This is a genomic window from Streptomyces albireticuli, from assembly GCF_021228125.1.
GTDB classification, from domain to species: Bacteria; Actinomycetota; Actinomycetes; order Streptomycetales; family Streptomycetaceae; genus Streptomyces; species Streptomyces albireticuli.
The window spans coordinates 311,637-393,272 of record NZ_JAJQQS010000007.1 but is presented as its reverse complement, the minus strand read 5'-3'; the positions used below and the strand labels follow the sequence as shown (position 1 = coordinate 393,272).

Here is an 81,636-nt window from a genome sequence, read left to right as displayed (position 1 = left end):
CCCGTGACCTCCTCGGTCACCGGGTGCTCGACCTGCAGACGCGTATTGACCTCCAGGAAGGAGATCGTCCCGTCCTGACCCACCAGGAACTCACACGTACCCGCACCCTCGTACCCGGCCTCCTTCAGAATGGCCTTCGAAGCACGGTAGAGCTCGGCGTTCTGCTCCTCGGACAGGAACGGCGCCGGAGCCTCCTCCACCAGCTTCTGGTGCCGGCGCTGCAGCGAGCAGTCACGCGTGGAGACCACGACCACGTTGCCGTGCTTGTCCGCCAGGCACTGCGTCTCCACATGCCGGGGGCGGTCCAGGTAACGCTCCACGAAGCACTCGCCCCGCCCGAAGGCCGCCACCGCCTCACGCACCGCCGAGTCGTAGAGCTCAGGCACCTCCTCCAGGGTCCGGGCGACCTTCAGACCACGCCCGCCACCACCGAAGGCCGCCTTGATCGCGATCGGCAGGCCGTGCTCCTCGGCGAACGCCACGACCTCCTCCGCACCCGAGACCGGGTCCGGGGTACCGGCGACCAGAGGGGCACCCGCGCGCTGCGCGATATGACGGGCCGCCACCTTGTCACCCAGATCCCGGATCGCCTGCGGCGGCGGACCGATCCACGTCAGCCCCGCGTCCAGGACCGCCTGCGCGAAATCGGCGTTCTCGGACAGGAATCCGTACCCCGGGTGAACGGCGTCCGCACCCGATTCCGCGGCCGCGGCGAGGACCTTGGCCACGTCCAGGTAACTCGTCGCCGGGGTGTCACCGCCCAGCGCGTACGCCTCGTCGGCCGCACGGACGTGCAACGCGTCACGGTCCGGATCGGCGTAGACCGCCACACTTTCGATCCCGGCGTCCCGGCACGCACGAGCGACGCGGACAGCGATTTCGCCTCGGTTGGCGATGAGCACCTTGCGCACGATGGCTCCCTCCTTGAAACAACGTGAGTTTAGGTACCAGCGACACTCTGTGCCGACCCGACTCCCGGGGTGAGGTTGCCCACACGGAGGGTGAACGGCGGGGCGTGCACGGGCATAAGTCCCCAGTTATCCCACGGTACGCCGGGTATGAGGGCCTCGGGTGATCCTTTCGTGTGGGCTAGATCTCGGTGATTTTCCGGGAGCGTCGTCGCGCATTCTTTGTTGAGTCCCTACGAAGGGGTGGCGCAAAGTTTGCGTGCCCCACGGGCTGTCGGAGTGGACCGCGGGCCCGCCGGGTGATCCGGGTCCCGCGCGCTACCCGCCGGTAGTGCCGGTGGGGCGCCGGATCGCCAACCTCCCGGCCTCGGCCGCCACATGGCGGAGGATCTCCGTCACCCGGTCCCCCCGGCGCTCGAAGTCCGCCAGCGGGAGCGCCACCGAGACGGCCGTGCGGGCGCCGTCCGCCGCCGGCACGGGCACCGCCACACAGGCCACGCCCGGCGCGCACTCCTCGATCTCCACGGCGACCCCCTGCCGCCGCACCCGCCGCAGCTCCGCGTCGAGCCGGTCGGGCGAGGTGATGGTGCGCGGGGTGATGGCGCGCATGCCGGTCCCGGACAGATAGCGCAGCCGGGCCGCGCGGGGGAGGGCGGAGAGCAGCACCTTGCCGTGCGCGGTGGCGTGTCCGTCGGCGTCCCGGCCGACGGAGAAGCCGCCCGTGGGAGCGGCGGAATCGGACGCTCCGGCGAGCACCGCTATCTCGCCGTCGCGGTAGGCGCTGAAGTAGGTGTCCGCCCCCACCGTCCGCCGGGCCTTCAGCAGCAGCCCGTGCACCTCCTCGTCCAGCCGCATCTGGCGCTGGAAGGCGCGGTGCAGGGAGGGGACGCGGTAGCCGAGGGTCCAGCCGGCGGCGGTGCGCACGAGGTGCCCGCGCGCGGTGAGGGCGCCCAGCAGCTCGTAGACGGTGGAGAGCCCGCAGCCGGTCAGCCTGGCGAGCGCCTTGGCGCTCACGGGACCGTCGGAGCCGGCGACGGCGTCGAGGACGTCGAGGGCGCGGTCGACGGACTGCGGCATGGCGGAGGCGCTCCTTCGGGTGGCGGCACGCGCGGACGGGCTGACCCACCAGCTTCGCACAGCCGGCGGAGCGCCCCGCCGGAGCCGGGCTCAGCCCTTGACCGGGGCCTGCTCGCGCAGCAGGTCGACGAAGGCCCGCATCCACGCCGGGTGGTCGTTCCACGCGCGCGCGGAGACCAGATTGCCGTCCACCACCGCCTCCGCGTCCACGAAGGTGCCGCCCGCCAGCCGTACGTCGGGGGCGCACGCGGGCCAGGCGGCCGTGCGCCGGCCCTTGAGCACGCCGAGCGGCGCGAGGGCCACGACGGCGTGGCAGATGTGGGCGACGGGCTTGTTCTCGGCGAAGAAGTGTTTGACGATCCGCTGGAAGTGCGGGTCCAGCCGGAGGAACTCGGGTGCCCGCCCGCCGGGGATCAGGACGGCGGCGTAGTCGGCCGGGTTCACATCGGCGAGCGCGACGTCCGCGGGCCAGCAGTGGCCGGGTTTCTCGGTGTACGTGTCGAAGGTCGACACGAAGTCGTGGACGACGAACTGGAGCTGCTTGACGGTCGGCGCGGCTATGTCGACCTCGTAACCCTCCTCCAGCAGCCGCTGGTAGGGGTACATGACCTCCAGGTCCTCCGCGGCGTCGCCGGTCGTGATGAGGATCTTCGGCATGACGGTGCTCCTCGGCGCTTCTCGGGGGTCGGCTCTACCGGAATATGCGCAGGGGGACGCGCCGAGAAACACCCCCGGCCGGCTCGATCGGCCGCCGGGGAAGGGGTGTTGGAGCGGCGGGAGGGGTTCCGGTCACCGCGCGCGCACCTCTGGGGTGGGCCCCCATGTGGCGCAAGGAATGGTGACCGGTACGCCCCGACCTCGTTGGGTCGGGCATGATCAAGCGCATCGCAGCCGCGGCCGCCCTCACCGGCGCCGCCCTCAGCCTGTCCGTCACCGCCGCCTCGGCCGCGCCCATGCCGCAACCGCCCGTGTCGAACGCCGGGGAGGTCGCCGCGCCGCCGAAGATCGACCCGCCGCAGATGCAGGACATGAGCATCTACCCCGGGGCCACCAACCAGCTCGGCCAGCTCAACAAGCTGGGCCAGGTCAGCGAGGTCGGCAAGGCCGCGAGCGCCCTCGATCCGGTGCTCGGACTGCTCGCGCCCGTCACCGGGCTGCTGCCGACCTAGGAGCCGGGGGCCCTCACACCCACAGGTCGGTGATCGAGGTCCCGAGCTCGCCGAGGAGCGTGCGGAGCAGGGGCAGCGACAGGCCGATGACATTGCCGTGGTCGCCGTCGATGCCGTCCAGGAACGGGGCGGAGCGGCCGTCGAGGGTGAAGGCGCCCGCCACGTGGAGCGGTTCGCCGGACGCGACGTACGCCGCGATCTCGGCATCGGTCGGCTCGCCGAACCGGACGGTGGTCGAGGCCGTCGCCGACACCCGGCGCCCGTCGGCGGTGTCGATCACGCAGTGACCGGTCCGGAGGATTCCGGACCGGCCGCGCATCGACTTCCAGCGGGCCGTGGCGTCCTCCGCGTCCGCGGGCTTGCCCAGTGCCAGGCCGTCCAGCTCCAGCACCGAGTCGCAGCCGACGACCAGCGCGCCCGCGGCCTCCGGCCGTACGGCGACGGCCTCGGCCTTGGCCTCGGCCAGGACCCGGGCGAGCTCGGAGGGGTTCGGGGCGGTGATCGCGTCCTCGTCCACCCCGCTGACGATCACCTCGGGCGCGAGCCCCGCGGCGCGGAGCAGCCCGAGGCGGGCGGGGGACTGGGAGGCGAGGACCAGGCGGCGGCGCGCGGGGCTGTCGTTCATACCGGCCAGCCTATGAGGTCGGCACCGGCCCCGCCGCCACGCCCCGTGCCGTACGGGGCGCGCCTATGTCTCAGCCGGCCACGGCCACCACCTCGCCCCGTACGCGCACGGGCTCCGTGCCCTCCTCATTGTGCCGGTCCGCCCAGTTCGTCAGGGCCGTGCGGCAGGCGTGGTCGAGGTGGCGCAGCCCGGACAGGTGCAGCTCGATCGGCCGGTCCTTGGGCAGCGCTTCCAGGGTGTCGAGGATGTGCGGCAGCCGCAGGAACGTGGCGCTCCCCGTCAGCCGGACGTGGATGGGACCCTCGCCCGCGTCCTTGACGTCCAGCTGGACGCGCGAGGTCTCCCACGCCGTCTTGGCCACGGCCAGCAGCAGACCGGCCAGGACGCCCTCGAACATGTTCGTGGCCACGATGGCCACGGCGGTGACCGCCAGCACGACCGCCTCGCCGCGGTGCTCCTTCCACAGCGGGCCCAGCTCGCGCACGGGGACGAGCTTGCCGCCCGCATGGACCAGGACGCCCGCGAGCGCGGCGACCGGGATCACCCCGAGCGCGGCCGGGAACAGCGCCGCGAAGAGCAGCAGCCACAGGCCGTGCAGCCAGCGCGAGACCTTGGTCCGGGCGCCCGCCTGGACGTTGGCGGCGCTGCGGACGATGACGGCGGTCATGGGCAGCGCGCCGAGCAGGCCGCACACGGTGTTGCCCGCGCCCTGGGCCATCAGCTCCTTGTTGTAGTCGGTGCGCGGCCCGTCGTGCAGCCGGTCCACGGCCGCGGCGCTGAAGAGGCTCTCCGCGGAGGCGATGAGCGCGAACGCGAGGACGGTGCCGATCAGGGCGCCGTCCACCAGGCCGCCGAAGTCGCCGAGCCCGGGCGGCTGGATGGATTCGAACAGACCCTTGACCTCGACCTTGGCGACGGGCAGCGAGAACACCGCCGTCACACCCGTGGCGAGGGCCACGGCCGCCAGCGGCGCGGGCACCAGGCCCGAGACACTTGCGGGCAGTTTCTTCCAGAGGATCAGGACGGCGACGGTCCCGGCGCCCAGGGCGAACGCCTTGAGCGCCGCGCTGTCCGAGGCGAGGTCGGAGACGAGGCCGGGCAGTCCGGCGATCTTGTCCAGGCCGCTGCTGGGCGCCTTGAGGTCGCCCATCGCGTAGGCCTGGCCGAAGATCAGCACCAGGCCGATGCCGGCCAGCATGCCCTGCACGACGGCGACGGAGATGGCGCGGAACCAGCGCCCGAACCCGAGGAAGCCCAGGACGAGTTGGAGGACCCCGGAGGCGAGGACGATCGCCCCGAGGGTGCCGAGGCCATGCGTCTGCACGGCCTCGTAGACGAGCACGGTCAGGCCGGCGGCCGGGCCGCTGACCTGGAGGGAACTGCCGGGCAGCGCCCCGACGACGAGTCCGCCGACGATGCCTGTGATCAGGCCGAGTTCGGCGGGCGCGCCGGAGGCGACCGCGACGCCCACGCAGAGCGGCAGGGCGACCAGGAAGACGACGAGCGATGCGGTGAAGTCCCGTCGCAGCACGGCGGGACCGGGATTGGTGAGCATGGGTTCCTCACGTTGAGGTGGGGAAGGCGAGCGGAAGTGACCCGGGGCCCGGGAAGGGGGCCCAAGGGTGGTGCCGAGGGCCCGGGGCGGTCGGCCGCCCCGGGCCGGCGGGTCACAACGGGAGGAAGAGCGCGTCGTCCCCGATGGTCTGATGCGCCAGGACGAGGCCGGTGTGCACCTCGTAGTACCAGGCGTGCAGACCGAGGCGGCCGTCGGCGAGCCGCTCGGCCACGCACGGGTAGGCGCGCAGCCGGTCCAACTGGGCGAGCGCGTGGCGCTGCACCGGGATGGCGACGTCGGGGGAGTCCCCCTCGTCGTCGCGGAGGGCGGGTGAGGCCCCGTGTTCGAGCCAGCCGCGGACGGCGGGCACCTGGGTGAGGTCCTCGTCGCGGACGACGGCGCCCACGGCGCCGCAGTGCGAATGGCCGCAGACGATGATGTCCCGCACGCCGAGGACCTTGACGGCGTACTCGATGGTGGCCATCTCGCCGGCCGGGTGCTCGGTGCTGTACTCGGGGACGATGTTGCCCGCCGTGCGCAGCTCGAAGAGGTCACCCGGGCGGGTGTTGGTGATCAGCGTCGGTACGACGCGTGAGTCGGAGCAGGTGATGAACATGGCTTCGGGGGACTGGCCTGATGCGAGGCCGCTGAGCTCCCCGGTGGACTGTCGCGCGCGGGTCGGGAAGGCGCGGGCGTGGTCGATGAGGGACTGCATGAACGGCTGACCTCCTGGAGGTAGTCGTTGTCGGTCGGACATCGAAGACGTGCGTCGTCGAGACGTCTTGACAGGGAAATGCCGCATCGAATGATGTGCGGCAGCGAACAGAGTGGCGAAGGCGCTGGGAAGATCTGCCAACGGCGCGCGTTACTGATGGTAGTGACGCGGCTGGAGGGCCGCTGGTTGCGCGCGGAGGCGAGCCTTCAGTGGATCAGTGCCTGAAGACCTGGATGAGCGTGCCGACTTGGCGGCCGGAGCCGCGAGCCGTCACGGGGGCGTGTCTGTCGGACTGCCCCGCGCAGGGGTCAACGCCGGTGCCGTCGTGGGAGTTCCCGAGCGGTGCCGTGGTCTGGACCTGCTGCCGGGGCTGAGCTGTGCCGCCCCGGTGGGACGCGTGGGCGCGCCACATGCCCTGTTCGCCCCCGGAACCTTCGCCGGGGTGGGCGCAGTCGTTCTCGGCGGACGCCGGTGCGCCGGCCGAGTAGGTGAGGGAAGGGGCCACCGGGATCTCCCCGGCGTCGGCCGTCCTGAACGTCAACAGCACGGCCAGGGCGAGGGTGAGGAACGCGGCGAGCGCGCCGACAGAGCGTGTACGCATTCTTCCTCGACCCCCCTTCGAGTGACTGTGCTGGTCGATTCTAGCCATACGACGTGTCGGTGCAGGGGCAAAGTGATTGCTGCTCAGTTAAGTCGTGGCCTTCGCGTGCGGTGGTGAACACACGCGTACGGGGGCCGACTTACGGGAGCGATGGGACATCTCCGTCGTAAGCCGACCCCCGTACCGGGGCGAATCCGTCAGTGGTTCACTTGCCGAGCGCGGCCTCCATGACCTTCTTGGCGATCGGGCCGGCGAGCTTGCCGCCCGAGATGTCCTCGCGGTCGATGTCCGAGCCCTCGGGATCGATGAAGACGGCCACCGCGACCGGCGAGCCGTCGCCCTGCTTGGCGTACGAGACGAACCAGGCGTACGGCAGCTTCTCGTTGTTGACACCGTGCTGCGCGGTGCCGGTCTTCGCGCCGACCGTGACGCCGTCGATCAGGGCCGCCTTGCCGGTGCCCTTCTCCGCGGTGTTCTCCATCATGGTCTGGACCTTGCGCGCCGTGTCGGCGGAGACCGCCTGCGACATCAGCTCGGGCTTGTGCTTCTCCAGCGTGCCGAGGTCCGGCCCGCGCAGCTCCTCGACCATGTAGGGCTTCATCACCTTGCCGTCGTTGGCGAGGCCGGCCGTCATCATGGCGATCTGGAGCGGCGTGCTGGCGAGGCTGCCCTGGCCCATGCCGGTCAGCGCGGTCTGCGGGCGGTCGAGCTTCTTGGGGTAGAGGCTCTCGCCGGCCCGCACCGGGATGTCCAGCTTCTTCTCGTTGAACCCGAACTTCTCCGCGGTCTCGCGCATCTTGTCCGTGCCCAGCTTGTCCGCGAGGTCCAGGAAGACGTTGTTGCACGACCACTGGAGGCCGGCCTTCAGCGAACCGTTGACGCACTCCTGCGTCTGCACGTCGTTACGGACCGTGGTGGTGCTCAGCGGCAGCTTGTACGGCACCGGGGCGCTGCCCTTGGCGTCGATGTCCGAGACGATCCCGTGCTCCAGGGCCGCCGCCGCGGTGAGGATCTTGAAGGTGGAGCCCGGGGGGTAGCGCTCCTTGAGCGCCCGGTTCAGGGTCGGCTTGTTCTTGTCGGCCGCGAGGGCGTCCCACGCCTTCTGGTCCTTGTACGTGTTCCCCGCGAAGACCGAGGGGTCGTAGGACGGGGTGGAGGCCAGGGCCAGCACCTTGCCCGTGCGCGGGTCGAGCGCGACGACGGCGCCCTTGTACTTGCCGAGCCCCTCGAAGGCCGCCTTCTGCGCCTTCGGGTTGATCGTCGTGACCACGTCACCGCCGCGCGGCTTCTTGCCCGTGAGCATGTCCGTGGTCCGCTGGAGGAAGAGCCGGTCGTCGGTGCCGCTGAGCAGCTTGTCGTTGACGAACTCCAGCTGGCTGTTGCCGTAGATCTGCGAGGAGTAGCCGGTGACCGGGGCGTACATCTCGGCGTCCTTGAACGTCCGCTTGTACTTGTAGTCGCCGGAGGTCTCCGAGGCGCCTGTGATCGGCTGGCCGCCCACGATGATGTTGCCGCGCGGCTGGGCGAAGGAGGCGATCCGGACCCGCTTGTTCTGCTTGTGCTCGGCGAGCTCGTCGCCGCGCACGAACTGCACCCAGGTCGCCTGGACCAGCAGGGCGAGTACGAGCACCCCGACGAAGACGGATATGTGCCGTACGGGTTTGTTCATGGTGGGACGCGCTCCCCGGATCGCGGGCATTTCCCTTGTGATGATGCGAATGGGGGGATTTTGGTTGCAGTGAGTTACGGGGGTAGTGAGGTGCTCACTCAGTGCAGGCCCAGGATGACGAACAGCACCACCATGCCGACGGCCAGCACGAGGCCGGCCCGGCGGAGCATGGCCTGCGCTTCGCGCAGCTCCTCGGGGGGCTCTTCGGGCGGATCCGACCACAGCATGGGTTCCATGGTCGCGCGGTGGGGTGGGCCGCGCCTGAGTACGCGTACTCAAGGTAGGGCGGGGCGGGATTTTTCCCCTACCCGCCCCTTCCCGCCGCATCCGATGTGCGGCTCCGCCGCGTGCGGGGCTCCGCCCCGGACCCCGGTCCTCAAACGTCGGCCGGGCTGAAAATCAGCCCGGCCGGCGTTTGAGGCCACCGCGCGGCAGCGCGGAAAAGGGGGTCCGGGGGCGAAGCCCCTGGTTACGGGAAGGGGCGGGTAGGGGAAAGGCCCGTCCCTACGACGGCCAGTACGTCGTCCGCCACGCCCGCGGCCCCGCCGCCGGCACCCGGCCAGCCGCCAGCCGCCGCGCCGGCGCCGACCACTCCGGCCGCGCCTCGCCCGCGTCCCGCGCGGCAGCGCCCCGCGCCGCCGCGCGGGCCTGGACCACCGCCAGGGCGGCGGCCAGCTCCTCCGGCGTGGGGTTGCCTCGCACTACCTTGATCATCGGACAGCCCCTTCCTAGAGCGGGATGTTGCCGTGCTTCTTCGGCGGCAGGGACTCGCGCTTGTCCCGCAGCACCCGCAGCCCCCGCACGATGTGGCGCCGCGTCTCATGCGGCATGATCACCGCGTCGACGTAGCCACGCTCGGCCGCGGCGTAGGGATTGAGCAGCGTGTCCTCGTAGTCCGCGATGAGCTTGGCGCGCAGCTCCTCCTGCTCCTCCGGGGTCTCCGCGGCCGCGATCGTACGGCGGTGCAGGATGTTCACCGCGCCCTGCGCACCCATGACCGCGATCTGCGCCGTCGGCCACGCCACGTTGAGGTCCGCGCCGAGGTGCTTGGACCCCATGACGTCGTACGCCCCGCCGAACGCCTTACGGGTGATCACCGTGATCAGCGGCACCGTGGCCTCGGCGTAGGCGTAGATCAGCTTGGCGCCGCGCCGGATGATGCCGTTGTACTCCTGGTCCGTGCCCGGCAGGAAGCCCGGGACGTCCACGAAGGTGAGCACCGGGACGTTGAAGGCGTCGCAGGTGCGGACGAAACGCGCGGCCTTCTCGCTCGCGTCGATGTCCAGGCAGCCGGCGAACTGGAGCGGCTGGTTGGCCACGATGCCGACCGGGTGGCCCTCGACCCGGCCGAAGCCGGTGATGATGTTCGGCGCGAACAGCGCCTGCGTCTCCAGAAACTCCCCGTCGTCCAGCACGTGCTCGATGACGGTGTGCATGTCGTACGGCTGGTTGGCCGAGTCCGGGATGAGGGTGTCCAGCTCCTGGTCGGAGTCCGACACCTCCAGGTCCGCCTCCTCCGGGAAAGCGGGCGGCTCGGAGAGGTTGTTGGAGGGGAGATAGGACAGCAGCGCCTTGACGTACTCGATGGCGTCCTTCTCGTCGCCCGCCATGTGGTGGGCCACGCCCGAGGTGGCGTTGTGCGTACGGGCGCCGCCCAGCTCCTCGAAGCCGACGTCCTCACCGGTGACGGTCTTGATGACGTCGGGGCCGGTGATGAACATGTGCGAGGTCTGGTCGACCATCACCGTGAAGTCGGTGATCGCGGGGGAGTACACCGCGCCGCCCGCGCACGGGCCGACGATCAGCGAGATCTGCGGGATCACGCCCGAGGCGTGCACATTGCGCCGGAAGATCTCCCCGAACAGGCCGAGCGCGACCACGCCCTCCTGGATGCGGGCGCCGCCGCCGTCGTTGATGCCGATGATCGGACAGCCGGTCTTCAGCGCGAAGTCCATGGCCTTGCCGATCTTCTCGCCGTACACCTCGCCGAGCGAGCCGCCGAAGACGGTGAAGTCCTGCGAGTAGACACAGACGGTACGGCCGTCGACGGTGCCGTAACCGGTGACGACGCCGTCACCGTAAGGGCGGTTCCGCTCGATGCCGAAGTTGGTCGAGCGGTGCCGCGCGAACTCGTCCAGTTCGACGAAGGACCCCTCGTCCAGCAGCAGTTCGACGCGCTCCCGGGCGGTCAGTTTGCCCTTCGCGTGCTGCTTCTCCACCGCGCGGGCCGACCCCGCGTGCGTCGCCTCGTCGGTCCTGCGGCGGAGGTCGGCGAGCTTGCCCGCGGTGGTATGGATGTCGTATTCCGGCTCGGACACGGGATGCGGCTCCTGCTCGTCCTGAGGGATGGGCTGACTGGGCTACCGGTTCGTAGCGTATCCGCGTGGATGCGCCGTGGCAGTGCGTCGTCGGCCACACCTTTTTGCCGCCGATTGCCTCCTAAGGTGGCTCTTATGACGCCCGCTGACGCCTCCGGCTCCGCCGCGAACCGCTGGTCCGACCTCGACCGGCCCCCACTCAACGCCCTCGCGCTCCGGCGCGGGCTCCTGCGCCCCGGCGGGCTGTGGAGCTCCGTCGACGTGGTCGCGCGCACCGGATCCACCAATTCGGACCTCGTCGCCTCGGCCGCCGCGGGGAAGGCCGCCGAGGGCGCCGTCCTCGTCGCCGAGGAGCAGTCCGCGGGACGCGGCCGGCTCGACCGGGTCTGGACCGCGCCGCCGCGCTCCGGCCTCTTCTTCTCCGTACTGCTCACCCCGGGACCGGACGTCCCGGTCGAGCGCTGGGGCTGGCTGCCGCTGCTCGCCGGCGTCGCGACGGCCACCGCGCTGTCCCGCGCCGCCGGTGTGGACACCGCCCTGAAGTGGCCGAACGACCTGCTTGTGACGGTCGGCGGCGCCGAGCGCAAGACCGGCGGCATCCTCGCCGAGCGCTCCGGCGACGGCGTCGTCGTGGGCATCGGCCTGAACGTCTCGCTCCGCGCCGAGGAGCTCCCGGTGCCGACGGCCGGGTCGCTGGCCCTGGCCGGCGCCACGACCGTGGACCGCGATCCGCTGCTGCGGGCCGTCCTGCGGTCGCTGGAGGAGTGGTACACGGAGTGGCGACGCGCCGGAGGCGACCCGCGCGCGTCCCGTCTCCAGGAGGCGTACGCCGCCGGGTGCGCGACCCTCGGCCGGACCGTGCGCGCCGAACTGCCCGGCGGCAAAGACCTGGTCGGGGAGGCCGTGGCCGTCGACGGCGACGGCCGGCTGGTGCTGGCCACCGGTGCCGGGGTGCAGCAGCCGGTGGGCGCCGGCGACATCGTTCACCTACGGCCCGCGCTGTCGGAAGAGTGAGCTACGGCACACTTGTCGTATCGTTGTGCCCGGAACCTAAGCGAGCAGCGATCGGCAGGGCAGTGCGCACGGATCGGACAGGGGGCGGGCGGTGACCGGCGACGGTGGGGGCACCTCCCGTGCCGTTGAGGCCACGGGCGGCACCCCGGGCGGCGACGGCGCCGCGCGCGGGAGCGCCGGCGGGACCGGCGGCGACGCCGACCGGCAGGGCTCCGACGGCGCGGGCCGAAGTACGGGCCGGGGCGGCGCCAGAGGCGTCGAGGAGTACGGGGACGAGGGCGGCGACCCCATCGCCCTGCGGCTGGAAGCGCTGATCCTCGGCGCCGAGCGCCGCTACACCCCCTTCCAGGCCGCCCGCGCGGCCGGGGTCTCCATGGACCTCGCCTCCCGGTTCTGGCGCGCGATGGGCTTCGCGGACATCGGCCAGGCCCGCGCGCTGACCGAGGCCGACGTGCTGGCCCTGCGCCGGCTCGCCGGCCTGGTCGAGGCCGGGCTGCTCAGCGAGCCCATGGCCATCCAGGTCGCCCGCTCCACCGGGCAGACCACCGCCCGGCTCGCCGACTGGCAGATCGACTCCTTCCTGGAGGGGCTGACCGAGCCTCAGGAACCGGGCATGACCCGGACGGAGATCACCTATCCGCTGGTCGAGCTGCTCCTCCCCGAGCTGGAGGAGTTCCTCATCTATGTGTGGCGGCGGCAGCTGGCCGCCTCCACCGGCCGCGTCGTCCAGGCCCAGGACGACGCGGAGATGGTCGACCGCCGGCTGGCCGTCGGCTTCGCCGACCTCGTGGGCTTCACCCGCCTGACGCGCCGTCTGGAGGAGGAGGAGCTCGGCGAGCTGGTCGAGGCGTTCGAGACGACCGCCGCCGACCTGGTCGCGGCGCACGGCGGACGCCTCATCAAGACGCTCGGCGACGAGGTGCTGTACTCGGCGGACGACGCGGGCACCGCGGCCGAGATCGGGCTGCGGCTCATCGAGACCATGACCCACGACGAGACGATGCCGGAGCTCCGGGTCGGCCTCGCCTTCGGCACGGTGACGACGCGCATGGGCGACGTCTTCGGTACGACGGTGAACCTGGCCTCCCGGCTGACGTCGATAGCGCCGAAGGACGCGGTCCTGGTCGACGGCGCCTTCGCGGAGGAGCTGGCCCGCAGCGGCGACGCCCCCAAGTCGGAGGTGGAGGCGGCAGCGGCGGCCGACGGCACGGAGAAGTACCGCTTCGCCCTCCAGCCGATGTGGCAGCGGCCGGTGCGCGGGCTGGGTGTCGTGGAACCGTGGCTGCTGACGCGGAGGAACGGCGGCTGAACGGCGGCTGAGGGGTAGTGGTCGTCGGTCGACGGTCGTCGGTGCGGCGGCCGGGCCGGAAATCGGGTCCGTCCGGCGATTGAGGACCTCCGTTACCGGTGCGATGATCAGCGACGGAAGTTTACGGTCGTTAACGTCACCGGGAGGCACCACGTGAGTGAGATCCGCTTCGGGGAATGGGTCGCCGTAAGGCGCCACGGGCACGTCGCCGAACTCGTCCTCGACCGGCCCAAGGCCATGAACGCCGTCTCCACCGAGATGGGCCGCCGCATCGGGGAGGCCACCGCCGCCCTCGCCGCCGACGCCTCCGCGCGGGTCGTGGTCCTCACCTCCACGCACGAGCGCGCGTTCTGCGTCGGCGCGGACCTCAAGGAGCGCAACTCCTTCACCGACGCCGACCTCGGCCGGCAGCGTCCGCACGCCCGCGCCGCGTACACCGGTGTGCTGGAGCTGCCCATGCCGACGATCGCCGCCGTCCACGGCTTCGCGCTCGGCGGCGGCTTCGAACTGGCGCTGTCCTGCGACGTGATCGTGGCGGACGCCACGGCCGTCGTCGGCCTGCCCGAGGTGTCGGTCGGCGTGATCCCCGGCGGTGGCGGCACCCAGTTGCTCCCGCGCCGGGTGGGCGCCGCCCGCGCGGCCGAACTGATCTTCACGGCGCGGCGCGTGCCCGCCGGGGAGGCGCGGGAGCTGGGCCTGGTGGACCAGCTCGTCGCCGAGGGCGAGGACCGTACGGAGGCGCTCGCGCTGGCCGCGCGCATGGCGGCCAACTCGCCCGTCGGCCTGCGCGCCGCGAAGCGCGCCCTGCGGCTCGGGCACGGCCTGGACCTGCGGACGGGGCTGGAGGTCGAGGACGCCGCGTGGCGCACGGTGGCCTTCTCGGGGGATCGTGCCGAGGGCGTCGCGGCCTTCAACGAGAAGCGGACGCCGGACTGGCCGGGGGAGTGAGGGCTGCGGGCGGTCGGGGTTCCTCGGCCGTCCGTGGGTCGGGGGCGGGGCGGGGGTGGGCCCTCCGGGGCTGCATGATTTACGGGCCCAGTTGCCCGCCGTTGCCGTCGTTGCCCTTGTTCGGGCCCGCAAATCACGCTTTACGCCCCTGCCGGGCCCACCCCCGCCCCGCCCCCTCTCGTCCGCCCCGCCTCCTCTGGTCCGCCGCCTCCTCTGGTCCGCCCCGCCCCTCCGGTCCGCTCCGACTACGCTGGTAATTCCCCTGGTACGGCTGTGGCGGAAGCACTGCCAAGCCGGTCATAGGGCGGAATGGGCGCAACATTCATACGCTGGAGTGCAGGTACTGCGCGCGGTGACGGAATGTGAGGCTCGGGTGGCAGACGGCGGGGAGTGCGACGTCCGGCTGGGCGCCGTCGTGGAGCTCGCTCAGGCGATGGCGGCGGCGCAGTCCCCGCTGGAGTCGGTGGCCGCCGCGGCGGAGCGGGCCCGGCGGGCGCTGGGGGGAAGCTTCGCCGCCGTCTCGGCGTGGGAACGGGAGCACGGCCGGCTGCGGGTGCTGGTGAACGCCGGTGAGCTGGCCGAGGGCGAGGAACGGTACCCGGCGGACGAGTCGTACCCGGTGCACGACTTCCCCGAGATCGCCGAGATCCTGCACGAGGAGTGGGTGGGCGGTGGTCCTGAGCCCCGCGCGTGGATCGAGAGCGCGGACGGCGCCGAGGGCGCGGCCGGCACCGGCGCGTACAGCCCGGCGGGCGCGTACCGCCACCAGCGGGTGGCCGCGCTGCGGCGGCGCGGCCGGGGCAGCTGTGTCGTCGCGCCGATCGTGCTGCACGGGCGGGCCTGGGGCGAGCTGTACGTGGCCCGGCCGCCCGGGGTGACCGCCTTCGGCCGCACGGACGCGGACTTCGCGACGGTCCTGGCCGCCGTGGCCGCGGCCGGCATCGCGCAGACCGAGCGGCTGGAGGAGGTGCGCAGGCTCGCCTTCACCGACCCCCTCACTGGCCTGGGCAACCGCCGCGCGGTCGACGCGCGGCTGGACGAGGCGGTGGAGCGGCACCTGGCCGACGGTGTGGTCGTCAGCCTGGTCGTCTGCGACCTCAACGGCCTCAAGAAGGTCAACGACACCCTGGGTCACGCGGTCGGCGACCGGCTGCTGGAACGGTTCGGCTCGGTGCTCTCGCTGTGCGGGGCGATGCTGCCGGGCACCCTGGCCGCCCGGCTGGGCGGCGACGAGTTCTGTCTGCTGACGGTCGGTCCGTCGGCGGACGAAGTGGTGCGGATCGCGGACGAACTGTGCCGCAGGGCCGCCGGGTTGGAGCTCGGCGAGGGCGTCGCCTGCGGGGTCGCCTCCACGGGTGACCCGATCGGGGCCGTGGGCACGGCCCGCCGCCTCTTCCGGCTCGCGGACGCGGCCCAGTACCGGGCCAAGGCCGCGCGGTCGGCGAAGCCGGTGGTCGCCGGGCGCGACGGCGGGCGCAGGGACCCCGTCGTCCGGCTCGCGGACCATCCGCCGGCCGCGCCGGCCGCCGAGCGGCGGCGGTTCCGGGGGCGGAATTCGGGCACGCCGGGCGACTGAGGGTGACCGGGAGCGACGGCCCGTAGAGCGGATCGGAGGGTGCGGTGGCCCCCTGGCGCGGGGTCCCGGGACGAGCTGCCGAAGACTATGTACAGACCGCGATTCAGTCTCTAGGGTGCCTGAATATGGATATGCACACTGTGGTGGTGGGGACGGCCGGGACGACCGCGGAAGATGTGATCGCCGTGGCACGCGACGGTGCGCGGGTCGTGATCTCGGACGAGGCGCTGGCCGCCGTCGCCGCCGCGCGGCAGGTCATCGACGACCTGGCCGCCAAGCCCGATCCGGTCTACGGCGTCTCCACGGGCTTCGGCGCCCTCGCCGTCCGTCACATCAGTCCCGACCTCCGCGCCCAGCTCCAGCGCAACATCGTCCGCTCGCACGCCGCCGGCATGGGGCCCCGTGTGGAGCGCGAGGTCGTCCGCGCGCTGATGTTCCTGCGGCTGAAGACCCTCGCCTCGGGCCACACCGGTGTCCGCCCCCTCGTGGTCGAGACCATGGCCGCGATCCTCAACGCCGGGATCACCCCGGTCGTGCACGAGTACGGCTCGCTCGGCTGCTCCGGCGACCTCGCGCCGCTCTCCCACTGCGCGCTCACCCTGATGGGAGAGGGCGAGGCCGAGGGCCCCGACGGCACCCTGCGCCCGGCCGGCGAGCTGCTCGCCGCGCACGGCATCGCGCCCGTCGAGCTGCGCGAGAAGGAGGGCCTCGCGCTCCTCAACGGCACCGACGGCATGCTCGGCATGCTGGTGATGGCCTGCGCGGACCTCGCCCGTCTGATCACCTCCGCCGACATCACCGCCGCGCTCTCCCTGGAGGCCCTCCTCGGCTCCGAGAAGGTCCTCGCCCCCGAGCTGCACACCATCCGCCCGCACCCGGGCCAGGGCGCCAGCGCCGGCAACATGCTCCGTGTGCTGGCCGGTTCCGGCCTGACCGGGCATCACCAGGACGACGCGCCGCGCGTGCAAGACGCGTACTCCATCCGCTGCGCCCCGCAGGTCGCGGGCGCCGGCCGGGACACGCTCGCCCACGCCCGGCTGGTCGCCGACCGCGAGCTGGCCGCCGCCGTCGACAACCCCGTCGTCCTCGCCGACGGCCGGGTCGAGTCCAACGGCAACTTCCACGGCGCCCCGGTCGCGTACGTCCTGGACTTCCTGGCCATCGCCGCCGCGGACCTCGCCTCCATCGCCGAGCGTCGCACCGACCGGCTGCTGGACAAGAACCGCTCGCACGGGCTGCCGCCGTTCCTGGCCGGGGACCCGGGCGTGGACTCCGGCCTGATGATCGCTCAGTACACGCAGGCCGCCCTGGTCAGCGAGATGAAGCGGCTCGCCGTGCCGGCCTCCGTGGACTCGATCCCGTCCTCGGCGATGCAGGAGGACCACGTCTCCATGGGCTGGTCGGCCGCGCGCAAGCTGCGGACGGCCGTCGGGGCGCTCACGAAGGTCGTCGCCGTGGAGCTCGTCGCCGCGACGCGCGCCATCGAGCTGCGTACGGGCCTGACGGCGGCGCCGGCCACCCAGGAGGTACTGCGCGCGGTGCGCGCGGCGGGCGTCGAGGGTCCGGGCGAGGACCGGTTCCTGGCTCCCGACCTCGCGGCGGCCGAGGAGTTCGTCCGCTCGGGGAAGCTGGTCGCGGCGGTCGAGCCGGTGACGGGCACGCTCGCCTGAGGCCCTCGTCCGGCGCGGCGGTCAGCGAGCCGCCGTGCGCGTCCTGCGCACGGCGGCGGTGACCAGGGCGCCGCCCGCCGCGACGAAAGCGATGCCGCCGAAGACGTACGGGGTGGTGTCGACGGCGCCCGAGTCGGCGAGGACGGGTTCCTTGGGCGGGGGGGGGCGGGTTCCTTGGTCGTGGGTGCGGCGGGGTTTCCCGTGGTGACGGTGGTGCTCCGCACCGTTTCACTCTTTCCGGGCCCCGGTCGCTCGGCCGTCGCGTACGCGGTCGGCACGCACCACACCGCGCACAGCAGCGAACCGGCGGCGACTGCGGTCAGCAGCGGTCGATGCGCGGTCACGGGACGAATTCCCCCTGAGGTGGCGGTTCTTGGGGCCCTCGCACTGTGCGCCCGGCCCCGGCTGACCCGATGTTAGTGATGCGAACGGGTGCGCGGAAGCCGTGCGGGAGGGCGGGAAACCGCCGGGAAGCCGCCGGGAAGCCGCAGGGGAGCGGGCGACAGGGTGTGCGGGAAGCCGCCGGCCCGCTCCGGTGAACGTGGCGGGAAAGTCAAGGGCATCCCGACCCTGGCAGTCACAACAGCCCCGCAGGCACCATGGAAAGCAGGCATCTACCAGCACCCCGGCTACCATGTCGGCCCCGCGAGGGGCTTTACTGGGGTGGTCTTCCCCACATTTCCCTGAGGTGTGGAACGGACTTATCGGTGCAGGCGTTCCTTAAGCAGAAGCCGGGATACGTGCTGCCCCACGATTCGGCTCGGGGATTTCGGGGTCCAGGAGCAATGGAGAAGCGTGTGATGACGGACGGCAAGCGCCGCAAGGGCCTGGTGGCCGCGGCCGCTGTGCTCGGCGGTGTGCTGACCCTCGCCGCCTGCGGCGGTGGCGACGACGACGGCAAGAGCGGCTCCGCCGGTAACGGCAAGTCCCAGAACAAGGTCGACGCCGCTGCCGCCAAGGAAGCCTCCAAGGCGCAGATCAAGATCGCGCAGAAGGACGGCTCGACCAACGCCGGGATCACCACCGACGCCGCCAAGGTCACCGTCAGTGACGGCGAGCTCACGAGCGTCAAGATGACGACCGACAAGGGCGCCCCGGTCGAGGGCACGATATCGCCCGACAAGACCTCGTGGAAGCCCGCCAAGCAGCTCGAGCGGTCCACCAAGTACAAGGTCGTCGTCGAGGCCAAGGACTCCGAGGGCCGCAAGGCCACGGAGAACTCCTCCTTCGCCACCGTCTCGCCGACCAACAGCTTCATCGGCTCCTTCACGCCGGAGGACGGCTCGACCGTCGGCGTCGGCATGCCCGTGTCGATCAACTTCGACAAGCCGATCAAGGACCGCAAGGCCGTCCAGTCCGGCATCACGGTCAACTCCAGCAGCGGTCAGAAGATCGTCGGCCACTGGTTCGGCGACCAGCGGATCGACTTCCGCCCGCAGGAGTACTGGAAGGCCAACTCCGACGTCACCCTGAAGCTGGACCTCGACGGCGTCGAGGGCGCCCCCGGCGTCAAGGGCGTGCAGAAGAAGACCGTCTCGTTCAAGATCGGTCACGCTCAGGTCTCCACGGTCGACGTGAAGTCGCACCAGATGACGGTCGTCCGGGACGGCAAGACCATCAAGACCATCCCGATCTCGGCCGGCAGCCCCGAGAACCCGACGTACAACGGCAAGATGGTGATCTCCGAGAAGTTCAAGGAGACCCGCATGGACGGCTCGACCGTCGGCTTCACCAAGGGCAACGGCAAGGGCGAGTACGACATCAAGGACGTCCCGCACGCCATGCGCCTGTCCACGTCGGGCACGTTCATCCACGGCAACTACTGGGGCAGCGGCATCTTCGGCAGCGCCAACACCAGCCACGGCTGCATCGGCCTGGAGGACAAGCAGGGCGCGGACGACCCGTCGACCTCGGGCTCCTGGTTCTTCAGCAACTCCCAGCTGGGTGACGTCGTCGAGGTCAAGAACTCCAACGACAAGACGATCGCCCCGGAGAACGGCCTCAACGGCTGGAACATGGACTGGAACGCGTGGGTCGCGGGGAGCGCGACGGGGGCTTGAGCCTGATCTTTTTCGGCTGATTCAGCAGCTGATTCGGCAGCTGGTTCCGCTGGGTGGCGGCTCGCACGGTTTGTGCGGGTCGCCGCTTGGCGTTTCGGGGGGTTGTCAACGGGTGGGTGGGGTGGGGCGGGGTCCTTGCGGGTGATGTGGGGCGGGGTGGTGGGGTGCGGGTCCGGGTGGGGGTGCCGCTGCGCGGGGCCTTCCCCAGCCCCGCCCCTTCCCGAAACCGGGGCTCCGCCCCGGGCCCCGGTCCTCAAACGCCGGACGGGCTGATTCGTTGCCCGGAACCGGGCGAATGCAGCCCGGCTGGGGGTACCTCCCAGCGGTAGCTGGGGGAGCTTGAGGCCACCGCGCGGAGCGCGGAAGGGGGCCCGGGGGCTTGCCCCCGGTTTCGGGAAGGGGCGGGGCTGGGGAAGGCCGCCCGCAGGGCCCGCGCCGCCGGTTCGGCCCCCGTGCCGCCGGTAGGGCCCGCGCTGCCGGTAGGGCCCGCGCTGCCGGTAGGGCCTGCGCTGTCGGCCGGTACGGCCCCGGCCGGTACGGCTCTCCGCGCCGCCAGGTGCCGCTTCTCGCACTGCCCGCACCGCCCGCACCGCCCCGCGGCCCCCGCGGCGGCGCCCCCGCGCAAGGCCGCACATGGCCCCCACCCCGCCCCCACACCCCCTCCGGGACAATGGGAACGCCCGCACGGACGACCGACGGGCCCGACCATCCGCCACCCGTCACCCGAGGAGCAGAGACACCCGTGGGCAAGCGCAGCAGCCGGCAGCGACCGGAGGACGCCGGCCCGCTGGCCGCCGTGGAGGCGGCTCTGGCGGGCCTGCGGGGTCGGTCCGCCGACGACCTTGATGACGCCCTTTACGCCGCCGCCTCGACCCTTACGGCGGATCCCGCGGGTCCGGAGGCCGTCGGTCGCGCCCTGCTGCGTGCCGCGGAGAAGGTCGTACGGCACGCCTGGGAGGGCGGCTGGCAGCCCGCGGATGTCGCCAGGCTCGTACGGCGGGAGCTGACCGCCGCCGAGCTGCGCTTCACCGTCGACGCCGTGGCCGCGGAGGCGCGGCGCTACGCACCGGACACGCTCTCCGCCCGCTGGGCGGCCCAGCTGGCCGAGCTGGAGGCGCGGGTGTGGTGGGAGGCGGACGACGCGTTCCTGGAGGGCTTCGCGGGCCGTGAGCGGCTCAGCCGCTTCGAGGCGGCCGCGTGCGGCCTGGGCGCGCTGCGGCTGATCGGTTCGCTGCCGCGGATCGGCGCGGCGGGGCCGCTGCCGGGCGCGGCGCGGCCGGTGGGCGGTGCCGGGACGGGCCGTCCCGCCGTCGCCGTGGAGCCGAGGATGCTCACGCGGATCCGGGCGCTGCTGGCGAAGGCGGAGTCCACGGAGTTCGCGGAGGAGGCCGAGGCGCTGTCCGCGAAGGCACAGGAGCTCATGGCCCGCTACTCGCTGGACGAGGCGCTGCTCGCCGCCCACGCGACCGAACCCGTCGACGGTCCCGGGGCTTGGCGGATCGGCGTCGAGGGCCCGTACGAGGCCGCGAAGGCCCTGCTCCTCGACGCGGTCGCGGAGGCCAACCACTGCCGGTCGGTGTGGTCGAGCGAGTTCGACTTCTCCACGGTCGTCGGCTTCGAGGCGGACCTGGAGCTGGTCGAGCTGATGTACACGTCGCTGCTGGTCCAGGCCACGACGGCGATGCGGCGCGCGGGCGACGACCACCACGCGCGCGGCCGCTCGCGCCGTACGCGCGACTTCCGCCAGTCCTTCCTGATCGCCTACGCGGCCCGCATCCGTGACCGCCTCACGGCGACGGCGGCGGCCGTGGTGGCGGAGGCGGCGGGCGGTGCCGGGGCCGGTGCGGCCGCGGTTCCGGCGGAGGTGCTGCCGGTGCTGGCGGCGCGGGACGTGGCGGTGGGCGAGTCGACGGAGCGGCTGTTCCCCACGACGACGTCGCACCGGCTGAAGGGGCGTGACGCGGAGGGGTGGGCGCGGGGGGAGGCGGCGGCGGACGCGGCGCGGTTGCGGTGACGGTGGGTGGGCGGTGGGGTGGGTCGCCGCTGCGCGGGGCGTTTTCCCCAGCCCCGCCCCTTCCCGCTGCATCCGATGTGAGGCTCCGCCGCGTGAGGGGCTCCGCCCCGGGCCCGGTCCGCGGGTGAATTCAGCCCGGCCGGCGTTTGAGGACACCGCGCGTCAGCGCGGAAGGGGGCCCAGGGGCTTGCCCCCGGTTTCGGGGAGGGGCGGGGCCGGGGAAGGCCGCCCGCAGGGCCAGCGTCGCCGGTTCGGCCCTCCGCGCCGCCAGGTGCCGCCTCTCGCACCGCCCGCGCAGCTGCACCTCACCGCCCCACCCCCTCCCCACCCGCCCGTGCGAAATACGTACCCGGCGCCACCCCCACCCCCCGCCGGAACGCCGCCACGAACGCGCTGGCCGACCCGTACCCCACCCGCCGCGCCACCGACGACACCGTCGCCCCCGCGGCCAGCAGCGGCATCGCAGCCTGGAGGCGCAGCTGGGTGCGCCACTGCCCGTACGTCAGGCCCGTATCGGAGACGAACGCCCGGGCTAGCGTGCGCGCGCTGGCGCCCACGACCGTTCCCCACTCCGTCAGCGTCCGGCCGTCGGAAGGGTCGGCGCGGAGGGCCTCCGCGACGCGGCGGGCCCGGGGGTCCGCGGGGTCCGGGGCGCGGACGGTCGTCACGGACACCGGGCGCAGGAGGTCGAGGACGACGCTCTCGGCGCGGAGCCGGGCGTCGGCCGGGATGCGGTCGGCGCCCTGCGCGAGGTGCCCGATGAGCTCGCGCAACAGTCCTGACACGGCGACGACTCGGGGCTCGTCCCAGGAGACCGGGCAGCGGTCCGGCCAGAAGTAGAGGCTGCGGAGCAGGGCGGCCGAGGTCGCCCCCGTGGCGTGCGGCACCCCGGCGGGGATCCAGAGGGCGACGGTGGAGGGCAGCACCCAGGTGCGGCCGGTGGCCCGCACGGCGAGGACGCCGTGGGGCGCCCAGGCGAGCTGATGGGCACCGTGCTCGTGCCGGGCGAACCACTCGCCGCCGTCGAGGGGGAAGCTGCCGACGGCGATGGCGCTGCCGAGAGGGGCGACGAGGTGGCCGTGGGAGGGCTGGGAGGGCCCGCCCCCGGCCCGGCCGTGCGGGTCCCCTCCGCCCCCGGCTCGCCCTCGCCGACCCCCTCCGCACCCGGCGGCTTGTCCGTTTGGCGACATCAGTTGACCCCCTGGCCCGTATCCGACACCCGCCCATCTTCCTAGCCTCGAAGCATGCCGATGAACTTCATCCACCGCCGCCTGTGCGCCTCCGACAAATGGGCGCGCGCGATCGAGAACGAACTGCTGCCCTGGGCCCTCGAAGGGGTCACCCTCGGCCCCGACACGCTGGAGATCGGGCCGGGTTACGGCGCGACGACGCGCGTCCTGCTGCCCAAGGTCTCCCGGCTGACGCTCGTCGAGGCCGACGCCTCCTACGCGGCCCGGCTGCGCGGGGAGTTCGGCGACCGGGCGGACGTCCGGCACGCCGACGGCAGCGCGCTGCCGCTGCCCGACGGCGGGTTCGACTCCGTCGCCTGCTTCACCATGCTGCACCACGTCCCCTCGCCCCGCGCCCAGGACAGGCTCTTCGCCGAGGCCCGCCGGGTCCTGCGCCCCGGTGGCTTCTTCACCGGGTGCGACGCCCTCAGCAACTGGGGCTTCCGGCTGATACATCTCGGCGACACCTGTGTGCCCGTACCGCCGGAGACGCTGGAGAGGCGGCTGAGGGCGGCGGGGTTCGACGACTGCGAAGTCAGTGTGGGGAAGGGGAGTTTCCGCTTCATCGCCTATCGGCAGTGAGACGACGTAGCGACGGGGTGACGTGGCGACGTGGCGACGAAAAGGGTGCCGTCCGCCCCGCCCTCGCTACGATCGCGTGTCATGGACATAGCCGTGTATCTGGCCCTCCTCGTGCTCATCCCGCTCTTCGCCTGGCTGAGCTCGGCCCAGGAACGCCGGCTCAAGCGACTGGACCACAGGATCGGGGAGCTCGACCGCAAGACGGACCTGATCCTGCGGCACATGGGAATCGCCCAGCAGGATGCCGGGCGGGCACCCGAACTGGAGCGCGTCGGGGCGCTCCTGAAGGACGGTAAGAAGATCCAGGCCATCGCGGCCTACCGGGAGATCACGGGCGCCGACCTGAGGGAGGCGAAGGAAGCGGTCGACCGGATGTAGTGCGAGAGGGGAGGCGGGCAGCGCGCGGGGTCCGCGCCGGCGGTCAGCGGTCGGCGGTCAGCGGCCCGCAGTCATCAGCCCTCGGCTCCCGTCGGACGTACGCATCCGCCCTGCCCCCCCGATTTCGCCGGGGGCAGAACGCCGTCGGCCCTCCTCCGGGCGTGCCGCTCCTACTCTGAAGGGGTGAGCACCCACGCGCCCAACCAAGCCCGCGTCGTCCCCCTGTGCCCGGCCACGGCGCACCCGGCCCCCGCGGCCAAGGAGCCGCTCTGGCGGGACGTCATCGGTGACGTACTGCGCCGCGAACGCCGCGCGCAGGAACGTACGCTCAAGGACGTCGCCGACGCGGGCCGGATCTCGATGCCCTACCTCTCCGAGGTGGAGCGCGGCCGCAAGGAGGCGTCGTCCGAGGTCCTCGCGGCCGCCGCGCAGGCCCTCGGCCTCGGGCTGGCCGATCTCCTCGCCCTCGCGCAGGAGGAGCTCGCCCGCCTCGGCGGGGCGCGCGCGGCCAGGCCGCCCCGTACCGCCGCCGCCCCGGTCGCCCCGGCCCGCTCCCTCCGTACGTCCCGCTCCGCGCCGACGGCCCGCTACGGCGCGGCGCCGTCGGTGTCGCGGCAGGGCGAGGTGCGACTCGCGGCATGACCGTGGGCGGCCGTCGCCTCCCCCGTGGGGCGACGGCCGCCCACGCGCGGCCTCAGGCCGCCGTCACCGCCGGGCGGCCGCGAGCTCCCGCCGGCTGAGCACCGCGTCGGCGAGCCCGTAGGACACCGCCTCGTGCGCGGTGAAGACCTTGTCGCGGTCCATGTCCGCGCGGAGGGTCGCGACGTCGTGGGGGGTGTGCCGGGACAGCACTTCCTCGACCTCCGCGCGGATCCGGAGCATCTCCTTGGCCTGGAGGGTGAGGTCCGAGACGGTTCCCTGCCGCCCGCCGCTCGACGGCTGCCCCAGCAGCACCCGGGAGTGTTCGAGGACGAACCGCCGCCCGGGGGCCCCGCCCGCGAGGAGCACCGCCGCCGTCGAGGCCGCCTGGCCGACGCAGAACGTCGAGATCGGCGAGCTGACGAAGGTCATCGTGTCGTAGATGGCCATGAGCGAGGTGAACGAGCCGCCCGGCGAGTTGATGTAGATCGCGATCTCGCTCTCCGGGCTGGACGACTCCAGGTGGAGCAGCTGCGCGATGACGACGTTCGCGACGCCGTCGTCGATCTCCGTGCCCAGGAAGATGATCCGCTCCGACAGCAGCCGGCTGAAGACGTCGTACGCCCGCTCGCCCTGCTGGGTGCGCTCCACGACGGTGGGGATGGTGTACTGGCTCATCGTCAGAGTCCGATCCGTCGCTTCGTACCGGCCGGACGGACGTCGTCGAGGGACTCGACGACGCGGTCGACCATGCCGTACTCCTTGGCCTGCTGGGCCGTGAACCACCGGTCGCGGTCGCCGTCGCGGGAGATCGTCTCCGGGGTCTGGCCGGTGTGCTCGGCGGTGATGCGCTCGACGGCCCGCTTGGTGAACTCCAGGTTCTCGGCCTGGATCGCGATGTCGGCGGCGGTACCGCCGATGCCGGCCGAGGGCTGGTGCATCATGATCCGCGCGTTCGGCAGGGCGAAGCGCTTGCCCGCCGTGCCGACGGTGAGGAGGAACTGCCCCATGCTGGCGGCGAATCCCATGGCCAGCGTCGAGACGTCGTTCGGGATCAGCCGCATCGTGTCGTAGATCGCGAGGCCCGCCGTGACCGAGCCGCCCGGGCTGTTGATGTAGAGGCTGATGTCGGTGCGCGGGTCCTCCGCGGACAGCAGGAGCAGTTGGGCGCAGACCCGGTTGGCGGAGACCTCGTCGACCTGGGTGCCGAGGACGACGATCCGCTGGGTGAGGAGCTGCGCCGCCAGGTGGTCGTCGAACCGCGTCGACGGCGTGTCCCCTTCGGAGGCGCGGGGACGCGGATACGCGTCCGAGCCGGTGATGAGCGCTGACATGGAGCCTCCTCGTCGTGACGCGGCTGCCGTCCGCCGCGGGTCACTCCACTGTCGGGCCGCCGGGGCGGTGCCGGGAGGAATCTCGGCCCGCAGCAGATTTGCCGAGAGCAGAGCGGCCGGGGCGGGGCGGGCCCGGGGGCGAGGCTCGGGACGGGGGCTCGTACGTATCCTCCGGCGGGCGGCGGGACGCGGCCCTCTGGGCAGGAGGGACCCGCGCTGCTGGAATGGCCGCATGACTTCTCCGGCCGCTCCGGGCTCCACAGGCTCTTCGCGTCGGCGCTTCCTCCGTGGGACGGCCCTGGTGGCCGTCCCGTCGGCGGTGGGAGGCGTCCTGGGTGCGGCCCCGTCCGCGCGGGCCGGTTCTCCCGGGAACCCCCCGGCGAGAACCGAGTGCTGGGAGGGCGACTGGCCACCCCGCCTGCGGGCCGCGGTCGCCGACGCCATGCCTGTTGCCGTGCGCCACGCGCGTACGGCGCGCTGGCCCTTCGGGGCGGCCCTGGTCGACCCGGCCGACGGCTCCGTCGTGATGGGCGCGGGCAACAGCTCGGAAGGCGGCGACCTTACGGCGCACGCGGAGGTCAGCTTGCTGCGCAAGGCCGCGGCGGCGGGCATCCCCCTGCGGTCGTACGTCGTGGTGAGCACGGCCGAGCCCTGCCCGATGTGCGCGGGCGCCCTCCTCTGGTCGGAGGTGCGGGGCGTCGCCTACGGCACCTCCATCGCGCACCTCGTCTCCAGGGGCTTCCCGCAGATCCAGGTCCCCTGCGGCGAGATCGTCGCCCGCTCCACCCTGCCCCGCCGCCCGTCCCTGGCCCACCACATCCGGACGGACCTCACGGATCCGCTGTACCGCACCGTGCCGCGGTGAACGCCGGGGCCGGGGTGCGGAATCGGCCTGTGCGGGATGTGGGGGGGCGGGCGTCCGAGACGTCCTCGCCACGGTCGGCTGCTCGGGCGGCCGGTCGGGAGGCCGTGACCGGCGAGGCCGTCAGCCCGCCCCGGACGCCTCACGGGCCCGGAGCGGCCGGTACGGGGCGCCGTGCGGCCCGTCAGGCGTCCGGCGACGGTGCCCCGGCGATCCCGACCGGGCAGGAGACGCCCGTGCCGCCGATCCCGCAGTAGCCCGCCGGGTTCTTGTCCAGGTACTGCTGGTGGGCCGCCTCCGCCGGGTAGAACGGGCCCGCCGGGAGGATCTCCGTGGTGATCGGGCCGTAGCCGGAGGCGCGGAGGACGGACTGGTAGGCGTCGCGGGACGCCTCGGCCGCCGACTGCTGGGACGGGGAGTGGGTGTAGACCGCCGAGCGGTACTGGGTGCCCCGGTCGTTGCCCTGGCGGAAGCCCTGCGTGGGGTCGTGGGACTCCCAGAAGAGCTTCAAAAGCGCCTCGTACGAGGTCACGGACGGATCGAAGACGACGCGGACGGCCTCGGTGTGGCCGGTGAGACCGCTGCACACCTCCTCGTACGCCGGGTTCGGGGTGTGGCCGCCCTGGTAGCCGACCAGGGTCGTCCAGACGCCCGGGGCCTGCCAGAACTTGCGCTCGGCGCCCCAGAAGCAGCCCAGGCCGAAGTCCGCCACCTCGAGGCCCTCGGGGTAGGGGGCCGCGAGGGGGGTGCCCAGCACTGTGTGGCGCTCCGGGAGGGCGAATTCCGGCTCCGGGCGGCCCTTCAGGGCCTCCTCGGGGCTGGGGAGGCGGGTCTCATGGCGGGAGAAGAGCATTGCGGCTCCAGGGGAGGGCCGGACGGACGGGCTGTTCCGTCAACGAGCGGGAGCGCCCGGCGATTCCCGGACGCCGGGCGCGGCGGGTGTCGGCCGCGTTGTACGCGTACGTCCGTCGTCACCGCGCCGGCCCCGGCTACGCCGGCCGCGCCGGCCCCGGCCGCACCGGCCCCGGTCCCCTGCCGCGGCCTTCCGGCTCAGCGGCGCGGCTCTCCGGCCCTCGGCGGACTCCTGCCCGTGCGGGTGCCCGGCCTCGGGTCTCGGGGCTCGGTGACATACAGCGGGCGATCTCTCGGCCGCCCGTCCCCGGACCGCCCTGGCCGCCGATCCGGGCCGCCCGGCTCCGGGCACCCGGCGGCCGGTACCGTCCCGCCGAAGCGCCTCCCCCGTCACTACCGGCGCGCCTGCCGCGGCCCCCTCAACGCCCCGCGCCCTGCTCCCACCCGGCCACCGCCAGTGCCCGGTACGTCAGGTACGCCGCCACCGGGTCCTGCTCGTACGACCACGGGACCGCCCCGATGTGGCCGTCGACGGCGCGCAGCTGCTCCATCGCCTCCGCGTAGCGCTCCGCGCGCACCAGGAACCACACCAGCAGGTGACGGACGTGCGGCAGCACCGGGTGGTCGGCCGGGGCGCCGGCCACCGCGAAGCGGGCCGCCTCGATCGCCTGGGACACCACCACGCCCTGGTACAGACCGGGGACCAGGTTCACGTCCGGCAGGTGGTCGTGGACGGCGAACAGCGGCAGCGCCGGCAGCAGGCTGCCCGGCGCCGCCCCGGCCGCCGCGCGCTGCGCGAAGGCGTCCGCCCGCTCCTGCGAGCCGTGCCACTTCGCGCTCCAGTAGCGGAGCGCCGCCAGGTGCGCCCCCATGTGCTGCGGGGCGCGCGCGACCACCCGCTCCCACAGGGACTGGAACTCCGCCTCGGACACGCCGAGGCCCCGGGCCACGCCCAGTTCGACGATGGTCGGCACCGGGTCGCCCGGCGCCAGCAGGGACGCCTCGGCGCAGACCGTACGCGCCTCCTCGAGGATCATCCGGAAGTCCTGCGAGGCCGGGTCGCGCAGCGCCTGCTGGACCAGGAACTCGGCCTGCACCGCCGCGCCGCCCGCGTCCTTGGGCGCGACCACGCGCCAGTGGCGCAGCCACATGCCGCCCGTGCCCGGCGTCTCCGCGAGCTCCTGGGCGGCCGCGCCCGCCAGCGTCTGCACCCGCTGCCACCGCAGCTCGGCGGCCGACGTGGCGTCCGTACGGGCCAGCAGCTCGGCGGCCGGCTTCCAGTCCTGGGTGCGGCGGGCCTCCTGCACCGCCGCGAGCAGTGCCTCGTCCGGGCCGGGCAGGCGGACGTCGAGCCGCTCGGCGGGCAGGAAGCCGTACGCCCCGGCGGGGTCGACGGCGGTCCGGGCGCCTTCGGTCACCTCCTGGCCGGCGCGCCTGCGACGCATCGCGGGACCGATCAGGACACCGCAGACGACCACGATGGCGAGCAGGATGAAAAGAAACTCCATGAGGTGTCCCGGGAAGCTGAGCGTAAGGGCCGACATCAGGACAACGAGGCAGCCCGGCGGATCGTTCATCCGCCAGTTACAAGTGAACAGGAGTGTTCGGGTACCCGGGGTACTACCCTCGGAGAAATGAGCGACCAGCACTCTTTCGAAACCCTCGCCATCCACGCCGGGCAGGAGGCGGACCCGCTGACGGGGGCCGTCGTGCCGCCCATCTACCAAGTCTCCACCTACAAGCAGGACGGCGTCGGCGGCCTGCGGGGTGGCTACGAGTACAGCCGGAGCGCCAACCCGACGCGCACCGCGCTGGAGGAGAACCTGGCGGCGCTGGAGGGTGGCCGTCGCGGCTTCGCCTTCGCTTCGGGCCTCGCCGCCGAGGACACCCTGCTGCGTACGCTGCTGTCGCCGGGCGACCACGTCGTCATTCCGAACGACGCCTACGGCGGAACGTTCCGCCTCTTCGCCAAGGTCGTCGAGCGCTGGGGCGTCGAATGGTCCGTGGCGAACACCTCCGACCCGGCCGCCGTCCGCGCCGCCGTCCGCCCGCGCACGAAGGTGATCTGGGTCGAGACGCCCTCCAACCCGCTGCTCGGCATCACGGACATCGCCGCCGTCGCCGAGGTGGCGCGCTCCGCGGGTGCGCGGCTGGTCGTCGACAACACCTTCGCGAGCCCCTACCTCCAGCAGCCGCTGTCCCTGGGCGCCGACGTCGTCGTGCACTCCACCACGAAGTACGTGGGTGGCCACTCGGACGTCGTCGGCGGTGCGCTCGTCACGGCCGACGCGACGCTGGCCGAGGAGATCGGCTACCACCAGAACGCGATGGGCGCCGTCGCCGGCCCCTTCGACTCCTGGCTGACGCTGCGCGGCATCAAGACGCTCGCCGTGCGCATGGACCGCCACAGCGCCAACGCGGCCCGCGTCGCCGAGCTGCTCACCTCGCACCCCAAGGTCACCAAGGTCTACTACCCGGGCCTGCCGGAGCACGAGCTCCACGAGGTCGCGGCCAAGCAGATGAAGGACTTCGGCGGCATGGTGTCCTTCCGTGTCGCGGGCGGCGAGGAGGCGGCGGTCGAGGTCTGCAACCGCACCCGGCTGTTCACCCTCGGTGAGTCCCTCGGCGGCGTGGAGTCGCTGATCGAGCACCCGGGCCGGATGACGCACGCGTCCACGGCGGGTTCGGCGCTGGAGGTCCCGGCGGACCTCGTCCGCCTGTCGGTCGGCATCGAGTCCGTGGATGACCTGCTGGCGGACCTGACGCAGGCGCTGGGCTAGTCGCCGGAGGGTTCCGGGGCGGGCAGGGGCATCAGCCCCCGCCCGCCCCGTCCTCTTTGTGGGCTCGCCTCAGGATCCGCCTCGTCCTTCACGGGCTTCGCTCAGGATCGCGTTGTCCTTACGGGCTTCCCTCAGGATCGCGTTGTCCTTACGGGCTTCACTCAGGGCCGCGTTGTCCTTACGGGCTCGCTCAAAGCCGCCTCGTCCTTACGGGCTCTCCCACCACGGCCGCGCCGACCACGGTTCCGTCAGCGCCGCCCACACGGAGAACGCCACCACCCCCGCCACCAGCAGCACCCACCCCACCGCCCGTAACGCCCGGCGGCGGCGCAGCGCGCGGCGGCCGCGTCCCGCCGCGCGTGCGGCGAGGCCCGGGGGGAGCGGTGGGTGGCGGAGGTCCAGCATCCGGCGGATCTCTTCCTCCTTACGGTCGAGGCCGCTCACGGTCCGGCCCGCCACGGTCCCGTTCGCCAGGGCCGGGCCCGCCACCACCCGGCCCGCCACGCCGGGGCCCCGGCCCGGTCCGCGCCGGGCGCACCGTGGCGCAGCGCGTCGACCGAGCGGGTGCAGAGCGTGCGTACGCGCTCCACCGGCAGCCCCAGGAGTGCCGCCGTCTGCTCCTCCGCGAGGCCCTCGGCCAGGCGCAGGACGACGACCAGGCGCTCCTGAGGGGCGAGCGGGGCCAGCACCCCGCCGGGGGCCGTACCCCCGGCCCGGCGCGCGGTCCGCGCGTAGCGGGTCACGAGCTCCTGGCGGGCGCGGTCGTACGGGTCCTCGCCGCGCAGCGGGTCCCAGGCGGCGTACGTGGCGGCCAGCGCGGCCGTCAGCAGCCGCTCGGCCGCCCCGTGGCCGTGGCCGGGCGCGGGGTCACGGGGGCGGTGCGACCCGCTTCCCGCCGTGGGGCCACCGGGGCGGCCTCCCGCCGTGGGGTCATCGGAGCCGCTTTCCGCCGCGGGGGCACCGGAACGGCCCCGCCCGTCTCCCTTCGTGGGGTCGCCGAGCCCGCCCGGGCCGCCCCCCGCGGGCGTCCGGCCCGGTGCCTCGCCCGTGAGCAGCGCGGCGACGTGCAGCAGCCTGCCGCCCGCACCCGCGACGAACTCCTCGAACTCATGGGCGCGGCGGCGTTCCCCGGCCGCCCGCCGTTCTCGCACCCGCCGCCCCCGTCCCCGGCTCCCCGGACCGCGCCTCGCACGCGCGGACACCGTCCGTACGCGTGTCGTACGCACCGGTCGTACGCACCAGGAGAGGGCAGCCGCGGCCCCGGGTCAAGAGGCCGGCGTGGCCGGGGGCAGGGCGTTGTGCACCTCGGAGAGGGCGGAGTTGAAGCGCGTGAGCAGGGTGGTGAAGACGTCCCGCTCCTCCTCGGTCCAGCCGGAGGTCACCAGGGCCATCAGCTCGCGCCGGGAGCCGCGCACCTCGTCGAGGCGGGCCTTGCCGCGCGGGGACAGCTGGAGCACGACGGCCCGGCCGTCCTCGGGGTGCGACGTCCGCTTGACGAGGCCGGTGTCGACCAGCGGTGCCACCTGACGGGTGACGGTCGAGGAGTCGATGCCCATGCCCGCGGCGAGCGCCTTGACGCCCATCGGACCTTCCTGGTCGAGGCGGTTGAGCAGCAGATAGGCGGCGCGGTCCATGGAGTTGCGGACCTGGCCTACACCGCCGAGCCGGGTCTGTTCGGCGCGACGGGCGAAGACGGCCACCTGGTGCTGGAGGGCGTCGAGGACGCCTGGGGCGAGGTCGGTCGTCATGTCCGGAGGGGTGGGCATGGCCTGGGGCTCACTTCGTACGGCGGGCAGGGAATCGCTGAGGATTGGGGGACAGAGTACGCGGCCCGACGGGCGCTCGTACGGGTGCTGCGCAAACCGCTCGGTATGCGCCGCCGCGCGCCCGCCGCCCGCCCGCCTCCCTTCCGCGCCGGTATGCACGGATGTGCGCGTCCTGTGACGGTAGTCGCGGAGGCGAGCTGCGAGACTGGCCGCATGGCTGCACGAGTTGATGACGAAGGCACGGTCCGAGGCGTAACCGGTCAGCCCACAGGTCAGTCCGTCGGCCGGTCGGCGGGTAGCTCCATGGGCTGGTCCGCGGGCCGGTCCGAGAGCCGGCCCGCCGGGGCGTCCGGCGCCACGGACCCGGGTCCGGCGGCCCGGGATCACCGGTCCGATCCGTCCGGGATGCCCGGGAAACAAGCTCCGATGGCACCCGGTTTATCCAATGATGTCTCCCACGACGGCCCTCACGACGGGTCCAGCGATATGTCCAGTGATGTCTCCCGCGGAATTCCCCTCGCCGTCTCGCTCGAGGATGTCCGCGAGGCCCAGAAGATGCTCTCCGGCGTCGCCCGCGCGACCCTCATGGAGGGCAGCCGCTTCCTCTCCGGGCTGGTCGGCGCCCCGGTCCACCTGAAGTGCGAGAACCTCCAGCGCACGGGCTCCTTCAAGGTGCGCGGCGCGTATGTCCGGATCGCCGGTCTGTCCCCGCGGGAGCGCGCGGCGGGGGTGGTGGCCGCCAGCGCGGGCAACCACGCGCAGGGCGTGGCCCTGGCGGCCTCGCTCCTGGGCGTGCGCTCCACGGTGTTCATGCCGGAGGGCGCGCCCCTGCCCAAGGTGGCCGCCACCCGGGAGTACGGCGCCGAGGTGCGCCTGCACGGTCAGATCGTCGACGAGGCCGTGCGCGCCGCCCGGGAACACGCCCGGGAGACGGGCGCGGTCTTCATCCACCCCTTCGACCACCCGGACGTCATCGCCGGTCAGGGCACGATCGGCCTGGAGATCCTGGAGCAGTGCCCCGAGGCGCGCACCATCGTGGTGGGCGTCGGGGGCGGCGGTCTGGTGGCCGGCATCGCCGTGGCCGTGAAGGCGCTGCGGCCCGATGTGCGGATCGTGGGCGTGCAGGCGGCGGGCGCCGCCGCCTATCCGCCGTCGCTGGCGGCCGGGGAGCCGCTGTCGATACCCGCGCCGGCGACGATGGCCGACGGCATCAAGGTGGGCCGCCCCGGTGACATCCCCTTCCGGATCATCGAGGGGCTGGTCGACGAGGTCCGCACGGTCTCCGAGGACGACCTCTCCAGCGCCCTGCTGCTCTGCCTGGAGCGGGCCAAGATGGTGGTCGAGCCGGCCGGGGCGAGCCCCGTGGCGGCGCTGCTGGCGGATCCCCGCTCGTTCGAGGGGCCCGTCGTCGCGGTGCTGTCCGGCGGCAATGTGGACCCGCTGGTGCTCCAGCGCACCCTGCGGCACGGCATGGCGGCGGCGGGCCGTTATCTGTCGCTGCGGTTGCGGCTCACGGACCGCCCGGGCGCGCTGGCCGCCCTCCTGGAGGTGCTCTCGGAGGCCGACGCCAACGTCCTGGACGTGAGCCATGTGCGCACCGACCCGCGGCTCGGGCTCACGGAGGCGGAGGTCGAGCTGCACCTGGAGACCAAGGGGCCGGAGCACTGCGTGGTGGTGGGGACCGCCCTGCGCGAGGCGGGGTATCTGGTGATGCCCTGACGGCGGGCGAGTTCCGGCGGCCGTGGGTGCCGAGGAGTCCATTCACAGGGCGGGAGGACGGCAGCGAACGTAAAATCCTGTAATACATCACCCAAACGGGGAGAACCTCCATGCCAGGCGCCATTTTTGCCGAAGGCCTGGTCAAGACTTTCGGCGATGTAAGGGCTCTGGACGGCGTCGATCTCGACGTACCGGAAGGAACCGTTCTAGGACTTCTCGGCCCCAACGGCGCCGGCAAGACCACCGCAGTCCGCGTCCTCACCACCCTGCTCAAGCCCGACAGCGGCACCGCCCGGGTGGCGGGCATCGACGTCCTGAAGAAACCCCACGAGGTCCGGCGCTCCATCGGGCTCTCCGGCCAGTTCGCCGCCGTCGACGAATATCTGACGGGCCGTGAGAATCTCCAGATGGTCGGTCAGCTCTACCAGATGTCCGCACGCGACGCGAAGGTGCGCGCGGACCGGCTGCTGGACCGCTTCAACCTCGCCGACGCCGCCGACCGCACCGCCAAGACCTACTCCGGCGGCATGCGGCGCCGCCTCGACCTCGCCGCCGCCCTGGTCGTCAGCCCGCCCGTGATGTTCATGGACGAGCCGACCACCGGCCTCGACCCGCGCAACCGGCAGCAGCTCTGGGAGGTCATCGAGGAGCTCGTCGCGGGGGGTACGACCCTGCTGCTCACCACCCAGTACCTGGAGGAGGCCGACCGCCTCGCGCACGACATCGCGGTGGTCGACCACGGCAAGGTCATCGCTCGCGGCACCTCCGACCAGCTCAAGGCCCGCACGGGCGGGGAGCGCGTCGAGGTCGTCGTCCACCAGGCCCACCAGATCGCCCCCGCCGACGAGGTCCTGCGCGGCTTCGGCAAGGGCGAGTCGAAGGTCGAGGAGCACACCCGCAAGGTCACCGTCCCGGTCTCCGGCGGCGCGAAGCTGCTCGCCGAGGTGATCAGAGAGCTGGACGCCCGGGGGATCGAGATCGACGACATCGGACTGCGCCGCCCGACGCTGGACGACGTCTTCATCTCGCTCACCGGGCACGTGGCCGAGGCGGAGGAGGGCGAGGGGCCGGAGCGGGGGAGCGGCAAGGGCGGCCCCCAGGCGCCGGAAGGCCGTCAGGGGCACAAGCGGCACGACAGGAAGGAGACGGCCCCGTGAGCATCCTCGACGGCGCTCCCACGGCGACGGGTCCCCGTCCGTACGGCGGCGTCGGCCAGTCGGTGCGCGACTCCCTGGTCGTCGCCAAGCGCAATCTGATCCGGATGGCCCGGATCCCCGAGATGGTCATCTTCGGGCTGATCCAGCCGATCATGTTCGTGGTGCTGTTCAGCTACGTCTTCGGCGGCTCCATCGCCGTGGGCGGCAGCACCGACCCCTCGACCTACCGCGAGTTCCTGATGGCCGGCATCTTCGCGCAGACCGTCACCTTCGCGACGGCCGGTGCCGGGGCGGGCATCGCCGACGACATGCACAAGGGGCTCATCGACCGCTTCCGCTCGCTGCCCATGGCGCGCGGGGCGGTGCTCACCGGCCGTACCCTCGCCGACCTCGTGCAGACGGCGCTGACGCTGGTGGTGCTGGCGATCGTCGCGGTGATCGTGGGGTGGCGCACCCACGCGGGCATCCCCAAGGCTGTGGCGGGCTTCGCGCTGCTGCTCCTGCTCGGCTACGCCTTCTCCTGGATCGGCGCCCTGATCGGGCTGTCCGTACGGACCCCGGAGGCGGCCACCTCGGGCGGGCTGATCTGGCTCTTCCCGCTCACGTTCATCTCGAACGCCTTCGTGCCCTCGGACAACATGCCGATGGTGCTCCGCAACATCGCCGAGTGGAACCCCTTCAGCGCCACCGTGCAGGCGGCCCGGCGGCTCTTCGGCAATCTCCCGGACGGCTATCCGGTGCCCGCCGCCTGGCCCATGCAGCACCCGGTGTGGGCCTCGCTGATCTGGTCCGTGGTGATCATCGTGGTCTTCCGGACCCTGTCGGTGCGGAAGTACCGCTCGGCGACGGCCTGACGCCGGGCCCGCCCCGCCGCCCGCGGCCGGGTGCGGAGACGGCGGAGCCCCGGACCCTTTCACCGGGTCCGGGGCTCCGCCGTCGGGTCTTCCGCGAGGGTCAGGAGGTGTAGGGCTTGGCCTCCAGGATGCGGACCATGGCCTTCTTGCCGTTCGGCAGCTCGTACGAGGCGTCCTCGCCGATCTTCTTGCCGTTGACGCCCGAGCCCAGCGGGGACTGGGGGGAGTACGTCTCGATGTCCGTGCTGGCGTACTCGCGGGAGGCGAGCAGGAAGGTCATGGTGTCGTCCGGGTCGCCGTCGAAGGCGATGGTGACGACGGTGCCGGGCGCGACGACGCCGGTCGCGGCCGGGGCCTCGCCGACCTTCGCGTTCTCCAGCAGCTGCGTGAGCTGGCGCACACGGAGCTCCTGCTTGCCCTGCTCCTCCTTGGCCGCGTGGTACCCGCCGTTCTCTCGCAGGTCACCCTCCTCGCGGGCCGCCGCGATCTTCATCGCGATCTCGGTGCGAGCGGGACCAGACAGGTACTCCAGCTCGGCCTTGAGCTGGTCGTACGCCTCCTGAGTCAGCCAGGTGACGTTGTCGCTGGTCTGGGTCACAGGTGCTCCTCGTCGGTACTGGGAAAAACTTGGGGTTACGGCTGGGGTCACAGCCGGGATACAAATGAACGCCCTACTCAGAAGGGTGCGCCTTCAAAGGTGGGCGAAACCACGAGCCTAACAATTACGTCCGTAAAGGGGGAAGAAGTCAGCGGGAGGAAACGCGCAAGAAACGCGTTAGCGCAGGTCAGCCGCGTGACGAGCTGGTGCAGCCCTCAAGTGCCGTGGCCGAGGCGCGCCGGGTGGTGTGGAGGGTGACCAGCTGGGTGAAGTGACCCTCGCGGCGGTCGAGCGTGATGTCCTTACGGGCGACCTCGCCGCCGTCCTCGCCGAGCGAGCGCACGGTGCAGATGGCCGTGGCGTCCTTGTCCTTACGGATCTCCAGAACGGCCTCGACGGTGTCGTCGGAGACCGGCTTCGAGCGGATCAGCTGCCCCGTGACGTCCGACGAGGTGATGTAGTGCACGGCCGACCAGCCGATCACGCCCAGCAGGCAGGCGCCCAGCACGGCCCCGACGACCTTCAGCTTGCGGTCGGCGCGCTCGTCCGCCGAGCGGCCGTAACGACCCTCGGGCAGGCCCTCGCGTACCGCAGCCATGATCTTTCCTCCTGGTCGGGGACCGGCGGGGAGAACTGGAATGAAACGTCTCCCGCTTCGGTCACTATAGGAGGCGCCCCGACACACCGATAAGACGGGCCATGACCAGTGACTGAGGATCGAGCCTTGACTGAGCAGCTGCGACTGATGGCCGTGCATGCCCACCCCGACGACGAGTCGAGCAAGGGCGCGGCCACGATGGCCAAGTACGTGTCCGAGGGGGTGGACGTGCTGGTCGCGACCTGCACCGGTGGCGAGCGTGGCTCCATCCTCAACCCCAGGCTCCAGGGCGACCCCTACATCGAGGAGCACATCCACGAGGTGCGGGCCAAGGAGATGGCCGAGGCGCGCGACATCCTCGGTGTGAAGCAGGAGTGGCTGGGCTTCGTCGACTCCGGGCTGCCCGAGGGCGACCCGCTGCCGCCGCTGCCCGAGGGCTGCTTCGCGCTCCAGGACGTCGACGAGGCGGCGGGCGAGCTGGTGAAGCTGATCCGCGAGTTCCGTCCGCACGTGATCACCACGTACGACGAGAACGGCGGTTACCCGCACCCCGACCACATCATGACCCACAAGATCACGATGGTGGCCTTCGAGGCGGCCGGCGACCCGTCCCGCTACCCCGACGCGGGCGAGCCCTGGCAGCCGCTCAAGCTCTACTACAACCAGGGCTTCAACCGGGAGCGCACCCTGGCCCTCCACGAGGCGCTGCTGGCCCGGGGGCTGGAGTCCCCTTACGGCGAGTGGCTGGAGCGCTGGCTGACGGCCGGCCGCGAGCGCACGCTGACCACCTACGTCCCGTGCGGCGACTTCTTCGAGATCCGGGACAAGGCGCTGATCGCGCACGCGACCCAGATCGACCCGGACGGCGGCTGGTTCCGGGTGCCGCTGGACCTCCAGCGCGAGGTCTGGCCGACCGAGGAGTACGAGCTGGCGAAGTCTCTCGTCGGCACGTCCCTCCCCGAGGACGACCTCTTCGCGGGCATCCGCAACAATTGACCCCATGACGACCTCCCCCGCGCTCACGCACCTGGTGCCGCTCGCCGCGGAGCTTGACCAGAACAAGGTCACTCCCGGTGTGCTCGGTTTCGTTGTCTTCGCCTTGATCGGCGGTGCCGTCTGGCTGCTGATGAAGAGCATGAACAAGCACATGAAGAAGGTGGACTTCGAGGAGGCCCCGGAGGAGACGCCGGCGGCCGCCAAGGGGGCCGCCGCCGCGAGCGGCACCGGCGCCTGAGCGCCCGGACCGGGGCCCTCCGCCCCTGACACGGCCGTGGCCCACCGGGCCGCGGCCGCCTTCGGGCGTGCCCGCGCCCGGCCGCTCCCCCGCGTGCTCCTTCGCGCCCCGTCCTCCTTCCGGGCGCCGTGTCCCGATCAAGCCTGTGGACAACTCACCGATCGGGCCGGGTTGGGGAAGGATGGGGGGCATGCCGAACCGCCTGGCGCATGAGACGTCCCCGTACCTCCTCCAGCACGCCGGGAATCCGGTGGACTGGTGGCCGTGGTCGCCCGAGGCCTTCGAGGAGGCCCGGCGGCGCGATGTGCCCGTGCTGCTGAGCGTCGGGTACTCCAGCTGTCACTGGTGCCATGTGATGGCGCACGAGTCCTTCGAGGACGACGACACCGCCGCGTTCCTCAACGAGCACTTCGTCGCGGTCAAGGTCGACCGCGAGGAGCGCCCGGACGTCGACGCGGTCTATATGGAGGCCGTGCAGGCGGCCACCGGCCACGGCGGCTGGCCCATGACGGTCTTCCTCACCCCCGGGGCCGAGCCGTTCTACTTCGGCACGTACTTCCCGCCCGAGCCCCGGCACGGCACCGCGTCCTTCCCGCAGGTGCTGGAGGGCGTCCGGGCCGCGTGGGCCGACCGCCGGGAGGAGGTCGGCGAGGTCGCCGGGCGGATCGTCCGCGATCTGTCGGAGCGCACCCTCACGCTGAGCCTCGCCGAGGAGGACGCCGACGGCGAGGACGAGGGGGCCGGCTCCGTGCCCCGGCCGCCCGGCCCCGAGGAGCTCCACCAGGCCCTGATGGGGCTCACCCGCGACTTCGACGCCGTGCGCGGCGGCTTCGGCGGCGCCCCGAAGTTCCCGCCGTCCATGACCCTGGAGTTCCTGCTCCGCCACCACGCCCGTACGGGCTCCGAGGCCGCCCTCCAGATGGTGGAGGCCACCTGCGAGGCCATGGCCCGCGGCGGGATCTACGACCAGCTCGGCGGCGGCTTCGCCCGGTACGCGGTGGACGCCACGTGGACGGTGCCCCACTTCGAGAAGATGCTCTACGACAACGCCCTGCTCTGCCGGGTGTACGCGCACCTGTGGCGGGCCACCGGATCGGGGCTCGCCCGCCGGGTCGCCCTGGAGACGGCCGACTTCCTGGTCCGCGAGATGCGCACCGATCAGGGCGGTTTCGCGTCGGCGCTGGACGCCGACAGCGACGACGGAACCGGGGCGCACGCCGAGGGCGCCTTCTACGTGTGGACGCCGGCGCGGCTGCGGGAGGTCCTGGGCGAGGAGGACGGCGAGCTGGCCGCCGCCCACTTCGGGGTGACCAAGGAGGGCACGTTCGAGGAGGGTGCCTCGGTCCTCCAGCTGCCGGACACCGAGGTCCTGCTGGAGGCGGGGCGGCTCGCCGCCGTGCGGCGCAAGCTGCTGGCGGCCCGGGAGACCCGGCCCCGCCCCGGCCGGGACGACAAGATCGTGGCCGCCTGGAACGGCTTGGCGATCGCCGCGCTGGCGGAGACCGGCGCGTATTTCGACCGCCCGGATCTCGTGCAGGCCGCGACGGACGCCGCCGATCTGCTCGTCCGCACCCATATGGACTGGCACGCGCGGCTGTTCCGCACCTCCCTGGACGGGGTGGCGGGCGCCCACGCCGGCGTCCTGGAGGACTACGCGGACGTGGCCGAGGGCTTCCTCACGCTCACCGCGGTCACCGGCGAAGGGGTGTGGGCGGACTTCGCGGGGCTGCTGCTGGACTCCGTCCTGGCCCACTTCCGGGGCGAGGACGGCGGCTTCTTCGACACCGCCGACGACGCCGAGGCCCTGATCCGCCGTCCGCAGGACCCCACGGACACCGCGACGCCCTCCGGCTGGACGGCCGCCTGCGGCGCCCTGCTGACGTACGCCGCCTACACCGGCAGCGCCCCGCACCGGGAGGCGGCGGAGCGCGCGCTCGGGGTGGTGCGGGTGCTCGGCCCGAAGGCGCCGCGCTTCATCAGCTGGGGTCTGGCCACCGCCGAGGCGCTGCTGGACGGGCCCCGAGAGGTCGCCGTCGTCGGCCCGCAGGACCACCCGGCGACGCTCGCCCTGCACCGCACCGCCCTGCTGTCGACGGCCCCCGGGCTGGCGGTCGCCGTGGGCGAGGCCGGCTCGGAGGAGGTGCCGCTGCTCTCCGGGCGTTCGCTCCTCGACGGCCGGCCGGCCGCGTACGTCTGCCGGGACTTCACCTGCCGGAGGCCGACGGACGACCCGGCGGTGCTGGCGGCGAGCCTGGCGGCGAGGGAGTAGCGCGCGCCGGGACCCGTCCGGGCGGTGGCTCCCGGGGATCGGCCGTTCCGGCCTGTGGTCCTCTCGGGGATCGGCCGTCCCGGCCCGTGGTCCTCTGGGGGATCGGCTGTTCCGGCGGTGCTCCTCCGAGGGGCGGCTGTTCCGGCGGTGGTCCTCGGAGCGGCGGCCGTTCCGGCAGCGGTCCTCGGAGGGATCGGTGGTTCCGCCGGTTCAGCCGTTCCCGCTCAGAGCGTGAGGCCCCGGTCGAGGACGTCCAGCGTGCGGCTGATGAGCGCGATGAGGTCCTCGGCCTGGCCCCGCTCGACCCAGCGCATCAGGGCCTCGTGCATCGCCGCGAGCACGGCGGCGATGACGACCCGCAGCTCCAGGTCGTCGGCCGGGCGGCCGGTGCGCTCGGCCAGCACGCCACAGAGCATCCGCGCCGACTCGCCCATGCCCTCGGCCTGCCTGCCGCGCAGCGAGGGCACCTCGCTGACGAGTCTGGTCCGCTGCTTGAGCTCGGCGATGTCGCTGTCGATGACGTGGCGCATCGAGGAGAGGACCCCCTGCCGGATGGCCTCGACCGGTGACTCGCTCATCGGCCGGGCCCGGATCGCCGCCTCCAGCAGCGGGTCGTACTCGTCGGTCAGGACGATGTCGTCCTTGGTGGGGAAGTAGCGGAAGACCGTGCTGGGGGAGACGTCGGCGGCCTCGGCGATCTGGTCGACCGGGGTCGCGTCGTACCCCTGCTTCTCGAAGAGCCGGTAGGCGGCGCGGCGGATCGCCTGACGGGTCTGGATCTTCTTCCGCTCGCGCAGCCCGAGCCGGGGCCCGGGCGTCGCGGCGGAGGAGGTTTCTGCGGAGGCCATGGCAGCATTCTCAGGCATCGACCTTCTCGGGGACCACGCCGTGGTCCCCGGTGGCCTCCTTGCCGCGCCCGTCGGGCAGGAAGGCGGCGGTGAGCATCGCGGCGGCGATGCCGGAGACCGCGCAGACGAGCAGCGCGAGGTCCATGCCGTGCAGATAGGCGCTGTCCGCCGAGCGGGCCAGGGCCTCGCTGCCCAGCTCGGCGGCCACCTGGTGGGCGCGGCCGAGGGAGTCCGACGCGGCGTCGGCCGCGGCGGGCGGCAGCCCGGTGGTGTCGAGCCGTGCGGTGTAGGCCCCGGCGATCAGGCTGCCGAGGACCGCGATGCCGACGGCCCCGGCGACCTGGCGCAGCGTCATCAGCAGTCCGGATCCGTTGCCCGCGCGGTCGCGGGGCAGGGCGCCCAGGGCGCCGTCCATGGCGGGGATGATCCCGAAGCCGAAGCCGAATCCGGCGAGGGTCAGCCACAGCGCGGTCCAGCCGTAGCCGTCGTGGATGTCCGTACGGCTGCCGAGCAGTCCGGCGACGGCCATGACGAACAGGGCGCCGGTGATGACGGGGCGCGGCCCGAACTTGCCTACGAGCGGTCCGGCGGCCTTGGCCGCCACCAGCAGGCCACCCATCATCGGCATCATCCGCAGGCCCGTGCCGAAGGCGTCCAGGCCCAGCACGGCCTGGAGGTAGGTGGGCAGCACGAACAGCAGGCCCATGAGGGTGAAGGAGACCAGGGACGCCGCGATCGTGCTCCACAGGAAGCCGCGGTGGCGCAGGAGGGCGAGGTCGAGCATCGGCCGGGCGCGCCGCCGCTCGCGCAGGACCAGGCCGGCCAGCAGCAGCACGGCCAGGACGAGCGAGCCGAGCACGAAGCCGGAGCCCCAGCCGCGGGTGGGGCCCTCGTTGAGGGCGAAGACGAAGGCGCCGAGGCCGGTCACGGTGAGCGCGGTGGAGACGGTGTCGACCTTGGGGGAGGACGGGTCGTGGGTCTCCGGGAGCAGGAAGACGCAGGCGGCGATGCCGAGCAGCACCAGCGGGACGTTGATCAGGAAGATCGAGCCCCACCAGAAGTGGTCGAGCAGCCAGCCGCCGACGATCGGGCCGAGCGGCATGCCCAGCGCGGAGGCGGCGGAGACGGCGCCCACGGCCTTGGTGCGCTCCTCGGGCGGGAAGAGGGTGGGCAGTACGGCCATGGCCAGCGGCATGATCAGCGCGCCGCCGACGCCGAGGACCGAGCGGGCCGCGATGACCAGGCCCGGGGTGTCGACGAAGACGCCGAGCAGGGAACCCGCGAGGAAGATCGCGAGCCCGGTCAGGAGCATCCGCCGGCGGCCGAAGCGGTCGCCCAGCAGGCCCGCGGGGAGCATCAGGGCGGCGAAGACGACGAAGTAGGAGTTGGCGATCCACTGCTGTTCGCCGGTGTCGGCGCCGAGCTGGGTGGCCATCACGGGCAGGGCCACGTTGAGGATCGTGCCGTCGAAGCCGAGGACCAGCATGCAGGCGACCAGGGCGCCCAGGGCCCACCAGCGGCGCGGGTCGAGCCGGGGTCCGGCCTCGGCGCCGGGTGCGAGCGGGGTACTCAAGACACACCTCCGGGAGAGTGAGAGTCAAATGAAAGTAACTCTCAAAAGATGGAGGCTGTCAATCGGGTCCCGGCTTTTCGGTGTGCCCGGCGGGGGCGTGCGCGAGGGAGGGGCGCGCGTGGCGGGCATCGCGCCTTTCTCCGGTGCGTGCCCCGGTGCGGCCTTCGGCGCGTGCCCCGGAAACGGCGAAGGCCGCGACCTCGTCGAGGTCGCGGCCCTGGGGGCTGCGGGGGTGGGTGCCCCGGGGCGGTTCGCGCCGGGGCCGGCTCAGGCGTGCGTATAGGCGACCAGCGAGATGCCCACGTAGTGCACGATGAACGCCGCCAGCGTCAGCGAGTGGAAGACCTCGTGGAAGCCGAACCAGCGCGGGGACGGGTTGGGGCGCTTGATGCCGTAGATGACGCCGCCGACGCTGTAGAGCAGCCCGCCGACGATCACGAGGACGAGCACCGCGATGCCGCCCTTCCGCAGGAAGTCCGGCAGGAAGAAGACGGCGGCCCAGCCCATGGCGATGTAGCAGGGGGTGTAGAGCCAGCGCGGCGCGCCGACCCAGAACACGCGGAAGGCGATGCCCGCCGCGGCCGCCGCCCAGACCGCCCAGAGCAGCACCTGGCCCTTGCCGTCGGGGAGGAGCAGCATGGTCAGCGGCGTATAGGTGCCGGCGATGATCAGGAAGATGTTGGCGTGGTCGAGCCGGCGGAGCACGGCGTTGACCCTGGGGCTCCAGTTCCCCCGGTGGTAGAGGGCGCTGACGCCGAACAGCAGACAGGCGGAGAGCACGTAGACCGCGCAGGCGATACGGCCGCGGGTGCTGTCCGCGAGCGCGGTCAGGAACACGCCGGAGATCAGGACGGCGGGGAACATCCCGGCGTGCAGCCAGCCGCGCAGGCGCGGCTTGACGTTCGGCAGGGGGAGGCCGGGCGGTGCGGCGGCCGCGGCGCCGGCGGGGGCGGGCTGCGCGGGAAGCGCTGCGTCGGGCGCGGAAGTCATGGCGGCATGGTACCTACGGCACCGTAAGTTACGGATCAGTATCGCGTGGCGATGGTCACGGGGGCGCCCCCTGGACAGAAGCGGGGCGGAGTCGGATGATCAAATGAGTGCGGGCGGCACCGGATGAGCGGTCACGAAGCGTCTGGGTCGCAGCCCCCAAGGGGCACCTTCCACAGCAGCGGACCGAGCGGGCGACAGGGCGAGGTCCGTCAACCCTCAAATCTGACGCCGGGGGCAGTGTGGTCCCCGGCGGGACGGAGCGATCGTGGCGCGCAGCAATGCGGCTCCCACCACCCTCACCAACCACCAGGAGCTGATCTCCTGGGTCGACGAGATCGCCGCCCTCACCCAGCCGGACCAGGTGGTCTGGTGCGACGGTTCCGAGGCCGAGTACGAGCGCCTGTGCGAGGAGCTCGTCGCCAAGGGCACCTTCCGCAAGCTCGACCCCGTCAAGCGCCCCCACTCGTACTACGCCGCCTCCGACCCGAGCGACGTCGCCCGCGTCGAGGACCGCACGTTCATCTGCTCCGAGAAGGAGTCCGACGCCGGCCCGACGAACCACTGGAAGGCGCCCGCCGAGATGCGGGAGATCTTCGCGGGGGAGCGGGGCGTCTTCCGCGGCTCGATGCGCGGCCGCACGCTCTACGTGGTGCCGTTCTGCATGGGCCCGCTCGGCTCGCCGCTGTCCGCGATCGGCGTGGAGCTCACCGACTCCGCCTACGTCGCCGTCTCGATGCGCACCATGACCCGCATGGGTCAGGCCGTTCTCGACGAGCTCGGCACCGACGGGTTCTTCGTCAAGGCCGTGCACACGCTCGGCGCCCCGCTGGCCGAGGGCGAGGCCGACGTCCCGTGGCCGTGCAACACCACCAAGTACATCTCGCACTTCCCCGAGGACCGCGAGATCTGGTCCTACGGCTCCGGCTACGGCGGCAACGCCCTGCTGGGCAAGAAGTGTTACGCGCTGCGCATCGCCTCCGTCATGGCCCGTGACGAGGGCTGGCTCGCCGAGCACATGCTCATCCTCAAGCTCACCCCGCCGCGCGGCGAGGCGAAGTACGTGGCCGCCGCCTTCCCCTCCGCCTGCGGCAAGACCAACCTCGCCATGCTGGAGCCCACGGTCCCCGGCTGGACGGTCGAGACCATCGGCGACGACATCGCCTGGATGCGCTTCGGCGAGGACGGCCGGCTCTACGCCATCAACCCCGAGGCCGGCTTCTTCGGCGTCGCGCCCGGCACCGGCGAGCACACCAACGCCAACGCCATGAAGACCATGTGGGGCAACTCCGTCTTCACCAACGTCGCCCTCACCGACGACGGCGACGTGTGGTGGGAGGGCATGACGGAGGAGCCGCCCGCGCACCTCACGGACTGGAAGGGCAACGACTGGACTCCGGCGAGCGGCACCCCCGCCGCCCACCCCAACGCCCGCTTCACCGTCCCCGCCTCGCAGTGCCCGATCATCGCGCCCGAGTGGGAGGACCCCAAGGGGGTGCCGATCTCGGCGATCCTCTTCGGTGGCCGCCGTGCCTCGGCCGTGCCGCTGGTGACGGAGTCCTTCGACTGGCAGCACGGTGTCTTCCTCGGTGCCAACGTCGCCTCCGAGAAGACCGCCGCCGCCGAGGGCAAGGTCGGCGAGCTGCGCCGCGACCCCTTCGCCATGCTGCCGTTCTGCGGCTACAACATGGGCGACTACATGGGGCACTGGCTCGAGGTCGGCAAGGGCAAGGACCAGGCGAAGCTGCCGAAGATCTACTACGTGAACTGGTTCCGCAAGGACGCGGACGGCCGGTTCGTGTGGCCGGGCTTCGGTGAGAACAGCCGGGTGCTCAAGTGGATCGTCGAGCGGCTGGACGGCACGGCGGAGGGCGTCGAGTCGCCGATCGGCGTGCTGCCGACGAAGGAGGCCCTCGACACGGACGGCCTCGACCTGGGCGCGGACGACCTCGACTTCCTGCTGACCGTCGACAAGGAGGTCTGGCGCGAGGAGGCCTCGCTGATCCCCGGCCACCTGGAAACCTTCGGCGAGCACACGCCGAAGGAGCTGTGGGACGAGTACCGGGCGCTGGTGCGGCGCCTGGGCTGATGCGGGGAGGGTGCTGGAGGCACGGCCTCCAGCACCTGTGCGAAGCGGGTCCCGCCGGTCAGGCGGGGATGCCCAGCGCCGCCGCGTGTGCCCGCAGGCTCTCCGCGGCGACGGTCTCGCCGGCCGTGTCCTTCGCCGACACGGCCACGACCAGCGCCTGCCCGGCGAGCTGGTGCGCCCGCTGGTGGAGGGCGTCGATACGGGCGGGGGCGGCGCCGTCCGACGACGGGGCCGCGCGGAGCGGGGAGCTGCCGCGCATACGGGTGATCAGATCGGCGAGGCGGTCCGCGGCGTCGTCCAGCGCGCCGGACGGCGCGAGGGCGCGGAGCTCGTCGGTGACGGTCAGCAGCGCGGTGAGGTGCCCCGCGAGCCGGATGTCCAGCTGCTCCTCGCGGGAATGACGCAGCTCGCGCTTGCTCCAGTGCTGTGCGGCCAGGCTGTGGACCGACTGCGTCCGGATTGGCTCGTACATGGATGGCCTCCTGGAAATACCTCAGAAGGCCATCCTAACTTAGACGGCGTCTAAAGTTGTTTTACCTATAGAACCGGATCTTCCTCAGGGCTGGCCGTAGCCGTCCAGGAAGGTGCCGATCCGGGTCACCGCTTCCGCCAGGTCCTTGGTGTTCGGCAGGGTGACCAGGCGGAAGTGGTCGGGCTCCGGCCAGTTGAAGCCGGTGCCGTGCACGACCATGATCTTCTCGGCCCGGAGCAGGTCCAGGACCATCTGCCGGTCGTCCTTGATCTTGTAGACCTTGGGGTCGAGCCGCGGGAAGGCGTACAGCGCGCCCTTGGGCTTCACGCACGTCACGCCCGGGATCCGCGTCAGCAGCTCGTGCGCCACGTCGCGCTGCTCCCGCAGCCGGCCGCCGGGCAGCACCAGGTCGTTGATCGACTGCCGGCCGCCGAGCGCCGTGGCCACCGCGTGCTGCGCGGGCATGTTCGCGCACAGGCGCATGTTGGCGAGGATCGTGAGGCCCTCGATGTAGCTGTCGGCGTGCGCCTTCGGGCCGCAGACCGCCATCCAGCCGCTGCGGTAGCCCGCGACCCGGTAGGACTTCGACAGGCCGTTGAAGGTCAGGGTGAGCAGGTCGGGGGCGATGGCCGCGGTCGGCGTGTGGGTGACGTCGTCGTAGAGGATCTTGTCGTAGATCTCGTCCGAGCAGACGATCAGGTTGTGGCGGCGCGCGATCTCCGTCAGGCCGCGCAGCATCTCGTCGTCGTAGACCGCGCCCGTGGGGTTGTTGGGGTTGATGATGACGATGGCCTTGGTGCGGTCGGTGACCTTCCGCTCCACGTCGGCGAGGTCCGGCATCCAGTCCGACTGCTCGTCGCAGCGGTAGTGCACGGCCGTGCCGCCGGCCAGCGAGACGGACGCCGTCCACAGCGGATAGTCGGGCGCGGGGACGAGCACCTCGTCGCCGTCGTCGAGCAGCGCCTGCATCGACATCTGGATCAGCTCCGAGACGCCGTTGCCGAGGTAGACGTCCTCGACGGACAGCTCGATGCCCTTGGTCTCGTAGTGCTGCACCACCGCGCGGCGGGCGGAGAGCAGACCCTTGGCGTCGCCGTAGCCGTGTGCGCTCCCGACGTTGCGGAGCATGTCCTCGAGGATCTCCGGCGGGCACTCGAAACCGAAGGTCGCCGGGTTCCCGGTGTTGAGCTTGAGGATGCGGTGACCTGCCGCTTCCAGCCGCATGGCCTCCTCGAGCACCGGGCCACGGATTTCGTAGCAGACATTGGCGAGCTTCGTTGACTGGATCACCTGCATGACGGCCACCATACGGGGGCTCCGGGACCCCCGCGCGTGGATTCCCGTCACACCGGAGGGCCGCCCGGGGCCTCGTTCAGCGTCCCGGCGACCGCCGGACCGTCCGCCCCGCCAGAACGTCCGTCCGGTGCCCGTCTTCCATCACAAAGCGTCCGGCAATCAGGACATAAGGAATGCCGGTCGGAAGTGTCCGCGGGGCTTCGAAAGTGGCACCGGCGGCGACGGTCTCCGGATCGAAGAGCACCAGGTCGGCGCGGTATCCCTCGCGTACGAGACCCCGGTCCGGCAGCCTCAGCCGGGCCGCGGGCCGCGACGTGAGATGCGCCACGCACTCCTCCAGAGACAGCACGCCGAGCTCCCGCGCGTAGCGGCCCAGGTAGTGCGGAAACGTGCCGTACGCGCGGGGGTGCGGCTTGGCGCCGTGCAGGATCCCGTCGCTGCCGCCGGTGTGCGCGCGATGGCGCATGATCGCCCGGACGTTCTCCTCGTGCCCCACGTGCTGGAGGATCGTCGACCCCAGCCGGTCGGCGATCAGCAGCCCGCGGGCCACGGCCCAGGGCCGCTCGCCGCGCGCGCGGGCGAGGGCGGCGACGGTCCGGCCGACGTACCCGGCCAGCGCCGGGTCCGCCACCCCGGAGATCTCTATGGCGTCCCAGTCGATCGGCACCCCGTGGCAGCCGTCCGCGCCCTCGACCTCCATCGAACGCCGGACGCGCTCGGCCGTCGCGTCGTCCCGCAGCCGCGCCAGGACCGCCTCGGGGCCGCCCTCGCCCGCCCAGCTCGGCAGCATCGCGACGAGCGTGGTGCAGCCCGGGGTGTACGGATAGGTGTCCAGGGAGAGGTCGGCGCCGTCCGCGAGCGCGGCGTCGAGCAGCGCCAGCAGCTCGGGGGCGCGGCCCTCGTTCACCCCGAAGTTCATGGTCGCGTGCGCGAGGTGCAGGGCGCAGCCCGCCTCGCGGGTGAGGGCGATCATCTCCGCGTACGCCTCGAGCGCGCCCGCCCCGTACGAGCGGTGGTGCGGGCAGTAGTAGCCGTCGTACGCGGCGACCACCCGGCACAGCTCCGTGAGCTCGGCGTCGGTGGCGTACATGCCGGGCGTGTAGGTGAGGCCGGAGGAGAGGCCGACGGCCCCCTGCTCCAGCCCCTCGGCGACCAGCCGCTTCATCCGGTCGACCTCGGCGGGCGTGGCCTCCCGGTCCTCCCAGCCGACCGCGAGCATCCGCACGGTGCCCTGCGGGACGAGGTAGGCGGCGTTGACGGCGATGCCCTGCCGGTCGAGCCGGTCGAGGTACCCGCCGACGGTCCGCCAGTCGAAGTCGACGCTCGTGTCCCCTGGCCCGCCGCCGTTCCAGCCGGTGATCTGGGCGCGGACCTCGGCGAGGGTGCGGTCGTCCACGGGCGCGTACGACAGGCCGTCCTGGCCGAGCACCTCCAGGGTCACGCCCTGGGCGGCCTTGGCCTCGTGGGCGGGGTCGCGGAGGAGGGCGAGGTCGCTGTGGGCGTGCATGTCGATGAAGCCGGGGGAGAGGGCGAGGCCGTGGGCGTCGAGGACGCGCGCACCGCCGGGACGGGGGCCCCGCCCCTCCCTGCGGATCTCGGCGATGCGGCCGTCCTTCAGGGCGACGTCGGCCCGGTAGGAGGGGGTGGCGGTGCCGTCGACGACGCGGACGTCGCGGAGGACGGTGTCCATGGTGGCGTGCTCCTTTCCCGGCCCCGGCCCGGTCGTCGCGCACCCGGGTGGGCCGGGCCGGTGTGTCAGAAGAACGTGCGGACGTAATCCGTGACTGTGCCGTCCTCCTCGACCAGGGGGATCAGCCGCCACTTGTCGAACGCCGTGCACGGGTGCGACAGCCCCAGTCCCACCCAGTCCCCGACCTCCAGCTCCGCGCCCTCCGCCAGCTCCACGAACGTGTGCTGGTCGGCGAGGGCGACGACCCGCATGCCCTCCGCGCTCCGCACCGAGCCGTCCCGCGCGGAGCGCACGACCTGCGGTTCGGGCAGGTCGATGTCGTACGGGGCGTCGCGCTTGCCCGCGTCGAGGTACGCGCGGCCCGGCTCGGGCCGGGAGACCACCTGGGCCCACAGCCGGAGCGCGGGGAACAGACCACCCTGGTCCGGGTGGCGGTTGAAGGGGGTCTTCCGGCGGTAGAACCCGTCGTCGTGGGTGACGTAGGCCCCGGCGCGCAGCACCTTCCGCACTGGGGCGGACAGCGGCGGGAGCTCCCCGAGGACGTCGGCGACCGCGTCGAACCACGAGCTGCCGCCCGCGCTCACCACGATCTCCGGCACCCCGGCGAACCGGCCGGCCCCGTCGAACTCCACGGCGAGCGCGGTCAGCCGCCGCAGCCAGGCGCGTACCCGGTCGGGGCCGGCCTCCGGTATCTCGCCCTCGTAACCGGCGACGCCGGCCAGACGGAGGGTGTCCGTGGCCGCCACGGCGTCCGCGACGGCGGCGCACTCCGCCTCGGTGCGCGCCCCGGTGCGGCCGCCGTCCACACCCAGTTCGACGAGGACGTCCAGGGGGCGCGTGGCGCCGGCCGCGCGCAGGGCGGTGTTCATGAGCTCCACGCCGCGCACGGAGTCGACGTAGGTGAGCAGCCGGAACTCCGGGTCGGCGTCGAGCTCGGCCGCGAGCATGCGGAGGGCGGCGGCGTCCACGACCTCGTTGGCGAGGAGTATCCGCCGGACTCCGAAGGCGCGGTGCACGCGGACCTGGGCGGGGGTCGCGGCGGTGAGGCCCCACGCGCCGTGGGCGAGCTGACGGGTGAACAGCCGCGGCGCCATGGAGGTCTTGGCGTGCGGGGCGAAGACGAGACCGCGCTCGGCCGACCAGCGCTCCATGAGCGCGAGGTTGTGGTCCAGCGCCGCCGAGGAGAGGGTGAGCACGGGAGTGGTGAAGCCGCCGGTGAACAACGGGCGGCGCTCGGCGGCCAGGGCGCCGACGGTCAGGCCCTCCGCGTCCGGGGGCAGCCCCTTGAAGCGGTGGTCGAGGCGCTCCTCGGCGAGGCGCGCGACGGCGGCCTCGCTGAAGGGTGCGGCGCCGTCCATGGAGCCTCCCGTGAACATCAGTTGCAGTGTGTGCAACATCCATTGCGTATTTCGCTCACCGCTGTCTAACATCCCGGCAGGCGCAGGGTCAACGGTCGCCCGGGAAGGCCTGGCGCTCCGTCATGGGGCGTGCGCGGTGGTGCGAGCGAGGGATGCGAGTGTCTGTCGACGACGGTGTGACGAGGACGGAAGTGGTGTGCCTCGGCGAGGCCATGGTCGCCTTCCAGCCCTCCCGCCCCGGCCGCCTGGGCGACGTGCCGTCCTTCGAACGCGGCGTCGGCGGAGCGGAGGCGAACGTCGCCTGCGCCCTCGCGGCGGCGGGCCACCGCGCACGGTGGATCGGCCGGGTGGGCACGGACGGCTTCGGCGACTACGTGCTCTCGGCGATCGCGGCCCACGGCGTGGACGTCTCACAGGCCCGGCGCGACCCGCTGCGGCCCACGGGGATCTACTTCCGGACGGCGGGCGAACGCGCGGTGACGACGGGCCTCCGGCCCGGCGCGGAGCCGGGCGCCCCGGCGCCGCTGGTTCCCCGCGCGGACGGGCGGCCCGCCGCCCCGGCGGCGGACGGCTCCGGATCCGGGCCGGCAGGCTCTCGCCCGGGCACGGAGCCGGAGGACTCCCGCGCGGGCGGGCGTGGACAGATGCCGGAGGCCGCCGAGGAAGTGCGCGTAGACGCGTCGTCCGTCGTTTCGGCGGGGGACGACTCCGTCGTCGCGTCGACGGGTTCCCGGACCGGTGCGGACTCGGCGGGTTCACGCACCGGCGGACACGGGCGGGCATCGGAGGCCGCCGAGGAAGTGCGCGTGGACGCGTCGTCCGTCGTTTCGGCGGGGGACGACTCCGTCGTCGCGTCGACGGGTTCCCGGACCGGTGCGGAGCCGGCTGCCCCGGTGCCTGTGGGCACCCGCGAGAACGCACCGTCCGGTGCCCCGGCGGCGGGCCGCGCCGAGGGTGCCGCGCTCGCCGAAGTCGCCTACTACCGTGCCGGGTCCGCCGCCTCCGCCATGTCCCCGGCGCTCGTCCCCCGCGCGGCCGCGTGGGCCGGGCGGGTGCTGCACCTGACCGGGATCACCCCGGCGCTCTCGACGGACTGCCTCGCCCTCGTCCGCGAGCTGACCGACCGCGCGCTGCCCGGCCGTCCGCTGCTCTCCTTCGACGTCAACTACCGCGTGGACCTGTGGCGGGACACGGCGGAGGGCCCCACCGTCCTCGCCGAGCTGGCCCGCCGCTGCGACCTCGTCTTCGTCGGCGAGGACGAGGCGGAGGCGGCGTGGGGCCTCCACGGACCCGCCGCGATCCGGGCCGCGCTCCCCGAACCGGACGTCCTGGTGGTCAAGCGGGGCGCGGCGGGCGCGGTGGCGTACGTACGGGAGCCGGGCGCGGCGCCGGCGGACCCGTCGGGTTCCGGCTTCGCCGAAGGAAGTGCCGCCTCCGGGGCGACCGCCCCGGGACGTGACGCCCCGGCGCCCCGTACCCCGGGCGGGAGCCCCGCCCGGTCCGGCGCCCCGGCGCCCGAAACCCACCGCGCCCCGAACCGTTCCGGGTCCGCCGGGTCCGCCGGGTCCGCCGGGTCCGCCGGGTCCGCCGGGTCCGCCGGGTCCGCCGGGTCCGCCGGGTCCGCCGGGTCCGGCCTCCCCGCCGACCGCGTCGTCTCCGTCCCCGCCCTCCACGTCGACGTCGTCGCCCCCGTCGGCGCCGGTGACGCCTTCGCCGCCGGGTTCCTCTCCGGGGCCCTGCGCGGGCTGGGCGTCCGGGCGCGGCTGCGGCACGGGCACCTCATGGCCGCCGCCGCGCTCACCAGCGCCGGGGACCTCGGCGCGCCGCCGCGCCGGGCGGACGCCGACCGGCTGGCCGCGCTCGACGACGCCGCCTGGGGGAGACTGCGACTCGGCCCCGGCTGGACGGACCGTCCCCCCGCGGCCGAGGCCCCGTACACCGAGGTGAAGGACCGCACCGCATGAACGACCCCGCGCGCCCGCGCGCCACGACCGTCCGCCACGGGAACGGCGGGACACCCGCATGAGCCAGACCGTCGACCGGGCGCTGACCATCCTCCCGCTCCTCGCCGAGGGCCCCGCCAACCTCGAACAGGTGGCGAACCGCCTCGGCGTCCACAAGTCCACCGCGCTGCGCCTCCTGCGCACCCTGCACGAGCACGGCTTCGTCCACCGCCAGCAGGACCAGCGCTACCGCCTCGGCGCCCGCCTGTTCGCGCTCGCGCAGCAGGCCGTCGAGAGCCTCGACGTACGGGAGATCGCCCACCCCCACCTCGTCGCCCTCAACGAGGCGTGCGGCCACACCGTGCACCTCGCGGTGCACGAGGAGGGCGAGGTCCTCTACATCGACAAGGTCGAGAGCCGCTACCCCGTACGGATGTACTCCCGCATCGGCAAGCCGGTCGCCCTCACCGTCGCCGCCGTCGCCAAGCTGCTCCTCGCCGACCTCCCCGAGCCCGAGCGCCGCGCCCTCGCCGAGCGGCTCGACTACCCGGCCTACACATCCCGGTCGACGCCGAACGCCGCCGCCTTCCTCAAGGAGCTGGCGACCGTGCGCGAGCAGGGCTGGGCCACGGACCTCGGCGGCCACGAGGAGTCCATCAACTGCGTCGGCGCGCCCGTCCGCGGCGTGGACGGACGCGTCGTCGCGGCCTGTTCCATCTCGGCGCCGAACGTCGTCGTCACCGCCGAGGAACTCCTCGCGCTGCTCCCGCTGCTGCGCCGTACCGCCGAGGCGATCAGCGCGGAGTACTCCGGGAGACCTCTCTCCTGAACCCGTAGACCGTTCCGACTGTCCCCACCGTCCTCCTTACGAAGGAAGAGTCATGACGCAGAAGACCGCGGTCCACCCCGCCGGCCACGCCGCCGCGCCCGCCAAGTTCTCGCACGGCGTGCGCAAGGGCAACATCCTCCAGGTCGCCGGACAGGTCGGCTTCCTGCCCGTCGAGCCGGGCCAGGAGCCCGTCGTCGCCGGGCCGACCCTGCGCGAGCAGACCCGGCAGACCCTCGCCAACGTCAAGGCCGTCCTGGAGGCGGGCGGCGCGAGCCTGGAGGACGTGGTCATGCTCCGCGTCTACCTCACGGACACCGCGCACTTCGCCGAGATGAACGAGGTCTACGACGAGTTCTTCGCCGACCTCAAGGAGGCGCCCGCGGCCCGTACGACCGTCTACGTGGGCCTGCCCGACGGCCTGCTGGTCGAGATCGACGCGCTCGCCGTGCTCGACTGACGCCCACCGTGGCGGGCGGGCGGCAGGCCCCGCCCGCCACGGCGCCGGGCCCGGCCCGGGTCCTCAGGCGACGCGCGTGACCATGCGGCAGTTGGCGCACCAGAACAGGAAGCCGTTGGCGTCGACGTCCTCGCTGCCGCAGGCGAGGCACGGGCAGCCGACGAAATTGGCGGGCACCCAGGAGTGCGACGCCCGGGCGATCCGCACGTCCGCGTTGGCCTCTCTGGCGTAACACTCGATGCACACACCGCCGTTGTGGCCGGGGAGCTTCATCGTCCGTTCGTGGCACACGACGCACATGGCCGTGCCGACGAGCTCGGGCGCGAGCGGCATCCGCTGCGCCCGCTTGACCGGGACATCGCGCTCACCCGCGGTCACGCGAGCACCGTGCCCGTACCGGCGCACCCGCTGCACTGCGTCGTGACCTCATCGCCTTCGTGCGACTCCCACGTGGCGTTCCCCGATCCGCTGCAGTCGGGGCAGTCCTTCTCCGGGGGTAGCGACATGGGTCATCCTCCCTGGCCCGCCGTACGTCGGCAACGAGAGTACGCCGACGCCGATCTCCCCGCGGGTGTTCCCGCGAGCCCGGCGCCGGCGCGCTCGTCGCCCGTCAGGCCTTCGCGCAGTACTGCTGCTCCTTCCCGATCGCCCGGTACACGCAGTCCGAGGTCTCCAGGAGCTGGAGCACCGCCTCGCGGTTGCGCGACGTCTCCCGGTCGATCACCTCGTCGGGCGGGTAGAAGCCGCCGCCCGCCCCGCTCTCGCCCGGGTACATCTCGAAGGTGAACGCGAAGATCCGCTGGCTGCCCCACAGCCAGTCGTCGATGGTCCCGTCGGTGATGTACAGGTCGCTCGACTGCTCGGGCTTGTAGCCGTTGGTGGCGGCCATGGCCTTGCCGACGGCCGCGAAGGCGTCGTGGTCGTCCTGGCTGAGGCCGGGGGCGGTGTCGTTGTACGTCCAGCCGTAAGGCCAGAGGACCAGCTGGCTGTAGGTGTGGAAGTCGATGGCGGTCCTGATCTGCTGCTTGCCGCCGACCACCCGGCCGCGGACGAAGTCGGCGACGACCTTCACCTCGGGCGCGGACTCGGGGCCGGTGCCGCGGTAGGTCTCGGACCCGGTGCTGCCCGAGGAGCCGTTGCAGCAGCCCCACTTGTAGTTCCAGTTGCGGTTGAGGTCCGTGCCCCGGCTGGTCGACCCGGCGTTTGGCTGGCGGTTCTTGCGCCAGCTGCGGTACGAACCGGAGGCGATGTCGTACTCGCCGCCGTCGGGGTTGACGTCCGGCACCACCCAGATCTCCCGGCTGTCGACCATCTTGGTCACGCGCGGGTCGGTGCCGTACTTCGAGCCGAACTCCTTGAGCAGGTAGAGGGCCATCTCCACGGTGAGGTGCTCGCGCGCGTGCTGGTGGGCGGTGAAGAGGACCTCGGGCTCGTCCTCGTCCGCGGCCACGTTCTTGCTGATCTTGACGGCGACGATGTCGCGGCCCTCGTAGGACTTGCCGATGACCTTCTTGCTCATGATGGCCGGGTGGGCGGCGACGCCGGCGTCGACCTCCGCCATGGCCTCGGCGTAGTTGTGGTACTTGGCGTCGGCGGGCGGGAAGTCGAAGGGGGTCGCGGGGACGCCGCCGGAGCGGTCCGGCGGGCCGGGCAGGGCGCGCACCCGGTAGCCGAGGCCCCGGATCAGCTCGGCCTGCCCGGCGTCCGCCGTGATGACGACGGAGTCCTGGCGGACGGCGTCGATGGCGGCGCCGGTGGCGGCCACGGCGGTGCGCTGGGCGGCCGTGCGCGGTCCGGTGACCTCGTACGAGTGCGAGGTCCGCGCTTCGTCGCGGGAGGCGGCGGGGACGGCCAGGGCCATGGTGAGCACGGCGGCGAGGGCGGCGGCCCACCGACCTCTGCCATGCGGTCGCGGTCGCATGCGGTCTCCTCAGGGTGAGGTCGTGCGACGGGTGGGGGGTATGAGCCGTGGCCAGTGTCGAGAGATGGCATGAACCGGTCAAGTGTTCGCGTGTGAGCGAATCAGGCCAACTTCCCTTTCACTTCTGACCGATTGATTGCGCACACTCTCCTCCGAACCAACAATGCACACGTCAAAACCGATGGGATCGGATCACGGGTCACACGTGTCACGGATTGCCCGTCTCCTGGCCACTCGTACCACGAATCACCCGGATCGCCGGTCACTCGGACCACAGGTCAAGAGAGGAACACCCCCCATGGCCCTCCAGTCCCTCGTGAGACGACCTCTCCTCGGCGCCCTCCCGGCGCTGGTGCTCGCCGGCACGGCCCTCGTGGGCACCGGCGCGGCGCCCGCCTCGGCGGCCCCCGCGGCCAAGCCCAAGGCCGTCGACTTCGCCGGCACCGTCGCGCTCAGCAACTGTTCCGGCTCGCTCGTCCGGATGCCCGGCTCGGCCGACACGGACCCGGCGCTGGTCATGACCAACGGCCACTGCCTGGAGACCGGCATGCCCGGCGCCGGGGAGGTCATCACCGACCGCGCCTCAAGCCGCACCTTCAGCCTGCTCAACTCCACCGCGGGCAAGGTCGCCACGCTCCGCGCCACCAAGATCTCGTACGCCACGATGACCGACACGGACGTCACGCTGTACGAGCTGAACACCACGTACGCGCAGATCAAGCAGCGCTACAACATCAACGCGCTGAGCCTGTCCCCCGACCGCCCGGCCGCCGGCACGGCGATCAAGGTCGTCTCGGGCTACTGGAAGCGGATCTACTCCTGCAACGTCGACGGGTTCGCCTACCGCCTCCGCGAGGGCGACTGGACCTGGAAGGACTCGATCCGCTACACCTCGTCGTGCAACGTCATAGGCGGGACGTCCGGCTCGCCCGTCGTCGACGCCACCACGGGCAAGGTCGTCGCGATCAACAACACCGGCAACGAGAGCGGTGAGCGCTGCACGATGAACAACCCGTGCGAGGTCGACGAGAACGGCCAGGTCACCGTCCGCCAGGGCATCAACTACGCCCAGCAGACGTACGGCATCACCAAGTGCGTGGGCACCGGCAACAAGATCGACCTCGGGCTCCCGGGGTGCGCCCTCCCCAAGCCGTAGGGATCGCGCGCCGGAGGTGCCGGGCGGGCTCCCGGGCCCGTCCGGCACCTCCGGCGCGACCGGCTACGGCAGCCCGTGGACGTGCGGGCCCACCCCGTTCGACCAGGCGTTGCCCGCGCTCGCGTCCCAGTTCGTGGACCACGTCATCGCCCCCCGGATCCCCGGGTACGTCCTCGCGGGCTTGAACGAGCCGCACCCCGTGCCCTTGGCCAGGCAGTCGAGCGCGTTGTTGACCACGGACGGGGCGACGTAGCCGCTGCCCGCGCCCCGCGGCGACGCCGGCAGGCCGAGCCCGACCTGGGACGGCGCCAGGCCGCCCTCCAGCTGGATGCAGGCCAGCGCGGTCAGGAAGTCGACCGAGCCCTGGGAGTACACCTTGCCGTCGCATCCGTTCATCGACCCGCTGTTGTAATACTGCATGTTGACGACCGTAAGGATGTCCTTGATGTTCAGCGCGGTCTTGAAGTAACCGGCCGACGTCGACTGCATGTCGATGGTCTGCGGCGCCATGGTGATGACGAGCTTGCTGCCCGCCTTCGCCGACAGGGACCGCAGCGCCTGCGTCATGTAGGTGGGGTTGAGGCCGTTCTCCAAGTCGATGTCGACGCCGTTGAAGCCGTACTTCTGCATCAGGGCGTACAGGCTGTTCGCGAAGTTCTCGGCGGACGCCGCGTCGTTGACGGTCACCGTGCCGCGCTCGCCGCCCACCGATATGACGACAGACTTGCCGGCCGCCTGCTTGGCCGCGATGTCGGCCTTGAACTGCGCCTCGGAGTACTTCAGCGCCGGATCCAGGGCGAAGGCGACGGCGCCGGGCGTCGGGGTGGCGTCCGCGAAGGCCACGGCGATGATGTCGTACTGGCTCTGCACATCGCTGATCTTCTGGACGGTGGCGCCGTTGTCGAAGTTCTGCCAGTAGCCCGTGACGGCGTGCTTGGGCACGGCCGGGCCGTCGCCGTTCCCGGCGGCCGTGGTGACGGCGACCTCGGCCGAGGGCGGTGACTCGCCCGCGGCGTTGGTGGCCGTCACCCGGAAGCGGTACGAGGTGGCCGGGGTGAGCCCGGTGACGGTGGCCGAGGCGCCCGCGACGGACTGCGTCTTCGTGCCGTCCTGGTAGACGGTGTAACCGGTGGCGCCCGTGACGGGGTTCCAGGACAGGCCGACCGAGGTGGCCGTGGCGGTCCCGGCCCTGAGGCCGTTCGGGGTGCCCGGCACCGGCTCGCCGGGGTCACCGCCCGGGCCGCTCAGGGTGACGTCGTCGGCGTAGTAGGCGGCCTGCCCGTACCAGCCGTGCGTGTGGACCGTGACCGAGGTCGTGCTCGGGCCGGTCGTGAACGAGGCGGTCAGCTGCTGCCAGTCGTTCGCCGACGGCGTCCACGTCGAGACGTCCGTCGTCCCGGTGCCGCTCGCGCCGAGGTACACGTACGCGCCCCGGACCCACGCGCTCAGCGTGTACGAGGAGTTGGGGAGCACGCTCACGGTCTGCGCACAGCGGGCGTTGTCGGCGCCGGCCGGGGTGGCCTTGAGCGCGCCCGTGCCGCTGCGGGCGGGGGAGGCGACCGCCGAGCCGCTGTCACCCGAACAGGTCCAGTGGGAGAGCCCCGACTCGAACCCCGGGTTCCTGACGAGGTTCGCGCCGTCCGAGGCCAGGGCGGGGGTCCCGGTGTCCAGGCCGGCGAGCCCGCCGGCCGCGAGGAGCGCCGCGGCGAGGGCGCCGCCGAGCCGGCGCGTCCGTACCGGGCCGGATCCGGACCCTCCCCCGGCGCCTCTCCTGAAGATTCTTCCGATGTGCCGCGCGCGGTCCATGAGGGCCTCCGGTGGGAAGGAAGTCGAGAGCGGGGCGGGCGGCCGAGGTGGAGAAGTGGGGTCGGCGCCGCCTTGTGCGCGTAAAGATGGTCTAGGCCAATGCGTCCGTCAATATGTTCGTCAAGGTTCGCGGGAAGACCACCAGGCCACCGCCGGGGCGCACGCCCAAACCCCGAGGACCGGTTCTCAGCCGCCCGGTTCGTGGATAAAGTGCGGGGGCATCAGCACAGGGCAGTATCGATCTGCGTCCGCCGCAGCCCACCGCGTCCGGAGTGAACGGGGAAGCCTACGTGCCCCTTGCGATAGCAGTCACCAGCCTCGACCTGGTGATCTCACCGCCCGACGGGCAGGCACCCGACGCCGCCGTGTTCCAGCCGCCCGAGGCACAGCCGCTGGACACCGCCGTCACACAGACGGCCGTCCTGCTGGAGCGGTGCGGCCATGTCGTCGCCCTCTACCCCGACTCGCTGCCCGTGCCGTACGTCCGGCGCCTCCACACGATCCGGTCCGTGCTGGAGACCGACCGGCTGGCCCTGCTGCCCGTCGCGCTGCCGCCGCTGGCCGTCGCGGTCCTGGCCCGCCAGCTGCGCCAGCTGTCCCTCTCCGACCTCAGCCCCGGCGTCCTCGCCTCCGCGGCCCGGCTCCTCGCCCACTACGTCTACGCGGGCGCCCAACTGCCCGGCGTGGGCGGCCTCGACCGGGTCGACGTCGGACTCGGCGCCCACCTGGCCTCGCTCGTGCCCGGCTCCCGGTTCGGCGTCCTCGTCAACCCCGCGCGCCGGCTCTTCCGCGTCGGCGGGGGCGGCGAGGTGCCCGCCGGGCCCGGCTTCGGCACCCGGCTCACCGTCGCGCGCGCCAGACCCGCCAAGGGGGACGACTGGGTGCTGGGCACCCTCGCCCCCCACTGGCGGGTCCAGGGCGTCCAGGAGGCCCCGCTGCCCGCGGAATCCGGGCGCTGGTGGGGGAGCCGGGGCGTCGTCGAGTTCGCCGCCGCCATCGCCGATCCCACGGTGCTCTACCAGCTCGTGTCGTCCGTAAGGAGGGAACAGTGCCACTGGTGCGGCCTCGAACTCATCGGTGACCGCTGCGCGTTCTGCGCCGGACCGCTGCCGCGCGCCGACGGCACCGGCGATCCGGGCGCCGGGCCGGGCACGGGGCGGACCGCCGGCGCCCGTACGGCCCTGGCCGGGCCGCCCGGCCGCGCCCGTACCGCGCTGGCCGGCCGCTGACCCCGCGCCGGTTCCCTCGGCCGGCTCGCCCACCCCCCCACGCCCACCGTCTCCGCGCCCCGGCCACGTCCCGAACGAGGTTCGCCGCCCCATGAATTCACGTCAGCGCCGTGGGATCGTCCTGCTGCTCCTGTCGGTCCTCTGCGCCCTCGGCGCCTTCGCCGGGGTCTTCTCCGTCGTCCACGACGCCGAGTCGAAGGTCGGCCCCGAGACCACCGCCTACCGGCTGCGCGCCGACATCCCCGCCTACCAGCACCTGGAGGAGGCCCGGGGCAGCTTCGAGAAGATCTCGATGCCCAGGCGCTGGCTGCCGGCGACCGCCGTCACCGACCTCGCCGCCCTCAAGGGCAAGATCGCCGTCACCCCGCTGCGCAAGGGGTCCCTGCTCCAGGAGGACATGATCGTCTCCCGGCCGGAGGTCGGGCCCGGCCAGCAGGAGATCGCCATCATGATCGACGCGGCCACCGGTGTCGCCGGGAAGATCAACGCAGGGTCGAAGGTGAACATCTACGCCACCTTCGACGGCAAGGACCAGGGCACCAAGCCCGTCTCCAAGGTCATCGTCAGCAACGCCCGGGTCATCGCGGTGGGCAGGCTCAAGGCCCTCGACCGGGACGGCGGCACCACGGCGGCCACCACCCGGCGGGCCGGCGAGGCCGTGCCGATCACCTTCGCCCTGGACACCAAGGACGCCCAGCGGGTCGCGTACGCCGAGTCGTTCGCCTCCCATGTGCGGCTCGCGCTCGTCGCGCCCGGCGGCGACGACGAGATCAGCGGCGGCGACCGCACGTACACGCTCGACGGCGACAAATAGCGGTAAGGGGACACCGTGACGATCAGAATCCTCCCGGCCGTCGGTGACCCGGACGCCGCCCGCGCCATCGGCGGCCTCCTCGGCCAGCTCCCCGGCGTCGAGCCGCTGCGGGTGGTCGAGGACGCGACCCGGCTCCTGGACACCCTCGCCGTCCTGGCCGCCGCCTCGGTCGCGGACCTCCCGGAGGTCGTCCTCGTCCATGAACGCCTCGGGCCCTTACCGGCCCTCGAACTCATCCGTGAAGTGGCGCTCCGCTTCCCCGCCACCGGGGTCGTCCTCGTCACCGCGACGCCCAGCCCCGCGCTCTACGCCGCCGCCATGGACGCCGGCGCCCGGGGCCTCGCCGGGCTCCCGCTCTCGTACGAGGAGCTGGGCGCCCGGGTACAGGCCGCCGCCCACTGGGCCACCGGGGTCCGCCGCCACCTGGGCAGCGGTCCCGAGGCCCTTACGGAAGGCGGGGCGGGCGGCTCGCTCGTCGCCGTCGTCGGCGCCAAGGGCGGGGTGGGCACCACCGTCACCGCCGTCCAGCTGGCCCTGGCCGCGAGCGCCGCCGGGCGGGCCGTCGCCCTCGTCGACCTGGACCTCCAGGCCGGAGACGTCGCCTCGTACCTGGACGTCCAGTTCCGCCGCTCCATCGCCGACCTCGCCGGCATCAGCGACATCTCCCCCCGGGTCCTCCAGGACGCCGTCTTCCCGCACCCCACCGGCCTCGGGCTGCTGCTGGCCCCGGCCGAGGGCGAGCGCGGCGAGGAGGTCGGCGACCTCGCCGCCCGCCAGATCGCCGGCGCCCTGCGCGGCCGCTACGAACTGGTCGTCGTCGACTGCGGCACCCAGATCACCGCCGCCGGGGCCGCCATGGTCGAACTGGCCGACGTCGCCCTGCTCGTCACGACGCCCGACGTGGTCTCCGTGCGGGGCGCCAAACGGATGGTCCGGCTCTGGGAACGGCTCCAGATCCGCAAGGCGGAGGAGACCACGACCGTCGTCAACCGGCACTCCCGGAGCGCCGAGATCCAGCCGCCCCTCGTCGAGCGCACCACGGGCACGAAGACCGCCCGCACGACGGTGCCGGCCGGGTACAAGGACCTCCAGCCCGCCGTCGACTCCGGCCGGATGCAGGACCTCGACGCCCGGTCGCCCGTCCGGCAGGCGCTGTGGGCCCTCGCCGCCGAGCTGGGCCTCGCGGCCCCGGCCCCGGGCGGCTCCCGGGGCCCGGCCCACGCCGACCGGTCGCTCTCCGGCGGCCTGCGCCGCCGCCGCGCCGCGCTGGGCCCCGGCGGCACCGGGCCCGACCAGCTCGCGCCCGTACCGGCGAGCCGCTTCCGCCGCCGGGGCGGCGACCGGGGGCAGGTGGCCGTGGAGTTCCTCGGCCTGCTCCCGCTGGTCCTGGTGGTGCTCGCGGTGGTCTGGCAGTGCGTCCTGATCGGTTACACCTACTCGCTCGCCGGTGACGCGGCGGACAAGGGGGCGCGGGCGGGCGCGGCGGGCGGCGACTGCGTGAGCGCGGCCCGCGCGGACGTCCCGGGCGCGTGGGGCGACGGCGGCATCGGCTGCGGCGCGGAGGGCGGCGTCTACCGCGCCCGGGTGTCCCTCCCCGTCCCCGTGCTCTTCCCGGGGGCGGCCGACTGGCCCTGGACGGTCGAGGGCTCGGCCGGCGCGGCGAGGGAGGACTGAACGATGGGTGACGCGCGCGACGCGAGGGGCCTCGCTCCCCGGGGCCTCACCCGGTGGACGGGGGCGGGCGGCGCGGAGGTGTCCGGGGCGCCCCGGACGCTCCGGCCACGCGCCCGGTGGCGGGCGGATGCGGAGGACACGGGGCAGGCCGCCCGGGCCCGTCCGTCGCCCCGGATCCGCGCCTGCCTCCGCTCCCGGCCCGACCGCGACGGTCCGTGCTCCCGGGCCGGCCGGGCGGCCGGGTACGAGGGCCGTACGGGGGCGGGGGCGCGGGCCCCCGGCGGCGGCGCCCGGGGACGTACGGACGCGAGGGCCCGTGTTTCTCGGCGGCCCGTCCGGGACCGGGGTACCGCTTCCATCGAGTTCCTCGGGTTCCTGCCCGTGCTGCTGCTCGTCGGGCTCGCGGCCGTGCAGCTGGGGCTCGCCGCGTACGCCGCGCAGCAGGCGGGCAGCGCGGCGCGGGCGGCGGCGCGCACGGCCACGCTGGACGACCCGCGGACGTCGCCGGGCGAGGCGGGCCGGGCCGCGCTCAGCGGGTGGCTGCGGACGGACGGCTCCGCGGAGGCGCCCCCGTGCGACGGCGGCGCGCGGACCACCGCGACCGTCACCGTCGAGATCCCCGCCGTCCTCCCGTTCCTCGGTGACCGGACCGTGACCCGCCGCGCCACCATGGCCTGCCCCTCCGACGCGGGCCCGTACCCGAACCCGAGGAGTGCGCCATGAGCCTGCGGGCCCGGATCGTCGCCCCGGAAGCGCCGCCGGACGGCCGGGAGCCGGGCCACCTCGTGCCCGTCTACCGCGCCAAGCTGCTGGAGGAGATCGACCTCGCCGAGATGTCCGCGCTCGCGGCCGGTGAGCGCCGCAGCCGTCTGGAGCGCGTCCTCGGGCACATCATCAGCCGGGAGGGCCCGGTGCTCTCCACGGCCGAGCGCGACCGGCTGATCCGCAGCGTCGTCGACGAGGCGCTGGGCCTCGGCGTCCTCGAACCGCTGCTGGAGGACCCCTCGATCACCGAGATCATGGTCAACGGCCCCGATCAGATCTTCGTCGAGCGGGCCGGCCGGGTCGAGCTCGTGCCCGTCCGCTTCGCCTCGCACGAGCAGCTGATGCAGACCATCGAGCGGATCGTGTCGACCGTCAACCGCCGGGTGGACGAGTCGAATCCGATGGTCGACGCCCGGCTGCCCAGCGGTGAGCGCGTCAACGTCATCATCCCGCCGCTGGCGCTCAACGGCGCGACGCTGACCATCCGCCGCTTCCCCCGCGCGTACACCCTCCCCGAACTGATCGGCATGGGCACGCTGGACGAGCGGATGCTGCTGCTGCTCTCCGCGCTCGTCCGGGCGAAGTTCAACGTGGTGGTCTCCGGGCCCACCGGCTCCGGCAAGACCACGCTGCTCAACGCGCTCTCCGGGCTGATCCCCGAGGGGGAGCGCATCATCACCGTGGAGGACGCCGCCGAGCTCCAGCTGCAACAGGCGCACGTCATCCGCCTCGAATCGCGGCCGCCCAACGTCGAGGGCAAGGGCCGGATCACCATCCGCGACCTCGTACGCAACTCCCTGCGCATGCGCCCCGATCGCATCATTGTCGGCGAGGTGCGCGGCGGCGAGACCCTCGACATGCTCCAGGCCATGTCCACCGGCCACGACGGCTCTCTCGCCACCGTCCACGCCAACAGCGCCGAGGACGCGCTGATGCGGCTCCAGACGCTCGCGTCCATGTCCGAGGTGAAGATCCCCTACGAGGCGCTGCGGGACCAGATCAACAGCGCCGTCGACTGCCTGATCCAGCTCACCCGGCAGGCCGACGGCAGCCGGCGGGTCGCCGAGATCGCCCTCCTCGACTCGCACGGCCGCGAGGACTACCGGCTGGCCACCGTCTGCCGCTTCGACGCCCGGCCGATGGACTCGGACCGCATCGTGCGCGGCGCGTTCTCCTGCTTCCCCGTGCCCGAACGCGTCGCGGAACGGCTGCGGATGGCCGACGAGTCCGTACCGCCGGCCTTCGGCGTCGCGGCCTTCCCGACCGATCTCACCCTCCGAGAGGCGAGGCAGAGGTAGCCGCCATGGACGGACTCGTCACCCTTACGGTCGGAGCCACCCTGCTGGCCTGCGCCCTCGGCATCGCGGGCCTGCTGGTGTACGCGGCGGGCCGGGCGCAGCGCAGGGCCCTGGTCGACCGGCTGTCCGACGCCCCCGCCCTGCCGCCCGCGGGCCGGCCGCGGCACTTCGCCGGACTCGACCGGCGGCTGCGGGCGACGCGCGCGGGGCGCCGCCTGGAGCGGCGGCTCGCGTCGACCGGCCTGGACGTCACCCCGGCCGAGTTCGCGGTCGGCACGGTCACGGCGGCGGCCGGTCTGTGGCTGGTGGCGGCCGGCGCCCTGGCGCCCTTCTTCGGGCCGCTGGCCGGCGGGGTCGCGGTCTGGTCCGCCTCCGGGGTCCTGACCTGGCAGCGGCGAAAGCGGATCGAGCGGTTCATCAATCAGCTGCCCGAGCTCTCCCGGATCCTCGCCAACGCCACCCAGGCCGGCCTCGCCCTGCGCACGGCGCTGGCCATGGCGGCGGAGGAGATGGAGGCCCCGGCGGGCGAGGAGCTCGCCAAGGTCGCCGACAAGCTCGCGGTCGGGCACTCGGTGGACGACGCGCTCGGCGAGCTCGCCGAGCGGCTGCCCTCGCGCGAGCTGGTGGTGCTGGTGACGACGCTGGTGCTGTCGAACCGGGCGGGCGGTACGGTCGTCAGCTCGCTGCGCAACCTCACCCGCACGCTGGAGGAGCGGAAGGAGACGCGCCGTGAGGTCCGTACACAGCTGTCCCAGGTGACCGTCACGGCCTACGTCGTCCCGTTGATGGGCATCGGCACCCTGTTGCTGATGGACCGGATCGCGCCGGGGTCGATCGACCGGATGACCTCCGGCTTCCTCGGGCAGGCGGCCGTGGTCGCGGCGTTCTGCCTCTACGGGGTCGGCTTCCTCGTCATCCGCAAGCTGTCCAGGATCGACGTCTGAGGGGCGGGGAGATGGGTCTTCTGCTGGGGCTGCTGGCCGCGCTGGCGGTGGCCGGGGCCTGCGGGGGCGTCGCCCTCTGGCGCAGCGAGGCGCGGCTGCCCGCCGACCTGGCGCTGGCCCTGGAGGTCGGCGCGACCCGGACCACGGCCGTGGGGTCCGCGGTCGACCGGCTGGGCATGCGGTACGCGCCGCTGGTGCTGCGGATGATGGGTGAGAAGCGGGTCGCGAAGGTCCGCGGGCGCATCGACCGGGCCGGGAACCCGGGCGGCCTGACCGTCGACCGCTACGCGGCGCGACGGGCGGTCTACGGTGCCCTGGGCTTCGGCGGCGCGCTGGTGATGCTGCTGGACGGTGAGGTGCTCCTCGCGCTGCTGCTGGGCGCCTTCGGCCTGTTCTGGATCGAGGTCGGCATCTGGGCGGCGGTGCGCGAGCGCAAGGACGCGATCGACCGGACGCTGCCGGACTTCCTGGACGTCCTCGCGGTGGTGGTGAGCGCGGGGCTGAGCTTCCGGCAGGCCCTCGACCGGGTCTCGGAGAAGTACGAGGGGCCGTGGGCGGACGAACTGCGGATCACCCTGCGGCAGATGGACATGGGCGTCAGCCGCCGGCAGGCCTTCGAGGAGCTGCGGCGGCGCAACGACTCCGAGCAGGTCGCCCAGTTCGTCACCGCCCTCCAGCAGGGCGAGGAGCTGGGCGCGCCGATCGTCGACACCCTGATCGCCCTCGCGGACGATATGCGTCGCACCGATGCGCAGCAGGCGCGCCGCCGTGCGGCGCGCGCCGTCCCCAAGGCCACCGTCGTGATCACCACGTTCATGGTGCCCGGGACGATGATCCTGCTGGTGGCGGGGTTCTTCCTGGGGTCGGGGACGGACTTCGGCTCCCTCATGGGGAAATGAGAGGGGTGAAGCCGGTGGGGCGCGGGGGTGGGACGGTGTGCGTGGGGGTAGCGATGCGGGGGCCTGCCGGGTGTCCTGCGTGTCAACTCCCCCTGAAGGGTGAGGTATCGCGTCGTGTGCCCTGTTCCGCCACTGCTGTTCCGGCGTACTTTTCTTGTGCCGTGAGCGGCGTCACGGGGACGGAGCTACCGGATCCGCCGGGGCCGGCCGCCGATGGAGGGGAAGACGATGGGCAAGCGCTTCTTGGGAAACGACCGCGGCCAGACCGCGATCGAGTATCTGGGCATCATCGCCGTCGTGGTGGCGATCGTCCTCGTGCTGACCCGGACCGACTTCGGCAGCGCGATCGCGAGCGCCATCTCCGACAAGATCACCGAAGTGACCAGCGGCTGACCGGCCGGACGGCACGCCGCCGCGCGGCGGGCGACACGGGGCAGGCGTTCCCGGTCTACCTCACGGCCGTGGCGGGCCTGCTCTTCCTCGCGCTCGCGTTCTTCGCCGTGGGCAGGGCGGGGGCCGACAAGAACGGCGCCCAGACGGCCGCCGACGCCGCCGCCCTCGCCGCGGCCCAGAGCTACCGCGACCAGCTCCGCACCGGCCTCCTGACCGCCCTGGGCGGCCTTACGGGCGACCTGGCGGGCGATCCGACAGGCGGCGGCGCGAACGCCGCGTGGACGGACTGGCTGACCGGCCGCGCCGGCTCGCCCGACGCCGCCTGCGGCGCGGCCGCCTCGTACGCGACCCTCAACGGCGCCGGTCTGGTGGGCGACTGCGAACCGCCGGACGGCGGCCTGCCCGCCGCCTTCACCGTCACCGTAAGGGCCACCGATCCCGTCGGCCGGTCCGTCGTCCCGGGCACCGAGGACACCCACGCGACGGCGACCGCGCGGGCCGTGGTCGAACCGCGCTGTGCCGCCGGTCGGCCCGCCGGGGAGCCGTCGCCCCGGCCTTCGGGCGGGGTGTCGCCCGGGCCTTCGGGAACGCCGTCCCCCGGCCGCCCGGCGCCCGTCGAGATCGTGTGCGGCGGCGAGGTCGTGACGATCGACCCGGCGCGCCCCGGCGACCTCGCGCGCGCGGCCCGGGCGCTCTTCGCGGTCCGCCTGGCGGACTGACGGAAGGCGGACCGCACCGACCGACCTCGACCCCTCCGTACGACCGGCCCGTCCGACCCCTCCGTACGACCGGCCCGACCGGCCCGTCCGCCCGGACCGGCCGCCTGACGTTGACGATCCCGCCCGCCCGGCGACGAACGAAGGAACGCGACCCATGAGCATGCGGCACACGACGAAGGCCCGCAGAGGCGCCGCCGCGGCGGCGCTCGCGGCCGCCCTGACCCTGACCGCCGCGGGCTGCGGCGGAGGCGACGACGCGTCGGACGACTCCGGCGCGGCCGGATCCTCGGCCACCCCGCGCGGCAAGGCGGGGAAGGGGGAGGCGTCGGACGGCGCGGACGCGTCGCCCCCGGCGGCCGGGGCGATAGGTGAGATGAAGGGGCCGGACGGCGTCGTCATCACCCTCACCTCCGCCCGGCGGGACGACGGCGGCTTCGTGACGGTCGACGGCACGCTGACCAACCGCGGCCAGAAGCCCTTCAACGCCATCCACTGGCTCTCCAAGGAGACGGAGATGAAGTCCCGCTCCTCCCTCTCCGGCGCCTCGCTCGTCGACGGCTCCAGCAAGAAGCGCTATCTGGTGCTCCGGGACACCGACGGCGAATGTCTGTGCAGCACGGGCCTGACCAACATCAAGCCCAAGGAGAGCCGGCCGGTCTTCGCGCAGTTCCCGGCGCCGCCCGAGAGCGTCACGGCCGTCGACTTCCAGCTGCCGACCATGCCGTCCGTCCGTGTGCGGATCTCGGGATGAGGCAGGCCGTGACGCCCCGGGCGATCCGCCGCGCCGCCGCCGCGGCGGCCGTGACCACCGCCATGCTGGCCGCCACCGCGCCCGCCGTCACCGCCCGCGCGGACAGCGGTCCCGGCAGCGCCGCCGACACGTCCCCGCCGGTGCGGATCGACCGTAAGGACCCCGACCTGAAGATGCGCTCCGGCGCCGAACTGGCCCCCGGGCGGGTCCTCGACATCAAGTCCGTGGTCGAGACGGGCGACGGCGACGAGCGCCGCGAGGACACCAACGTCGCCGTCACCTTCGCCCTCCAGGCCGAGGTCCTCTTCGACAAGGACAGCGCCTCCCTCGGCACGGACGCCCACTCGAAGATCCGGGCCATCGCGGACGAGGTCACCAAGCAGCGCGCCACCACCCTGAGGGTCTTCGGCTTCACCGACAACCTCGGCTCCACCGCCCACGGCGTCGCCCTGTCCAAGGAGCGTGCCAACGCGGTCCAGCGGCAACTGGCCGAGAACGTCGGCTCGTCCGGCGTCAGCTACCAGATCCGCGGCTACGGCGAGCTGTTCCCGATCGCCGACAACGCCACCGAGGAGGGGCGCCGGAAGAACCGGCGGGTGGAGGTCAGCTTCCCGCGGCGCGGCTGAACGCCCGTCACCCGTACGGGCGGCGGGGGTTATCCACAGGGCTCGCGCGATGCCGGGCGGGTGCGGTCTCCTGGGGCGATGAGGGCGGATCAGCGGAGGCTGCGCGAAGTGGCCGCCGCACAGGGCGGGATCGTGCTGGCCGCGCAGGCCGCCGGCGCCGGGCTGCGGGCGGACGGGGTGGCCCGGTCGCTGCGGCGGGCGGGCTGGAGCCGGATCCTCCCGGGGGCCTGGGCGGAGCCCGGGCGGGTGGTCGACCTGCCGCTGCGGCTGCGCGCCTGGCAGCTGCGCCACCCCGAGCTGGTGGCCAGCCACAGCTCGGCCGCCGCGGCCCACGGCATCGCGCTGCTGCGGCCGTACGGCGCGGAGCTGACCGCGCCCGGCCGGGGGCGGCGGGCCGCGGGGGCCGTGGTGCACGGGATCCCGGTGGCCGAGGAGGAGGTCACCGCCGTCGCCGGGGTACGCGTCACGACACCCGTGCGGACGGTCTGCGACCTGCTGCGGACGCTCCCCCTGGAGGAGGGCGTCATCGCCGCGGACTCCGCGCTCGCCCGGGGCGCGGTGGACACCGGCGAGGTCGAGGCCTCCCTGGCCGCCTCCTCGCGCCGCCCCGGCACGCGCCGGGCGCGGCGGGCCCTCGCGCTCACGGACGCCGGATGCGGCTCCCCGGCGGAGACCAAGGCACGGCTGGAGATGCGCGGCGCCGGACTCCGGCCGGAGTCGCAGGCCGAGGTGGTCACGGCGCGCGGCAGGACGGCGCGGCTGGACTTCCTCTTCCGTGCGGAGGGGCTGGGCGTCGAGATCGAGGGCTTCACCTGGCACGGCAGCCGGGCGGCCCACCAGAACGACACGATGCGCTTCAACGACCTGGCCGGCTGCCCGGAGCTCCGGCGGCTCCTCCGCTTCACCCGCGACGACGTCTTCCACCGCCCCAGGCTCACCGTCCGCACCATCGAGGCGGCCCTCGCCGGCCTCCGTGCGGAACCCTCGCGCCCGCCGCGCACCGCAGGGCAGGATGGGGCACCGCTGAGGCCGGGGACTGCTGAGGGAGGCGGGAGATGAGGGGCTGCTGGCTCGTCGGAACGGCCGCGCTGGGGGTGCTGGCGGCGGCCGGGAGCGCCGGGGCGGCCGGGCAGGGCAGGGGCGCGGGCGCCGTGCCGGTCTACCGGATGGCGCCGGGCGCGCAGGAGGTCCGCGGCTCCGGGAGCGCCACCGGCGGGCCGTTACTGAGGCCGGGCTCCGCCACGTACACGGACAGCGTCAGGCCCGGCGAGCGCAAGTACTACAGCGTCGAGCTGGACGCCGGTTCCAGCGCCTACGTCTCGGCGGTGGCCGTGCCCCGGCCCGGTGCCACGATGGGCACGCGGGACGGCATCGACGTGGTCCTGGAGGACGCGGCCGGCACCCCGTGCGGGGCCGGCCGGCACCGTACGTTCCTGTCGGCGGGCGGCGCCTATCCCGTCGCCGACTACGCGGAGCGGGTGGTCCGGCAGGGCGCGCCCTGCGGCGCCGCGGGCACGTACCGCTTCGTGGTGCGGCGGGGCGACGCGGCGGGCGGGGACACGGCGGCCGTGCCCGTCGAGCTGCGGTACGAGACGGGGCCGGCGGCGCGGCCCGAAGACGCCGCGACGTCCTCCGGAGCCTGGAGCTCACAGCCTCCGCCCCGGTCGCGCCGCACGGCTGCGGAGGTCGTCGGAGGCTCCGGGTTCAACGACGCGGCGGAGATCCGGGCCGGGGCCTGGAAGGACGAACTCCGCCCCGGCGAGACGCGCTTCTACCGGGTCTCGGTCGACACCGGCCGGCAGCTGTTCGCCAGCGCGCGGTTCGCGGGCGCGGGGGACGACGGCACCGCCCCGTACGTGATCAGCGGGGTGCGGCTGGGGCTGAGCAACACCGCCCGCGGATACGTCATGAACAAGACGGCCGGCTATCAAGGGCGGGACGCGACGCTCTCGCTGGCGACCCCTCCCGCGGGCGCGGGGGGAGGAGGCGGGGGCGGGGACGCGGTGCGGGGGATGCGCTTCGCGGGCTGGTACTACCTTCAGGTGAGCCTGAACCCCAAGGTGGGGCGGGGTGGTTCGGGTGCGGTGCCGGTCACCCTCGACGTCGACGTCGCCGACGCGCGGGTGTCCGCGGGGCCGGTCCGCAAGTCTTCCGAAGGCGGGGCGACGGCGGCGAGGAGCGGTGAGGGCGGGGGTGGGGCGTTGCGGGTGGTCGGCTATGCGGGGGTGGGGGTCGGGTCGGTGTTGCTGCTGGGGCTGGGGGTCTGGACGGTGCGGGTGCGGCGGGGGTAGGGGGGGCGCCTGCGGCGGGCCTTTTCCCCACCCCGCCCCTTCCCGAATGTCCTCAAGCTCCCCCAGCTACCGCTGGGAGGTGCCCCCAGACGGGCTGAAATCAGCCCGTCCGGCGCTTGAGGACCGGGGTCCGGGGCGGAGCCCCGCTTCGGGAAGGGGCGGGGTGGGGAAAAGGCCCCGCACCCCACCCGTCACCCGACCCGCACCCCCACCCGCGTTCCCACCCCCACACCCCACCGCCCCCACGCCCCCGCCGAAGCCTCCAGCACATGCCGCCCCCGAACCCGCGGCCACCCCAACCGCCCCGGAACCATCGTCCGGACCGCCAGCACCGTCAACTCCCGGTCCAGATAGGCCACATCGATCGCGAACCGCATCCGGAACGTGTGGACGGAGGACGCCGGCGTGAGGAGCAGCGCCCCCTCGACGCCGTCCCGGCCGAGGAGCCCCCGCGTGCGGGCGCGGTAGGAGGAGGCGATCTCCAGTGGGACCGGAGGGGGTTCGGGGACGCCGGGGGGACCGGGGAGGAGGAGCAGGCCGGTGCCGTCCCGCCATCGGGGCATGCCATGGTCCTTCCGCGCGGAGCCGGGGCCTCACGGCACTTTATCCACAGGCTCCGGCGGGGACCGGCGATCGTCCGTAATCTCGGGTCATGGATGCGCTGTTAGTCGTCCTCGCGGCCGTGTACGGGGCGTTGGCCGGGCGGGTCGTCGCCCGGGCGCGGTATCGGCTGAGCGTGGAGCCGGAGGAGCCCTGGCGGTCGGCCGGGCCGTGCGGGCACGCCGTCGGGGGCTGGCTGGGCCGGTCCCGCTGCGGGGTGTGCGGGGTGGGGTACGGCGGGGGAGCGCGGTGGCCCGCGGTGGCCACGGCGCTGGGCTGCGCGGGGCTCGCCGCCGCCGCGGGCGCCCGCCCCGAGCTGGCGGTGTGGCTGCTGGCCGCGCCCGTGGCGGTGCTGCTGGCGGCGGTCGACCGCTCGGTGCGGCGGCTGCCCGACGTCCTGACGCTGCCGCTGGCCGCCGGGGTGGCGGCCCTGCTGGGGGCGGCCGCGCTCATACCCGGGGCCGCGGGCTCCTGGGCGGGGGCCCTGCTGGGCGGCCTGGCGATGGGAGGGGGCTATCTGGTGCTGTTCCTGGTCCATCCGGGCGGGATGGGGTTCGGGGACGTGAAGCTCGCGCTCGGCCTGGGCTGCGCCCTCGGCTGGTACGGCTGGCCGGTGGTCTTCGCGGGCGCGTTCGCGGGGCTGCTGCTCGGCTCGCTGTACGGCACGGCGCTGCTGGTGACGCGGCGGGCCGCGCGCGGGACGGCGCTGGCCTTCGGGCCGTTCATGATCGCGGGTGCGTGGCTGGGGGTGCTGCTGGGCGGCGCGGCGGTCACCGCCTGATCTTTTAGATCAATCGATCCAAAACATGTTACGGTCGTTTCATGGCCCGACCCAGGAAGTTCGACGAGGAGCGGGCGGTCGACGCGGCGATGGAGGCGTTCTGGACCGCCGGGTACGAAGCGACCTCCACCCAGGATCTGTGCGACGCCACCGGTCTGGGCAGGAGCAGCATCTACAACGCCTTCAAGAGCAAGCACGACCTCTTCCAGCGGGCCCTGGGGCGCTATCTGGAGACGAAGACCGCCTCGCTGACCGAGCTGCTCGAATCGGACCTCCCGGCGCGGGAGAAGGTCCGCGCGATGCTGGAGCGCATCGTCGAGGAGGAGTGCGCGCACGCCGAGGACGGTCGCGGCTGTCTGTTCGTCAACACCGCGGTGGAGCTGGCCGCCCGCGACGCCGAGGTGGCGCGCGAGCTGGAGCGTGACTACCGGCGCCGCCTGGAGGCGCTGACGGCCGCCCTGGAGGCCGGGCAGCGCGACGGCGACATCGACACCGCCAAGGACGCCCGTACGCTCGCGCACTTCGTGGCCGCCGCCATCGGGGGTATGCGGGTCTCGGCGCGCGCCGGCATCGGGCGGGCGGCGCTGGAGGGCATCGCCCGCACCACGGTCGACGCCCTCTGAGCCCCGGGCGCGGCCGCGCGCCCGAAGGCGCGCCGGCGGCGAGTTCGTCGTCGCCGGACTGATGCCGCAGATGGCCGAGGGGCTGGACGTCACCGTCCCCGAGATCGGCTACCTCATCACCGCCTTCGCGGTGGCCATGGCCCTCGGCGGCCCCCTGCTGACCGTGGCCGTGCTGAGGACGCGCCAGAAGTGGGCGCCGCTCTTCCTGTTCGCCGTCTCCCTGGCCGGCACCGTCATGGCGGCCGCGGCGCCCGACTACGGGGTCATGCCGGCGGCGCGCGTCATAGGCGGCGTCGCCTCCCAGGCGTTCTTCGGCGTCGCCCTCTCGATCTGCGCCCAGCTGACCCGCCCGGAGGTCCGCGGCCGGGCCATGGCCGTCGCCCTGAACGGGCTGATGCTCGGCACCCTGCTCGGGATGCCCCTGGCCACACTGATCGGCGAGCGGCTGGGCCGGCGCGCCGCCTTCTGGGCCATCGCCGCCCTGACCGTGGCCGCCGCGCTCCGCACCCTCGCCGGTGCGCCCCGGCCGGAGCGCTCCGAGGGCGGCGGGAGCCTCCGTCACGAGCTGGGGGCCTTCCGGAACCCGAAGCTCTGGCTGACCCTCTCCACCAGCACCTTCATCACCCTCGGCGTCACCATCGGGTCATGGGCGGGCGGTATCGGGTCATGGGTGGGCGGTCTGGTGATCGGTCCGTTCGGTCTGCGGGCCCCGCTCCGGCTCGGCGCCGCGCCGGCCCTGATCGGTCTCGCCACTCTCGTCCCCGCGCTTGTCCCCGGTCGGCCCACCCGGAATGGACATCTGGCGCAAAACGCCGAGCTCGCTACCGAAAGTGTCCACGCGTGACGCCAAAAACAGCCAAACGCGTCAAGCGAGGGTGACTTTTCAGGACGTTTTTAGAAAGGCTGGAGAGCGGGATTCCGATCGGCCCCGTCGTGGCCGGTTCTACGCCGTAGGGCCAGTGCTGGCGGGCCTCACGGGCCCCGAAGCGACCGTCCGTACCGCCCCGTTCAAGATCAACAACGTCACCCAGTGTCAGCACGGCGCGCGCCGTCACCCCCGCCGGTGCGCGGAACACGTGCTCCGAGCGGTTAAGGTGGAAACCCCCCCTCGGGCCGGTCCGTATCCCCCCCACGGACCGGCCCGTTTTTCTGCCCGGGCGTCACGGTGCGTGACGGAACGGAGACCCGTCGGGTTTCAGCCGCGTCGGGCCCAGATGTTGACACCTTCGGTACTCACCGCGAAGGAGTCGATCTCGGACAGCTCCTCGTCGGTCAGTTTCGACGTCCCGAGCGCGGCGACATTCGCCTCCAGCTGACGCACGCTGGACGCGCCGATCAGCGCCGAGGTCATCCGCGGGTCGCGCAGCACCCACGTCAGGGCCAGCTGGGCCAGGGACTGCCCACGGCGCTCCGCGATGGTGTTCAGCCCGTGCAGCCGCTCCACGACGTCGTCCGTCAGCAGGCCCGGGTCGAGCGACTTGCCCTGCGAGGCGCGGGAGCCCTCCGGGACGCCGTGCAGGTACTTGTCGGTCAGCAGGCCCTGGGCGAGCGGAGCGAAGGAGATGCAGCCCATGCCCTCCGCCTCCAGGGTGTCCAGCAGGCCGTCGTCCTCCGTCCAGCGGTTGATCATCGAGTAGGAAGGCTGGTGGATCAGGGCCGGGACACCCATCTCGCGCAGCAGCCGGGCCGCTTCACGGGTCTGCTCGGCGTTGTACGACGACACGCCCGCGTAGAGCGCCTTCCCCTGCCGCACGGCGGACGCGAGGGCGCCCATCGTCTCCTCCAGCGGGGTCTCCGGATCGAAGCGGTGCGAGTAGAAGATGTCGACGTAGTCGACACCCATCCGGCCCAGCGACGCGTCGAGCGAGGAGAGCAGGTACTTCCGCGAACCCCACTCCCCGTACGGACCCGGGTGCATGAGATATCCGGCCTTGGTGGAGAGCACCATTTCGTCACGGTACGACCGGAAGTCCTGGGCGAAGATCTTGCCGAAGTTCACCTCGGCGGAGCCCGGCGGCGGGCCATAGTTGTTGGCCAGGTCGAAGTGGGTGACGCCCAGGTCGAAGGCGCGGCGGAGAATGGCGCGCTGCGACTCCAGGGAGCGGTCGTCGCCGAAGTTGTGCCACAGTCCCAGGGAGATGGCCGGCAGCTTGAGGCCGCTGCGCCCCGTACGCCGGTACTCCATCGAGTCGTAGCGGGATTCGGCCGCGCGATAGTGCGCGGAATGAGTGGAATCGGTCATGTGTATCTGACTATCACGGACCTGTGACAGGCCGAGTTGGGTCCTCGTGACACGCGGGCAGTAATGTGGCGCCCTCGGGGCGACCGCCGTGGCATGGAGGGGCTGGAAGACGTGAAGTTGCGCGACCTGGTGTACAGGCTCTACGCACGCCGGGTGGAAGGCCGCCTCGACCACGCCCAGGTGCCCAAGCACATCGGCGTCATCCTGGACGGCAACCGACGCTGGGCGCGGGCCGACGGCCGCACGCTCGAGCAGGGGCACCAGGCGGGCGCGGACAAGATCTCGGAGCTGCTCGGCTGGTGCGCCGAGACCGACGTCGAGGTCGTCACCCTCTGGATGCTCTCGACCGACAACCTGGACCGGCCGGCCGATCAGCTCAAGCCGCTGCTCGGCATCATCGAGAACACGGTCCGCGGCCTGGCCGCCGACGGGCGCTGGCGCGTCCACCACGTGGGCACCATGGACCTGCTGCCGCCGCGCACCCAGTCGGTGCTGAAGGAGGCCGAGCAGGACACCCTCGGCGTCGACGGAATACTGGTCAACGTGGCCGTCGGCTACGGCGGCCGGCAGGAGATCGCGGACGCGGTGCGGTCGCTGGTGCTCGAAGCCGCCGAGAACGGCTCCTCCTTCGAGGAACTGGCCGAGACCGTCGACGTCGAGCACATCTCCAAGCACCTCTACACACGCGGTCAGCCCGACCCGGATCTGGTCATCCGCACCAGTGGCGAACAGCGTCTGTCCGGATTCATGCTCTGGCAGAGCGCGCACTCCGAGTACTACTTCTGCGAAGTCTTCTGGCCGGCTTTCCGGAAGGTCGACTTCCTTCGCGCACTACGGGATTACGCGGCGCGGCACCGTCGTTACGGCGGCTGACGAGAGGTTCGCGAAGGGCCCGGCAAAGCGTCCGTCAGGGGCGGCGGACAAGCCGGTTGACAGGTCGGAACCGAGGGCCGGAGCGGCTGCTCCGGAGGCCGGCGGAACAAGGGTTCATCTCGCCGTCGCATATGCCGTTGCATGGTCAAGCGGTCCAGCGGGAATATCCCCTCCAGGTCGACGGTCTGTCCAAAGACCGTCGCTCTGCCAGCGGGCGGCATGGGGCCGCCCGCCCGGGAGGCCCTTTGCACACGGACGACGACCGTGCGGACCGTGCGGACCCGACAGGTCGCGCGGACGACGCGGAGGGCCGGCGTCCGGCCCTCGAAGGGCATCGACCCGGCCCATTCCCCGGCGACGCCGTCGCGCCCCGACCTCTCCCCGAGGGGGTTCGTCCACCCGTGGTGACCAGCAAGAAGCGCCGTGAGAACGACCGGCGCACCTATGTCCTCGACACCAGCGTCCTGCTGGCCGACCCAGGCGCCATGTCCCGCTTCGAGGAGCACGAGGTCGTGCTGCCCGTGGTGGTGGTCACGGAGCTGGAGGCCAAGAGGCACCACCCCGAGCTCGGTTATTTCGCCCGGCAGGCGCTGCGTCTGCTGGACGGATACCGGGTGCAATTCGGCCGCCTCGACTCACCGATTCCGATCGGTGAGTTGGGCGGGACGCTCAGGGTCGAGCTCAACCACTCGGACACGGGCATACTGCCCGCCGGGTTCCGCCTCGGCGACAACGACTCGCGCATTCTCGCGGTCGCCCGCAATCTCCAGGCGGAGGGCTACGACGTCACGGTCGTGTCCAAGGACCTGCCCCTGCGCATCAAGGCGTCCGCGGTCGGCCTGCTGGCGGAGGAGTACCGCGCCGAGCTCGCCATCACGGACTCGGGCTGGACGGGCATGGCGGAGCTCGCCGTCACCGCCGAGCAGGTCGACGAGCTCTACGCCACCGAGGCCATCGACGTCCCGGAGGCGGCGGAACTGCCGGTGCACACGGGTCTGGTTCTCCAGTCCGAGCGCGGCAAGGCCCTCGGCCGGGTGGCCGCCGACGGCTCCGTACGGCTGGTCCGCGGCGACCGGGAGGCGTTCGGCATCCACGGCCGCAGCGCCGAGCAGCGCGTCGCCCTGGACATGCTCCTGGACCCGGACATCGGCATCGTGTCCATGGGCGGCCGGGCCGGCACCGGCAAGTCGGCGCTGGCGCTGTGCGCCGGGCTGGAGGCCGTCCTGGAGCGGCGGCAGCACCGCAAGGTGATGGTCTTCCGGCCGCTGTACGCGGTGGGCGGCCAGGAGTTGGGCTATCTGCCCGGCAGCGAGGCCGAGAAGATGAGCCCGTGGGCCCAGGCCGTCTTCGACACCCTCTCGGCGGTGACGAGCGCCGAGGTGATCGAGGAGGTCGTCGGGCGCGGCATGCTGGAAGTGCTGCCGCTCACCCATATCCGCGGCCGGTCATTGCATGACGCATTCGTGATCGTGGACGAGGCCCAGTCGCTCGAAAGGAATGTCCTGCTGACCGTTCTGTCGCGTATCGGGGCCAATTCACGGGTGGTTCTCACCCACGACGTGGCACAGCGCGACAACCTGCGCGTGGGGCGTTACGACGGAGTGGTCGCCGTCGTCGAGAAGCTGAAGGGTCATCCGCTCTTCTCGCATGTCACTCTGACGCGTTCGGAGCGTTCCCCGATCGCGGCGCTGGTGACCGAAATGCTGGAGGACGGCCGTATCTGATACGGATCCGTCTCGTCCGTCGTCTCCGGGATGCCGGAGCGGGCCCTTCATGAAGCCCCCGCGGACGGCGGCTTGACGACAGCGCGCGGCAAAGCGAAGGAGCTTAGCCGCGCGCTGTTGTGCGGCGCTCCGCTTTCCGGGAAATCCCAGGCGTAAACGGCGTGTGAGCTTTCCCACGCAACGCGGAATTGCCTCGGGGCGTCCCGGTCGGGCAAAGTCTGGGTCCTGTCAGGCCCCCGCATACGGCACCACCGCACCTCCTTGGGGTGCGACACCACAGAACTGAACAGCGTCGCCGTATGCCGCCCGAGCGTCACACGGACCTCCCTCGCGGGAGGCCCCACCGGGTCAGCGCCTTCTGTGACCAGTCGGTTCCACCGCTCCACGGGACCGGCACGACGGAGGCCAGCGCCAGGGGCACGATTGCGTCCGCGAGGTCACCTATGCGGGCGACGCTGGAAGGAAACCGTGTGAGCCGGATTTCGGTCCGGGGATTCGCCGTGGCGTCCGCCACCGCGGTCACCACCGTCGGCGCCGTCGTTGGTGTCGCCTCGGGCAGCGACCAGGGCACGACCCCTCAGGTCGAGGCCACCGCAGCCGACGCGACGCTCCTCGCGGAGATCCCCGTCGGACACAACGTCCAGGCGCAGACCGCTTCCCTGACGCAGCAGGCGGACACCCAGTCCGACGCGGCGGACACGGCCGCGAAGAAGGGTGCCGAGGAGGCCGCGCGCAAGCAGGCCGCCGAGGACGCCACCGCCAAGAAGGACGCCGCGGACGCCGCTGCGAAGAAGGAGGCGGAGGAGAAGGAGCAGGCGAAGAAGGACGCCGAGGAGCGCGAGAAGAAGGACGAGGTCGGCAGCCGGTCCGCCGCGCGCGACGCCTCCGACTTCGCGGTCAAGAGCTCCTATTCCACCGCCGAGGTCCAGGCGATGGCGCGGCAGATGGTCCCCGGTGACCAGTTCCAGTGCTTCAGCAACATCGTGAACAACGAGAGCAGCTGGGACTACACCGCGACCAACGCCTCCTCGGGCGCCTACGGTCTGGTGCAGTCGCTGCCCGCCTCCAAGATGTCGTCGGCCGGCGCCGACTGGCGGACCAACCCCGCCACCCAGATCAAGTGGGGCCTCGGCTATATGAACGAGCGCTACGGCAGCCCCTGCGGCGCCTGGTCGTTCTGGCAGGCCAACCAGTGGTACTAGCCGCCTAGGCCGTACCTACGGTAGCTTCCACGCCTTTCGCGGGACCCCCGGCCGGAACCCGGCCGGGGGTCCCGTGTGTCTTCCCCCCGACGCCTGTCGGCATCGATGACAGCGGGCGCAGGTAACGTCGTCCCCATGGCCGCGGGGGAGTGGGGGTAAAGGAAGAGAAATGTCCAGATTGCCAAGATTGGTCGGGGGGGTGGGAGCGGGCCTGTCCCGCCTCGCCGACCGTCTCGAAGCCCGGAAGGGCGAGGACCCGGGTACGGCGGAGACGCCGGACGCGGTGAGCCCGCCGCCCTCCCGCCCCGAACCCGTGCCCGCCGCGGCCCCCGTACCGGCGGCCGCCGGTACGGGCGCCGCCGTGCCGCCGCCCGCGGCGGCCCCGGCCGAACACGTACCGCCGCCGCCCGGCTATGCTCCGGCCGTCGCCGCGCGCCCCGACCCGGTGGCCACCGTCCCCTGGGGCGTGCGCGTCGCGGCCGAGGTGGCGTGGCGGCTGCTGATCCTCGCCGGCACGCTCTGGGTGCTGATGCGGGTGATCAGCGCGGTCCAGCTGGTGGTGCTCGCCTTCACCGCGGCGCTGCTCATCACGGCGCTGCTCCAGCCCACCGTCGCCCTGCTCAAACGGCGCGGCGTGCCTCGCGGCCTGGCCACGGCGATGACCTTCATCTCCGGGTTCGTGGTCATGGGCCTGGTCGGCTGGTTCGTGGTCTGGCAGGTGACGGAGAACCTCGACGACCTGTCCAAGCAGGTCCAGCAGGGCATCAAGGACCTCAAGCACTGGCTCCTCAACAGCCCGTTCCACGTCACCGAGGACCAGATCAACAACATCGCCGACAACCTCAGTCAGGCGATCGGCACCAACACCAAGGACATCACCTCGGCGGGCATCGAGGGCGTCCAGGTCATCATCGAGGTACTCACCGGCATCCTGCTGGCGATGTTCAGCACGCTCTTCCTGCTCTACGACGGCCCGAAGATCTGGGAGTGGCTGCTCAAGCTGTTCCCGGCGGCGGCCCGCGAGGGCGTGGCGGGCGCGGGCCCGCGCGCGTGGGCGACGCTGACGGCGTATGTGCGCGGCACGGTGATAGTGGCCCTGATCGACGCGATCTTCATCGGCATAGGGCTGTTCTTCCTCGATGTGCCGCTGGCCGTGCCGCTGGCCGTGTTCATCTTCCTCTTCGCCTTCATCCCCCTCGTCGGCGCGGTGGTCTCCGGCGCGCTGGCGGTGGTCGTGGCGCTGGTGACGCGCGATGTCTTCACGGCGATGATGGTGCTGGTCGTGGTGCTCGCGGTGCAGCAGATCGAGGGCCATGTCCTCCAGCCCTTCATCCTGGGCCGGGCGGTGCGGGTCCACCCGCTCGCGGTGGTCCTCTCGGTGGCCGCGGGCTCGCTGGTCGCGGGCATCGGCGGCGCGGTGGTCGCGGTCCCGCTGGCCGCCGTCACCAACACGGTCGTCGGCTATCTACGGGCCCACGCCAAGGAGAACGCCCTGCGAGCGGCGGCGGCCGACGGCCCCCGGCCGGAGGAGCCGGCCGCGGTGACCGCGGAGGCGGTGGCCGCGGGCGCGGCGCCGCCCGGTGCGCCACCGGGCGAGGAGTCCCCGCGGACCTGACGCGGAGTCCGTCCGGCGCGGAGCCCGGCTCCGCGCCGGACGTTCCCGCGCGGGGGGAACGACAAAACGGAACGGTCCGCCGACCTGATGGTCGGCGGACCGTTCCGTTTTGTGCTCCGGGCGGCGGTGCCGTCCGTCAGCTGTTCAGCACGGCCTCGGCCTCGAGGGTCGCGCCCACGGCCTGCAGCACCGAGGCGATCTTGAACGCCTCCTGGATCGTCTCGCGCTCCACGCCGGCCTTGCGCAGCACCTGCTCGTGGGAGTCGAGGCACATGCCGCAGCCGTTGATGGCGGAGACGGCCAGGGACCACAGCTCGAAGTCGACCTTCTCCACGCCGGGGTTGCCGATGACGTTCATCCGCAGACCCGCGCGCAGGTTGCCGTACTCCGGGTCCGACAGCAGGTGCCGGGTGCGGTAGTAGACGTTGTTCATCGCCATGATGGCCGCTGCGGACTTGGCCGCGGTGTACGCCTCGGGGGAGAGGTTCTCCTTGGCCACCGGCTCCAGCTCACGCAGGACGATCGGCGAACGGGTCGCGATCGCGCAGGAGAGGACCGTGCCCCACAGCTGCTGCTGGGGAAGGTCGGAGTTGCCGATGACCGAGCCGAGGTTCAGCTTCAGGTCCTTGGCGTAGTCCGGTATCGCGGACTTCAGCTCGTCGAGGGCCATCGGGTCACTCGCCCGCGAGCAGCGCGACCGGGTCGAGGGTCGTCTCGCCCTTGTTCCAGTTGCACGGGCACAGCTCGTCGGTCTGCAGCGCGTCGAGGACCCGCAGGACCTCCTTGGGGTTACGGCCGACGGAACCGGCGGTCACCATGACGAACTGGATCTCGTTGTTCGGGTCCACGATGAAGACGGCGCGCTGGGCGTAGCCGTCCTCGCCCTCGACGCCGCAGGCCTGCATGAGCTCGTGCTTGGCGTCGGCCAGCATCGGGAAGGGCAGGTCACGCAGGTCGGCGTGGTCCTTGCGCCAGGCGTGGTGGACGAACTCGGAGTCGCCGGAGACGCCGAGGATCTGGGCGTCACGGTCGGCGAACTCGTCGTTCAGCTTGCCGAAGGCCGCGATCT

The 81,636-nt window shown here is 72.8% G+C and carries 79 protein-coding genes and 2 pseudogenes (1 of these 81 cut by a window edge); 45 read left to right on the top strand and 36 right to left on the bottom strand.

From position 1 onward, the window contains the following. The 3 genes from LUZ64_RS16745 to LUZ64_RS16735 all read right to left on the bottom strand — a co-directional run. On the bottom strand, positions 1-911 hold a 911-nt coding region (locus LUZ64_RS16745), incomplete at its 3' end, for an ATP-binding protein (protein ID WP_232398578.1). 315 nt (positions 912-1,226) lie between these two features. Beyond that, on the bottom strand, positions 1,227-1,985 hold the full coding sequence (locus LUZ64_RS16740) for an IclR family transcriptional regulator (RefSeq protein ID WP_095579188.1): 759 nt from the start codon (positions 1,983-1,985) through the stop codon (positions 1,227-1,229). A 90-nt stretch (positions 1,986-2,075) separates the two neighbouring features. Next, positions 2,076-2,642 carry a DJ-1/PfpI family protein gene (locus tag LUZ64_RS16735; RefSeq protein ID WP_095579189.1) on the bottom strand — a complete coding sequence of 189 codons (567 nt, stop codon included), beginning with the start codon at positions 2,640-2,642 and terminating at the stop codon, positions 2,076-2,078. A 215-nt stretch (positions 2,643-2,857) separates the two neighbouring features. On the opposite strand from LUZ64_RS16735, the gene LUZ64_RS16730 reads away from it, so the two are divergent. Beyond that, entirely contained in the window at positions 2,858-3,154 is a 297-nt protein-coding gene (locus tag LUZ64_RS16730; protein ID WP_095579190.1) for a hypothetical protein, read from the top strand. Positions 3,155-3,167: 13 nt separating this feature from the next. On the opposite strand, the gene LUZ64_RS16725 is transcribed toward LUZ64_RS16730, so the two are convergent. The 8 genes from LUZ64_RS16725 to LUZ64_RS16690 form a co-directional block, all read right to left on the bottom strand. Next, a complete protein-coding gene (locus tag LUZ64_RS16725) occupies positions 3,168-3,779 on the bottom strand; it encodes a nucleoside triphosphate pyrophosphatase (protein WP_095579191.1) in 612 nt (203 codons plus the stop codon). 70 nt (positions 3,780-3,849) lie between these two features. Continuing rightward, entirely contained in the window at positions 3,850-5,334 is a 1,485-nt protein-coding gene (locus tag LUZ64_RS16720) for a SulP family inorganic anion transporter (protein WP_095579192.1), read from the bottom strand. A 112-nt stretch (positions 5,335-5,446) separates the two neighbouring features. Beyond that, positions 5,447-6,049, bottom strand: coding sequence for a carbonic anhydrase (locus LUZ64_RS16715; protein WP_095579193.1), 603 nt, complete (start codon positions 6,047-6,049; stop codon positions 5,447-5,449). A 214-nt stretch (positions 6,050-6,263) separates the two neighbouring features. After that, complete coding sequence (locus LUZ64_RS16710) at positions 6,264-6,650, bottom strand: hypothetical protein (protein ID WP_095579194.1); 387 nt, start codon at positions 6,648-6,650, stop codon at positions 6,264-6,266. 205 nt (positions 6,651-6,855) lie between these two features. Beyond that, on the bottom strand, positions 6,856-8,319 hold the full coding sequence (locus LUZ64_RS16705) for a peptidoglycan D,D-transpeptidase FtsI family protein (protein WP_095579195.1): 1,464 nt from the start codon (positions 8,317-8,319) through the stop codon (positions 6,856-6,858). A gap of 98 nt (positions 8,320-8,417) precedes the next feature. Further along, entirely contained in the window at positions 8,418-8,546 is a 129-nt protein-coding gene (mmpB, locus tag LUZ64_RS16700; RefSeq protein ID WP_267896821.1) for a morphogenic membrane protein MmpB, read from the bottom strand. A 277-nt stretch (positions 8,547-8,823) separates the two neighbouring features. Next, on the bottom strand, positions 8,824-9,033 hold the full coding sequence (locus tag LUZ64_RS16695) for an acyl-CoA carboxylase epsilon subunit (protein ID WP_232390082.1): 210 nt from the start codon (positions 9,031-9,033) through the stop codon (positions 8,824-8,826). Between the two features lie 14 nt (positions 9,034-9,047). Further along, on the bottom strand, positions 9,048-10,637 hold the full coding sequence (locus LUZ64_RS16690; RefSeq protein ID WP_095581482.1) for an acyl-CoA carboxylase subunit beta: 1,590 nt from the start codon (positions 10,635-10,637) through the stop codon (positions 9,048-9,050). Positions 10,638-10,772: 135 nt separating this feature from the next. Here LUZ64_RS16690 and LUZ64_RS16685 point away from each other — a divergent pair, with 135 nt between their 5' ends. From LUZ64_RS16685 to LUZ64_RS16650, 7 genes are all read left to right on the top strand, one after another. Beyond that, positions 10,773-11,651: a biotin--[acetyl-CoA-carboxylase] ligase gene (locus tag LUZ64_RS16685; RefSeq protein ID WP_095581483.1), complete on the top strand. Its 879-nt coding sequence runs from the start codon at positions 10,773-10,775 to the stop codon at positions 11,649-11,651. A gap of 91 nt (positions 11,652-11,742) precedes the next feature. Beyond that, the gene (locus LUZ64_RS16680; RefSeq protein WP_095581484.1) at positions 11,743-12,960 is read left to right on the top strand and encodes an adenylate/guanylate cyclase domain-containing protein; all 1,218 of its coding nucleotides are present in this window, start codon (positions 11,743-11,745) and stop codon (positions 12,958-12,960) included. Between the two features lie 153 nt (positions 12,961-13,113). Further along, positions 13,114-13,908 (top strand): enoyl-CoA hydratase/isomerase family protein, encoded by a 795-nt coding sequence (locus LUZ64_RS16675; RefSeq protein WP_095581485.1) that lies wholly within the window; start codon positions 13,114-13,116, stop codon positions 13,906-13,908. A gap of 433 nt (positions 13,909-14,341) precedes the next feature. Then, on the top strand, positions 14,342-15,484 hold the full coding sequence (locus LUZ64_RS16670) for a GGDEF domain-containing protein (RefSeq protein ID WP_095582860.1): 1,143 nt from the start codon (positions 14,342-14,344) through the stop codon (positions 15,482-15,484). Positions 15,485-15,615: 131 nt separating this feature from the next. Beyond that, positions 15,616-17,154: a histidine ammonia-lyase gene (gene hutH / locus LUZ64_RS16665; protein ID WP_095582859.1), complete on the top strand. Its 1,539-nt coding sequence runs from the start codon at positions 15,616-15,618 to the stop codon at positions 17,152-17,154. A 785-nt stretch (positions 17,155-17,939) separates the two neighbouring features. Continuing rightward, entirely contained in the window at positions 17,940-19,214 is a 1,275-nt protein-coding gene (locus LUZ64_RS16655) for a L,D-transpeptidase (RefSeq protein WP_095580258.1), read from the top strand. A 742-nt stretch (positions 19,215-19,956) separates the two neighbouring features. Then, complete coding sequence (locus LUZ64_RS16650; protein ID WP_232390083.1) at positions 19,957-21,228, top strand: DUF2786 domain-containing protein; 1,272 nt, start codon at positions 19,957-19,959, stop codon at positions 21,226-21,228. A gap of 305 nt (positions 21,229-21,533) precedes the next feature. On the opposite strand, the gene LUZ64_RS16645 is transcribed toward LUZ64_RS16650, so the two are convergent. Next, on the bottom strand, positions 21,534-22,418 hold the full coding sequence (locus tag LUZ64_RS16645) for an AraC family transcriptional regulator (protein ID WP_232390084.1): 885 nt from the start codon (positions 22,416-22,418) through the stop codon (positions 21,534-21,536). A 54-nt stretch (positions 22,419-22,472) separates the two neighbouring features. On the opposite strand from LUZ64_RS16645, the gene LUZ64_RS16640 reads away from it, so the two are divergent. From LUZ64_RS16640 to LUZ64_RS16630, 3 genes are all read left to right on the top strand, one after another. Then, entirely contained in the window at positions 22,473-23,039 is a 567-nt protein-coding gene (locus tag LUZ64_RS16640) for a class I SAM-dependent methyltransferase (protein WP_095582188.1), read from the top strand. Positions 23,040-23,120: 81 nt separating this feature from the next. Continuing rightward, positions 23,121-23,417 carry a hypothetical protein gene (locus tag LUZ64_RS16635; RefSeq protein WP_095582187.1) on the top strand — a complete coding sequence of 99 codons (297 nt, stop codon included), beginning with the start codon at positions 23,121-23,123 and terminating at the stop codon, positions 23,415-23,417. A gap of 183 nt (positions 23,418-23,600) precedes the next feature. Beyond that, positions 23,601-24,059 (top strand): helix-turn-helix domain-containing protein, encoded by a 459-nt coding sequence (locus LUZ64_RS16630; RefSeq protein ID WP_095582186.1) that lies wholly within the window; start codon positions 23,601-23,603, stop codon positions 24,057-24,059. Between the two features lie 63 nt (positions 24,060-24,122). On the opposite strand, the gene LUZ64_RS16625 is transcribed toward LUZ64_RS16630, so the two are convergent. Both LUZ64_RS16625 and LUZ64_RS16620 read right to left on the bottom strand, forming a co-directional pair. Beyond that, the gene (locus LUZ64_RS16625) at positions 24,123-24,734 is read right to left on the bottom strand and encodes a ClpP family protease (protein WP_095582185.1); all 612 of its coding nucleotides are present in this window, start codon (positions 24,732-24,734) and stop codon (positions 24,123-24,125) included. A gap of 2 nt (positions 24,735-24,736) precedes the next feature. Next, the gene (locus tag LUZ64_RS16620; protein ID WP_095582184.1) at positions 24,737-25,390 is read right to left on the bottom strand and encodes a ClpP family protease; all 654 of its coding nucleotides are present in this window, start codon (positions 25,388-25,390) and stop codon (positions 24,737-24,739) included. Positions 25,391-25,844: 454 nt separating this feature from the next. Here LUZ64_RS16620 and LUZ64_RS37775 point away from each other — a divergent pair, with 454 nt between their 5' ends. Continuing rightward, complete coding sequence (locus tag LUZ64_RS37775) at positions 25,845-26,255, top strand: deaminase (RefSeq protein ID WP_170116966.1); 411 nt, start codon at positions 25,845-25,847, stop codon at positions 26,253-26,255. Between the two features lie 181 nt (positions 26,256-26,436). On the opposite strand, the gene msrA is transcribed toward LUZ64_RS37775, so the two are convergent. Then, the gene (gene msrA, locus LUZ64_RS16610; RefSeq protein ID WP_095585105.1) at positions 26,437-27,105 is read right to left on the bottom strand and encodes a peptide-methionine (S)-S-oxide reductase MsrA; all 669 of its coding nucleotides are present in this window, start codon (positions 27,103-27,105) and stop codon (positions 26,437-26,439) included. A gap of 418 nt (positions 27,106-27,523) precedes the next feature. Continuing rightward, on the bottom strand, positions 27,524-28,612 hold the full coding sequence (locus LUZ64_RS16605; RefSeq protein ID WP_095585115.1) for a hypothetical protein: 1,089 nt from the start codon (positions 28,610-28,612) through the stop codon (positions 27,524-27,526). A gap of 126 nt (positions 28,613-28,738) precedes the next feature. Between LUZ64_RS16605 and LUZ64_RS16600 the strand changes: the two genes are divergently transcribed. Next, entirely contained in the window at positions 28,739-29,884 is a 1,146-nt protein-coding gene (locus tag LUZ64_RS16600; protein ID WP_095585104.1) for a cystathionine gamma-synthase, read from the top strand. Between the two features lie 207 nt (positions 29,885-30,091). Here LUZ64_RS16600 and LUZ64_RS16595 read toward each other — a convergent pair whose 3' ends face one another. From LUZ64_RS16595 to LUZ64_RS16575, 3 genes are all read right to left on the bottom strand, one after another. Beyond that, positions 30,092-30,328 (bottom strand): hypothetical protein, encoded by a 237-nt coding sequence (locus tag LUZ64_RS16595; protein WP_095585114.1) that lies wholly within the window; start codon positions 30,326-30,328, stop codon positions 30,092-30,094. Further along, positions 30,325-31,035 (bottom strand): sigma factor-like helix-turn-helix DNA-binding protein, encoded by a 711-nt coding sequence (locus LUZ64_RS38080; RefSeq protein WP_420877603.1) that lies wholly within the window; start codon positions 31,033-31,035, stop codon positions 30,325-30,327. The genes LUZ64_RS16595 and LUZ64_RS38080 overlap by 4 nt, the downstream gene beginning before the upstream one ends. A gap of 114 nt (positions 31,036-31,149) precedes the next feature. After that, on the bottom strand, positions 31,150-31,650 hold the full coding sequence (locus LUZ64_RS16575; RefSeq protein WP_199843862.1) for a MarR family winged helix-turn-helix transcriptional regulator: 501 nt from the start codon (positions 31,648-31,650) through the stop codon (positions 31,150-31,152). Positions 31,651-32,136: 486 nt separating this feature from the next. Between LUZ64_RS16575 and ilvA the strand changes: the two genes are divergently transcribed. The 3 genes from ilvA to LUZ64_RS16560 all read left to right on the top strand — a co-directional run bounded on the left by ilvA (position 32,137) and on the right by LUZ64_RS16560 (position 35,380). Then, positions 32,137-33,369: a threonine ammonia-lyase gene (gene ilvA, locus LUZ64_RS16570; RefSeq protein ID WP_095585103.1), complete on the top strand. Its 1,233-nt coding sequence runs from the start codon at positions 32,137-32,139 to the stop codon at positions 33,367-33,369. Between the two features lie 110 nt (positions 33,370-33,479). Continuing rightward, positions 33,480-34,526 (top strand): ATP-binding cassette domain-containing protein, encoded by a 1,047-nt coding sequence (locus tag LUZ64_RS16565; RefSeq protein WP_095585102.1) that lies wholly within the window; start codon positions 33,480-33,482, stop codon positions 34,524-34,526. Further along, the gene (locus LUZ64_RS16560) at positions 34,523-35,380 is read left to right on the top strand and encodes an ABC transporter permease (RefSeq protein ID WP_211305197.1); all 858 of its coding nucleotides are present in this window, start codon (positions 34,523-34,525) and stop codon (positions 35,378-35,380) included. Before LUZ64_RS16565 ends, LUZ64_RS16560 begins: the two co-directional genes overlap by 4 nt. Positions 35,381-35,480: 100 nt before the next feature. Here LUZ64_RS16560 and greA read toward each other — a convergent pair whose 3' ends face one another. Continuing rightward, entirely contained in the window at positions 35,481-35,978 is a 498-nt protein-coding gene (gene greA, locus LUZ64_RS16555; RefSeq protein WP_095585101.1) for a transcription elongation factor GreA, read from the bottom strand. A gap of 187 nt (positions 35,979-36,165) precedes the next feature. Next, positions 36,166-36,576 (bottom strand): DUF4307 domain-containing protein, encoded by a 411-nt coding sequence (locus tag LUZ64_RS16550; RefSeq protein WP_095585100.1) that lies wholly within the window; start codon positions 36,574-36,576, stop codon positions 36,166-36,168. Between the two features lie 126 nt (positions 36,577-36,702). Here LUZ64_RS16550 and mca point away from each other — a divergent pair, with 126 nt between their 5' ends. The 3 genes from mca (at position 36,703) to LUZ64_RS16535 (ending at position 40,079) form a co-directional block, all read left to right on the top strand. Continuing rightward, on the top strand, positions 36,703-37,572 hold the full coding sequence (mca, locus tag LUZ64_RS16545; RefSeq protein ID WP_095585099.1) for a mycothiol conjugate amidase Mca: 870 nt from the start codon (positions 36,703-36,705) through the stop codon (positions 37,570-37,572). A 4-nt stretch (positions 37,573-37,576) separates the two neighbouring features. Beyond that, positions 37,577-37,810: a hypothetical protein gene (locus LUZ64_RS16540; RefSeq protein WP_095585098.1), complete on the top strand. Its 234-nt coding sequence runs from the start codon at positions 37,577-37,579 to the stop codon at positions 37,808-37,810. 190 nt (positions 37,811-38,000) lie between these two features. Next, positions 38,001-40,079: a thioredoxin domain-containing protein gene (locus tag LUZ64_RS16535; RefSeq protein WP_095585097.1), complete on the top strand. Its 2,079-nt coding sequence runs from the start codon at positions 38,001-38,003 to the stop codon at positions 40,077-40,079. A gap of 224 nt (positions 40,080-40,303) precedes the next feature. Here the strand turns inward: LUZ64_RS16535 and LUZ64_RS16530 are convergent, their stop codons facing one another. From LUZ64_RS16530 to trhA, 3 genes are all read right to left on the bottom strand, one after another. Next, positions 40,304-40,927: a TetR/AcrR family transcriptional regulator gene (locus LUZ64_RS16530; protein ID WP_095585096.1), complete on the bottom strand. Its 624-nt coding sequence runs from the start codon at positions 40,925-40,927 to the stop codon at positions 40,304-40,306. 10 nt (positions 40,928-40,937) lie between these two features. Then, positions 40,938-42,500: an MFS transporter gene (locus LUZ64_RS16525; RefSeq protein WP_267897249.1), complete on the bottom strand. Its 1,563-nt coding sequence runs from the start codon at positions 42,498-42,500 to the stop codon at positions 40,938-40,940. 267 nt (positions 42,501-42,767) lie between these two features. Further along, complete coding sequence (gene trhA, locus LUZ64_RS16520; protein ID WP_095585095.1) at positions 42,768-43,490, bottom strand: PAQR family membrane homeostasis protein TrhA; 723 nt, start codon at positions 43,488-43,490, stop codon at positions 42,768-42,770. Positions 43,491-43,755: 265 nt separating this feature from the next. On the opposite strand from trhA, the gene LUZ64_RS16515 reads away from it, so the two are divergent. After that, on the top strand, positions 43,756-45,576 hold the full coding sequence (locus LUZ64_RS16515) for a phosphoenolpyruvate carboxykinase (GTP) (protein WP_095585094.1): 1,821 nt from the start codon (positions 43,756-43,758) through the stop codon (positions 45,574-45,576). Between the two features lie 58 nt (positions 45,577-45,634). Here the strand turns inward: LUZ64_RS16515 and LUZ64_RS16510 are convergent, their stop codons facing one another. The 4 genes from LUZ64_RS16510 to LUZ64_RS16495 form a co-directional block, all read right to left on the bottom strand. Then, on the bottom strand, positions 45,635-46,048 hold the full coding sequence (locus LUZ64_RS16510) for an SCO4983 family protein (RefSeq protein WP_095585093.1): 414 nt from the start codon (positions 46,046-46,048) through the stop codon (positions 45,635-45,637). Between the two features lie 84 nt (positions 46,049-46,132). Then, on the bottom strand, positions 46,133-47,344 hold the full coding sequence (locus LUZ64_RS16505) for a pyridoxal phosphate-dependent aminotransferase (protein ID WP_095585110.1): 1,212 nt from the start codon (positions 47,342-47,344) through the stop codon (positions 46,133-46,135). 76 nt (positions 47,345-47,420) lie between these two features. Continuing rightward, positions 47,421-49,034: an N-acyl-D-amino-acid deacylase family protein gene (locus tag LUZ64_RS16500; protein WP_095585092.1), complete on the bottom strand. Its 1,614-nt coding sequence runs from the start codon at positions 49,032-49,034 to the stop codon at positions 47,421-47,423. Positions 49,035-49,099: 65 nt separating this feature from the next. After that, entirely contained in the window at positions 49,100-50,410 is a 1,311-nt protein-coding gene (locus LUZ64_RS16495; RefSeq protein WP_232390085.1) for an amino acid deaminase, read from the bottom strand. 134 nt (positions 50,411-50,544) lie between these two features. Between LUZ64_RS16495 and LUZ64_RS16490 the strand changes: the two are divergent. From LUZ64_RS16490 to LUZ64_RS16475, 4 genes and pseudogenes are all read left to right on the top strand, one after another. After that, positions 50,545-50,868: pseudogene (locus LUZ64_RS16490) on the top strand (PfkB family carbohydrate kinase); the annotation flags it as partial. A 423-nt stretch (positions 50,869-51,291) separates the two neighbouring features. Further along, positions 51,292-52,356, top strand: coding sequence for a PfkB family carbohydrate kinase (locus LUZ64_RS16485; RefSeq protein WP_420877604.1), 1,065 nt, complete (start codon positions 51,292-51,294; stop codon positions 52,354-52,356). 58 nt (positions 52,357-52,414) lie between these two features. After that, positions 52,415-53,164 (top strand): IclR family transcriptional regulator, encoded by a 750-nt coding sequence (locus tag LUZ64_RS16480; RefSeq protein WP_095585091.1) that lies wholly within the window; start codon positions 52,415-52,417, stop codon positions 53,162-53,164. A gap of 52 nt (positions 53,165-53,216) precedes the next feature. Next, on the top strand, positions 53,217-53,621 hold the full coding sequence (locus LUZ64_RS16475) for a RidA family protein (protein ID WP_095585090.1): 405 nt from the start codon (positions 53,217-53,219) through the stop codon (positions 53,619-53,621). A 63-nt stretch (positions 53,622-53,684) separates the two neighbouring features. On the opposite strand, the gene LUZ64_RS16470 is transcribed toward LUZ64_RS16475, so the two are convergent. The 3 genes from LUZ64_RS16470 to LUZ64_RS16465 form a co-directional block, all read right to left on the bottom strand. After that, on the bottom strand, positions 53,685-53,999 hold the full coding sequence (locus LUZ64_RS16470) for a hypothetical protein (RefSeq protein WP_095585089.1): 315 nt from the start codon (positions 53,997-53,999) through the stop codon (positions 53,685-53,687). Beyond that, entirely contained in the window at positions 53,996-54,127 is a 132-nt protein-coding gene (locus tag LUZ64_RS37155; RefSeq protein WP_267897248.1) for a hypothetical protein, read from the bottom strand. Before LUZ64_RS37155 ends, LUZ64_RS16470 begins: the two co-directional genes overlap by 4 nt. A gap of 104 nt (positions 54,128-54,231) precedes the next feature. Then, positions 54,232-55,542 (bottom strand): M14 family metallopeptidase, encoded by a 1,311-nt coding sequence (locus LUZ64_RS16465; RefSeq protein WP_095585088.1) that lies wholly within the window; start codon positions 55,540-55,542, stop codon positions 54,232-54,234. Between the two features lie 316 nt (positions 55,543-55,858). On the opposite strand from LUZ64_RS16465, the gene LUZ64_RS16460 reads away from it, so the two are divergent. Continuing rightward, the gene (locus tag LUZ64_RS16460; RefSeq protein WP_095585108.1) at positions 55,859-56,698 is read left to right on the top strand and encodes a S1 family peptidase; all 840 of its coding nucleotides are present in this window, start codon (positions 55,859-55,861) and stop codon (positions 56,696-56,698) included. Between the two features lie 63 nt (positions 56,699-56,761). Here the strand turns inward: LUZ64_RS16460 and LUZ64_RS16455 are convergent, their stop codons facing one another. After that, positions 56,762-58,504: a chitinase gene (locus tag LUZ64_RS16455; protein ID WP_095585087.1), complete on the bottom strand. Its 1,743-nt coding sequence runs from the start codon at positions 58,502-58,504 to the stop codon at positions 56,762-56,764. 290 nt (positions 58,505-58,794) lie between these two features. Here LUZ64_RS16455 and LUZ64_RS16450 point away from each other — a divergent pair, with 290 nt between their 5' ends. The 13 genes from LUZ64_RS16450 to LUZ64_RS16390 all read left to right on the top strand — a co-directional run bounded on the left by LUZ64_RS16450 (position 58,795) and on the right by LUZ64_RS16390 (position 70,907). After that, positions 58,795-59,733: a hypothetical protein gene (locus LUZ64_RS16450; RefSeq protein ID WP_095585086.1), complete on the top strand. Its 939-nt coding sequence runs from the start codon at positions 58,795-58,797 to the stop codon at positions 59,731-59,733. Between the two features lie 91 nt (positions 59,734-59,824). After that, positions 59,825-60,547, top strand: coding sequence for a Flp pilus assembly protein CpaB (gene cpaB / locus LUZ64_RS16445; protein WP_211305195.1), 723 nt, complete (start codon positions 59,825-59,827; stop codon positions 60,545-60,547). Positions 60,548-60,562: 15 nt separating this feature from the next. Then, positions 60,563-62,221 (top strand): CpaE/TadZ family protein, encoded by a 1,659-nt coding sequence (locus tag LUZ64_RS16440; protein WP_095585085.1) that lies wholly within the window; start codon positions 60,563-60,565, stop codon positions 62,219-62,221. Between the two features lie 3 nt (positions 62,222-62,224). Next, a complete protein-coding gene (locus tag LUZ64_RS37515) occupies positions 62,225-62,944 on the top strand; it encodes a TadE/TadG family type IV pilus assembly protein (protein WP_095585084.1) in 720 nt (239 codons plus the stop codon). Further along, positions 62,941-64,284: a TadA family conjugal transfer-associated ATPase gene (locus tag LUZ64_RS16430; protein WP_095585083.1), complete on the top strand. Its 1,344-nt coding sequence runs from the start codon at positions 62,941-62,943 to the stop codon at positions 64,282-64,284. Before LUZ64_RS37515 ends, LUZ64_RS16430 begins: the two co-directional genes overlap by 4 nt. Positions 64,285-64,289: 5 nt before the next feature. Continuing rightward, positions 64,290-65,228: a type II secretion system F family protein gene (locus LUZ64_RS16425; protein WP_095585082.1), complete on the top strand. Its 939-nt coding sequence runs from the start codon at positions 64,290-64,292 to the stop codon at positions 65,226-65,228. Positions 65,229-65,239: 11 nt separating this feature from the next. Continuing rightward, positions 65,240-66,127, top strand: a complete 888-nt coding sequence (locus tag LUZ64_RS16420) for a DUF5936 domain-containing protein (RefSeq protein WP_095585081.1) — start codon at positions 65,240-65,242, stop codon at positions 66,125-66,127. 228 nt (positions 66,128-66,355) lie between these two features. Beyond that, on the top strand, positions 66,356-66,520 hold the full coding sequence (locus LUZ64_RS16415; protein WP_107422008.1) for a Flp family type IVb pilin: 165 nt from the start codon (positions 66,356-66,358) through the stop codon (positions 66,518-66,520). Further along, on the top strand, positions 66,517-67,239 hold the full coding sequence (locus LUZ64_RS16410) for a pilus assembly protein TadG-related protein (RefSeq protein WP_095581791.1): 723 nt from the start codon (positions 66,517-66,519) through the stop codon (positions 67,237-67,239). Before LUZ64_RS16415 ends, LUZ64_RS16410 begins: the two co-directional genes overlap by 4 nt. A 154-nt stretch (positions 67,240-67,393) precedes the next feature. Then, a complete protein-coding gene (locus LUZ64_RS16405; RefSeq protein WP_095581790.1) occupies positions 67,394-67,990 on the top strand; it encodes a hypothetical protein in 597 nt (198 codons plus the stop codon). Then, a complete protein-coding gene (locus LUZ64_RS16400; protein WP_095581789.1) occupies positions 67,987-68,616 on the top strand; it encodes an OmpA family protein in 630 nt (209 codons plus the stop codon). Before LUZ64_RS16405 ends, LUZ64_RS16400 begins: the two co-directional genes overlap by 4 nt. Positions 68,617-68,694: 78 nt before the next feature. Beyond that, a complete protein-coding gene (locus LUZ64_RS16395; protein ID WP_211305044.1) occupies positions 68,695-69,675 on the top strand; it encodes a putative endonuclease domain-containing protein in 981 nt (326 codons plus the stop codon). Then, positions 69,672-70,907 carry a hypothetical protein gene (locus LUZ64_RS16390; RefSeq protein WP_232390088.1) on the top strand — a complete coding sequence of 412 codons (1,236 nt, stop codon included), beginning with the start codon at positions 69,672-69,674 and terminating at the stop codon, positions 70,905-70,907. Before LUZ64_RS16395 ends, LUZ64_RS16390 begins: the two co-directional genes overlap by 4 nt. Positions 70,908-71,098: 191 nt before the next feature. Here LUZ64_RS16390 and LUZ64_RS16385 read toward each other — a convergent pair whose 3' ends face one another. Then, entirely contained in the window at positions 71,099-71,470 is a 372-nt protein-coding gene (locus tag LUZ64_RS16385) for a DUF192 domain-containing protein (protein WP_232390262.1), read from the bottom strand. Between the two features lie 89 nt (positions 71,471-71,559). Between LUZ64_RS16385 and LUZ64_RS16380 the strand changes: the two genes are divergently transcribed. The 3 genes and pseudogenes from LUZ64_RS16380 to LUZ64_RS16370 form a co-directional block, all read left to right on the top strand. Then, entirely contained in the window at positions 71,560-72,288 is a 729-nt protein-coding gene (locus LUZ64_RS16380; protein ID WP_232390261.1) for a prepilin peptidase, read from the top strand. A 41-nt stretch (positions 72,289-72,329) separates the two neighbouring features. Beyond that, the gene (locus tag LUZ64_RS16375) at positions 72,330-72,911 is read left to right on the top strand and encodes a TetR/AcrR family transcriptional regulator (protein ID WP_095584892.1); all 582 of its coding nucleotides are present in this window, start codon (positions 72,330-72,332) and stop codon (positions 72,909-72,911) included. A gap of 46 nt (positions 72,912-72,957) precedes the next feature. Then, positions 72,958-73,755: pseudogene (locus LUZ64_RS16370) on the top strand (MFS transporter); the annotation flags it as partial. 351 nt (positions 73,756-74,106) lie between these two features. On the opposite strand, the gene mgrA reads toward LUZ64_RS16370, so the two are convergent. Then, complete coding sequence (mgrA, locus tag LUZ64_RS16365) at positions 74,107-75,153, bottom strand: L-glyceraldehyde 3-phosphate reductase (RefSeq protein WP_095584894.1); 1,047 nt, start codon at positions 75,151-75,153, stop codon at positions 74,107-74,109. A 111-nt stretch (positions 75,154-75,264) separates the two neighbouring features. Between mgrA and LUZ64_RS16360 the strand changes: the two genes are divergently transcribed. The 4 genes from LUZ64_RS16360 (at position 75,265) to LUZ64_RS16345 (ending at position 80,567) form a co-directional block, all read left to right on the top strand. Further along, a complete protein-coding gene (locus tag LUZ64_RS16360) occupies positions 75,265-76,026 on the top strand; it encodes an isoprenyl transferase (protein WP_095584905.1) in 762 nt (253 codons plus the stop codon). 401 nt (positions 76,027-76,427) lie between these two features. Continuing rightward, positions 76,428-77,750, top strand: coding sequence for an RNA 5'-3' helicase PhoH2 (gene phoH2 / locus LUZ64_RS16355; RefSeq protein WP_087926496.1), 1,323 nt, complete (start codon positions 76,428-76,430; stop codon positions 77,748-77,750). 470 nt (positions 77,751-78,220) lie between these two features. After that, complete coding sequence (locus LUZ64_RS16350; RefSeq protein ID WP_087926495.1) at positions 78,221-78,952, top strand: aggregation-promoting factor C-terminal-like domain-containing protein; 732 nt, start codon at positions 78,221-78,223, stop codon at positions 78,950-78,952. 169 nt (positions 78,953-79,121) lie between these two features. Beyond that, positions 79,122-80,567 (top strand): AI-2E family transporter, encoded by a 1,446-nt coding sequence (locus tag LUZ64_RS16345; protein ID WP_095584895.1) that lies wholly within the window; start codon positions 79,122-79,124, stop codon positions 80,565-80,567. 136 nt (positions 80,568-80,703) lie between these two features. On the opposite strand, the gene LUZ64_RS16340 is transcribed toward LUZ64_RS16345, so the two are convergent. Together LUZ64_RS16340 and LUZ64_RS16335 are read right to left on the bottom strand one after the other, a co-directional pair. Continuing rightward, a complete protein-coding gene (locus LUZ64_RS16340; protein ID WP_095584896.1) occupies positions 80,704-81,237 on the bottom strand; it encodes an alkyl hydroperoxide reductase in 534 nt (177 codons plus the stop codon). A gap of 4 nt (positions 81,238-81,241) precedes the next feature. Next, positions 81,242-81,636: the 3' portion of a peroxiredoxin gene (locus LUZ64_RS16335; RefSeq protein ID WP_095584897.1), read on the bottom strand. It continues 160 nt past the right edge of the window; only the last 395 of its 555 coding nucleotides appear in the window; its start codon lies off the right edge, out of view — the gene reads right to left on this strand; the stop codon is at positions 81,242-81,244.

Bases quoted from the DNA above. Each gene is read 5' to 3' on its own strand.
- LUZ64_RS16740 (WP_095579188.1), bottom strand. From the start codon at position 1,985: ATGCCGCAGTCCGTCGACCGCGCCCTCGACGTCCTCGACGCCGTCGCC.
- LUZ64_RS16735 (WP_095579189.1), bottom strand. From the start codon at position 2,642: ATGCCGAAGATCCTCATCACGACCGGCGACGCCGCGGAGGACCTGGAG.
- LUZ64_RS16730 (WP_095579190.1), top strand. From the start codon at position 2,858: ATGATCAAGCGCATCGCAGCCGCGGCCGCCCTCACCGGCGCCGCCCTC.
- LUZ64_RS16725 (WP_095579191.1), bottom strand. From the start codon at position 3,779: ATGAACGACAGCCCCGCGCGCCGCCGCCTGGTCCTCGCCTCCCAGTCC.
- LUZ64_RS16720 (WP_095579192.1), bottom strand. From the start codon at position 5,334: ATGCTCACCAATCCCGGTCCCGCCGTGCTGCGACGGGACTTCACCGCA.
- LUZ64_RS16715 (WP_095579193.1), bottom strand. From the start codon at position 6,049: ATGCAGTCCCTCATCGACCACGCCCGCGCCTTCCCGACCCGCGCGCGA.
- LUZ64_RS16710 (WP_095579194.1), bottom strand. From the start codon at position 6,650: ATGCGTACACGCTCTGTCGGCGCGCTCGCCGCGTTCCTCACCCTCGCC.
- LUZ64_RS16705 (WP_095579195.1), bottom strand. From the start codon at position 8,319: ATGAACAAACCCGTACGGCACATATCCGTCTTCGTCGGGGTGCTCGTA.
- mmpB (WP_267896821.1), bottom strand. From the start codon at position 8,546: ATGCTGTGGTCGGATCCGCCCGAAGAGCCCCCCGAGGAGCTGCGCGAA.
- LUZ64_RS16695 (WP_232390082.1), bottom strand. From the start codon at position 9,033: ATGATCAAGGTAGTGCGAGGCAACCCCACGCCGGAGGAGCTGGCCGCC.
- LUZ64_RS16685 (WP_095581483.1), top strand. From the start codon at position 10,773: ATGACGCCCGCTGACGCCTCCGGCTCCGCCGCGAACCGCTGGTCCGAC.
- LUZ64_RS16670 (WP_095582860.1), top strand. From the start codon at position 14,342: ATGGCGGCGGCGCAGTCCCCGCTGGAGTCGGTGGCCGCCGCGGCGGAG.
- hutH (WP_095582859.1), top strand. From the start codon at position 15,616: ATGCACACTGTGGTGGTGGGGACGGCCGGGACGACCGCGGAAGATGTG.
- LUZ64_RS16655 (WP_095580258.1), top strand. From the start codon at position 17,940: ATGGAGAAGCGTGTGATGACGGACGGCAAGCGCCGCAAGGGCCTGGTG.
- LUZ64_RS16645 (WP_232390084.1), bottom strand. From the start codon at position 22,418: ATGTCGCCAAACGGACAAGCCGCCGGGTGCGGAGGGGGTCGGCGAGGG.
- LUZ64_RS16640 (WP_095582188.1), top strand. From the start codon at position 22,473: ATGCCGATGAACTTCATCCACCGCCGCCTGTGCGCCTCCGACAAATGG.
- LUZ64_RS16635 (WP_095582187.1), top strand. From the start codon at position 23,121: ATGGACATAGCCGTGTATCTGGCCCTCCTCGTGCTCATCCCGCTCTTC.
- LUZ64_RS16625 (WP_095582185.1), bottom strand. From the start codon at position 24,734: ATGAGCCAGTACACCATCCCCACCGTCGTGGAGCGCACCCAGCAGGGC.
- LUZ64_RS16620 (WP_095582184.1), bottom strand. From the start codon at position 25,390: ATGTCAGCGCTCATCACCGGCTCGGACGCGTATCCGCGTCCCCGCGCC.
- msrA (WP_095585105.1), bottom strand. From the start codon at position 27,105: ATGCTCTTCTCCCGCCATGAGACCCGCCTCCCCAGCCCCGAGGAGGCC.
- LUZ64_RS16605 (WP_095585115.1), bottom strand. From the start codon at position 28,612: ATGGAGTTTCTTTTCATCCTGCTCGCCATCGTGGTCGTCTGCGGTGTC.
- LUZ64_RS16600 (WP_095585104.1), top strand. From the start codon at position 28,739: ATGAGCGACCAGCACTCTTTCGAAACCCTCGCCATCCACGCCGGGCAG.
- LUZ64_RS16575 (WP_199843862.1), bottom strand. From the start codon at position 31,650: ATGCCCACCCCTCCGGACATGACGACCGACCTCGCCCCAGGCGTCCTC.
- ilvA (WP_095585103.1), top strand. From the start codon at position 32,137: ATGTCCAGTGATGTCTCCCGCGGAATTCCCCTCGCCGTCTCGCTCGAG.
- LUZ64_RS16565 (WP_095585102.1), top strand. From the start codon at position 33,480: ATGCCAGGCGCCATTTTTGCCGAAGGCCTGGTCAAGACTTTCGGCGAT.
- LUZ64_RS16550 (WP_095585100.1), bottom strand. From the start codon at position 36,576: ATGGCTGCGGTACGCGAGGGCCTGCCCGAGGGTCGTTACGGCCGCTCG.
- LUZ64_RS16540 (WP_095585098.1), top strand. From the start codon at position 37,577: ATGACGACCTCCCCCGCGCTCACGCACCTGGTGCCGCTCGCCGCGGAG.
- LUZ64_RS16535 (WP_095585097.1), top strand. From the start codon at position 38,001: ATGCCGAACCGCCTGGCGCATGAGACGTCCCCGTACCTCCTCCAGCAC.
- LUZ64_RS16530 (WP_095585096.1), bottom strand. From the start codon at position 40,927: ATGGCCTCCGCAGAAACCTCCTCCGCCGCGACGCCCGGGCCCCGGCTC.
- trhA (WP_095585095.1), bottom strand. From the start codon at position 43,490: ATGACTTCCGCGCCCGACGCAGCGCTTCCCGCGCAGCCCGCCCCCGCC.
- LUZ64_RS16510 (WP_095585093.1), bottom strand. From the start codon at position 46,048: ATGTACGAGCCAATCCGGACGCAGTCGGTCCACAGCCTGGCCGCACAG.
- LUZ64_RS16505 (WP_095585110.1), bottom strand. From the start codon at position 47,344: ATGCAGGTGATCCAGTCAACGAAGCTCGCCAATGTCTGCTACGAAATC.
- LUZ64_RS16500 (WP_095585092.1), bottom strand. From the start codon at position 49,034: ATGGACACCGTCCTCCGCGACGTCCGCGTCGTCGACGGCACCGCCACC.
- LUZ64_RS16495 (WP_232390085.1), bottom strand. From the start codon at position 50,410: ATGTTCACGGGAGGCTCCATGGACGGCGCCGCACCCTTCAGCGAGGCC.
- LUZ64_RS16480 (WP_095585091.1), top strand. From the start codon at position 52,415: ATGAGCCAGACCGTCGACCGGGCGCTGACCATCCTCCCGCTCCTCGCC.
- LUZ64_RS16475 (WP_095585090.1), top strand. From the start codon at position 53,217: ATGACGCAGAAGACCGCGGTCCACCCCGCCGGCCACGCCGCCGCGCCC.
- LUZ64_RS37155 (WP_267897248.1), bottom strand. From the start codon at position 54,127: ATGTCGCTACCCCCGGAGAAGGACTGCCCCGACTGCAGCGGATCGGGG.
- LUZ64_RS16465 (WP_095585088.1), bottom strand. From the start codon at position 55,542: ATGCGACCGCGACCGCATGGCAGAGGTCGGTGGGCCGCCGCCCTCGCC.
- LUZ64_RS16455 (WP_095585087.1), bottom strand. From the start codon at position 58,504: ATGGACCGCGCGCGGCACATCGGAAGAATCTTCAGGAGAGGCGCCGGG.
- cpaB (WP_211305195.1), top strand. From the start codon at position 59,825: ATGAATTCACGTCAGCGCCGTGGGATCGTCCTGCTGCTCCTGTCGGTC.
- LUZ64_RS37515 (WP_095585084.1), top strand. From the start codon at position 62,225: ATGGGTGACGCGCGCGACGCGAGGGGCCTCGCTCCCCGGGGCCTCACC.
- LUZ64_RS16430 (WP_095585083.1), top strand. From the start codon at position 62,941: ATGAGCCTGCGGGCCCGGATCGTCGCCCCGGAAGCGCCGCCGGACGGC.
- LUZ64_RS16425 (WP_095585082.1), top strand. From the start codon at position 64,290: ATGGACGGACTCGTCACCCTTACGGTCGGAGCCACCCTGCTGGCCTGC.
- LUZ64_RS16420 (WP_095585081.1), top strand. From the start codon at position 65,240: ATGGGTCTTCTGCTGGGGCTGCTGGCCGCGCTGGCGGTGGCCGGGGCC.
- LUZ64_RS16415 (WP_107422008.1), top strand. From the start codon at position 66,356: ATGGGCAAGCGCTTCTTGGGAAACGACCGCGGCCAGACCGCGATCGAG.
- LUZ64_RS16405 (WP_095581790.1), top strand. From the start codon at position 67,394: ATGAGCATGCGGCACACGACGAAGGCCCGCAGAGGCGCCGCCGCGGCG.
- LUZ64_RS16400 (WP_095581789.1), top strand. From the start codon at position 67,987: ATGAGGCAGGCCGTGACGCCCCGGGCGATCCGCCGCGCCGCCGCCGCG.
- LUZ64_RS16395 (WP_211305044.1), top strand. From the start codon at position 68,695: ATGAGGGCGGATCAGCGGAGGCTGCGCGAAGTGGCCGCCGCACAGGGC.
- LUZ64_RS16390 (WP_232390088.1), top strand. From the start codon at position 69,672: ATGAGGGGCTGCTGGCTCGTCGGAACGGCCGCGCTGGGGGTGCTGGCG.
- LUZ64_RS16385 (WP_232390262.1), bottom strand. From the start codon at position 71,470: ATGCCCCGATGGCGGGACGGCACCGGCCTGCTCCTCCTCCCCGGTCCC.
- LUZ64_RS16380 (WP_232390261.1), top strand. From the start codon at position 71,560: ATGGATGCGCTGTTAGTCGTCCTCGCGGCCGTGTACGGGGCGTTGGCC.
- LUZ64_RS16375 (WP_095584892.1), top strand. From the start codon at position 72,330: ATGGCCCGACCCAGGAAGTTCGACGAGGAGCGGGCGGTCGACGCGGCG.
- mgrA (WP_095584894.1), bottom strand. From the start codon at position 75,153: ATGACCGATTCCACTCATTCCGCGCACTATCGCGCGGCCGAATCCCGC.
- LUZ64_RS16345 (WP_095584895.1), top strand. From the start codon at position 79,122: ATGTCCAGATTGCCAAGATTGGTCGGGGGGGTGGGAGCGGGCCTGTCC.
- LUZ64_RS16340 (WP_095584896.1), bottom strand. From the start codon at position 81,237: ATGGCCCTCGACGAGCTGAAGTCCGCGATACCGGACTACGCCAAGGAC.